Annotated in this window: 110 protein-coding genes and 1 pseudogene (1 of these 111 running past the window's edge); 43 read left to right on the top strand and 68 right to left on the bottom strand. The window is 42.9% G+C overall.

The genetic code is table 11. The features are described from left to right. A protein-coding gene (locus AC1XUD_RS20920) for a sensor histidine kinase (RefSeq protein ID WP_483362967.1) crosses the window boundary here: on the top strand, nt 1-874 show its 3' portion. Its footprint begins 200 nt before the window's first position; 874 of the gene's 1074 nt are visible here — the last part of the coding sequence; its start codon lies beyond the left edge, outside the window; its stop codon occupies nt 872-874. After that, a complete protein-coding gene (locus AC1XUD_RS20915) occupies nt 871-1602 on the top strand; it encodes a LytR/AlgR family response regulator transcription factor (RefSeq protein WP_483362966.1) in 732 nt (243 codons plus the stop codon). Before AC1XUD_RS20920 ends, AC1XUD_RS20915 begins: the two co-directional genes overlap by 4 nt. A gap of 164 nt (nt 1603-1766) precedes the next feature. On the opposite strand, the gene AC1XUD_RS20910 is transcribed toward AC1XUD_RS20915, so the two are convergent. Together AC1XUD_RS20910 and AC1XUD_RS20905 are read right to left on the bottom strand one after the other, a co-directional pair. After that, nucleotides 1767-3665, bottom strand: coding sequence for a CocE/NonD family hydrolase (locus AC1XUD_RS20910; protein WP_483362965.1), 1899 nt, complete (start codon nt 3663-3665; stop codon nt 1767-1769). 91 nt (nt 3666-3756) lie between these two features. Then, nucleotides 3757-4851, bottom strand: a complete 1095-nt coding sequence (locus tag AC1XUD_RS20905; protein WP_483362964.1) for a chorismate mutase — start codon at nt 4849-4851, stop codon at nt 3757-3759. A gap of 182 nt (nt 4852-5033) precedes the next feature. Here AC1XUD_RS20905 and AC1XUD_RS20900 point away from each other — a divergent pair, with 182 nt between their 5' ends. After that, complete coding sequence (locus AC1XUD_RS20900; protein WP_483362963.1) at nt 5034-6236, top strand: proline dehydrogenase family protein; 1203 nt, start codon at nt 5034-5036, stop codon at nt 6234-6236. 49 nt (nt 6237-6285) lie between these two features. Continuing rightward, nucleotides 6286-7044: a lipoprotein signal peptidase gene (locus AC1XUD_RS20895; protein WP_483362962.1), complete on the top strand. Its 759-nt coding sequence runs from the start codon at nt 6286-6288 to the stop codon at nt 7042-7044. Between the two features lie 23 nt (nt 7045-7067). Here AC1XUD_RS20895 and AC1XUD_RS20890 read toward each other — a convergent pair whose 3' ends face one another. From AC1XUD_RS20890 to AC1XUD_RS20855, 8 genes are all read right to left on the bottom strand, one after another. Beyond that, complete coding sequence (locus AC1XUD_RS20890; RefSeq protein WP_483362961.1) at nt 7068-8648, bottom strand: hypothetical protein; 1581 nt, start codon at nt 8646-8648, stop codon at nt 7068-7070. A 273-nt stretch (nt 8649-8921) separates the two neighbouring features. Further along, entirely contained in the window at nt 8922-9563 is a 642-nt protein-coding gene (locus AC1XUD_RS20885; protein ID WP_483362960.1) for an OmpH/Skp family outer membrane protein, read from the bottom strand. Between the two features lie 10 nt (nt 9564-9573). Next, nucleotides 9574-10209, bottom strand: a complete 636-nt coding sequence (locus AC1XUD_RS20880; RefSeq protein WP_483362959.1) for an OmpH/Skp family outer membrane protein — start codon at nt 10207-10209, stop codon at nt 9574-9576. Nucleotides 10210-10259: 50 nt separating this feature from the next. Further along, entirely contained in the window at nt 10260-12842 is a 2583-nt protein-coding gene (gene bamA, locus AC1XUD_RS20875; protein ID WP_483362958.1) for an outer membrane protein assembly factor BamA, read from the bottom strand. A 6-nt stretch (nt 12843-12848) separates the two neighbouring features. Next, the gene (locus AC1XUD_RS20870) at nt 12849-13601 is read right to left on the bottom strand and encodes an isoprenyl transferase (RefSeq protein WP_483362957.1); all 753 of its coding nucleotides are present in this window, start codon (nt 13599-13601) and stop codon (nt 12849-12851) included. Nucleotides 13602-13914: 313 nt separating this feature from the next. Beyond that, on the bottom strand, nt 13915-14694 hold the full coding sequence (locus AC1XUD_RS20865; protein ID WP_483362956.1) for a LytR/AlgR family response regulator transcription factor: 780 nt from the start codon (nt 14692-14694) through the stop codon (nt 13915-13917). Between the two features lie 4 nt (nt 14695-14698). Further along, complete coding sequence (locus tag AC1XUD_RS20860; RefSeq protein ID WP_483362955.1) at nt 14699-16138, bottom strand: histidine kinase; 1440 nt, start codon at nt 16136-16138, stop codon at nt 14699-14701. A gap of 225 nt (nt 16139-16363) precedes the next feature. After that, entirely contained in the window at nt 16364-16984 is a 621-nt protein-coding gene (locus AC1XUD_RS20855; protein WP_483362954.1) for a 3-keto-disaccharide hydrolase, read from the bottom strand. 93 nt (nt 16985-17077) lie between these two features. On the opposite strand from AC1XUD_RS20855, the gene AC1XUD_RS20850 reads away from it, so the two are divergent. Continuing rightward, nucleotides 17078-17587, top strand: coding sequence for a fasciclin domain-containing protein (locus AC1XUD_RS20850; RefSeq protein ID WP_483362953.1), 510 nt, complete (start codon nt 17078-17080; stop codon nt 17585-17587). Nucleotides 17588-17661: 74 nt separating this feature from the next. Here AC1XUD_RS20850 and AC1XUD_RS20845 read toward each other — a convergent pair whose 3' ends face one another. Continuing rightward, nucleotides 17662-18081 (bottom strand): nucleoside-diphosphate kinase, encoded by a 420-nt coding sequence (locus AC1XUD_RS20845; protein ID WP_483362952.1) that lies wholly within the window; start codon nt 18079-18081, stop codon nt 17662-17664. Between the two features lie 203 nt (nt 18082-18284). On the opposite strand from AC1XUD_RS20845, the gene AC1XUD_RS20840 reads away from it, so the two are divergent. From AC1XUD_RS20840 to AC1XUD_RS20825, 4 genes are all read left to right on the top strand, one after another. Beyond that, the gene (locus AC1XUD_RS20840) at nt 18285-19319 is read left to right on the top strand and encodes a DHH family phosphoesterase (RefSeq protein WP_483362951.1); all 1035 of its coding nucleotides are present in this window, start codon (nt 18285-18287) and stop codon (nt 19317-19319) included. A 52-nt stretch (nt 19320-19371) separates the two neighbouring features. Beyond that, nucleotides 19372-20280: an FKBP-type peptidyl-prolyl cis-trans isomerase gene (locus AC1XUD_RS20835; RefSeq protein WP_483362950.1), complete on the top strand. Its 909-nt coding sequence runs from the start codon at nt 19372-19374 to the stop codon at nt 20278-20280. A gap of 81 nt (nt 20281-20361) precedes the next feature. Beyond that, a complete protein-coding gene (rdgB, locus tag AC1XUD_RS20830) occupies nt 20362-20937 on the top strand; it encodes an RdgB/HAM1 family non-canonical purine NTP pyrophosphatase (RefSeq protein WP_483362949.1) in 576 nt (191 codons plus the stop codon). A gap of 76 nt (nt 20938-21013) precedes the next feature. Then, nucleotides 21014-21904 (top strand): polyphosphate kinase 2 family protein, encoded by an 891-nt coding sequence (locus tag AC1XUD_RS20825; protein WP_483362948.1) that lies wholly within the window; start codon nt 21014-21016, stop codon nt 21902-21904. Nucleotides 21905-21964: 60 nt separating this feature from the next. On the opposite strand, the gene AC1XUD_RS20820 is transcribed toward AC1XUD_RS20825, so the two are convergent. Continuing rightward, nucleotides 21965-22915, bottom strand: a complete 951-nt coding sequence (locus tag AC1XUD_RS20820) for a hypothetical protein (protein ID WP_483362947.1) — start codon at nt 22913-22915, stop codon at nt 21965-21967. A gap of 310 nt (nt 22916-23225) precedes the next feature. Further along, nucleotides 23226-23792, bottom strand: coding sequence for a hypothetical protein (locus AC1XUD_RS20815; protein ID WP_483362946.1), 567 nt, complete (start codon nt 23790-23792; stop codon nt 23226-23228). Nucleotides 23793-24966: 1174 nt separating this feature from the next. On the opposite strand from AC1XUD_RS20815, the gene AC1XUD_RS20810 reads away from it, so the two are divergent. The 3 genes from AC1XUD_RS20810 (at nt 24967) to AC1XUD_RS20800 (ending at nt 26919) form a co-directional block, all read left to right on the top strand. Then, nucleotides 24967-25440: a hypothetical protein gene (locus AC1XUD_RS20810; RefSeq protein ID WP_483362945.1), complete on the top strand. Its 474-nt coding sequence runs from the start codon at nt 24967-24969 to the stop codon at nt 25438-25440. 4 nt (nt 25441-25444) lie between these two features. Beyond that, nucleotides 25445-25960, top strand: coding sequence for a TlpA family protein disulfide reductase (locus AC1XUD_RS20805; protein ID WP_483362944.1), 516 nt, complete (start codon nt 25445-25447; stop codon nt 25958-25960). A gap of 77 nt (nt 25961-26037) precedes the next feature. Next, entirely contained in the window at nt 26038-26919 is an 882-nt protein-coding gene (locus AC1XUD_RS20800; protein WP_483362943.1) for a cysteine peptidase family C39 domain-containing protein, read from the top strand. Here the strand turns inward: AC1XUD_RS20800 and tnpC are convergent. The 3 genes and pseudogenes from tnpC to tnpA form a co-directional block, all read right to left on the bottom strand. Beyond that, nucleotides 26905-28429 (bottom strand): annotated as a pseudogene (gene tnpC / locus AC1XUD_RS20795) (IS66 family transposase). The gene AC1XUD_RS20800 and the pseudogene tnpC overlap by 15 nt on opposite strands. Before the next feature lie 45 nt (nt 28430-28474). Next, nucleotides 28475-28819 carry an IS66 family insertion sequence element accessory protein TnpB gene (gene tnpB, locus AC1XUD_RS20790; protein WP_483362942.1) on the bottom strand — a complete coding sequence of 115 codons (345 nt, stop codon included), beginning with the start codon at nt 28817-28819 and terminating at the stop codon, nt 28475-28477. Next, nucleotides 28819-29112, bottom strand: a complete 294-nt coding sequence (gene tnpA, locus AC1XUD_RS20785) for an IS66 family insertion sequence element accessory protein TnpA (protein WP_483362941.1) — start codon at nt 29110-29112, stop codon at nt 28819-28821. The genes tnpB and tnpA overlap by 1 nt, the downstream gene beginning before the upstream one ends. Nucleotides 29113-29199: 87 nt before the next feature. Here tnpA and AC1XUD_RS20780 point away from each other — a divergent pair, with 87 nt between their 5' ends. Together AC1XUD_RS20780 and AC1XUD_RS20775 are read left to right on the top strand one after the other, a co-directional pair. Further along, a complete protein-coding gene (locus tag AC1XUD_RS20780) occupies nt 29200-30471 on the top strand; it encodes an ATP-binding cassette domain-containing protein (RefSeq protein WP_483363031.1) in 1272 nt (423 codons plus the stop codon). 19 nt (nt 30472-30490) lie between these two features. After that, complete coding sequence (locus AC1XUD_RS20775; protein ID WP_483362940.1) at nt 30491-31231, top strand: glycosyltransferase family 2 protein; 741 nt, start codon at nt 30491-30493, stop codon at nt 31229-31231. Between the two features lie 78 nt (nt 31232-31309). Here AC1XUD_RS20775 and gpmI read toward each other — a convergent pair whose 3' ends face one another. The 4 genes from gpmI to eno are packed head-to-tail and all read right to left on the bottom strand — an operon-like array spanning nt 31310 to nt 35060. Further along, the gene (gene gpmI / locus AC1XUD_RS20770; protein ID WP_483362939.1) at nt 31310-32842 is read right to left on the bottom strand and encodes a 2,3-bisphosphoglycerate-independent phosphoglycerate mutase; all 1533 of its coding nucleotides are present in this window, start codon (nt 32840-32842) and stop codon (nt 31310-31312) included. A gap of 30 nt (nt 32843-32872) precedes the next feature. After that, nucleotides 32873-33370: a low molecular weight protein-tyrosine-phosphatase gene (locus tag AC1XUD_RS20765; protein WP_483362938.1), complete on the bottom strand. Its 498-nt coding sequence runs from the start codon at nt 33368-33370 to the stop codon at nt 32873-32875. A gap of 31 nt (nt 33371-33401) precedes the next feature. Then, complete coding sequence (locus tag AC1XUD_RS20760) at nt 33402-33734, bottom strand: FtsB family cell division protein (RefSeq protein WP_483362937.1); 333 nt, start codon at nt 33732-33734, stop codon at nt 33402-33404. Nucleotides 33735-33788: 54 nt separating this feature from the next. After that, on the bottom strand, nt 33789-35060 hold the full coding sequence (gene eno, locus AC1XUD_RS20755; protein WP_483362936.1) for a phosphopyruvate hydratase: 1272 nt from the start codon (nt 35058-35060) through the stop codon (nt 33789-33791). Between the two features lie 128 nt (nt 35061-35188). On the opposite strand from eno, the gene AC1XUD_RS20750 reads away from it, so the two are divergent. After that, entirely contained in the window at nt 35189-35893 is a 705-nt protein-coding gene (locus tag AC1XUD_RS20750; protein WP_483362935.1) for a thioredoxin domain-containing protein, read from the top strand. Between the two features lie 67 nt (nt 35894-35960). On the opposite strand, the gene carA is transcribed toward AC1XUD_RS20750, so the two are convergent. The 34 genes from carA to rpsL form a co-directional block, all read right to left on the bottom strand. Next, complete coding sequence (carA, locus tag AC1XUD_RS20745; protein ID WP_483362934.1) at nt 35961-37073, bottom strand: glutamine-hydrolyzing carbamoyl-phosphate synthase small subunit; 1113 nt, start codon at nt 37071-37073, stop codon at nt 35961-35963. A 171-nt stretch (nt 37074-37244) separates the two neighbouring features. Further along, entirely contained in the window at nt 37245-37991 is a 747-nt protein-coding gene (rplQ, locus tag AC1XUD_RS20740; RefSeq protein ID WP_483362933.1) for a 50S ribosomal protein L17, read from the bottom strand. Nucleotides 37992-38066: 75 nt separating this feature from the next. Continuing rightward, the gene (locus AC1XUD_RS20735) at nt 38067-39056 is read right to left on the bottom strand and encodes a DNA-directed RNA polymerase subunit alpha (RefSeq protein ID WP_483362932.1); all 990 of its coding nucleotides are present in this window, start codon (nt 39054-39056) and stop codon (nt 38067-38069) included. 133 nt (nt 39057-39189) lie between these two features. Then, on the bottom strand, nt 39190-39795 hold the full coding sequence (gene rpsD, locus AC1XUD_RS20730; RefSeq protein WP_483362931.1) for a 30S ribosomal protein S4: 606 nt from the start codon (nt 39793-39795) through the stop codon (nt 39190-39192). 91 nt (nt 39796-39886) lie between these two features. Beyond that, nucleotides 39887-40282, bottom strand: a complete 396-nt coding sequence (gene rpsK, locus AC1XUD_RS20725; protein WP_483362930.1) for a 30S ribosomal protein S11 — start codon at nt 40280-40282, stop codon at nt 39887-39889. A gap of 43 nt (nt 40283-40325) precedes the next feature. Continuing rightward, nucleotides 40326-40703 (bottom strand): 30S ribosomal protein S13, encoded by a 378-nt coding sequence (rpsM, locus tag AC1XUD_RS20720; protein WP_483362929.1) that lies wholly within the window; start codon nt 40701-40703, stop codon nt 40326-40328. A 6-nt stretch (nt 40704-40709) separates the two neighbouring features. Beyond that, nucleotides 40710-40826 (bottom strand): type B 50S ribosomal protein L36, encoded by a 117-nt coding sequence (gene ykgO / locus AC1XUD_RS20715; RefSeq protein WP_015813811.1) that lies wholly within the window; start codon nt 40824-40826, stop codon nt 40710-40712. Between the two features lie 42 nt (nt 40827-40868). Further along, entirely contained in the window at nt 40869-41087 is a 219-nt protein-coding gene (infA, locus tag AC1XUD_RS20710; protein WP_215237031.1) for a translation initiation factor IF-1, read from the bottom strand. 14 nt (nt 41088-41101) lie between these two features. Continuing rightward, nucleotides 41102-41896 (bottom strand): type I methionyl aminopeptidase, encoded by a 795-nt coding sequence (map, locus tag AC1XUD_RS20705; RefSeq protein WP_483362928.1) that lies wholly within the window; start codon nt 41894-41896, stop codon nt 41102-41104. Between the two features lie 8 nt (nt 41897-41904). After that, nucleotides 41905-43218, bottom strand: coding sequence for a preprotein translocase subunit SecY (gene secY, locus AC1XUD_RS20700; RefSeq protein ID WP_483362927.1), 1314 nt, complete (start codon nt 43216-43218; stop codon nt 41905-41907). Between the two features lie 50 nt (nt 43219-43268). Then, entirely contained in the window at nt 43269-43715 is a 447-nt protein-coding gene (gene rplO, locus AC1XUD_RS20695; RefSeq protein ID WP_483362926.1) for a 50S ribosomal protein L15, read from the bottom strand. A gap of 14 nt (nt 43716-43729) precedes the next feature. Continuing rightward, a complete protein-coding gene (rpmD, locus tag AC1XUD_RS20690; protein ID WP_483362925.1) occupies nt 43730-43909 on the bottom strand; it encodes a 50S ribosomal protein L30 in 180 nt (59 codons plus the stop codon). Nucleotides 43910-43940: 31 nt separating this feature from the next. After that, nucleotides 43941-44456 (bottom strand): 30S ribosomal protein S5, encoded by a 516-nt coding sequence (gene rpsE, locus AC1XUD_RS20685; RefSeq protein ID WP_483362924.1) that lies wholly within the window; start codon nt 44454-44456, stop codon nt 43941-43943. Nucleotides 44457-44469: 13 nt separating this feature from the next. Beyond that, entirely contained in the window at nt 44470-44823 is a 354-nt protein-coding gene (rplR, locus tag AC1XUD_RS20680) for a 50S ribosomal protein L18 (protein ID WP_483362923.1), read from the bottom strand. Nucleotides 44824-44871: 48 nt separating this feature from the next. Beyond that, complete coding sequence (gene rplF / locus AC1XUD_RS20675; RefSeq protein WP_483362922.1) at nt 44872-45426, bottom strand: 50S ribosomal protein L6; 555 nt, start codon at nt 45424-45426, stop codon at nt 44872-44874. A 21-nt stretch (nt 45427-45447) separates the two neighbouring features. Next, complete coding sequence (rpsH, locus tag AC1XUD_RS20670; protein WP_483362921.1) at nt 45448-45846, bottom strand: 30S ribosomal protein S8; 399 nt, start codon at nt 45844-45846, stop codon at nt 45448-45450. Nucleotides 45847-45922: 76 nt separating this feature from the next. Then, nucleotides 45923-46192 (bottom strand): 30S ribosomal protein S14, encoded by a 270-nt coding sequence (rpsN, locus tag AC1XUD_RS20665; RefSeq protein ID WP_483362920.1) that lies wholly within the window; start codon nt 46190-46192, stop codon nt 45923-45925. A 27-nt stretch (nt 46193-46219) separates the two neighbouring features. After that, entirely contained in the window at nt 46220-46780 is a 561-nt protein-coding gene (rplE, locus tag AC1XUD_RS20660; RefSeq protein WP_483362919.1) for a 50S ribosomal protein L5, read from the bottom strand. A gap of 64 nt (nt 46781-46844) precedes the next feature. Then, nucleotides 46845-47183 carry a 50S ribosomal protein L24 gene (gene rplX, locus AC1XUD_RS20655; RefSeq protein WP_483362918.1) on the bottom strand — a complete coding sequence of 113 codons (339 nt, stop codon included), beginning with the start codon at nt 47181-47183 and terminating at the stop codon, nt 46845-46847. Between the two features lie 51 nt (nt 47184-47234). Next, complete coding sequence (gene rplN / locus AC1XUD_RS20650; RefSeq protein ID WP_090341176.1) at nt 47235-47603, bottom strand: 50S ribosomal protein L14; 369 nt, start codon at nt 47601-47603, stop codon at nt 47235-47237. A 2-nt stretch (nt 47604-47605) separates the two neighbouring features. Then, nucleotides 47606-47869 (bottom strand): 30S ribosomal protein S17, encoded by a 264-nt coding sequence (rpsQ, locus tag AC1XUD_RS20645; RefSeq protein ID WP_483362917.1) that lies wholly within the window; start codon nt 47867-47869, stop codon nt 47606-47608. Nucleotides 47870-47885: 16 nt separating this feature from the next. Further along, a complete protein-coding gene (rpmC, locus tag AC1XUD_RS20640; RefSeq protein ID WP_483362916.1) occupies nt 47886-48080 on the bottom strand; it encodes a 50S ribosomal protein L29 in 195 nt (64 codons plus the stop codon). A gap of 41 nt (nt 48081-48121) precedes the next feature. Beyond that, the gene (rplP, locus tag AC1XUD_RS20635; RefSeq protein WP_483362915.1) at nt 48122-48547 is read right to left on the bottom strand and encodes a 50S ribosomal protein L16; all 426 of its coding nucleotides are present in this window, start codon (nt 48545-48547) and stop codon (nt 48122-48124) included. A gap of 46 nt (nt 48548-48593) precedes the next feature. Next, the gene (rpsC, locus tag AC1XUD_RS20630; protein WP_483362914.1) at nt 48594-49409 is read right to left on the bottom strand and encodes a 30S ribosomal protein S3; all 816 of its coding nucleotides are present in this window, start codon (nt 49407-49409) and stop codon (nt 48594-48596) included. A gap of 19 nt (nt 49410-49428) precedes the next feature. Next, on the bottom strand, nt 49429-49809 hold the full coding sequence (gene rplV, locus AC1XUD_RS20625) for a 50S ribosomal protein L22 (protein ID WP_483362913.1): 381 nt from the start codon (nt 49807-49809) through the stop codon (nt 49429-49431). 55 nt (nt 49810-49864) lie between these two features. Beyond that, a complete protein-coding gene (rpsS, locus tag AC1XUD_RS20620; RefSeq protein WP_483362912.1) occupies nt 49865-50143 on the bottom strand; it encodes a 30S ribosomal protein S19 in 279 nt (92 codons plus the stop codon). Between the two features lie 9 nt (nt 50144-50152). Then, complete coding sequence (gene rplB, locus AC1XUD_RS20615) at nt 50153-50977, bottom strand: 50S ribosomal protein L2 (RefSeq protein ID WP_483362911.1); 825 nt, start codon at nt 50975-50977, stop codon at nt 50153-50155. Between the two features lie 40 nt (nt 50978-51017). Next, on the bottom strand, nt 51018-51305 hold the full coding sequence (gene rplW, locus AC1XUD_RS20610; RefSeq protein ID WP_149640522.1) for a 50S ribosomal protein L23: 288 nt from the start codon (nt 51303-51305) through the stop codon (nt 51018-51020). Between the two features lie 2 nt (nt 51306-51307). Further along, nucleotides 51308-51937 carry a 50S ribosomal protein L4 gene (gene rplD / locus AC1XUD_RS20605; protein WP_483362910.1) on the bottom strand — a complete coding sequence of 210 codons (630 nt, stop codon included), beginning with the start codon at nt 51935-51937 and terminating at the stop codon, nt 51308-51310. Between the two features lie 5 nt (nt 51938-51942). Next, complete coding sequence (rplC, locus tag AC1XUD_RS20600; protein WP_483362909.1) at nt 51943-52563, bottom strand: 50S ribosomal protein L3; 621 nt, start codon at nt 52561-52563, stop codon at nt 51943-51945. A gap of 305 nt (nt 52564-52868) precedes the next feature. Further along, complete coding sequence (gene rpsJ / locus AC1XUD_RS20595) at nt 52869-53174, bottom strand: 30S ribosomal protein S10 (protein ID WP_025764310.1); 306 nt, start codon at nt 53172-53174, stop codon at nt 52869-52871. A gap of 137 nt (nt 53175-53311) precedes the next feature. Beyond that, nucleotides 53312-55432, bottom strand: coding sequence for an elongation factor G (fusA, locus tag AC1XUD_RS20590; protein ID WP_483362908.1), 2121 nt, complete (start codon nt 55430-55432; stop codon nt 53312-53314). Between the two features lie 300 nt (nt 55433-55732). Beyond that, nucleotides 55733-56200 carry a 30S ribosomal protein S7 gene (gene rpsG / locus AC1XUD_RS20585; RefSeq protein ID WP_483362907.1) on the bottom strand — a complete coding sequence of 156 codons (468 nt, stop codon included), beginning with the start codon at nt 56198-56200 and terminating at the stop codon, nt 55733-55735. A gap of 117 nt (nt 56201-56317) precedes the next feature. Continuing rightward, nucleotides 56318-56731, bottom strand: a complete 414-nt coding sequence (rpsL, locus tag AC1XUD_RS20580; protein ID WP_026350530.1) for a 30S ribosomal protein S12 — start codon at nt 56729-56731, stop codon at nt 56318-56320. Nucleotides 56732-57074: 343 nt separating this feature from the next. On the opposite strand from rpsL, the gene AC1XUD_RS20575 reads away from it, so the two are divergent. The 8 genes from AC1XUD_RS20575 (at nt 57075) to AC1XUD_RS20540 (ending at nt 67082) form a co-directional block, all read left to right on the top strand. Next, a complete protein-coding gene (locus AC1XUD_RS20575; protein ID WP_483362906.1) occupies nt 57075-59099 on the top strand; it encodes a CHU_0125 family OmpA-like outer membrane integrity protein in 2025 nt (674 codons plus the stop codon). Between the two features lie 122 nt (nt 59100-59221). Further along, on the top strand, nt 59222-60415 hold the full coding sequence (locus AC1XUD_RS20570; protein WP_483362905.1) for a deoxyribodipyrimidine photo-lyase: 1194 nt from the start codon (nt 59222-59224) through the stop codon (nt 60413-60415). 143 nt (nt 60416-60558) lie between these two features. Then, nucleotides 60559-61140 (top strand): LemA family protein, encoded by a 582-nt coding sequence (locus AC1XUD_RS20565; protein WP_483362904.1) that lies wholly within the window; start codon nt 60559-60561, stop codon nt 61138-61140. A gap of 67 nt (nt 61141-61207) precedes the next feature. Next, entirely contained in the window at nt 61208-61648 is a 441-nt protein-coding gene (locus AC1XUD_RS20560) for a TPM domain-containing protein (protein WP_483362903.1), read from the top strand. An 8-nt stretch (nt 61649-61656) separates the two neighbouring features. Next, nucleotides 61657-62448 carry a TPM domain-containing protein gene (locus AC1XUD_RS20555; RefSeq protein ID WP_483362902.1) on the top strand — a complete coding sequence of 264 codons (792 nt, stop codon included), beginning with the start codon at nt 61657-61659 and terminating at the stop codon, nt 62446-62448. A gap of 227 nt (nt 62449-62675) precedes the next feature. Next, nucleotides 62676-63305, top strand: a complete 630-nt coding sequence (locus AC1XUD_RS20550) for a hypothetical protein (protein ID WP_483362901.1) — start codon at nt 62676-62678, stop codon at nt 63303-63305. Between the two features lie 188 nt (nt 63306-63493). Continuing rightward, complete coding sequence (locus AC1XUD_RS20545) at nt 63494-64984, top strand: peptide MFS transporter (protein WP_483362900.1); 1491 nt, start codon at nt 63494-63496, stop codon at nt 64982-64984. Nucleotides 64985-65042: 58 nt separating this feature from the next. Continuing rightward, nucleotides 65043-67082, top strand: coding sequence for a M13 family metallopeptidase (locus AC1XUD_RS20540; protein WP_483362899.1), 2040 nt, complete (start codon nt 65043-65045; stop codon nt 67080-67082). A gap of 91 nt (nt 67083-67173) precedes the next feature. Here the strand turns inward: AC1XUD_RS20540 and AC1XUD_RS20535 are convergent, their stop codons facing one another. The 4 genes from AC1XUD_RS20535 to AC1XUD_RS20520 form a co-directional block, all read right to left on the bottom strand. After that, nucleotides 67174-68346: a DNA-binding transcriptional regulator gene (locus AC1XUD_RS20535; RefSeq protein WP_483362898.1), complete on the bottom strand. Its 1173-nt coding sequence runs from the start codon at nt 68344-68346 to the stop codon at nt 67174-67176. Nucleotides 68347-68351: 5 nt separating this feature from the next. Beyond that, entirely contained in the window at nt 68352-69605 is a 1254-nt protein-coding gene (locus AC1XUD_RS20530) for an MFS transporter (RefSeq protein WP_483362897.1), read from the bottom strand. A gap of 41 nt (nt 69606-69646) precedes the next feature. Beyond that, the gene (locus AC1XUD_RS20525; protein ID WP_483362896.1) at nt 69647-70477 is read right to left on the bottom strand and encodes an ROK family protein; all 831 of its coding nucleotides are present in this window, start codon (nt 70475-70477) and stop codon (nt 69647-69649) included. 86 nt (nt 70478-70563) lie between these two features. Next, the gene (locus AC1XUD_RS20520) at nt 70564-73197 is read right to left on the bottom strand and encodes a family 20 glycosylhydrolase (RefSeq protein ID WP_483362895.1); all 2634 of its coding nucleotides are present in this window, start codon (nt 73195-73197) and stop codon (nt 70564-70566) included. A gap of 319 nt (nt 73198-73516) precedes the next feature. Here AC1XUD_RS20520 and AC1XUD_RS20515 point away from each other — a divergent pair, with 319 nt between their 5' ends. From AC1XUD_RS20515 to AC1XUD_RS20505, 3 genes are all read left to right on the top strand, one after another. Further along, complete coding sequence (locus tag AC1XUD_RS20515; RefSeq protein WP_483362894.1) at nt 73517-74620, top strand: acyltransferase family protein; 1104 nt, start codon at nt 73517-73519, stop codon at nt 74618-74620. Nucleotides 74621-74717: 97 nt separating this feature from the next. Continuing rightward, nucleotides 74718-77156, top strand: a complete 2439-nt coding sequence (locus AC1XUD_RS20510; protein ID WP_483362893.1) for a hypothetical protein — start codon at nt 74718-74720, stop codon at nt 77154-77156. A gap of 27 nt (nt 77157-77183) precedes the next feature. Then, complete coding sequence (locus AC1XUD_RS20505) at nt 77184-77990, top strand: HpcH/HpaI aldolase family protein (RefSeq protein WP_483362892.1); 807 nt, start codon at nt 77184-77186, stop codon at nt 77988-77990. Between the two features lie 112 nt (nt 77991-78102). Here the strand turns inward: AC1XUD_RS20505 and AC1XUD_RS20500 are convergent, their stop codons facing one another. Together AC1XUD_RS20500 and AC1XUD_RS20495 are read right to left on the bottom strand one after the other, a co-directional pair. After that, entirely contained in the window at nt 78103-79083 is a 981-nt protein-coding gene (locus AC1XUD_RS20500; protein ID WP_483362891.1) for a nucleoside hydrolase, read from the bottom strand. Nucleotides 79084-79203: 120 nt separating this feature from the next. Beyond that, a complete protein-coding gene (locus tag AC1XUD_RS20495; RefSeq protein ID WP_483362890.1) occupies nt 79204-84591 on the bottom strand; it encodes a S8 family serine peptidase in 5388 nt (1795 codons plus the stop codon). A 259-nt stretch (nt 84592-84850) separates the two neighbouring features. On the opposite strand from AC1XUD_RS20495, the gene AC1XUD_RS20490 reads away from it, so the two are divergent. Next, complete coding sequence (locus AC1XUD_RS20490) at nt 84851-85624, top strand: shikimate dehydrogenase family protein (protein ID WP_483362889.1); 774 nt, start codon at nt 84851-84853, stop codon at nt 85622-85624. Here AC1XUD_RS20490 and ribD read toward each other — a convergent pair. After that, a complete protein-coding gene (gene ribD / locus AC1XUD_RS20485) occupies nt 85621-86691 on the bottom strand; it encodes a bifunctional diaminohydroxyphosphoribosylaminopyrimidine deaminase/5-amino-6-(5-phosphoribosylamino)uracil reductase RibD (RefSeq protein ID WP_483362888.1) in 1071 nt (356 codons plus the stop codon). The two genes, AC1XUD_RS20490 and ribD, sit on opposite strands and share 4 nt — an antisense overlap. Nucleotides 86692-86782: 91 nt before the next feature. Between ribD and prmC the strand changes: the two genes are divergently transcribed. Beyond that, nucleotides 86783-87643: a peptide chain release factor N(5)-glutamine methyltransferase gene (gene prmC / locus AC1XUD_RS20480; RefSeq protein ID WP_483362887.1), complete on the top strand. Its 861-nt coding sequence runs from the start codon at nt 86783-86785 to the stop codon at nt 87641-87643. A 183-nt stretch (nt 87644-87826) separates the two neighbouring features. Then, entirely contained in the window at nt 87827-88780 is a 954-nt protein-coding gene (locus AC1XUD_RS20475) for an AAA family ATPase (protein ID WP_483362886.1), read from the top strand. A gap of 116 nt (nt 88781-88896) precedes the next feature. Here the strand turns inward: AC1XUD_RS20475 and yidD are convergent, their stop codons facing one another. Further along, nucleotides 88897-89106 (bottom strand): membrane protein insertion efficiency factor YidD, encoded by a 210-nt coding sequence (yidD, locus tag AC1XUD_RS20470; RefSeq protein WP_483362885.1) that lies wholly within the window; start codon nt 89104-89106, stop codon nt 88897-88899. Nucleotides 89107-89160: 54 nt separating this feature from the next. Here yidD and lgt point away from each other — a divergent pair, with 54 nt between their 5' ends. Both lgt and AC1XUD_RS20460 read left to right on the top strand, forming a co-directional pair. Then, nucleotides 89161-89991 carry a prolipoprotein diacylglyceryl transferase gene (gene lgt, locus AC1XUD_RS20465; RefSeq protein ID WP_483362884.1) on the top strand — a complete coding sequence of 277 codons (831 nt, stop codon included), beginning with the start codon at nt 89161-89163 and terminating at the stop codon, nt 89989-89991. Nucleotides 89992-90065: 74 nt separating this feature from the next. Beyond that, the gene (locus AC1XUD_RS20460) at nt 90066-90680 is read left to right on the top strand and encodes a hypothetical protein (protein WP_483362883.1); all 615 of its coding nucleotides are present in this window, start codon (nt 90066-90068) and stop codon (nt 90678-90680) included. Nucleotides 90681-90831: 151 nt separating this feature from the next. Here the strand turns inward: AC1XUD_RS20460 and AC1XUD_RS20455 are convergent, their stop codons facing one another. After that, the gene (locus AC1XUD_RS20455) at nt 90832-91377 is read right to left on the bottom strand and encodes an RNA polymerase sigma factor (protein ID WP_483362882.1); all 546 of its coding nucleotides are present in this window, start codon (nt 91375-91377) and stop codon (nt 90832-90834) included. Nucleotides 91378-91936: 559 nt separating this feature from the next. On the opposite strand from AC1XUD_RS20455, the gene AC1XUD_RS20450 reads away from it, so the two are divergent. From AC1XUD_RS20450 to AC1XUD_RS20430, 5 genes are all read left to right on the top strand, one after another. Further along, the gene (locus tag AC1XUD_RS20450) at nt 91937-93862 is read left to right on the top strand and encodes a PfkB family carbohydrate kinase (protein ID WP_483362881.1); all 1926 of its coding nucleotides are present in this window, start codon (nt 91937-91939) and stop codon (nt 93860-93862) included. Continuing rightward, nucleotides 93859-96090 (top strand): ligand-binding sensor domain-containing protein, encoded by a 2232-nt coding sequence (locus AC1XUD_RS20445; RefSeq protein WP_483362880.1) that lies wholly within the window; start codon nt 93859-93861, stop codon nt 96088-96090. The genes AC1XUD_RS20450 and AC1XUD_RS20445 overlap by 4 nt, the downstream gene beginning before the upstream one ends. Nucleotides 96091-96165: 75 nt before the next feature. Beyond that, a complete protein-coding gene (locus AC1XUD_RS20440) occupies nt 96166-97338 on the top strand; it encodes a sialidase family protein (RefSeq protein WP_483362879.1) in 1173 nt (390 codons plus the stop codon). A 166-nt stretch (nt 97339-97504) separates the two neighbouring features. Continuing rightward, on the top strand, nt 97505-99739 hold the full coding sequence (locus AC1XUD_RS20435; RefSeq protein WP_483362878.1) for a hypothetical protein: 2235 nt from the start codon (nt 97505-97507) through the stop codon (nt 99737-99739). A gap of 270 nt (nt 99740-100009) precedes the next feature. Beyond that, a complete protein-coding gene (locus AC1XUD_RS20430) occupies nt 100010-101317 on the top strand; it encodes a DUF3748 domain-containing protein (RefSeq protein WP_483362877.1) in 1308 nt (435 codons plus the stop codon). Nucleotides 101318-102029: 712 nt separating this feature from the next. Here AC1XUD_RS20430 and AC1XUD_RS20425 read toward each other — a convergent pair. Further along, nucleotides 102030-103049 (bottom strand): LacI family DNA-binding transcriptional regulator, encoded by a 1020-nt coding sequence (locus tag AC1XUD_RS20425; protein ID WP_483362876.1) that lies wholly within the window; start codon nt 103047-103049, stop codon nt 102030-102032. A gap of 447 nt (nt 103050-103496) precedes the next feature. Between AC1XUD_RS20425 and uxuA the strand changes: the two genes are divergently transcribed. The 4 genes from uxuA to AC1XUD_RS20405 all read left to right on the top strand — a co-directional run bounded on the left by uxuA (nt 103497) and on the right by AC1XUD_RS20405 (nt 108117). After that, a complete protein-coding gene (gene uxuA / locus AC1XUD_RS20420) occupies nt 103497-104696 on the top strand; it encodes a mannonate dehydratase (RefSeq protein WP_483362875.1) in 1200 nt (399 codons plus the stop codon). Between the two features lie 142 nt (nt 104697-104838). Then, nucleotides 104839-105627, top strand: coding sequence for an SDR family NAD(P)-dependent oxidoreductase (locus tag AC1XUD_RS20415; protein WP_483362874.1), 789 nt, complete (start codon nt 104839-104841; stop codon nt 105625-105627). Between the two features lie 35 nt (nt 105628-105662). Then, the gene (locus AC1XUD_RS20410) at nt 105663-106496 is read left to right on the top strand and encodes a ThuA domain-containing protein (RefSeq protein ID WP_483362873.1); all 834 of its coding nucleotides are present in this window, start codon (nt 105663-105665) and stop codon (nt 106494-106496) included. Nucleotides 106497-106668: 172 nt separating this feature from the next. Beyond that, nucleotides 106669-108117, top strand: coding sequence for a Gfo/Idh/MocA family protein (locus tag AC1XUD_RS20405; protein ID WP_483362872.1), 1449 nt, complete (start codon nt 106669-106671; stop codon nt 108115-108117). Between the two features lie 203 nt (nt 108118-108320). Here the strand turns inward: AC1XUD_RS20405 and AC1XUD_RS20400 are convergent, their stop codons facing one another. Continuing rightward, complete coding sequence (locus AC1XUD_RS20400; protein WP_483362871.1) at nt 108321-109184, bottom strand: AraC family transcriptional regulator; 864 nt, start codon at nt 109182-109184, stop codon at nt 108321-108323. Nucleotides 109185-109496: 312 nt separating this feature from the next. Here AC1XUD_RS20400 and AC1XUD_RS20395 point away from each other — a divergent pair, with 312 nt between their 5' ends. Next, nucleotides 109497-109925, top strand: a complete 429-nt coding sequence (locus AC1XUD_RS20395) for an META domain-containing protein (RefSeq protein WP_483362870.1) — start codon at nt 109497-109499, stop codon at nt 109923-109925. Between the two features lie 255 nt (nt 109926-110180). Next, on the top strand, nt 110181-111005 hold the full coding sequence (locus AC1XUD_RS20390) for a sugar phosphate isomerase/epimerase family protein (RefSeq protein WP_483362869.1): 825 nt from the start codon (nt 110181-110183) through the stop codon (nt 111003-111005). A gap of 128 nt (nt 111006-111133) precedes the next feature. Here the strand turns inward: AC1XUD_RS20390 and AC1XUD_RS20385 are convergent, their stop codons facing one another. After that, complete coding sequence (locus AC1XUD_RS20385) at nt 111134-111781, bottom strand: 3-keto-disaccharide hydrolase (RefSeq protein WP_483362868.1); 648 nt, start codon at nt 111779-111781, stop codon at nt 111134-111136. A gap of 283 nt (nt 111782-112064) precedes the next feature. Continuing rightward, nucleotides 112065-113492, bottom strand: coding sequence for a glycoside hydrolase family 125 protein (locus AC1XUD_RS20380; RefSeq protein WP_483362867.1), 1428 nt, complete (start codon nt 113490-113492; stop codon nt 112065-112067). A gap of 211 nt (nt 113493-113703) precedes the next feature. On the opposite strand from AC1XUD_RS20380, the gene AC1XUD_RS20375 reads away from it, so the two are divergent. Then, nucleotides 113704-114237: a hypothetical protein gene (locus tag AC1XUD_RS20375; protein ID WP_483362866.1), complete on the top strand. Its 534-nt coding sequence runs from the start codon at nt 113704-113706 to the stop codon at nt 114235-114237. Between the two features lie 48 nt (nt 114238-114285). On the opposite strand, the gene AC1XUD_RS20370 is transcribed toward AC1XUD_RS20375, so the two are convergent. Beyond that, the coding region (locus AC1XUD_RS20370) for a T9SS type A sorting domain-containing protein (protein WP_483362865.1) at nt 114286-115343 on the bottom strand (1058 nt) is incomplete at its 5' end.

Below are 115343 nucleotides of genomic sequence, written 5' to 3'. Positions count from 1 at the left end.
ATACCTTGCCCGAAACCGATACCTGATTTTTATTGCATTTAATGTCGTGTCTGTAATCTGCCTTGCCTTCCTCATTGATCAGGTTAAAATCATGATATCTCATTCCGAATATATGGATAAGGCATTTGAGAGTGCCAAAGCGCTGGTAGGAAGGAAGAAACCGAAAGAGCACCTGGATTACTTTGCGTTGTTGATTGCGCTTATGATCGTAGGAATAAGCACCAGTGTGGCTGCTGTGAAGAACGCGCAGGAGGACAGAGAATATCGAAAAGATCTTGAACAGGAAAAAATCAATTCCGAACTCAGCTTTCTAAAAGCACAGATCAATCCTCATTTTTTCTTTAATACCCTTAATAATATATATGCCTTGACCATTATCGACGTTGAAGCTGCCCAACAGGCGCTTCACAAGCTTTCGCGATTGATGAGATATGTACTATATGACACTCAAAATCAGACCGTAATGCTGAGTCAGGAAATTTCCTTTGCGCAGGATTATATTCAATTGATGCAACTCAGGCTTACAGATAAAGTGAAAGTGAACCTCGAACCCCCTGTTCCTCTTCACGACGTTCCGATAGCACCAATGCTATTTTTGCCTTTTATTGAAAATGCCTTTAAGCATGGCGTTAGCAGCATGGAGCCAAGTCAGATCGAAATCCGTATTTCACAAGTTGGAAACAAGATCATGGTGGATATCAAGAATACATTGTTCAATGAAAGGCAAACGGCACTTGACGAAAGCAACGGTATCGGACTTGCCAACACCCAGCGCCGTCTCGATTTGCTTTATCCCGGTAAATACCAACTCGACGTTAACGAAAACGTGAAAGACAGAGAATATGAAGTAAGGCTTGAACTTGAAACCGCATGAGTGAATTAAAATGTATTGCCGTCGACGACGAGCCGCTTGCCCTTGGATTGGTATCTTCTTTTATTGAGAAAACGCCATTTTTGAAGCTTGCGGGAAAGTACTCTAGTGCGATTGAAGCGCTTCATGCTATCCATACCAACGATATTGACCTCATATTTCTGGATATTCAAATGCCCGATCTGACGGGGCTAGAACTTGCCAGAGTGATAGAAAAAAACGGACCTTCCGCGCCAAAAGTGATATTCACAACGGCATTCAATCAGTTTGCACTGGAAGGTTATCGTGTTGATGCCATTGACTATCTCCTAAAACCCTTTAATTATGAAGAGTTCCTCCGCGCGGCCAATAAAGGCAGAGCGTATAAGGAACTGGTTAACAAAGCAGCGGTTAACGCCCCTGAACAAAAAGATGAATATTTATTCCTGAAAGTGGAATACCAAATGGTGAGACTGGCCTTTACCGATATTCTATATATCGAGGGACTAAAAGACTATGTAAAGGTTCATCTGAAAAGTGACCCGAAACCTATCCTTTCACTCACAAGCCTCAAGGCATTAGAAGAAAAACTGGCCGCTTCCAATTTTATGAGAGTGCACCGGTCGTTTATTGTCAATTTGAATCAAATCAGTGCTATTACGAAAAATAGTATTCAAATTGGCCAAACTACAATTCCAGTGAGCGATCAATATAAGGAGCCCTTTAGCCAGTTTTTGAGCAAGTGGATGTAAAAAATACCTTGTCATTCATCTTCGTTTAACTTCAGGATTTCTTTGGCATTTCTTTCACAGCTGGTTATGTGGCTAGAGAGGGGAATGAATATCTCCTCCCCGGTTGCTGTTCGCAGATCGATTCCAGTATGGAGAGAGCAGGAAAAAACCCGGTAAAATCTATCTCAGTTATTTGATTTACTCGTGTTTGAATTATTCAGGGTTTGTTCCAAAATCCTCACCGACACACTGCTTCCGCCGAATACTTTAATGGTTGCTTTTTGAAAATCGCTGTCACTGGCATGATTGATATTTGGCAGAAATTTCTGAGGATTGATATCAAATAGCGGAAACATTGTACTCTGCACCTGAATGGCCATTTTGTGGCCTTTTTGAAAAGTATGAAGAATATCAATTAGCTCGAAGGATACCTCTTCCATCTTACCGGGAATGAATGGTACCGGATTGCTCCTATCCTTTCTGAATTTACCCCTCATCCCATCGTGGCGCACGAGTTGATAAAAGTTGCTCATTTTGGTACTCTTCGCCGTATTACTATTATCCTTGCTGTCACCCGGATATATATCAATGATCTTCACCATAAAATCCGCGTCCGTTCCGGTTGTTGAAACCTGCAAATCGACCTTTATATTTCCCGCTAACGTCACGTCGCTCTCCAGCACTTCAGTTTCATAAGTGAGCACATCCTCGCGACGAGCCGCAAAACGCTGGTCTTCGACCATATAATCGGAATTCATGCCGATAGAAATTGTTTGGGTGAAAGGAACCGGTTTTTTAGGATCTGATACATAACTATCGAATTGCTTTTCCGACGGCTTTTGATCAAAAGCCAGCTTTCCGCCCGGGATCAGAAACAACATTTTCTCGGCTGAATTCTTAGGCGGCCATGTTTCAAAATTTCTCCATTGATTCCTGCCTGTTTCAAACACCTGCGCTTCCGGAAAATTTGCATCGCCTTCTCCTTTCAGAAAATAGGCAAAAAACTTCCGCTCAATATTCTCCTGATAATATATGCCTGTTTTAGCTCCAAAATTCACATTGCCGAGCATATCTCCATCACGGTTCCAGCCCCCATGAGTCCATGGCCCTGCCACGAGTATATTGTAAATTCCGGGATTCTGCTTTTCAACGGCCTCGTAGGTTTTGAAGATTCCGTGTAAATCTTCGGCGTCATACCAGCCACCTACAATCATTACCGCGTGCTTAATTCCTTTTAAATGAGGAAGAATATTTCGCTCTTTCCAAAAACTGTCATAGTTAGGATGCTCCATATTTCCTGTCCAGAATGGATCTTTTCCGCCATACCATTTCCCATCCTGGGTATTTTTCAGCGAGCCAAGTTTTAGAAAAAAATCATATCCGTCGTTCGTCCCGTACGAGAACTCCTTTGTGCTCGGCTTCGAAGTGGGCTTATCGTCTGTACGATTGGTGAAGAAAGGATAAAATCCGAAGTTATGAGGTAACATAAATACCCCGTTATGATAACTGTCGTCGCGCCAAAGATCGGCCATGGGAGCCTGCGGCGAGGAAGCTACCAGCGCCGGGTGATTTGCCAACGTGCCGGCACTCGCGTAGAAACCGGGATAGGATATACCCCACTGCCCGGCCTTCCCATTGTTGTTAGGTATATTCTTAATCAGCCAATCGACCGTATCGTAAGTATCTGTACTTTCATCCGTATCCTTTTCCGATTTTCGAATATCCTTCTGAGGGGTCATTTCTGTAAAAACACCTTCACTCATCCAACGACCCCGAACATCCTGATAAACAAAAATATACTTGTCTTTCATTAATATCTCCGAAGGTCCCAGGCGACGGGGATAAAGGTCTGTGCCATATGGTCGGCATGAATACGGCGTGCGCTGCATCATAATCGGATAAGTCTTTTCGGCCGAGATGTCTTTTGGAACATATACAGCAGTAAACAATTTCACACCATCACGCATCGGAATCGTATACTCATATTTCGTATAGTTCTCTTTCGCGAAATCAGTTTGTGGCTGCCCATACGATGAGAGACAGGCGAAGAATATCAATAAAAGGAAAAGCGATTTTTTGAGCATTAACATCAATGAAGTGATAGGGTTACAAATACTTTTACAAAAAATGGCCGCACTTCAGGGAAGCACGGCCATTGATTTTTTGTTATACAAATCAGGCGTTGATTTGATTCATTACTTCTGTTTGTTTACGGATAGACTCCATATGCACAAGTTTGAACAATTCGTCAACAAGGTTAGGATACAAGTTCATGCTCTTACCCCAAGCTGCGCGAGTCTCCAATACTTCACGGAAACGGTCCACCTGATATGCCGCAACGTTGTTATCACGTTTGTATTCAGCCAGTTTTTCAACCAACGACATACGAGCTGCCAGATTTTCAAGCAATTCACGGTCAAGGTTGTCTATTTTTCCACGAACAACCTCCAGCTGAGATTGGTAATCGCTGCCATAAGATTCTTTTCTTACGTGCAATTCTTCCAACATCGTGTTCAAGGCCGCCGGAGTCAATTGCTGAGACGCATCAGACCAAGCTTTGTCCGGATCGCGGTGAGATTCGATGATCAAACCATCATAGTGCAAATCCAGCGCGCGTTGTGCCAGTTCGAACAACAATGCACGTTTTCCAGCCATATGGCTCGGGTCACCGATCACAGGAAGTTGAGGGAACAAAGTTTTCAACTCGATCGCAATATTCCACATTGGAGAGTTGCGATATTTGGTTTCCTGAGCGTTAGAGAAGCCACGGTGAATAGCACCCAATTTCTTAACACCAGCCTGATTAAGTCTTTCCAAAGCACCGATCCAAAGCTGAAGATCAGGGTTAACAGGATTTTTAACCAAAACAGGAACATCCACTCCTTTCAAAGCATCCGCCAATTCCTGAACGTTGAACGGGTTAACCGTTGTACGTGCACCAATCCAAAGAATATCTACACCATATTTTAAAGCAAGGTCGATATGTTGTGCAGTGGCAACTTCAACTGCCACAGGCATTCCGGTTTCTTTCTTTACTTGCTGAAGCCATGGCAAAGCAGCCTCACCCATCCCCTCAAAGCTACCAGGTCTAGTCCTAGGCTTCCAAACTCCGGCACGGATAACATGCGCAAATCCTTCTTGCTTAATCTGGCTTGCGGTTTCTAACATTTGTTCCTCGGTCTCTGCGCTGCAAGGCCCGGCGATCACCAAAGGTTTACCCTCGGTATTAATCCAACTGCTAAGCGGTAGGATATCTAAAGAAGCATTCATTTCAAAAATTGTCCTTAGTAAATATAGAAAACTATGATTATTCGGTTACTTATTTCATACATTTTAGGAATCAATTGACATTTAATTTAATAAAAGTCAATGTTATACCTAATGCGTATTACTTTTGTGCTTTTAATTCAAATTGAACCTGAATTACTCAATTTAGGAAAACCAACTATAAAATGGCGCCGTCCACCCCAAAAGACCAAATTCCTGTATTTTTTGAAGACACTTCTATTGCATTTGCCTCAAAATCAAATACTCAGCTGCGCAAGACCTACTGGCTGTTTAGCATCATGAATAAAGCTCAAGTGGTAAATTTAGGCACTTTTTTTATAAAGCTCGCACTAAAACTTCAGTTACCGATAAAAAATCTTATCCGCTATACCATATTTGAACAATTCTGTGGTGGTGAGACGATTACAGATTGCGACCACACAATTGCGGCGCTTGGCGCCTCAGGAATAGGAACAATCCTTGATTACTCCGTAGAAGGGGAAGATTCTGAAAAAAGCTTTGACGATACGGCTGCCGAAATATTAAGAACAATTGACAAAGCCGCTCAATCTAAACTGATCCCTTTTTCTGTTTTTAAGGTAACCGGTATTGCATCGACCGAGCTTCTCGAGAAAGTTCAAAGAAAAGACGAATTGTCGTCGAGCGAAGCTGCAGCTTTTCAGAGGGTAAAAGCAAGAATGGAGAAATTGTGCAATCATGCTTATAACCAAAAGGTAAGAATTTTTGTAGACGCGGAAGAAAGCTGGATCCAGACCATCATCGACGATATGACGTACGAAATGATGGAGAAGTTTAATACGAAGGAAGCAATCGTGTACAATACATTTCAGCTATATCGTCACGAGACGTTACCTGCGCTGAAAAGTGAATTTCTGATCGCCCGCCAGAAAGGTTATAAGATCGGCGCGAAGCTCGTACGCGGTGCATATATGGAAAAGGAAAGACTACGCGCGAGAGAAAACAACTATTTCAATCCTATACATACCTCAAAGGAAGCAGTTGATATTGATTACAATCTTTCGATCGATTTTTGCATGGAGCATATTCAGGATATCGCGTTTTGCCTGGGAACCCACAATGAATACAGTAGCCAATATTGCGCTATTAAAATGAAAAAGCTCGGACTGGCGAATAATGATTCTCGTATCTGGTTTGCTCAGCTACTTGGTATGAGTGACAATGTTTCTTTCAATCTTGCGAAGGAAGGATATAATATCGCGAAGTATGTCCCTTATGGCCCGATTTCCGCAGTATTGCCGTATCTTATCCGGAGAGCGGAAGAAAATAAATCGATTGCAGGCCAAAGCAGCAGGGAGTATTTGCTCGTTAAAAGTGAAATGAATAGACGCGGAATCGGTTCTTTATAAGGAACTTGTTACTTTCGCATTCTATTTTTGTTTTTTATGTATAAGAGGAATGAATAAATCAAGAAATCCAATACCATATTTATTATTTAGTTTCCTGTTAATTGGTATTGATCAGCTATCTAAGCTCCTGGTATATAAGTACATGAGCCCTGGTTTTTCCGGTCAGATTTTACTTGTAGGCAACTGGCTCAAACTTCATTACGTTCTAAATCCTGGCATGGCCTTCGGCATGCAGCTTGGTCATGAATATGGAAAACTGTTTCTTACTTTATTTCGGCTCGTAGCCATGGTCGCCATTGGCTGGTACCTGGTGCGTCTTGCGCACTCCGGTGCATCCAGAGGCCTCCTATGGGCTTTATCTATGATACTGGCGGGAGCCGTTGGGAACGTGATTGACAGTACCTTTTACGGGGTATTGCTTGACAATGCGCCATACGGTTCACCAACTCCATGGTTTCATGGTCAGGTTATTGATATGATATTTGTTGATTTCTGGGAAGGTTTCATCCCCGACTGGGTACCTCTGTGGGGTGGGCAATATTATTCCACACCGATTTTTAACATTGCTGACTCTTGCATTTTCCTGGGAGTATGCAGCATCCTGATATTCCAGGGAAGCTTTCATTCGCCAGTGGAAACCGTCGAGCATTCCGACTTGGACGAACCTTTGCACTCGTCAGAAGAGCCGACGGAGATGGATTTGCAAGGCACAGAGATTTCAGATCATCAAGAACCAACACCAGAACCCGAAGAACATATCCATCCTTCTACAACTGCGATTGATGAAGAAACGAAAAAGGAGGACTAGCCTCCTTTTTCGTAATATCTCTTTTAATTTTCGTCCTTAGTATAGGGGACGAAATCCTTGAAGGTCTTTTTGATAGCGACGTCAGTCGCTTCTTTTTTGCTTTCCCAATTAGCGTCCAGCTCCAACGCGACCAATCCGCTCAGGTTCATTAAGGACTTGAAGTCATCCAATTTCCTGATAAAATCAGGTTGCCTTCTCGCTGATTTCTGGGCATATTCCCGGGCAAACACATCCCCTTTATTCTGGAGTTCATTCTTCTTCTGCATGACGTAGTTGAACCTGTCAAGCAAACCATTTACAGATTTTCCGATTACCTCCGTCGCCTCAAGCGTTCCTACAGTTGCCACGGTTGTTCCGCCAATCGTTGTAATATAACCTCTCGTATTTGGGTCCTCAGGTGCAATAACAGGTGCCAGCCCAGTCGTGAGCCCTAAAGAAGCATTTAGCAACGAACGACTTCTTTTTCCTCTTTTTGCTTTTGAATAGGCTCTCTTTAGCTCTCCCTCCCTCTCTGTCATTTGTTCCAGCAAACCCCACGCGTTTACCAAAGCCGTCCTGTAAAGGTTGTAAACATAGTTATCACGAAGGCTTTCATCCACCGTATTCTTTATCACAAACCGAATGCTCCGCTCCTTCTTGTTTTGCGCCTTATCTATCGCATAAAAGGTAATGTTGAAAGCTAGCGTATCAAACGGGTCGTTAACAAAGGTATACCCCGGTTCCCATATAAATTCGTAGCTCGTAGCAGTATTCTTCACCAACGCAGATGCCGGTACATTTTTATTTTCAGAAATGAAGTTAAATGCCGCGATATCATCGTCACCGTTCGGATCGGACAGCGTGAATCTTAGATTGATTCGATTATTCTCCGCGCTGCGCAATACGGTGGTTTGCGGAATAATTGTAAAATCCGGCGCAAGATCCATTTGGGTAATTTCCAATTTCAAACGGCCCTTAGTCCGCGCTTTTGTTGGTTGGTCTTCCACCCAAAATTCGATGTATCGGGCACCTTGTTTAAGGAGATTAAATTGGGTGCTTGAAGGATCCCATGTAATTTCCCCAGCGGATGACAGCTTCATTCCTTGCGGCATATCGTCCAAAATAGGGACGAAAATAACCGGATCCCCATCAGGGTCCCTCACCGAATTCATATCGATCTGGTACGCGTTCTGTGTCCGGTATTGGACGTAAAACGGTTTCAACTCATCCACTTCAGGTGGCCGGTTGACATGCATCACCCGAAACGGAACTTCCTTGGAGACCGACTCCCCTTTTGCATTAACCGCCTCAAAAACTACAGGAACGATCTTACTGGTATTAATCCGGTCGGCTACATCAAACGGTGGAGTCCATACAAAATGGCCAAGGGAATCGAAATACATACCCTTGCGAAACCCGTTGGTAATGTTGTACCGAACCGAGTCGCTTTTACCACCTTTGATCTGTAAATGGAAATTTATTTCCTTTCCCTCATCAATTACATTCCAGTCCGCCTCTTTGGGAAATATCAATTGTAACGAAGCATTCTCCTGCGCCATGACACGCGACCCGAAAGCGGCAGCACCAAGAATCAGAAGCACTAAAAGCACTTTTTTTAAAAGCATGATATCATGAATATGATTTATTCTATGCACTAGTTAGGTAACTATTTTAACGCGAAATTAACAAATAGCTTATACTAGCACGTTAATTATACTTCTTATTTTTATCAGAGCTCAAATATAGCTCCATTTGCGAGGGTAATTTTTGCATTTTTTTCATACACCTCAAAACGCAATACCAACGCAAAGAATTCCGCTTAAAGTATTATAAAACAAAATACCGGGAAGCAGTCTAGAATGGACTACTTCCCGGCCTTTAATATTCTTTATCTATCCTTATTTTTTCTTAGGCGTGCCTGCTGCGGGTGTAGTCGTTGCTGGTGTCGTTCCAGCCGGTTTAGTACCTGCAGGAGCAGTAGCCGGTGCTGCGGCTGCCTTCTCAGGGTCTACTCCCAATTTTTTCAGGATAAGGTTAGTCACTGCATATTCTTCGGATCCTGCGTAAAGAATAATCGGCGTAGTGTTAGCCCCAGCATCCATATTAAGGATATACAGGTAACCATTTTCTTTACCAACTTCCTGAATAGCGTTGTTCACTTTGGTCAAGATCGGCTCCATCAACTGTTGCTGCTTAGTCTGTAAAGACGTTTGCGCATTGTTTTGCATATCCTGAACACGAGTCTGAAGGCTTTGCAATTCTTTTTCCTTATCCGCACGAATCACGTCGGTCATATTAGGACCGTTCTTTTGGTAAGCCTCGTACTTTTCCTGAAACTCTTTATATGTCTCTCCTATTGCTTTATCAAATTGTGCCTTTGCCACCTCAAGTTCATTCTGCATTTTTTTTGCTTCTGGCAATTGCATTAGAATGACATCAACGTTAGTGTATCCGATCTTTGTAAGTGGGGTGGTCTGAGCTAAAAGTGAGGTACTGATCGAGGTCATCAAAACCACAAAAGCCAAAAATTTTTGTTTCATTTCGTCTTGCTTATTTAAGTTTATTAGTTGTACTTTTTTGTTTAGGGTTGGTTTCTATGGCTGATTTTGGTGTTTCTGATGTTGGTGTTGCAACTGCCTTCGACTTACTTCCTTTGGCCGGTGCCTCCGGTTTCGATTCAAGTTCCAGCTCCTCAATAATATAGTCCGAATAATCATGCTTTGGATTGGTATACACCATTCCCACATCACTCGACTTATCAAATAATATATCTACTCGTTGTCTGGCACACACCTTGTTCACTGCTCGTTGCACCCTTTCCAGAACCGGCTTCATCAACTCCTTCTTCTTCTGGAACATGATGCCTTCCATTCCAAAAATCTTACTATTATATTCTCTCGCCTCAACCTCCTTCTCTTTAATTTCTATTTGTCTCTTTCTTTTCAGTTCATCGGTCAGCAAAACCTCCTCAGCCATGTATGCACGCTGCATTCTGTCCACCTCGGCAAGCTTGTCCTGGATTTCCTTTGCCCATTTTTCCGAGAACTTTTTCATTTCCGCCTGTGCCTGTTTGTATTCCGGCATCTTGCTGGTAATGTATTCCATGTCGGTGTAACCGAACTTCTGAGCTAAGAGCTCTGAAACTGAAAGGAATGACAAAACTACTAAAATAAAAATCTTCTTCATGGCACAGGGCTAATAAATTGCTCCCTCTTAACGAAATGAATACAGTTTTATTATCTGATTTGCTGTCCGATGGTAAAGTGGAACTGTGCCCCGCTCGCCTTCGTCTGACCTTGTGCTGTGTCAAACCCATATCCCCAGTCGATCCCTAGCAAACCAAAAGCCGGCATAAATATACGAGCCCCAACACCTGCCGATCTCTTAAGACCAAATGGGTTGAATTCTTTATAAGTACCCCAGTTATTTCCAGCTTCTGCAAACGTCAGCAAGAATATAGTAGCCTGCGGATTGAGTGAAACCGGATAACGAAGTTCCATTACATACTTGTTGTAAACAATACCACCAGTTGCCCGTCCACCAGACTGCGGCCCGACCGACTGATCTGTATACCCTCTCAAACCGATGATATCCTGGTCAGCCAAAGAGAACGCCCCCTGACCTGCCAGCCCCGAACCACCGACGATAAACCGGCCGAAAGGACTGTAGCCTGTCTTGCTTGGGTTGTATGCTCCCAGGTATCCCATGTGAGTTCTGGCTGCGAGCACAAGCTTCCCTGTGATGGTTGCATAATAGCTGGCATCGAACATCCACTTGTTATATTCAACCCATTTGTAGGCAGTAGTATTATCCAGATAGTCATCCTTACTCTTAAACATAGAGTATGGAGGTGTCAGCGTCACACTCAAAGAGATATTACTTCCGCTTCTTGGGAATTGGAAATCAGAAAGCGTGTTTCTTGAAAGCGTTGTATTAAAGGCAATATTGTTTGAGACTCCCGTATTGTAATTTCCTCCAAAGATATTGATACTATCCAGACGATAGCGGTTGTAAGAAAGCGAGTTTGTCATGACAAGGTTACGATCCGGCTTTTTCAAACGACGCCCCAATGAAAGCGTAATACCATTGTTAAAATATCCGCCACGGTATGACAAGCTACTTGACGCACCCGTATATAGTGAGGAATAATTAGCAGCGCGGTAAACAGTTCTTTGAAGAGATACCCCAAAGTTGATCGGTTTCTTACCACCCAACCATGGTTCACTAAAACCCAAAGAATATGTTTGATATTGCTTACCGTTTGCTTGAAAACGAACCGAAAGTTTCTGTCCGTCACCCGATGGCAATGGTTTCCAGGTTTCACGATTTGGTATGTTCTTCAACGAAAAGTTGTTGAATACCAATCCCAATGTTCCTACAAAACCGATATAACCACCCCAACCCCCAGAAAGCTCGATCTGATCAGAAGGTTTTTCTTCTACTGTATATTCAATATCCACAGTTCCATCAGATTGATTCGGGATCGGGTTAATCTGGATTTTCTCCGGATTGAAATACCCCATCTGAGAAAGCTGACGCTGCGTGTTGATAATCTCTGTTTTACTAAACTTCTGACCCGGCAGCGTGAAAAGTTCACGAAGCACTACGCGGTCACTTGTTTTAGTATTACCATTGAGCAGGATTCTGTTGATTGTAGCCTGTTTACCCTCGAACATTCTCAGTTCGATATCGATGGAGTCTCCCTCAACAGCTTTTTCGGTTGGTTCTACACGGAAATACAGATAACCGTCATCCATGTATATTGAACTGATATCCGAACCTGGTACCCCATTCAATTTCTTGTCCAATTCTTCTGGATTGTAAACGGCCCCTTTGCTGATTCCTAAACGATCACTAAGGAATTTTGAGGGATACAAATAGTTTCCTGACCACGTGATATTACGATAGAAATACTTGATTCCCTCGTCGATCTTCATGACAATGCTGATTGTCTCGCCATTGTTTTTGATTGAGTCAAATTCGATAGTAGCGTCACGATATCCGTTCTTACGGAAATATGCGATCAGCTTTTCCTTATCCTCGTCGTACTTTTTAGGTATATATTTTGAAGGGTTGAAAAGTCGGCCAATTCTCTTTTGCTTGGTACCTTTCATCTTACGTTTCAGGGTTGCATCGCTGATCGCGGTATTACCCTGAATATCGATTTTCTCGATTTTTACTTTTTTGCCCTTCTCAATATTGAAGTTCAAAGTGGCCTGACCACGCGATGAATCCGGGATTTGCACCACCTTTACTTTGGTGTTGTAAAAACCCTTATCCATATAGTATTTCTTGATGACAAGCTGCGTGTTTTTGATAACTGTTGGCGTGATTACACGTCCTTTGATCAGCTTCACTTTGTCTGTCAATGTCTCTTTTTCACCTTTTCTAATTCCTGAAAAAGATACTTTATATAGTCTTGGACGCTCTTTAATATTGATATTCAACCAAACTTTGTCGCCTTCCACTTTGGTTGCCAAAATTTCAACATCGTCCAAAGTACCAAAATCCATCATTTTTTTGAGGGAGGAAGTAACTGCTGGTCCCGGAATACGAATTTTATCGCCTGGCTTCAATCCTGAGATCGATATCATCGAATTTGGATCCAGAAACTGGGTTCCTGAGACGGTCACTTCGGATATGATATATTCTTTTGGATTCGCAGGGTCTATACCCATATTAACAATAGGGGCTGCAGGCTTGTTTCCAACACCCAACCCTACTCGCTGTGCGTCTGCGATATAAGTACTGAGAAGAAAGATTACCAGAAAGCTTGAAGAGAGTGCTAATGGTTTACTCAAATTTTTCAAAAAGTTCATATTATTTTACTTAGCACTGTTTGCTTTAATCTGTTCACCGGTTTTTCCAAATCGCCTTTCTCTGTTTTGATAAGAAAGGATAGCTTCGTAAAGATTCTTTTTACGGAAATCGGGCCAGAAGAGATCGTCATAAAAATATAGCTCTGAATATGCTATCTGCCATAAAAGGAAATTACTGATCCGATGATCCCCGCCTGTTCTTAACATCAAATCAACGTCTGGTCTTGAGCCGGTGGCCAGATAAGACCCCAATAATTTTTCAGTTACGGCATCCTCACTGATAATTCCATTTTTAACTTCTTCGGCAATTCTTTTGGTTGCCTGTAGTAAATCCCATTTTCCGCTGTAACCCAACGCCAGGACAAGATTCAGACCTGTATTATTTCTTGTTTTTTCAATTGCCTCGTTCAATTGGTTCTGACAGCTTCTCGGAAGACTTTCAAAGTCACCAATCATATCCAATCTAACATTATTTTTCATCATGGTTGGCAACTCGTTCCCGATAGACTGCACCAGCAATTCCATCAAAGCACGCACCTCAAACTCGGGACGGGCCCAGTTTTCGGTAGAAAAAGCATAGAGTGTGAGGAACGAAACTCCGAGTTCTGCACATCCCTCTGTAACTTCCCTAACTGCCTTAATAGCATTACGATGCCCAAAAACGCGTGCTGCTCCCTGGTTTTGGGCCCACCTGCCGTTACCGTCCATGATAACGGCTATATGTTTGGGAAGATTGCTCAAATCTATGAGTTCCTTCATTATACCCTGAACCCTTTAACCTTTTTTAACAAAACAAAATGAACCAAAATGATCTTGTCGACAAATTTTCTGATTGATTTTTTTGCAGGCCAAACAATTCTCGTATTTTCATAAAGGGATACGCAACTTTATATCCTTTTGTGACGAAATGCCGGTTTTAAGATTGTGATTCTTTAAACCTACATTACACAATACCTTGATTAACAGTCCATTGCAAGCCAAATCACTGCAAAAATATTAACAAGGGCGCAATTTAGGAATAAGTAAGGGGTCTTCAAAATGAATATTCTGCGCGCGGAGTTTCCAAACCCATTTAATTATCAAGAAGATCCCTCATAACACCGGCATATGTGCTGCCACTCACAAGCTTTGATGCTCGGCGATCACGCATCAGGAGGATATACTTTCCATTAAAGTGCTTTTGGATTTCCTTAATATGATGAGAATTTACTATCCCGGCCCGACTGATCCGTAGATAATGGGAAGGGAGTTTTTCCTCAAGCGCGGTAAGTGTATAATTAAGGAGGTATTTCTGCCCATCCATTGTGTTCAAAAATACATATTTTTCCTCCGCCTCGAAGTAGGTGACTTCTGTCAGAGGAATAAGCATGATGCGGTCGCCGGATTTTACGGAAAGCGAGAAAAGTTCTTTTTTGGGCTTCATATCCTCCAGAAGTCTCAGCAGATTCTCCGAATATGGATTGGGTTCCTGTGAAGGATTCTTGATATTGACCAGATTTTGAATTTTCTCAATGGTCTTGATAAGCCTGCCATTTTCCACTGGTTTTAGCAGATAATCGATTGAGTTCTCTTCAAATGCCCTGATAGCGTACTGGTCATATGCAGTTGAAAAAACAACCAAGGGAATCCTGTTAAGCTTTGCCAGCATTTCAAACCCATTCAGCAACGGCATTTCAATATCCAGAAAGATGATATCCGGCTGGTGATTGTTTATTTCGATCAGGCCCTCCGCACCATTTTTTGCCTCGGCAACAATCAGGAAAGTGTCTGTATATTTTTCAAGAAGTCGTTTGAGGCGGCTTAAGGCGAGGGGTTCGTCGTCGACCAGAACGGTTTTTAAAGGAAATTGCATATGCCTAAGAATGTTGCTGGAGTGCGGATTTATTAATCATAATACTGACGGCCTTCTCCGGTTTGTTATGGAGCTCAATGGCCGCCTTATCTCCATATAGCAACTTCAATTTATCCTGAATACTCTTGATACCATATCCAGCACCCATTGTCTCTGCGAAGAGCGGCCCATTGTCATGTATCCGTAAGAAAAGCGATTCCTTTTCCTCGGTAATTTTAATCTCAATACAGCCTTGGTCAGCCATTTTAGATATACCATGCTTGATCGCGTTTTCCACAATGGGCTGTAATATAAACTTGGGAATCATCAGTTGATTCAAACTCGCGTCCGAAATTTCAACTACAAAATTAAGCCTGTCTCCAAAACGCACTTTTTCAACTTCGAGATAAGTTTTTACAATTTCGATCTCATTTTCAACGGTGTCATAATATTCGTTGTTTTTCCCGCCTGTTGTATATCTGAATAATTTGGAAAGCAGCAGCGTCATTTCTTCGGCCTTGTCAGGGTTCTCATGAACCAAGCTGGCGATACTATTAAGTGCATTATACAAGAAATGAGGGTTGATACGCGCCTGGAGGGCATCCAGTTCCGCTCTTGTCTTTAGTTTTTCCAGATTTAACAGCTGAAATTCCTGATCCGATATTTTCCTCGATATCTGCCTGCTCTGACGAATAAAGAAGTAAAATAGATTAGCGATCATTACGGGGCCGATCATATAGAAAAATGAAGGTGCTGACGCCGAAGATTCCAGGGGGTACAACTCCACAAAACGGTCTACAACCGGAGCTCCAAATTTCCAAAAAATGCCAAGGGATATGGTAGCATCAAAAACAAGTACTATCACCGAAAGGACAATATGGCGAAGGAAGACAGTCTTAATTCCATTATCAAGCCAGAAGGCCAGATTGTTCGTGATCAATACCGTCACCATCCCAATCACCACATTTTGAATCGCCAGGTATTGAAATAGCTGGGCGCGTACAACTTCGGCGGTATAATATATTTGTGCTGTGTAGAAGACGATGGAATTGATACCGTAAAGCAAAATAGCGCCCAATACCATGGCCATACACACTCCTGCCCAGCTTCGTTGCTTGAGCATCCCGATCACCTTGAGATCGTGCAGGCCAAAATTATCCTGTGAAGTAAAGCCAAAATTGGCACCCTCGACACGAGCACCGGTCAGGTCTATATCCAGAAGACTGCTAAAACTGAGATCTACATTGGTAAGGTCTGCATTGACAAAAGTGCATCTGTCGAGCGCAGAAAAACGCATTTTCGCATTTTTTAGAATAGCTCCATCAAAATTGGTACCCTTTAAACTTGAAAAGCTGAAATCAGCATTTTCGAGGTTCATATTACTAAAATCTCTCCCTTCAAGTGATGAGCCGATCATCTTCAAAGGTCTTCTGTTTTCTCTCTCGCTGTTATTTGGTCTACGCATTCCCTGGTAATTTCGCATTCACAATTCTAAATCTGCAACTACTCCGGTGACCTGTTTGAACAAAAACCTAAGTAAAAATTTATAAAAAAAGCTTCAGGCAGTCAGATCAGCATAATACATATACAAATCTAGTGCTACCTGAAGCCTACCGGATATCATTTCCGACGAACTATATTAAAATGATTCTCAATGCATAGAATCGCGGAATGAAAAAGTGGAATACACCTAAAGTTCTTCCACCACTATATTTTTCCATCTCACTTTTATGCCGCCCCCATCATGGATCTGTAAAGCTATTGATCCGTTCGCTGCTCCGATTTTGGCATCTTTGAAATCTACCATCTGGTGTCCGTTCAACCAGGTCGTTACCTGATCGTTCACCACCTTGATACGAAGCGTATTCCACTCTCCCATTTTCAAGAAACCTTCCTGATCGTCATTGATCTGAACCAACCACCCACGGCCATATGATTCATAAACACCACCTGTATCATGATTTGGCGGAGCCACTTCAACCTGCCAGCCTGAGACTTTCGTGCCGTCTACTGTTGAACGGAAAAATACACCGCTGTTTCCGTTTGCCTCCTGCTTAAATTGAAGAGACAGGTCAAAGTTTTTGTAAAACTTATCGGTAGTCAGATAACCATACTGTTTGTCAGGGCCGCTTTCGCAGATGAGCTCTCCTTTCTCAACATACCACTTTTCGGTTCCGTTGATCTTCCAGCCGGTCAGATCTTTCCCGTTAAAAATCTTAACAGGTTTCGCTGGCTTTTTCAAAACAAGAAAGGCCGAATTTGCAAAAAGTAGGACAGCGCCCAGCATCATTAAATACCTCAATTTTAACATTGAATACGGTGGTTTAGGATTAAAAAAAAGACTCTTTAAAATGTTGTAAACAGTTTTCCGTTAGTTTTACAGAAAATATTCAAAACGAAATCTATGAAAAAAAATAGTCTGATCGGGAGCATTGTTCCCTTTTTTTTAAGCTTAGCCATTTTTTCACCCATTCTTATTTCCTGCGAAGAAAAGGATAGTGACCTTGTTAAGCCTGAGACTATCACGGACATGATGTTGCAAAGCAACGACTTCACAATATTCAGGGAAATCATGAAGGCTGGCGGAATGACCGATGCGCTCAGAACCGAAAACGTTACTTTTCTGGCCCCTAACGATGCTGCTTTTAAAAGGTCAGGCATTGCGGACGCGAGTGCGATTACTTCCCAGAAAAAAGATTCCATCAAATCCTTTATTCAATATCACATCTTGAAAGGAAGAACCGAATTCAAGAATATACCGACGGGTCGACAACTGACATTGAACGGTCAGTATGTAACTATTTCCAAAAAGGACTCTACTGTTACGATCAATAAAGCCGATATACTTTTGAAAAACGTGAACGCCGATAACGGAATCATTCACGTAATCGGGAGAGTTTTAACTGATAAGTAAGAAATTGAACGAATATCAAAAAGGCCGTTGTGGATTTCACAACGGCCTTTTTGATATCTATCGATATTTTTCTATCAGAACTGCTCAGTATGAGAAAAGAAGAAATTCCCTTCAATCGCAGCATTTTCGTCTGAGTCAGACCCGTGGATTGCATTCGCTTCGATGGATTTAGCAAACAATTTCCTGATAGTTCCCTCGTCAGCATTTGCCGGATTGGTAGCTCCAATCAGAGTGCGGAAGTCCGCAACTGCGTTATCCTTTTCAAGTATCATCGGAACTATTGGTCCTGAAGACATATACTCGCAAAGGTCTTTATAAAAAGGGCGCTCTTTATGCACTTCGTAAAACTGCCCTGCTCTTTCCGCAGTAAGTTGCGTTTTTTTCATGGCAACGATTCTGAAACCTGCTGCCTCAATCATTTTTACAATCGAACCTGAATGTCCGTCAATAACGGCATCCGGCTTTATCATCGTGAAGGTCTTATTTACTGGCATGTTAATAAAGAAAATTAATTTGCGGCAAAACTACTATTTTCAGTCGATATAGAATAATTAGTTATTTCATTGCGGCCCTATATTTCAAAACATTGCACTGATTTTCAGTGTTTGTATTTCATTTTCAAACAAATCTCAACACTTTTCTTAATTTTGTGCGCTAAAACATGTCTTCCAGCCTCACACAATTGAATTAAAAAACTGTGAATCAAGTAATTGAAGAGTTACAGACTTTTCTTTCCACCCCCCAAAAGATCGTCATAACCATGCATAGAGATCCTGACGCTGATGCGCTGGGTTCGTCTTTGGGTTGGGGAAAATATTTGTCTGATAACGGACATGCCGTAACGATAATCAGCCCTACTGACTACACGGGGAATCTTCGTTGGTTGCCGGGAGTTGAAAATGCCATCGTATATGATCGTCCCAGCGAAAACGCATTGTGCAGAAAGAAAATCAATGAGGCTTCTCTGATATGCTGTCTGGACTTTTCCGCTCTTTCCCGTCTTAAAGATGTCGGAAAATTGGTGGGAGAATCTACCGCAACAAAATTGATGATTGATCATCATCTTGAACCGGAAAATTTTGCAGACTGGATGATATGGGATACCAATGCCGCCGCAACTGCCCAGCTTGTTTATTCCACTATAAAAGCATTGGAGCCAACAAAGAGTACGGTTGAATTGTTTGATGTTTCCATGGCTGAGTGTCTTTACGCAGGTATTATGACAGATACCGGATCCTTTCGCCATCCAAATGTTACGCCGGCGGTTCATTTGGCTGTTGCGGATCTGATGCTGACCGGATTAGATACCAGCCGGGTTCATCGAATGATATACGATAATGCTCCATTGTCACGTTTACAGTTTCTTGGTTACGTGCTCTCTCAAAAATTGGTGGTGCTTCCAGAATTCCGGACCTCTTATATGGTGTTGACCGAAGAAGAGTTGGCGAGATTTCATTCCACTACCGGAGAAACTGAGGGCATAGTTAATTATGGATTACAAGTAGAAAACGTGGTCATGTCTGCTCTGTTTATTGAGCGAAAAGGGGAAGTAAAAATATCTTTCAGATCCGTTGGAGCGTTTTCTGTGAGAAATCTGGCGAGTACCCACTTTAGCGGAGGCGGGCATAAAAACGCATCAGGAGGCAGGTCGACTACGTCGGTAGAATTGACAGTGAAGAAATTTCTTGAAGTGCTCCCGGACTATCGCGACGAGTTACTGAATGTCGAATAAGCTTGCCCAATAAAATTTCAAATACTTTAAATATTATATTAATCAAACTCAGATGAATTTTAAAACAGTCGGTTATGCAATGGGCATAACTATCCTTGCTGCCGCTTGCAACCAGTATCGTACCCAAGTAACCGATAGCGGTCTGAAATACCAAATCTTCGATCACAAAGACGATGCTCGTAAAGCAAAACTTGGCGATATTCTTTCGTTTCATCTTGTTTTGAAAAATGGTGCTGATTCTGTTTTGAGAGATACTTACAAAGAAGGTACTCCTATGAAAATGGTACTTCAAACTCCTCCGTACAAAGGAAGTTTTGAAGAAGGGCTTACATTGCTGGCTGCTGGCGATAGCGCCAAATTCCTTGTGAATGCTGACACTTTATTCTCGAATTTGAAGCAACCGATGCCTCCAATGATCAAAAAGGGGTCGGAAATCAGCTTTACTGTGAAGGTTATTGATGTATTGACTTCTGAGGAATTCCAAAAGAAACAAACGGAAAAAGCATCTTCTCAAAAAGCTGCTGATGCCAAAATAATTGACGCATTCCTTGCAAAAAATGGTCTTACAGCTAAGGCGCGTAAAACTGCTTCAGGGTTGGTATATGTTCCGGAAGTGGAAGGTTCTGGCGCAACTCCAAAAGCTGGAGATAAGGTTCAGGTCCATTATGTAGGGATGTTCCTGGATGGTAAAGAGTTCGATTCATCAAAAAAATTACCGGATGCTAAGCCTTTGGAACTTCAGGTGGGAGCCGGAATGGTAATTCCAGGATGGGATGAAGGTTTGCAATTGATGAAAAAAGGCGACAAAGGTATTTTGATCATTCCTTCAGGCTTGGCTTACGGCCCTGAAACGTATGGCCCGATCCCTGGTAACTCAGTATTGCAGTTCAAATTAGAGATGATTGACTTTAGCAAAGGTGCTCCTATGCCATCGGGACCTTCGCTTCCTCCAGCGAGATAATCAGAGAACGATATCTTATATTAGCGGCCTGTTCGAACGAGCAGGCCGTTCTTTTTATGTATCAACTTCAACTTTTATCATATGAAGCTCTGCGTTGCAACTAACAATAAAAACAAGCTAATTGAAATTCAAACCATAATCGGCGATCAGTTTACATTGGTGACGCTCGACGAGATTGGATGCACCACTGATATACCCGAGCCATATCAGACCATTGCAGAAAATTCGGCTGGTAAAGCGCGGTATGTTTGGGATCACTTTAAAATCAATTGCATAGCTGACGATACAGGATTGGAGGTATATGCACTTGACGGAGAGCCAGGCGTTTTTTCTGCAAGATATGCCGGTCCACAACGCAATCCGGATGATAACATGGACCTGCTTCTAGCAAATCTTGAAAATAAAGAAGATCGAAGTGCACGCTTTTTAACCGTGGTGACCCTGGTGATCGACGGCGTTTTTCACGAGTTTGAAGGCGCTGTTGAAGGAACTATTATATTTGAAAAAAGGGGCACGGAAGGCTTCGGATATGATCCGATTTTTTTGCCAAAAGGATATGACGAAACTTTCGCAGAAATGACCCTGGCAGAAAAGAATACGCTAAGCCACAGAGGCCGAGCGATCGCTAAGTTGGTCGACTACCTGAAGTCAACTTGACCGGTGAATCATCACCTTAAAACTTCAGCAAATTATTGAATTATTAAGCACTATATCAATTTCAAAAACCAAACCTATGTCTTCATTTAATCCTGATGATTTTCGTTTCGACGGAAGCAAAAAATTTGATATCAAAAAATCAGCGACTCGATTCAAAGATATTTATGAAAATAAAGAGGAATATGAGTTGATGGAGTCCGAAGCTGCCATTGAACTCGACGAGCTTCAGTCTATGATGTATGCGCATAACAGATATGGCCTTCTGATTATCTTCCAGGCCATGGATGCAGCGGGTAAGGACGGAACAATCAAGCACGTCATTTCTGGTGTGAACCCGGCAGGAGTTGCTATTCACTCTTTCAAGCGTCCCAGCGAAACTGAGTTGGAACACGATTTCCTGTGGCGTACCAATCAGCTTCTGCCGCAACGCGGTAGTATCACCATCTTTAACCGAAGTTACTATGAGGAAGTGTTGGTTGTAAAGGTAGATAGCTCCATTCTCACGAACGTTCAACGCCTTCCCGAAGAGGTGACGACGGATCTTGACAAGGTCTGGAAGCAACGTTATAAGGATATCTCCAATATGGAAAAGTATCTGCACCACAACGGGATCAGGGTTATAAAGTTCTTTTTAAACGTATCTAAAAAAGAACAAGCAGATCGCTTGATTGAACGAATAAACGATCCCTCCAAAAACTGGAAATTCGAAGAGCAGGATGTAAAAGTCCGCGACAAATGGAACGAATATATGGCTGCCTATGAGGAGTGCATCAACGAAACAGCTTCCAAAAAAGCACCATGGTATGTAATTCCGGCAGACGACAAAAAGAATATGCGACTAACTATTTCAAAGATTATCGCTGCTGAGATGAAGGCATTGAAAATGAGCTATCCCAAGGTCGGTGCGGAGCGTACGAAAGAGCTAAAAAAATTCATCGGCATAATCGAAAAACAAAACCTCGAATAACGAAAAAAGAGGCTGCCGAAATGATCGGCAACCTCTCCCCTAAGACACAAAAACTACTAATTATTTGATGGTGAAATTTCCGCCTCCGATTTTATATCCTTCGGCATATAGTTCAACATTATATTTACCAGGGCGGAATTTGTTTGCATTATCATACATCATTTCCACTTTCTGATTGTTATTTTGGTAAGCAACTGACTCACGTGTTGTGAATTTTGATGCTGCTCCGTTGATCTCGAATTCTCCAGAACCTGTCGCGTCATCTGCTACAACTGCTCCATCCGGATCCAAAAGTCTTACAAAAATGTCTTTCGGTTCTTGAGCTGTAAGTGCGTTTTCAGGAAGATTGAAAGTAAGTTTGATTTTGTCAACGTTCTTAGCTTTGTATTCATCCTTGTCTTTAACTTTTCCGCGAGAATTTACAGTTAAAACTTTCAGGTTTTGAGCTTTCAATGCAGCTGCAAGACTAACTTTTTCAGACAATTCTTTATTAGCCGCTGTGAAAGTTACTACCGAATCGGTCAATTCAGCCTGACGTTGAACTAGTCTTTCTCTTTCAGAGGTAAGTGAACCCACGTGTGTGTGTAGTGAATCATTTGATGCAACTAACTGCTCGTTTTCAGCGCGAAGTTGGGCGATAACCTCATCTTTTTCAACCAGGAACTGCTCGTATTCCTTAATTTTAGCAAGGTATTTACCAGTTTCAACTTTTTTGCTTCTGCTGAATGCAAGCTTGTCTTTTTCCAGTTGTTCTTTAACTTTCGTTAACTCAGCAACATCACCACCTAGTTTTTCTATCTCAGCAATTTTCGCATCCAATACTGTAGATATCGAATCGAGTTTGGTTTTCGTCATAGCCATCTCTCTCGCTTTTTCAACGACGAGGGCTTGCTGCTGAGTTAGTTCGGTTTTTTGAGTTGTAAATAAATAGCCAAACATAGCCGTTGCCAATCCAAGGACAACTACCATTACCCAAGCTATACTCTGTTTGTTTTTTTGATCTGGTTGCATTGGTATTACGTGATTTAGTTTACTTTAATTCGATTTAATTGACCAAGCCTGAAGCTTAAATGCGTCGCCTGATGTATAAACTAAATCTCTAATATCATTCCACCAAACCAGAGCGAGGAAAAGGGTATGGGATTTAATAGGAGAAAAATTGAAAAATGTTCAAATACTGCGAAACTAGCGGTCTTTAGGCCAAATAATTATACCAGAACTTAAACCATATCCACAGATATTTCGACAATAGAATGTCGACATTTTGGGTAAACATTACCCAAAATATGGTAACAAGAGAATTGAAAACGAGTTGAGTTGCCTAAAGAATCGTGGCTTCTATTCTGAAATTTCTTTTGCGGAGAGTTGCCAGCTTTTGAAATCCTTCAACAGTGTAAGTTTTAAGTTTCCCATTTGAGAACAGAGCACTGATCTCCCGGTCAGACCGATACAGCTGATTTTGCGACCCCAGCTTCGCCGTTATTTCCAATGGACTTTTGCCTGATGTGTCCGTTTTGATGACAAGCTTTTTCACCAACAAATGATCGGTCGATATAAGCGTGTAGACAATGGTATTGGAATCCGGCTTTTCTATACTGTAGCTGTTAACAAAAGCTGGTTTGTTAATATCCGCCTGAATAAATGGCTGTAGTTCCTTTTGCCAGTTAATGTGATCTATCGTCTTGACCTCTTTTTCGCCATCCAACTCTGTTTTCTTTAGCACTTTAACATGCTCCTTTTCGAGAGCCTGAATCTGATCTTCTATTAGACCCTGCACATCATAATATTTTAAAGGTCCATTCGCTCTTGACGATTTTTCCTCACATCCGGTCATCGCCAAACCAGAAATTAATAAAAAACAGAGAATCAGATATTTGTATATTTTCAAAACTTGGGAAATTATGTAGAACGTATAGCACCTTTAATCTCAACTGGTTTGTCCCAATACAAAGTTGCTTCTTTTTCGCAAAGGTATCTATTTGTTGGCCAATAGATCAACCGTTTCTTTATCCGGCTGTAACCTCTGATAAAATTGTTAACATTACTAGTGCACAGAAAACACTGACTACAACGCACAACTCCAACTGACTTTCAATATCTTAAAATAGAAATCAACCATTTCTACTACAAAAGTATCCGCTAATATTCTCAAAAAAAGGACGTCGGAGCATTCCGTCACAGAAATGATACACTGACGACCGTGACAATTACAAATCCATTCGTCACAGTATAAAAATAAGTACTGAGCGCCGCAAGTATTACCTGATTCTTTCAAATTTACCAACAAAATGGCAAAAAAATTCATTAAATGTTTATTGTGGGTACAATTTGTAATTGTAATGACCTTTACGGTTTATAGACGTTATCATCAGTTACCAATTACCACGGAGGAACATCTTTTAATTTTAACATTTTTAAACCCTACGGTTGTTGCATACTATTTTATCAGGAAGCAGAAATCTAAAAATGAGTAATCTTGATATTCAAAAAATTTCTACTATCTATATCCCTAAACTCTTCATTCAGGGGTATAGATAAGTGCTTATGGTGCGATACGGGGGCATTTCAAAACTGCGTGAGAGGAAAGAATGACCAAATATTGTTTTTCAGGGGTCTGATTAATCGGCTCCGTACATGGCTTTGCTTACCAGTTTTTATTACATATCAGTTCCGCCACATCATAATCACAGGATAAAATTCTGCCACTTCTTTAGGTCCGAAGAATTGAAATGCCCAGTTGCGATACAGTAGCCCCAAGCCAGTTACATCAAACTGAGCATTGTCTATGATGTAATTTATTGAAACCATCTATCATAGGAAGTATTGCAAGAAAGAAGAAACGAAAAAGTTGAAGTAAAGTGTATTAAGTAGCAGAAAATAGACATGGCAATGAGTTTGATTCAAAATAGAAACTGCGTGCTATTCTTGATAGCTTTGTCTTTTGCAGTTGGGATTGCATTTTCATCCAATCAACTCTTGGTTTCAGATACTCTTTATTACAACTCCTTTGCAGAACAACTGACAACGGATAAAATAGAAGGAATGATTGAGCAAACACGTAAATGGGGTACTTACAGTTAGGGTATGCGTTAATCCCAATTGTATATGCACTTAAATTCTCAATCATTGCACTTATCCTGCTTACAGGCTTCTTCTTTGTTAACCGACAAGTAAATTTTTCACTGCTGTTTAAAGCTGTGATGTTGGCTGAAATTCCATTTTTGCTGGTTCCATTAATTAAGCTTTTTTGGTTTTTATTTATCCAAACGCATTATACCTTTCAAGACCTGCAGTACTTCTATCCATTATCCGCTTTGCAATTGTTTGATGTTGCAAATTTGTCCACTTGGCAAATTTATCCACTACAATTGTTGAATGTATTCGAGCTTATCTATTGGGTATCGTTAGCCTATTGGCTCAAGCGGCTACTAAATATCACACTTACCCATGGGATGGAGGTGGTGATGGCCAGCTATGGTACCAGTCTTGTGCTATGGATTGTGTTTATTACTTTTTTAAGCCTAAACCTAACGTGATATTATGAAAAGAAGGTTGCTATGGGCATTACTACTGTCAGTTATGGTAATTTCTACCTATATGGGTTATCAATCCATTCAAAAGATTAATGCGCAGGAGGTTTTTAGAGAGGAAATACAACAACTGCCTAAGGTAAATAAATTTCAGTGGGTTAGTAAAATCCCAATTGAAGATGGAAACCCAACGGTTGTGTTGTTCTTCCATCCGGACTGCGAGCACTGTCAATATGAGGCCAAGGCCCTTGTGCTGGCAAAAGAGGCCTTCGCCAATGTCGATCTGTGGTGGGTTTCATCGGCAGATAGTCTGGCTATAAAGACGTTTGGCCAAACTTATGGGCTTTCTGAATTTGCCCATAACTACTTCGCATATCTCCCCGGCGAAAAAATCATGCAAACATTCGGCTCGGTCTCTGTTCCTCATATTTTTATTTATGACCAGCACAAAAGGTTGATTAAGCAGTTCAAAGGAGAAACCCGGATAGACGCTATTGTGAAATATATAAACGCATCAAATATGTAACACAACAAATTCGCTGGGAATTCATTGCCTCATTTATGGCGTGGCTTTCACATTTTGTTCTTCCTCCTTATAAAAAGATGACATTAACAACTTTTGTCCAACAACAAGGCGAATCCGACTGTGGCGTCGCCTGTCTTTTATCCACAATCCGTCATTATTGTGACGATACCTCATTGGAACATTTACGCGAGCTAAGTGGCACCAGTATTCAGGGCACTAGTCTCTTAGGTTTGCAGCAAGCCGCCAACGTATTGGGATTTGTGGCCGAGGCATTTGAAGTAGATGATATTGAGATTTTCAAAAAGGAAGCCACATTTCCGTGTATTCTTCACGTAATGATTGATGAAAAGCAGGAGCACTACGTGCTTGCCCTTCAGCCCACCAAAGCTGATGCCTATCCTGTTTTTGACCCTGCCAAAGGCCTTGAAACATGGAACACAGAAAAATTGCTTTCTGTGTGGAAGTCAAAGGCTGTTTTGATACTAACCCCTACTGAAAATTTTGAACGGGTGCCGCAAGAAAAACAGAAAAAGATCGCGTGGTTTAAAGAATTGATACGTGCAGATACTCCAATGCTCGTTATAGCTGCTGTTTTGGGAATTGTATTGGCTGTTTTGGGGATGGCAACAGCGATTTTTAGCCAAAAGTTGTTGGACGACATATTACCGAAGCACGACACAAAGCGCCTCTGGTTCGGAATGGGACTATTGTCCATTTTGTTGTTTGCCAGGGCTGGGTTGGGATATTTGCGAGGATTTTTCTTGATACGCCAAAGCCGTGACTTCAATAACCGGATCATGGATGATTTTTATGAAAAATTACTATATCTCCCAAGAACTTTCTTCGATACTCGCAAAACAGGGGAAATCATCACAAGACTCAATGATACCCGACGTATCCAGCAAGCCATTAGCTATCTAAGCGGAAAGTATCCAACCTATGAACTACATGTTGATTAACTCGGGGGTTTTGTTGAAGTTTTGCGGGTAAAGGCTTGTGATGTGTTTGTGGTTAATGGTGCAGATGTTTTCCAGCGTGTGCTTTAACCAATGGAAGGGATTGACGCTGTGCTTTTTGCAGATTGCAAAAAAAGAATAGATCATGGCAGCTCTTTGTGCAGCATCGTGAGATCCGGCGAACAAGTAATTTTTTCTGCCCAGGGCCAAGGGTCGAATGGCATTTTCAATTTGATTATTATCGATCAGCAAATTTCCATCATACAGATATACACTCAATGCATCCCATCGGGCATAGCTGTATTGCATTGCTTTGCCAATCTGGCTCTTAGGAAGGGTGCTTTTTATTTGTTCGAATATCCATTTACCTAGTTCATTAATAATCGGTAGAGATTCATTTAGTCGCAACTCCTTGATCGCGTCGGCATGCAATTGCTTTTCTCTCGCTTTCCGTTCGATCGCATATAGCTTCTGGATCATCGACAGCGCTATTTGCGCCCTGGCTCTGTCGTTTTCCAGCGCTCGTTCAAATTCACGTCGGGCATGCGCCCAGCAGGCCAGATGGATAACATCCTTCCGCTTTCCGTGTTTTTCGTAAACCACATACCCGTCTGTCTGTAGATAGCCTTTAAAGCTGTCCAACATGGTTTTTGCCGCTACCGAACTACGGGTAGGTTGGTAATCAAAGAGAACCATGCCATCCAATGGGGCGTGATAGACCCAGTAGTAGCCTTGGTGGCAAGCTCCCTTCTTGTCACTTTCTAAAACTTTAATCGGACTTTCGTCAACCTGGAGGTACCCTTTCGACTTGATATCAAAGACCAGTTGATCATAGAGTGGTTCTAACTTGGTCAGAGCTTCTTTGGTCCAGCCTTCGATAGTTGAAGAAGCGATCTGGATTCCCTCGCGGGCAAAGCGTTGTTTTTGGCGGTAAAGCGGCAGGTGATCTTGGTATTTGTCGGTCAATATGCTGGCCAGCAGCCCAGCGGAAGGTATCCCCTTATCGATAACCCGCTCTGGAAGTTGGCCGATTCGGACACCCTCTCCATTTTTGGCAGCGTATTTATAACGGATATACCTTTTGATTAAAAAGCGGGCAGGTTCATAATCAAGCCGCATCGGCGGTCCGATCCTCGGTAACTTCCTTGCCGATGCAGACCATCTCTGAAAGATCACCAGCAGGATAAATTTCAATCTCTTCAACCGGCAGGTGCGATGGAAGGGCTGCACGCCCTTTGTGATTGGGCCTGCTGCGGACGTAACTGATCTTTTCTGTCAAAATTTCCTCTTGCGCGGCAATTTGCCCGGCGAGTGCTTCAAACGGGAGGGGAATCTGGGCTGGGTCACCTTCGAAGCGTTCGCGTTTCTGTCCAAACTGCATCCGCTTGTACATTTCCAGCTGCGATTTGAGATAGGTTATCTCTCCGTCTTGCTGGCTGACAATATCCCGCTCTTTGGTCAAAAGATCGATTAATTCTTCCTTGGAAAGTGAATCAAGAGCAGCGGTTTGCATACCTTAAATATACGCAAAAACAGCCAATGCAGCCAAGGAAGCAGCTTATTGTTGCAACGTAAAACGTTTCCGGCAGCTGCTTTTCAAAATCTGGATACCTTCGATCATCAGTACCAGGTCCGTCCACGAAATATCGCCGGATATTATTTTTTGGGGCAATGGAAAGGTGCCGCTTTCAAGTCTCTTGTAGTACAAAACAAAGCCGCCTGGTTCCCAATGCAGCATTTTCACATGCGTACGAGCTCGGTTGAGAAAGATAAAAACCTCTCCGCTGGTAGCCACTCTGCCTAGCTCACAATTTACCAGCCCACACAACCCATCAAATCCCTTACGCATATCACAGTGCCCCTGGTAAAGAAAATAGCGGTGCGATGAACTCAGACTGAACATCAGTAGAGCTTGATCAACTGGGAGATTGTAGCCAGGTCATTCCCTTGATAATTTAATTTCACGCCATTTGGGTAGACAACCTGGTAAGAATCACTTAATGTTGCCAGTTGGCCGGATATCTGAACAAAGCCACCTGCCTCTTTGACAGTCCGCCGCGTGGCTGATTTTTCTTTCCCCGCCCAGTAGCCGAATTTAGCTACCGTAATGCAGTGCGGCTTGCAAAATTCACTTTGACTTAGACCACTTTTGCGCCATTCCCTTACTAATTTGAACATTTCTTCTGACTGATCCATACATCATTATGTTTCTGTCAAAAGTAATCAAGCGGTCGCTGCTACGAAATATGCACTTGATAGGTTGGATACAGCGGAAATGTAGTCATTGATGTTTTAGTATTGTTGATTTCCGCTGTCTTTGTTTTTAACTATTCCATCGAAATTGGATTAGTTGCCTTATTGAGTGTACCATTGTTTGGTTTTTTAGTTTGGAGATATAACAATCAAATCATGCGGGATCAAAGAGCTATAATGAGCCAGTATGCCAATACCGAGAGTCATTTTGTAGATGCGATCACCGGAATTTCTACCATTAAGGCAAGTAACAAAGAATCTCTCTTCGGACAGATTGGCAAGGGATTATATCAACTCTTTCAGCAAAAAGTATACGAATTAGGCAGCTTGGCAAACCGTTACGGACTTTGGAATGAAATAATAAATGCCATCGTGATAGGTTTCATTTTGGGCTTATCAGCCTTCGCAGGCTTGAAAGATGATATAAAAATTGGGGAAATGATCGCGATTGTTACAATTGCCTCAGGCATGATAGGCTCCGTTGGCCGGCTGGCCACAACCAATATTCAACTCCAAGAGGCAAAAGTAGCTTTCGAACGAATGTATGAGTTTGCTAGTATTTCTCCCGAAACTCATCAAAATCCCCCGAAACAATTGGTATTGGAGTCCATAAACTCACTTGATATCAACAATTTAACTTTCCGTTTCGCCGGAAAAAGCCAATTATTAAAAAATGTATCGCTTTCAGTCCAAAAAGGCCTAATGAGTGTTCTGATAGGTCAAGTAGGCACCGGGAAAAGTATCCTACTCCAAATTTTACAAAAATTCAACAATTTCGAGGAAGGCGAAATTTTAATTAATGATATAAATTCGTTTAAAGAGATATCTCCCAGCCATTTGCGCGAACATATTGGCATTGTTCCCCAAGACGTAAAAATCTTCAATGGAACGCTTATCGAAAACATCGTCTTGGGTGATATCTTCATTAATGGAGAGAGGGCAATAAATTTTTGCAGAAATCTGGGTTTCGATATCTTCTTTGATCAGCTTCCCCAAGGCTATTTAACGATCGTAGGGGAAGATGGCATTAATCTATCCGGCGGCCAAAAACAATTAGTTGCACTTGCAAGGGCATTATTTCGTCGCCCCAGTTTATTGTTACTGGATGAGGCGACATCCGCAATGGATAGCAAGACTGAACATTTCGTCCTAGACCTTCTCGAGAAGCTAAAACCAGATTTGTGTATTTTGATGGTTACTCATAGAGAAAATCTATTGAAGAACGCTGATCGGGTGTATCTATTAGAAAATGGTTTTTGCAGAAGGAAAGATCTAGATCTGTTTATTAGCCCCCTTGCATAAATTGGTTCAACTTACAATAATGAAAACTAGAATTGATATTATACTTGTCTCCGATGCTAAAAACAAACATTTACACGCCATTACGTTGGCAGCAATAGCATCTCTTGGAAAAAGTGCTAGTGTTTTCGTCGTTGAATCTAATAAAGAAGTTGAGTATGACAATGCCACTACTATTCATCCATCAAGCCCTTTTAATTACAACTCATATTTAAATATTGGAGCTTCTTACGGAAGTTCCGAGTATATTTTTTTCGGGAACAATGATCTTTTATTTGGATGTAACTGGGATGATATTATTATCAAAGCTATGGAAAAGCATGAGGTCGTCTCGGCATCTCCATATTCTCCTCATGGGAATTCAGATTTGTTACTCCATCTCAACTCAGAAGTAATTCATGGCTATGAAATAATTCGACAATTTTGCGGATGGGCTTTTGTTTGGAAAAGATCCTTTTTTGAATTGATAGGAGGGCTGGACGAAGAGTTTGAGTTTTGGTGTGCTGATAATATAGCAGTGGAACAATTGAAGAGAAGTGGTCACCAACATGTTTTAGTCCCACGAAGCATCGTACAGCATTTAGGTAGAAGTACCATGGGATATCTGGATCGAAAAACTAGAGCCAAGTACACAGTAAATTGCGTGGAAAAGTTCAACAAGAAATTCAACACCAATCTGTGGGAGGCTTCTTATATCAAAAATAGCAGAAAAATGGATTTTCGTTTTAGCCTCCAGCGCGTCTTTTCTAAGGTTTTTGGATAACACCCAAATGCATATCAAAAAAACAGAGAGCCTCGTTGAAGACTCTCTGACAAAAATACTATCATTTACGGATGATCGCTACAAAATACTTGTTCCAGTCATTTCTGCTGGTTTCGCGATATTCATCAATTCTAAAATTGTTGGTGCTATATCGGCTAATTTACCATCATTGATCGGCTTAGTGTATTCCTTATCAACTAATATACACGGTACTAGGTTGAGAGAATGGGCCGTGTTTGGTGTCCCGTCGTCATTACGCATATAGTCCGAATTTCCATGGTCAGCTATAATGATGGAAGAATAGCCATGGTCCAGGCCGGTTGTAACCACAGTCTGAACACATTGATCTACTGTCTCGCAAGCCTTTACAGCCGCCTCAAAAACACCGGTATGGCCTACCATATCCGGATTCGCAAAGTTAAGGCAAACGAAATCCACATCCTCTTTTATCAATTCAGGAACAATTGCGTCACGAAGGTCATATGCAGACATCTCTGGTTTCAGATCGTAAGTAGCCACTTTTGGAGATGGACACATCAACCTGCTTTCACCAACGAAAGGAGTTTCCCGTCCTCCCGAGAAAAAGAATGTTACGTGAGGATATTTCTCAGTTTCGGCAATCCTGATTTGCTTTTTGCCGGCAGCTTCCAATACTTCACCCAAAGTATTGTTCAGATTATCCTTATCAAATATGACGGAAACGCCTTGGAAAGAATCATCATAATTCGTCATTGTGATATACTTCAGACGAAGTTTGTGCATATTCTGTTCGTGAAAATCCTGTTGAGTAAGTGCCTCTGTAATCTCACGACCGCGGTCTGTACGGAAATTGAAACAAAGTACAACATCATCTTCTTCTATAAGACCCACTGGCGAGCCATCTGCATTAACAGCCACGATTGGATGAATAAATTCATCAGTAATCCCTGCTTCGTATGAATCAGTCACAGCAGCTAGTAAGTCGGATGCAGGCACATGCCTGCCTTCTCCCACAACCATCGCATCATAAGCTAATTTTACACGCTCCCAACGCTTATCTCTGTCCATCGCATAATAGCGACCGGTGATACTTGCGATCTGGCCGGTGCTTTCGCTCATCGATTTCTGAAGATCAGTCAGAAATCCTAATCCACTTTTTGGATCACAATCTCGTCCGTCGGTAAAGGCATGCACAAATACTTTGCTCAGACCTTGATCCGCAGCAATTTTGCATAGTCCTTTCACATGTTCTATATGAGAATGCACGCCTCCGTCTGAAACCAAACCGATGAAATGCACCTTTTTATCATTTATTTTCGCGTATTCAAGTGCCTCAACAAGCACAGGCTCTTTGCCCAATGTGCCTTCAGACACCGCAAGATTAATTTTCACCAAGTCCTGATAAACAACTCTTCCCGCTCCGAGATTGGTATGCCCCACTTCCGAGTTACCCATCTGACCATCAGGAAGCCCGACCGCTAAGCCACTGGCCGCCAGCTTGCTATGAGGATATTTCTCCAGAATACTGTCGTAAAATGGCGTATTGGCCGCCAGAACTGCTGAACGATTTTCTTCTCCGGCTTTGGCGATACCCCAACCGTCCATAATGATAAGAATGACTTTCTTGCTCAATGTATTTGTATTTTAGATTGGTTTAAAATTTCAATGTCTCAGGTTGTGCTTCTCTATCAGGAAGTCAAGAAAGGAATTTCCGCTTCTTCTGACGATATGATAAACTTGTTCAAAAGCCTGTTGATCTTCATAATACGGATCTGGCACTTGCGTCGATCCCTTCCGTTCAGGATCAAACATCCTGTATAAATAAAGCTGGTTTTCGGGAAGATAAGCACCCAACCCCTGAAAACTCTCCCTTCTGATATTGTCAAAATTGGAGGTATCCATCGCAAGTATATAGTGAAAATTCTCAAAATCAGATGAATCCAGCTGGCGAGCTCTGTGGGTAAGCTCAATACCATTGGTGTTTGCCACGCCTCTCATGCGTTTGTCGGCGAGTTTGCCTATATGATATGCCGCAGTTCCAGCCGAATCACATGAAATATAACTTTCAAGTTTCCTGTCCCTAACCAATTGCCTAAAAACTCCTTCCGCAATGGGAGAACGGCAGATATTACCTAAACAGACGAAAAGAACGCGTATCAAAATGGCCCGGTAAAATATACTCTGCTAATAATTACTTCTCTGATTCTACGGGCTTATTGTTCTCATCCACAATTACAAAAACCTCTTCGTTTGGTCTTCTCATCATAAATTTCTCCCTGGCCAGTTTTTCAATCAATCTGGGGCTCCCGAAAACTTCGTTGCGCTCCTTCTTGACCTGTACTATTTTTTCAACAAGACTTGTCTTTTCCTTTTCAAGATCTTTCATCTTCATCCTGTTCGACAACACTACTTTCATATTGTTGTTGTCCAGAAAAAGAATCCAGACAAGCCATATAATAAACGTTGCGGGATAAAAACTCCGCATCCATTTAAACCGACCTTGTTTTTTTTCCAGTTCAGACATGTCTTGAAGCAGAAAAACCGGAGTAGAAACTCCGGTTTTTCTTAATTTATTTAATTAGAATTTCAACCCTGGGAAATATGCGTTTTCTCCCAATTCTTCTTCGATACGAAGTAGTTGATTGTATTTAGCCATACGGTCAGAACGAGAAGCAGAACCAGTTTTGATCTGTCCTGTATTCATCGCAACTGCAAGATCCGCGATAGTTGAATCCTCAGTTTCACCTGAACGGTGAGACATGATGCTCTTATATTTGTTACGTTTTGCAAGATTTACCGCGTCGTAAGTTTCTGTCAAAGAACCAATCTGGTTAACCTTAATCAAAATAGCGTTTGCGATCTGCGATTCAATTCCTTGCGTCAGACGAGTAACATTGGTTACGAACAAGTCATCTCCTACCAGCTGGCATTTGCTGCCCACCGCATCGGTAAGTTTCTTCCAGCCAGTCCAATCGTCTTCGTCCATACCATCTTCGATAGAAATGATCGGATATTTAGCAACCCATTGAGCCCAGTAATCAGACATTTCGTCAGAAGTAAGCTTACGACCATCTGACTTTTTGAAGTGGTAAAGTCCGTTCTCGTAGAATTCAGAAACAGCAGCATCCATCGCAATGAAGATATCTTCACCTGGCTTGTATCCTGCTTTTTCGATTGCCTGAAGAACAACCTCGATTGCCTCCTCATTAGACTTGATATTTGGTGCAAAACCACCTTCGTCACCAACGTTGGTTGAATAACCTTTGCTTTTCAATACCGTTTTCAAAGTATGGAAAACCTCTACGCCCATACGCAAAGACTCAGAGAATGTATCTGCTTTTGCAGGCACGATCATAAACTCCTGGAAATCGATTGAGTTATCCGCGTGGCTACCACCATTCAGGATATTCATCATTGGTACCGGAAGCGTGTTTGCGTTTGTTCCACCTACATAACGGTAAAGCGGAAGACCTGCTTCTTGCGCACCAGCTTTTGCAGCAGCCAGAGAAACTCCTAAGATAGCATTTGCACCCAATTTGCTTTTGTTAGGCGTACCATCCAATTCGATCATAATTTTATCGATCAGATTTTGCTCAAAAATAGAACAGCCGATCAGCTCAGGAAAAATAATTTCATTGACATTTTCAACGGCTTTCAAAACCCCTTTTCCAACATATACGCTTTTGTCATCATCGCGTAACTCTACCGCTTCGTGTTTTCCGGTTGAAGCTCCAGATGGAACCGCAGCGCGGCCCAGGTAACCATTTTCCGTACGTATATCTACTTCAACTGTTGGATTTCCTCTTGAATCAAGAATTTGTCTCGCGTGTACTGACTGAATCGTACTCATTTGCAGCTTGGGGTTTTGATTATTAAATGTATTTATTATCGGTACAAAATAACACAAAAAAATCGTGATGCGGACACCGCAACACATTTTCCCGTAAATTTACACAAGTATTCAATTAAACTTCTACAATGAAACTTATCAACATACTGATTGCTCTTTGCCTGTTCTTATATCTTGATTCGCACGCTCAGACAGTACTCGCGCCAGATGAATTTAGTGTTAAATTAAATTCCGCAAAAAATGCGCAGTTGGTCGATGTGAGAACGCCGGGTGAATACAAGGATGGCCATCTATCGAAGTCGGTGAATATCGACTATAAAAACGCTGAATTCGCTAAAAATGTGAATAAGCTCGATAAAAACAAACCGGTGTTTGTCTATTGTCTTGCCGGCTCACGTAGCGCAGCAGCGGCTAAAATATTGCGTGAAAAAGGTTTCACGGAAGTTTACGATATGGCTGGCGGTTATATGAAATGGACAGCCGCAGGAAAAGCTGTGGAATCTGCACCAACGGCAAATGCGTCGTCCGGGTTGAGTTCGGCCGATTTTCAAAAGCTGGTGAATTCCCAAAAAGTAGTACTTGTAGATTTTTACGCGCCTTGGTGTGCACCTTGTGTTCAAATGCTACCAACTGTAAAAAAGTTGACTGCTGAGTACAAGTCTAAAGCCGGTATCGAAACAGTTTTATATGATCAAAACAAGGCAATCGCGAAGGAACTAGGTATTGAGGAAATACCTGCTTTTCTGTTATATAAAAACGGAAAGTTAGTTAAGCGTCAAAACGGACTCATGAGTGAAGCCCAATTCAGAAAACTGCTGGACGAAAATCTTTAAGAGTCGACGAAATTTAACATTCATAAAAAATCCCTTCAAAGTCGGACCTTGAAGGGATTTTTAAGTTTTAAACCAATTCTACCTCTGCTAACAAGCTTGTGAAGTTGTCGAACAGATATCTGCTATCGTGTGGCCCAGGCGAAGCTTCCGGGTGATATTGCACCGAGAAAGCCGGGTAGTCTTTACGTCTGATACCCTCGATTGTTTTATCATTCAAATTGATGTGGGTTATTTCCACATCCGGGTGACTTTCTATTTGATCAGGATTTACTGCGAAACCGTGGTTTTGAGAGGTGATCTCACACATGCCAGTGATCAGGTTTTTAACCGGGTGGTTAAGTCCTCTGTGTCCATGGTGCATTTTGTAAGTGTTGATTCCACTCGCAAGTGCCAGAAGCTGATGTCCAAGGCATATTCCGAAGAGCGGTTTGCCTGTTTTAATCATGCGATCAACATTTTCAACAGCATATTCCATAGACGAAGGATCTCCGGGTCCGTTCGATATAAAGAACCCGTCTGGCTCCCATTGCATCACTTCGCTGAACGAAGTTTTTGCAGGGAATACCTTGCAATAACACCCACGAGAAGTGAGGTTTTCAAGAATGCTTTTTTTGATACCATAATCCATCACCGCAACTCTCCATTTGCTCGACACTTCGTTCCCTACGAAATAGGGTTCCTCAGTCGTAACAACCGATGAAAGTTCAAGCCCTTCCATTGATGGAATCTTTTTCAATTCCTTCATCAACTCAACTTCATCCAGAATCTCAGAAGAAATGATTGCGTTCATTACTCCCTTTTCTCTCACATAGCGTACGATATGGCGTGTATCAATATTACTGATACCGACAATCTTCGCTCTTTCAAAATATTCCTGTAATGAGAAATCGGCACTGTGACGTGAATATATTTGAGAAAATGTGTTACACACCATCCCTCTGATCTTCACTGAGCCTGATTCTTCTTCATCTTCCAGCATCACACCGTAGTTTCCGATATGTGATGTTGTGTTTACAATAATTTGTCCATAGTATGACGGATCGGTATATATCTCCTGATATCCCGTCATTCCGGTATTAAAGCAGATTTCACCGCCAGTAGTACCGTGAATCCCCAAAGCTAATCCTCTGTACGCTGTTCCATCCTCCAGCAAAAGCAAGGCTTCTTTCTTTTGGCTCATATTATGTTTTTTATTTTTTCCTTTATTATTAACACCAACTGCCTGTTTTGATTCCATTCACTGGTAAATCTTTCTTAACTATCGAGGCCGACTGCCATGGCTATCTATAAAAAGGGGTTAAACGAAAAACGTCCAACCCCTTTTTATTATAATAACAATATGAAACTAGTCTTATTCACTATCGCGACCTCCGATTAGTTCATCTTGCAAAGTTTTCAATTCATCCCACTTGCCGTCAGCAGCAAGCTGAGCCTGTGCAGGCCAAGAAGCAGGGTTATGTACATTGTACTGAGAACCTGCTTTTTCAAGAATTTCCTGAATTGCTTCTGGTGTAGAACCAGCAAGATCAGCGAAAGAGACGATACCCGCCTCAGCTAGCAAATCAGCGATTTTTGGTCCGATACCTTCAATCTTCTTAAGATCATCTCCTTCGGCAACGATTTCACTTGGAGCAACTGCTTTCGCAGGAGCCGCAGCAGTTGCATCGTCTGCTTTCTTACCACCACGACGACTACGACGAGTTTTCGCAGGTTTGTCAGCATTTGCAAGAAGAAGAGCGTCATTGAAGTCTACCAGTTCAACTAATGCTACTTCAGCAGCATCACCCAAACGAGTTCCCAACTTGATGATTCTTGTATATCCTCCCGGACGGTTAGCGATCTTGTCAGAAACAGTTCCGAACAATTCTTTCACCGACTCCTTATCATTAAGATAAGAGAAAACAATACGTCTGTTGTGGGTAGAATCTTCTTTTGCACGAGTCAACAAAGGCTCAACGTACGTTCTAAGTTCTTTCGCTTTTGCCAGAGTTGTTTCAATTCTTTTGTGGATAATCAAAGAAGATGCCATGTTTGACAACATCGCCTTCCTGTGGGAAGCAGTTCTTCCTAAATGATTACCTTTCTTACCGTGTCTCATTATTACTTTTGTTTAGTTGCTTCGAGCAGCGTAATTACGCGCTTCAGAATACATACTTATGATGGAATTATTAAATTAATCCTCGTCCAAACGATATTTGGCAACATCCATTCCGAATGTTAATTGTTTGTCTGCTACAAGTTGTTCAAGCTCTGTAAGCGATTTTTTTCCAAAGTTACGGAATTTCATCATATCAGATATCTCCAATCTTACAAGATCACCTAATGACTTAACATCAGCTGACTTCAAACAGTTATATGCACGAACTGACAGATCAAGCTCAGAAAGAGACGTTTTGAGAAGTTTTCTCATACGCAACATTTCTTCGTCCACTTGATTATCTTCTTCAGCTTTCTGCTTCTCGAAGGTCATTGTCTGATCTGAGAATAGCATAAAGTGTTGAATAAGAATATTTGCAGCGCCCTTCAGGGCATCTTCCGGATGGATTGAACCATCAGTTTGGATGTCTATCAATAGGCGCTCATAGTCAGTACGTTGCTCAACACGTGTGTTTTCAACACTGTACTTAACATTCTTGATGGGTGTGTAAATCGAGTCCACTGCGATATATCCAAAAGGCAATTCATTTGCTCTTGGCTCATCAGCAGGCACATAACCTCTACCTTTATCCAGCAAAAGTTCCATTTCGAACTCCTTGTTGTCATCGATATGGCAAATAACCTGGTCCGGATTTAAAACCTCAAATGCGTTCGTAAATTTACCAATGTCGCCAGCTGTAACAACTGAAACATTTTTAAGATTTACAACGATCCTGCTTTCACTTAAATCCGAAACCTTTTTAAAACGAACCATTTTGAGGTTCAAAATAATTTCCGTTACATCTTCAACGATCCCTTCAATAGAGGAGAATTCGTGAAGTACGCCTGGAAACTTTACACTCGTAATGGCATAGCCTTCCAAAGAGGAAAGGAGAATTCGACGTAGTGCATTACCGATAGTAACACCATAACCTTTCTCCAAAGGCTTAAACTCAAACAACCCATGAAAGTCGTCTGCTTTTTCCATGACGACCTTATCAGGCATTTGGAAAGCTAATATTGACATAGTCCTTGCTCCTTTTATAGTAGTAAATGATAGTTGATCACGCTACCGTTACCTTTGCGATCGCAAAAATAGCCGTTTCCGACTAAAAGCACGCCTCGCGAAGGAGACGTGCTCAAATTTGTTAAGAAGATTATTATTTAGAGTACAATTCAACGATTAGTTGCTCGTTGATGTTCTCTGGAATTTGCTCACGCTCTGGGAACGTTACAAATTTTCCGCTTAATTGCTGTCCATCCCATTCAAGCCAGTTGAAACCTCTTGCACTGTGACCTGCAAGGCTGTCCGCTACTGCTTCAAGTGATTTAGATTTCTCACGAACTGTAACAACTTGACCGGGACGTAGAGAATATGATGGTATATTTACGATCTCACCATCCACAAGAATGTGTTTGTGAGATACCAATTGACGTGCTGCACGTCTTGTAGGAGCGATACCCAAACGATAAACTGTATTATCAAGACGGGCTTCGCAATACTTAAGCAAGTTTTCACCTGTAATACCTTCCTTAACAGCTGCTTTTTCAAACAGGTTACGGAATTGTCTCTCAAGTATACCGTAGATAAATTTCACCTTCTGCTTTTCCATCAATTGTAAAGCATATTCAGATTTTTTAGATCTACGACCTTTTCCGTGAACCCCCGGCGGGTAATTTTTCTTTGCAAGTGCTTTACTTGGACCTAGAATAGGTTCTCCGTAGCGTCTTGCAATCTTTGATTTGGGACCTGTATAACGAGCCATTTTAAACTTTTTGTTTACTTATAATTAATAAAAAACCATTCTGTAACCCCAGTGTCCAAATTACGAATGGGCTCTGTCTTCCGACAAAGATCTATACTCTACGGCGTTTTGGAGGACGACATCCGTTGTGAGGAAGCGGAGTGATGTCACGAATGATCGTAACTTCGATTCCAGCATTCTGAATTGTACGGATAGCCGACTCACGACCGGATCCTGGTCCTTTAACGAATACTTCCGCCTTACGCATACCCAGGTCAAACGCAACCTGAGCACAGTTCTGAGCTGCTGTTTGAGCAGCATAAGGAGTATTCTTTTTAGAACCACGGAATCCCATTTTACCAGCAGATGCCCAAGAAATAACCTGGCCATTGTTATTGGTAATTGAGATTATTATATTGTTGAAAGAAGCTTTGATGTGTACCTGGCCTACCGGCTCAACTACTACTACCCGCTTCTTAGCTTTATCTTTTCTCTTATTTTGTGCCATTGCTGTTGGAATAAGTTGTGTTTTTTAATACACTACTCATTTATTATTTAGTAGCCTTTTTCTTGTTCGCGATAGTTTTGCGTTTCCCTTTACGAGTACGAGAGTTATTCTTAGTTCTCTGACCACGTAACGGCAAACCTTTACGATGACGAAGACCACGATAACATGCAATGTCCATCAGGCGTTTAATGCTCAGTTGAACCTCCGACTTAAGTGCGCCTTCTACCTTATACTCTGTTGCGATAACCGAACGAACTGCTCCAGACTCTTCGTCAGACCAGTCGATAACTTTTTTGTCAATATCAACACCAGCTTTTTCAAGGATTTTTTTAGCCGAGCTACGACCAATTCCAAAAATATAAGTTAGTGAGATTTCGCCTCTTTTGCGGTCGGGAATATCAACTCCTGAAATACGTGCCATAGTTTCTTAACCTTGTCTTTGTTTATACCGTGGGTTCTTCTTATTAATAACATACACTTTCCCCTTCCGGCGTATTACCTTGCAGTCCTCGCTGCGCTTTTTTACTGATGCTTTTACCTTCATCTGAATAATACTTTTGCGTTTACTTAATAGGTGATCGTCTCCTTACTTGTATCTGTATACAATCCGGGCCTTGGATAAATCATAAGGAGACATTTCTAATTTTACCCTGTCGCCCGGCAAAATCTTAATATAATGCATTCTCATTTTTCCGGAAATATGCGCAATAACCTCGTGCTTATTTTCCAGTTCTACGCGAAACATCGCGTTTGAGAGTGCCTCTACAATTACTCCGTCTTGTTCGATTGATGCTTGTTTTGCCATTCGTAACTTAAGTGCTATACATTCACCATTAGGCTGGTATTGGCCGTTGCTTGTTCTATATATTCGAATGTTGTCAGAATCTCCGCTTCCCCTTTACGCACCACAACTGTATGCTCAAAGTGCGCTGAAGGTTTTCTATCCGAGGTTCTGATTGTCCACCCGTCTCTTTCTTGGACTACTCCTTTCACCCCCAAATTGATCATTGGCTCAATTGCAAGTACCATCCCCTCTTTTAGCTTCACTCCTTTTCCTCTTTTACCGTAATTGGGTACCTCCGGACTTTCGTGTAAGCTTTTTCCTACTCCATGTCCCACAAGTTCACGTACAACTCCGTAGCCCTTATGCTCAGTAAAACTCTGAATAGCGAAACCAATATCACCCATCCTCAAACCATCAACCGCCTGAGCAATTCCAAGATACAGTGATCTTTTTGTCGCAGTTAAAAGCTTCATCACCTCAGCCGACACTTCCCCCACCGGGTAGGTATAAGCACTGTCGCTATGATAGCCGCTCAATTTAACTCCGCAGTCGATTGAGACTATATCTCCATCCTTCAACTCATATTTTCCTGGTATTCCATGTACCACCACTTCGTTAACTGAAATACAAAGCGAAGCTGGAAAACCGTTGTAACCTTTGAATGATGGTGTACCACCAGAATCCTTTATATACTCTTCAGCTACCTTATCCAATTGAACTGTTGAAATCCCAGGTTTAATCCATCTGGCTACCTCAGCATGTGCTTTTCCCAGAACCTGGGCACTCTGCTTAATCAGATCAATCTCACTGTCGGTTTTGAGGTATATCATTCTTCGGATCAGATTGCAACACTTTCAGTGCGGCCAGTTACCCGTCCAGACTTCATCAGTCCTTCATAACGGCGCATCAAAAGATAACTCTCTACTTGCTGTAAGGTATCCAATACTACACCGACCATGATCAGAAGCGAGGTTCCACCAAAGAAATGTGCGAAGTCATTAGATATTCCCAACAAACTTGCGAATGCTGGAAGAGTTGCCACAATCGCCAGCATGATTGCTCCTGGGAATGTAATTCTGTCCAATACTGAACTGATATATTCCGAGGTCTGCTGACCTGGCTTTACTCCTGGGATAAACCCTCCGCCACGTTTCATATCATCTGCGATTTGTTGCGGATTTACTGAAATAGCGGTATAGAAGAATGTAAAAATAATGATCAAAACAGCGAACAGAAGGTTATACTGCCACGTAGTAAAATTCGCGAATATGGTAGCAACGTTACTTGCAAAATCGCTCTTTTCAGCAAAGTACGACGCACCCAAAGAAGGGATAAACATCAAAGCCTGAGCAAAGATAATCGGCATAACACCAGCAGCATTCATCTTTAAAGGCAAATACTGTCTCTGTCCACCCATTACCCTGTTACCAACAACTTGCTTCGCATATTGGATAGGTATCTTTCTAACTGCCTGCGTTAACATTACAGCACCCATTATCACAAAATAAAGAGCTACCATTTCCAACACAGTAAGCAGGATTGATCCGCTACCTCTTGAAACGAACTCCTTATAAATCGCTCCTGGAAAACGTGATACAATACCGATCATAATCAGCATTGAAATTCCATTTCCTACGCCCTTATCAGTAATTCTTTCTCCTAACCACATACAGAACATTGTTCCTGCAGTTAAAACAAAAACAGAAGATATGGTAAACATGCTTCTGCTAACTAGCAAAGCTTCGTCAGGCACGGTTGTATTCAAATATGCTGTTCCCTGAACAAGAGTTACAACAATTGTCAATACTCTTGTGATTTGGTTAAGCTTCTTCCTTCCTGACTCGCCTTCCTTCTGCATTTTCTGAAAATATGGCAATGCCATAGTTAACAGCTGAATAGCAATCGAGGCCGAGATGTAAGGCATGATGCCTAACGCAAAAATAGATGCCTTACTAAAGGCACCACCTAAGAACGTATCCAGCAAACCTAATAACCCTTGGGTAGAAACATTCAATTGATCTGGTTCTACTCCGGGTAATGCTACATAAGACCCTAAACGGAAGATTGTTATAAACAAAAGAGTGTTGAGAATACGTGTTCTCAACTCCTCAATCGCAAATATGTGTTTTATCGTCTCAATAAATCGTTTCATGCTCTGGGCTTACAATTTGCTGCCTATCCTCAAATCTTAAAAAAGCTTTACTATACGGTAACCGCTTTACCTCCTGCCTTTTCAATGGATTCAACCGCAGTTCCTGAGAAACCGTGAGCTTGCACCTCGATTGACATAGTAAATTCTCCGCGTCCAAGAATCTTTACAAGATCCTTTTTAGCTGCCAATCCGTTTTCACGAATCAGATCTACTGTGATTACAGTAGCGTTAATTTTCTGTGCCAAGTTTTGAATTGCATCCAGATTCAACGCTTTGTATTCAACACGGTTGATATTGTTAAATCCGAACTTAGGCAAACGTCTTTGAAGCGGCATCTGACCACCTTCAAAGTGTAACTTTCTGCTGTAACCGGAGCGAGACTGAGCACCTTTGTGACCACGTGCCGAAGTTCCTCCCTTTCCAGATCCTTGGCCACGACCAACGCGTTTCCCAACTTTAACAGATCCAGCTGCCGGTTTTAATGAACTAAGATTCATACTATTAGTATCTATTAAATTTCTTCAACTTTAACCAAATGGCTAACCTTACGGATCATCCCCGCAATAGCGTCGCTATTTTCCTTTTCAACCGAACGGTTTAGTTTCCCCAACCCTAAAGCTTTAATAGTAAGCTTTTGTCTTTCAGGACGGTCGATTGCACTCTTAACCTGCGTAATACGTACTTTTGACATAATTCCTATCAGATAATGGTATCCTTACGGATTACCCATTGAATACTTTCTCTAATTTAACACCACGCTGGAAAGCAACCTGATGAGGAGCTCTCATTTTCAAAAGCGCATCAATAGTAGCCTTGATAACGTTGTGAGGATTTGAAGATCCTTTGGATTTCGCCAATACATCCTTAATCCCTGCGCTTTCAAGTACCGCTCTCATTGGACCGCCTGCAAGAACACCTGTACCAGGAGCTGCCGGTTTGATCAAGACGAAACCACCGCTGAATTTACCTTCCATTTCGTGAGGAACAGTATGCTTCAGCATTGGAACCTGAATAAGGTTCTTCTTAGCGTCGTCAATTCCCTTTGCAATGGCGTCAGTTACTTCATTGGCCTTACCAAGTCCGTATCCAACTACACCATGACCGTCTCCAACCACAACAATGGCTGAAAAGCTAAAACGACGACCACCCTTTACAACTTTTGCTACACGATTGATCGCTACTACGCGTTCTTTCAGTTCTGATTCGTTAACCTTTGAAGGTCTTGTATTTGTAGACATAGTCTTCGTTATCTTAGAATTTCAGGCCACCCTCGCGAGCTCCGTCGGCCAATGCTTTAACTTTACCGTGGTACAAATATCCGTTACGGTCAAAAACAACCGCAGAGATACCTGCTTCCTGTGCCTTAACAGCAATCTTCTTTCCTACCTCAGCAGCAGCTGCAACATTGCTGTTTTCTTTCTTCGCTCCCAATTCGTGAGATGAAGCACTTACTAAGGTAATTCCTTTAATATCATCTATGATTTGTGCATAGATCGAAGTATTTGATCTAAACACTGACAATCTAGGACGCTCTGCACTTCCTTTCACTTTCTTACGAATGTGAAGCTTTAAGCGTTGTCTTCTATCTACTTTTGACGTAGCCATTTTATTTTTTATCTAAACTTTGTTTATACAATAACTCCGTGGCTACGCTTATTTCTTAGCTGATTTACCAGCTTTGCGGCGTACAATCTCACCCACAAAACGAATACCTTTACCTTTGTAAGGCTCAACTTTACGAAGTGATTTAATCTTAGCAGCAACGGAACCTATCAATTCTTTATCAATTCCTTCCAAAATCACTTTAGGATTCTGACCCTTTTCAGAAGTCGTCGTAACCTTGATTTCTTCAGGGATTGCCATAAAGATGTTGTGAGAATAACCAAGTTGCAATTCCAATACATTATTGGCAGAACTTGCTTTGTAACCAACACCTATAATTTCCAACTCCTTCTTGTATCCTTCACCTACACCGATCACCATGTTGTTGATCAATGAGCGGTACAAACCGTGAAGTGCCTTATGACGCTTCTGTTCAGTAGGACGTTTAACAGTTATATTGCTTCCTTCAACCTCAATAGTGATATCTGAATCAACGGCCTGCGTCAACGTTCCCTTCGGTCCCTTTACCGACACCAAGTTATTATCAGCAACATTTACTGATATACCTGCCGGTAAAACAATTACTTTATTTCCTATCCGTGACATTTCCTGGAATACTTTAAAATATTAATACACGAAACATAACACTTCACCACCTACATTGAGCGTCTTGGCTTCCTTATCTGTCATTACACCTTTCGATGTTGAGATAATTACAGTTCCCAAACCTCCCAACACACGTGGAAGTGTAGATGAACCCGCATACTTACGAAGACCTGGCTTACTCACTCTCTGCAACTTAACGATCGCTGATTGTTTAGTAACAGGATTATACTTCAAGGCTATTTTAATTGTACCCTGAGGACCGGTTTCATCAAATTTATAACTCTGAATGTACCCTTTATCAAAAAGCACTTTCGTTATTTCTTTCTTTATGTTGGACGCAGGTATCTCTACAACTCTATGTTTTGCTTTGATAGCATTTCTGAGTCTGGTTAGATAATCTGCTATTGGATCCGTTAACATTTTTATTCTTATTTAAGACACTCCCCTCAAAAGGGAGTGCAAAGTTAAGTAATTGAAATCAGAATTGAAAATATTCTTACCAACTAGATTTTGTTACTCCAGGGATCTTGCCATCGGAGGCCATTTCTCTGAACAAAACTCTTGATATTCCAAATTTTCTCATATAACCCCTTGGTCTTCCTGTAATTTTGCAACGATTGTGCAATCTTACTGGTGAAGAATTTCTGGGTAATTTATCCAAACCAACCCAGTCACCTGCTTCTTTCAACTTCTTACGCTTTTCAGCATACCTTGCAACGAGTGCCTCTTTTTTTCTGTCCCGTGCTTTTACTGATTCTTTTGCCATTTCGGTAAATATCTTAATATTTAAGAATTATCCTTGTTTATTCGCGTTTGTGAAAGGCATTCCAAGAGCTTTCAACAATTCGTAACCTTCTTCATCTGAATTAGTCGAAGTAACGAATGTGATGTCCATTCCTGTAATTTTATTTACCTTCTCGATACTGATCTCAGGGAAAATAATTTGCTCCTTAACACCGAACGTATAGTTTCCGCGTCCATCAAATCCTTTGTCGCTGATACCTTTGAAGTCACGTACACGAGGCATCGCAATTGCAGTAAGGCGATCAAGGAACTCATACATACGATCTCCACGAAGTGTTACTTTCGCGCCGATCGGCATGTTCTCACGAAGTTTGAAGTTAGAAACAGCTTTCTTCGAGATTGTTGCTATTGCTTTCTGACCTGTGATCAGACCTAGTTCTTCAACTCCTGTATCAACCAATTTCTTGTCTGCTACTGCAGCGCCGATACCTTTGTTTATTACTATTTTTTGAAGACGAGGAACCTGCATGATCGAGCTGAACTGAAATTTCTCTTTCAATTGTGCCACAACCTCACCCTCATACTTTTCTTTCAATCTTGGCTTTGCCATTGTTTTCAATTGATTATTGTGGATTACCGACCCACCTATCTATAATAATTTACTTACCTTAGTATTAAAGGAAACTTCCTGATTTCTTAGCGAAACGCTGAAGTTTGCCTTTATCGTTAAGCTTGCGTCCCGTTCTTGTTGGCTCGCCTGTTTTAGGATCGATAACCTTCAAATTACTGATATGGATGCTTCCTTCACGCTTTTCAATGCTCCCTTGTGGGTTTTGAGCATTAGGTTTAACATGTTTAGTGATCATGTTAACGCCTTCAACAGTAGCTCTAAGTTTATCAACAAGGATAGTTTTCACCTTGCCTGTTTCACCTTTGGCGTTTCCTGAGATAACCTTTACGGTATCTCCGCTACGAACGTGAAGCTTAGTTGCTTTTTTATTTTTACTTTCCATTTGAGATCTTCTCTTAATTCGGTTTAAAGAAATACTTAATTGACTGATTTCTTACAACACTTCCGGTGCCAGAGAAACGATCTTCATGAATTGTTTCTCACGCAATTCCCGTGCAACGGGTCCGAAGATACGTGAACCCCGTGGCTCATCGTTGTTGTTCAACAAAACAGCAGCATTATCTTCAAAACGTATATAAGTACCGTCTTTGCGGCGTACTTCCTTTTTAGTCCGTACAACAACAGCTTTTGACACTGTTCCTTTTTTCATACTGCTCGAAGACAGAGCCGACTTTACTGTTACGACGATTTTGTCGCCTACTGAGGCATAGCGTTTGCCAGTTCCGCCAAGTACCCGAATTACGAGTACTTCCTTCGCTCCACTGTTATCTGCTACCGACAGTCTTGATTCTTGCTGTACCATAGTTACTTAGCTTTTTCAAGGATTTCTACTAATCTCCAACGCTTATTCTTACTAAGCGGACGGGTTTCCATAACCTTGATAGTATCACCGATACCTACCTGGTTAGTTTCGTCATGCACCATCAATTTGGTAGTTTTAGTCATAAACTTACCATATTTCTCATGCTTAACTTTACGTTCTACGGTAATGACACAAGACTTGTCCATCTTGTTGCTTACTACCTTTCCAACTCTTTCTTTGCGTAAATTTCTTTCTGTTGCTTCCATAATTTCTAAAAATGGTTTACTGCTGGTTACCTTTAGCCGACTGCTCGGTTAAGAGCCTTGCAATTTCCTTACGTGAAGCGCGAATACGCAAAGGGTTTTCGATTGGAGAAATAGCGTGAGCAAATTTCAACCGTAGTAAGCGCTCTCTCTCCTGCGCTATCTGCTCTTTGAGCTGATCCTGCGACAGACTTTTTATTTCTTTACTAGTCATTGCTTTTAATTATTAGCGGTTTGATTTCGTTCGGGGTTAGTCTATTCCTGGTAATCCCGACGAACCACAAACTTTGTTTTAATTGGCAACTTTTGTGCAGCCAAACGCAATGCCTCATTGGCAGTTTCAAGCGCAACACCGGTTGCTTCGAAAATGATTGTCCCTGGTTTAACAGGAGCCACCCAATACTCAGGAGCACCTTTCCCTTTACCCATACGAACCTCTGCAGGCTTCTTCGTAATAGGTTTATCAGGGAAAACACGAATCCACACCTGGCCTTCACGTTTCATAGCCCGCGTAACTGAAATACGCGCTGCTTCGATCTGACGTGCTGTTAGCCAGCCTGGTTCAAGCGACTTGATCGCAAAAGATCCGAAAGCGATCTCATGCCCACGAGTGGCTAGACCTTTTTCTGAACCCTTGTTCTTTTGCTGCTTGCGAAATTTTGTTCTTTTCGGCTGTAACATGATTCTAATCTATTTGAACCGATTTATAAAACCGGGAAATGTCTGATTACTTCTTCTTATTTTTATTTCTCTTGCGACGATCAGCATCACCGGCTCCGCCTGCTCCCTCTGGGCGATCGTTTCCACGTCCACCTCTTCTATCTCCACCTCTTCCGCCGCGGTCGTTTCCGCCTCTGTCAGATGCTCTGTCATTTCTTTCAGATGCTGCTGTTGCTGCGCTTGGAGTCAAATCACGCTTGCCATACAATTCGCCTTTGAAGATCCACACTTTGATACCTATTTTACCATAGATAGTTTGTGCTTCTGATATTGCATAATCAATATCTGCTCTCAAAGTATGTAGAGGAATTCTTCCTTCTTTGTATTCTTCAGTACGTGCCATTTCAGCACCTCCCAAACGACCACCAAGACGAACTTTGATTCCTTGCGTTCCTACACGCATTGCAGATGCAATTGCTTGCTTCATTGCACGACGGTAAGAAATACGAGCCTGAAGTTGCTGAGCGATTGCTTCGCCTACCAATTTCGCATCGATCTCAGGACGTTTGATCTCATAAATGTTGATCTGTACGTCTTTACCTGTGATCTTTTTAAGCTCTTCTTTGATTTTATCTACCTCGCTACCACCTTTACCTATCACAATACCCGGACGAGCAGTGTGAATAGTCAAAGTAATGCGCTTCAATGTACGTTCAATAACTACCTTAGAGATAGATCCCTTAGGGATACGTGCCTTAATGTAGTTACGGATTTTTTCGTCTTCAACTAATTTGTCAGAGAAGTCCTTTCCTCCGTACCAGCTAGACTCCCATCCTCTAACAATTCCTAGTCTCAGACCTATAGGATTAACCTTTTGTCCCATTCGATATAGATCGTTTTACTTATGATTCGGTGATTACTGTATTTACTGCGCTTGCTGCCGCTTCGTCATCTATCACGATTGTGATATGATTGCTACGCTTACGGATTCTGTGAGCCCGTCCTTGGGGCGCAGGGCGCAAACGCTTCAACATACGTCCACCGTCAATAAATACGGTTTTTACAACTAGATCCGCATCTTCAAGTTTCGCGTCCTCATTCAATTGCTGCCAGTTGGCAACAGCTGAAAGTAAAACTTTGTGCAAAACAGGTGAAGAAGCTCTTGGCTGAAATTTTAATAGCGCCAACGCTTTGCTGACCTTTTGTCCGCGAATCATGTCGGCTACTAGTCTCATCTTGCGAGGAGAAGTAGGCACATTTCTTAATATAGCTCTTGCTTCCATGTTCTTTCAGATATAGGCTCGTTTACTTTGATATAAACCAGCTATCGTCGACTAATTATTTTCTTCCTTTATCTTTTTTCGCCGTGTGTCCACGGAAGTTACGAGTAGGTGAAAATTCACCAAGCTTGTGACCAACCATGTTTTCAGTTACATACACTGGTATAAACTTGTTACCATTGTGAACTGCGAAAGTGTGCCCTATGAAATCCGGAGAAATCATTGAGCGGCGTGACCATGTCTTGATTACTGACTTCCGTGAAGCGTTATTCATTGCTTCTACTTTAATCTCAAGACGAAAATCGATATAAGGTCCTTTTTTTAATGAGCGTGCCATGTTTCCTTATTATTTTTTACGACGGCTGATAATCAATTTCTCAGAATGCTTGTTGCGGTCACGAGTCTTAAGACCTTTTGCAAACTGGCCATTTCTTGAACGAGGCTGACCACCGGATGACCGGCCCTCACCACCACCCATAGGGTGATCCACTGGGTTCATAGCAACACCACGAACGCGGGGACGACGTCCTAACCAGCGTTTACGACCTGCCTTTCCAAGTGATACGTTCATGTGACTTGAATTGGATACTGTTCCAACTGTAGCGATACAGGTAGAAAGGATCATTCTCATCTCGCCAGAAGGCATTTTAAGAACCGCATACTTACCTTCACGAGCAACTAACTGTGCATAGGCACCAGCACTTCTCGCAAACTGACCACCTTTACCAGGTGTAAGCTCAATATTATGTACAATTGTACCAATCGGCATAGAACCAAGCGGAAGAGCGTTTCCAACTTCCGGTGCAACAGTAGCACCTGAAACGATAACCTGTCCTACTTTCAATGCGTTTGGCGCAATGATGTATCTTTTTTCTTCATCCTCATACTGTACCAGCGCAATGCGAGCTGAACGGTTCGGATCGTATTCTATTGTAAGAACGGTGGCGGGTGCATCGAAACGATTTCTTTTGAAATCAATTACACGATATCTTCTTTTATGTCCTCCACCAATATGGCGCATGGTACGATGTCCCTGGCTATTACGACCACCAGTTCTCTTGATGGTTTCCAGAAGACTCTTTTCAGGTTTCGCCGCTGTTATCTCCTCAAAAGCAGGAGCCGAGCGGAAACGCTGACCAGCACTTGTCGGTTTTAATTTTTTAACTGCCATTTGCTATTAACTCGTCAAAGATTTGAATCAATCAACTATTTTATGCTTCACCGTAGATATCGATGATCTCGCCTTCCGCTACTGTTACGATAGCCTTCTTGATAGTTGATGTTTTTCCACTTACAAATTTACCTCCCGAAGTGCGGGATTTGCTTTTACCAATGCTGCGCATTGTGTGAACGCTTTCTACGGTTACCCCGAACAGTTTTTCAATAGCTTTCTTAATTTCAACCTTATTTGCAGTAAGGGAAACTTCGAAGGCATATTTACCTTGACCACCCTGAGCCGTTACCTTTTCGGTTATGATCGGACGTTTCAGTACACTCATGATTATTTGTTCAATTGGGTTTCCAAAATAGACAGAGCAGATTCACTTATCAAAAGACGATCCGCATTCATCAGGTCGTAAGTATTAACTGAATCAACCGTAGTTACCTTTGTTTTAGGGATGTTACGACTGGACAGATAAACATTGCTGTCAACAGCTGGCAGAATCAATAATGTCTTTTTGTTCGACAATGAAAGTGAACTCAATACATTAAGATAAGACTTAGTTTTCGGCGCATCGAAAGTGAATGATTCCAAAATCGAGATTGCGTCAGACTTAGCTTTTACAGACAGTGCTGAAATACGAGCCAACACTTTTACTTTCTTATTAATTTTAAAACCGTAGTCACGTGGTCTTGGTCCGAATATTCTACCTCCACCTACGAACACAGGAGACTTAATGCTACCAGCACGAGCTCCACCAGTTCCTTTTTGTTTTTTAATCTTACGTGTTGAGTGATTGATCTCAGCACGTTCTTTCGATTTGTGCGTACCCTGACGCTGATTGGCCAAGTACAGTTTCACATCGAGATAGATCGCATGCGTGTTAGGTTCGATGCCAAAAATTTCTTCTGACACTGTTACCTTCTTGCCGGTATCTTCTCCCTTTATATTAAATACGGATAGTTCCATCGGTACTATTTCTCAATGATTAGAAATGAATTCTTTGCTCCCGGTACTGAACCACTTACTACTAGCAAGTTTTGCTCAGGTATCAATTTCAGAATACGCAAATTCTGAATCTTTACGCGGTTATTACCCATGCGTCCACCCATACGAATACCTTTAAATACACGAGATGGGAAGGAACAAGCTCCAATCGAACCTGGGTGACGAGCACGGTTGTGCTGACCGTGGGTCTGGCCACCGACACCGGCGAAACCATGGCGTTTTACAACACCTTGAAAACCACGACCTTTTGCAGAACCAACCACATCAACATAATCTCCCTCTTGGAAAATATCCTGAACTGAAAGTGACGTTCCAAGTTCATGCTCCACTTCAAATTCTTTGAACTCAACTACCTTTTGTTTGGGAGTTGTGCTCGCCTTTTTGAAATGGCCAATCATAGGCTGGGTCGAGTTTTTCTCTTTTTTCTCTCCAAAACCTAACTGGATAGCTTTATAGCCATCCTTCTCTTCGGACCTAACTTGTGTAACAACACAAGGACCAGCTTGAATTACAGTACATGCCAGAGCCTGCCCGTCAGCATTGTACAAACTAGTCATTCCGATTTTTTTACCAATTAAACCAGACATGTAAATTAATTTAAATTTAGCAGGTAAAACCCTTATTCTTTAAAACGGACTGCAAAGGTAGAAAATCAATTTCATGTATCCAAGCAGCATTTCCTATTTATCCTTGATAATCAGCAAAAAAGGTCAGATGTTTATACATCTGACCTCAGTTTGTAACCATCATTCTGAATTTCGATTTGATCTACTTTCAGTTTTCTGGTTTGAGCTCAGATGTGGTTTCCAATACAGGACCTTCATCCAAATTATGTCGGCGATCGACGGATCGATCAGTTACTCTTTAACAGGACCAAAACCTGTTATAATCACTATACTTTAATCTCAACATCAACGCCACTTGGCAATTCAAGTTTCATTAGCGCGTCAACCGTCTTTGCACTTGTAGAGAAGATATCTACCAAACGTTTGTAAGTACAAAGTTGAAATTGCTCACGAGATTTTTTGTTAACGTGCGGAGAACGCAAAACTGTGAACTTTTCCTTTTTAGTTGGCAATGGAATTGGGCCACTCACGACCGCTCCTGTAGCCTTAACTGCCTTTACAATCTTTTCAGCTGACTTGTCAACCAGATTGTGGTCAAATGACCGAAGTTTGATACGGATTTTTTGATTCATGATCTTTTTTTATTGTGGTTCTGAAAAACTTGCCAGAAATCGCTTCGGCAACCCACCAGTGAAAGAACCATTTACTTCACTGGCTTCTATATAAAAATGATCGGTCACCGTTTTGACACGATAACCGATCAATTCATTTACGCTTTAACCAATCCTTTTGCCTTTTCGATTACCGTTTCCGCGATGTTGTTAGGAACGATCTCGTAGTAAGCGAAAGTCAACGATGCTGTTGCGCGTCCTGATGACATAGTACGAAGGTCAGTAACATATCCGAAAAGCTCAGACAAAGGAACATCACACTTGATAACCTGTGCACCATTACGTGTGTCCATACCTCTCATGATACCACGACGACGGTTCAAGTCACCTGTGATAGGTCCAGTGTACTCATCAGGAGTAAGAACTTCAACGTGCATAATTGGTTCCATCAATTTTGAACCCGCATGGCGAGCCGACTCTTTGAAACCTAATTTAGCAGCCAATTCAAAAGATAGAGAATCTGAATCGACATCGTGGAATGATCCGTGGAACAAACGCACTTTCATCGAATCCAAAGGATATCCTGCCAAAGCACCGTTCGACATAGAAGCCTCAAATCCTTTTTGAACCGGAGCGATAAATTCACGAGGAATAGCACCACCCACAACTTCGTTCACAAATTGAAGACCAGTTTTTGGTTCTTTTCCTTCTTCGTTGTCATCACGTGGTCCGATTTCGAATACGATATCGGCGAATTTACCACGACCACCCGTTTGTTTCTTATATACCTCGCGGTGCTCATAGTTCTTAGTAAGAATCTCTTTATAAGCCACCTGAGGAGCTCCCTGGTTTACTTCCACTTTGAACTCACGACGCATACGGTCAATGATGATTTCAAGGTGAAGCTCACCCATACCTTTGATGATCGTCTGACCAGTCTCTTCGTTACTTTCAACTTGAAGAGTCGGATCTTCTTCGATCAACTTGGTAATAGCCTTAGAGAAGTTATCGCTATCTGCAGCCTTCTTAGGTTCGATTGCATAACCAATTACCGGCTCAGGGAATACCATTGATTCCAATACGATTGGTGATTTTTCGTCAGAAAGTGTATCACCAGTCTTAATATCTTTGAAACCTACTACCGCTCCAATATCACCTGCCTCAAGCTTATCAATTTGATTTTGCTTGTTAGCGTGCATTTGGAAAATACGGGAAATACGCTCTTTGTTTCCTGAACGGTTGTTCAATACATAAGAACCAGAATCCAATACACCAGAGTAAGATCTGATAAAGCAAAGACGTCCTACATAAGGGTCAGTTGCGATTTTAAATGCAAGTGCACAGAAAGGATCTTTCTCGGAGGGTTGACGGCTAATTTCGTTACCAGTACGAGGATCTGTTCCGATAATGCTTTCACGGTCAAGAGGTGAAGGCAAGATAGCCATCACGTAATCCAACATGGTCTGAACACCTTTGTTTTTGAATGAAGAACCGCAAACCATAGGAACGATCTTCATGCTGATAGTTGCAGCGCGCAATGCAGCAAGAATTTCATCCTCTGAGATTGAGTTAGGATCTTCGAAATACTTTTCCATCAAAGAATCATCGAATTCAGCAACTGCTTCAAGCAATTTCTCTCTCCATTCTGTTGCTTCTTCAAGCATATCGTCAGGAATAGGCACCTCAGTAAAGGTCATACCTTTATCAGCCTCATTCCATTCGATTCCACGGAAGTTAACCAAGTCAACAACACCGCGGAAAGTATCTTCAGCACCGATCGGCAATTGAAGAGGTACAGCGTAGCTGCCCAACATTTCTTTCACCTGAGTACAAACTTTCAGAAAGTCTGCACCAGAACGGTCCATTTTATTTACGAAACCAATACGTGCTACATTATAATTGTTAGCCAAACGCCAGTTTGTTTCTGACTGAGGCTCAACACCGTCAACAGCACTGAAAAGGAACACCAAACCATCCAGTACACGAAGGGAACGGTTTACCTCAACGGTAAAGTCAACGTGACCCGGTGTATCGATAATGTTAATATGGTAGTTCTCGTCACGATATTTCCAACCAACAGTTGTTGCTGCAGATGTAATGGTAATACCACGCTCCTGCTCCTGCTCCATCCAGTCCATTGTAGCAGCACCGTCGTGTACTTCTCCAATTTTGTGGCTAACCCCTGCATAATACAGAATACGCTCTGTAGTAGTTGTTTTACCGGCATCAATGTGCGCAGCAATACCAATGTTTCTTGTTAATCTTAGATCACGTGCCATGACAAATGGTGATGTGTTATTTTATATTCGATGTGCAATGCTTAGAGCAAATATGAATCTGCAGAGATTGGACATTCCAATGTTTCCAAAAATTCAGAGCGCAAAAGTATAAAATGTTGACTATAAAAACAATGGCGCGAGATTTATTTTTTTAGGATTTTGGGCAGATCACAAAAAAATCAACCACTTGATCTACAATTATGTAGACAAAACCACTTCGGAATATTTTACTCTTAGCGCAAAAAAATCGGATACCACACAAGTGCAGTATCCGATTTTATATAGTATTCTAAATTTCTACTAGAATCTGAAGTGCGAGAATGCTTTGTTCGCATCCGCCATACGGTGCGTGTCATCCTTTTTCTTCACAGCAGCACCTTCACCTTTAGCAGCAGCGATAATTTCGCCAGCCAAACGATCCATCATCGTTTTTTCACCGCGCTTACGTGCATAGCTGATCAACCATTTCATACCTAGTGATTGCTTACGCTCCGGACGAACTTCAGTAGGAACCTGGAAAGTAGCTCCACCAACACGACGGCTCTTAACCTCTACGGAAGGAGTTACGTTGATAAGTGCTTTCTTCCAAGTTTCAAGACCGCTTTCGCTGGTTTTTTTCTCAACCAACTCCAACGCGTCGTAGAAAATAGTAAATGCGATGCTTTTCTTACCTGCAAGCATCAGGTTGTTAACAAATTTAGTAACCTGTACATCCCTGAACTTTGGATCAGGCAGGATATATCTTTTCTTTGGTTTGGACTTTCTCATTTTTGATACTTAGTTTTAACGAGGTTTCGTTTTGCAACTTATTCACCCCGGAGTTCTCCGAGATTACTTCCCTTTTATTAGACTTACAATTTAATAAAAGCAGAGAGAGTTACTTTATTATTTTTTCTTACCTTTTACTGGTGCTGCCGGAGCTTGTCCTGGCTTAGGACGCTTAGCGCCATATTTAGAACGACGTTGTTTACGTCCGTTAACACCTGCTGTATCCAATGCACCACGGATGATGTGGTAACGAACACCTGGCAAATCTTTCACACGACCACCACGGATCAACACGATCGAGTGCTCTTGCAAGTTGTGCCCTTCTCCAGGGATGTAAGCATTTACTTCCTTGTTGTTGGAAAGACGAACACGCGCTACTTTACGAAGTGCTGAGTTCGGTTTTTTTGGCGTTGTGGTGTACACACGAGTACACACGCCCCTACGCTGAGGGCAGGAATCCAAAGCCGGTGACTTTGATTTCCATGTAATGGTCTCTCTACCTTTACGTACTAATTGTGAAATAGTTGGCATTTAACAAATTGATTTTGACTTGGTTAGCTAACCAGTCGATTGTTTTACAAACAGTTTTCCCGAAAAATCGGACTGCAAAATTAGCATAGTAGTATTGATTTACAAAATGTTAGTTCATTATTTTTCGTTAAATAAAGGAAAGACATGCCGGGATCAGCAAAAAGGGCATTAAACCACGATCTGTTTTTCACACTTTGTCAATGCAAATCCTCGCGACTTTGTTAGCTTCAAAAATAATTTGTAACTCACATCCAGAAATTTTATTAATAATCGTTGTTTATTAGTGTTGAATTTCAAACCCATCCGGTACATCAAGCGTCCTTAGATCATATACTTTCAAATTATGAGAATATTGCGAAGTAACTTTACCCTATTCCTTTACTTTCTGGCCTTTTCCGCTTTACTTTATGGATGCAACTCAGCCATGCAGGCCTATAAAGACGGTGTAAAAAAATATGATAATGGTGAGTACGATCTAGCCATCAAAGGTTTTGAAAAGGCGGCAGAAGCCAATTATGAACCGACTAAAACCAGCTATTACATTGCCGAATCGTATCGACTATCTAACCGATTTAAAGAAGCACTTCCATTTTATAAAAAAGCACTAGAGGAAGGTGTTACCGATCCTCAGGCGCAATTTCAATATGCATATGCCTTGAAAAGTGACGGCCAATATGCCGAAGCCGCTACTCAATTTTCAGCATTCGCCAAGTCTGAGACTGCTCCAAAAAACCTACAGGAAAGAGCGTTACGCGAAATAGAAATATTGAAAATTACCGATCGCCTGAAAGCGCCTAAAATGGACGTTCAAATCAAAGATCTTGGTTTCAACACAGCCGGTGCTGAATTCTCTCCGGCCGTAACAGGTAAAGAACTTGTCTTTTCTGCCTCCAAAAAGGAGAAAGTATATAAAAATAACGGGCAGGCCATGCTAGGACTTTACAAGCTTCCATTGGCCGAAGATCCTTCCGCGACACAGGGAACTCCAATACTTTTCAATAATGACATTTTCGCAGAAGACGCTAACGAAGGTTCACCCACATTTTCGCCTGACGGCAAAAGCCTGATTTTCGCGCGCGGAAATACCGGAAAGAAGAACGGTGCTGCCGATGTCGACTTATATATTAGCAAGAATATTAACGGGCAATGGACACCACCGGCGATTCTCCCTATCAATGATTCGTTATCCTGGGACGGGTCTCCTGCATATTCTCGTGATGGAAAAACATTATACTTCGCATCCAACCGTGCAGGCGGAGTTGGTGGGATCGATTTGTACCGAACCAATATCGACGCCTCCGGCCGTTTCAGCAAACCGGTGAATATGGGTAAGGATATCAATACCGCCGGCGACGATATGTTTCCATATGTTGCTTCAAACGGGAAATTGTATTTTTCATCAGACGGCCATCCTGGATTAGGCAAGCTGGATCTTTTTGTTGCAACTCGTTCGCAAGGCGTTATTAGTATCGAAAATCTTGGACTACCTTTCAACAGTCCTCAGGATGATTTCGGGCTTATTTTTTATGAAGAAGGCCAAAACGGCTTTTTCTCTTCCAATCGCCAGGGTGGCAAGGGTGATGATGACATCTATTACTTCACATTGCCGGTTGAAGAAGACACCACGACCGTTGCGAAACATACCGATCCAAACGATCCTTTAAATCCGAACAACCCGAAGTATATTGACGGAAAGCCAAAAGTGATCCGATACTTCCTGGCCGGAACAGTTACGGAAAACGTTACACCGGAGATACCTTTAGATTCAGCAGTTGTTCACGTTCTTCCAGATACTTCTGAAACGGAAATTACAAACCTTGTTACTGATAAAAAAGGATACTTTGGCAAACAAACTGTGGAAGAAGGTCAATCTTACATTTTATTCGTTACCCGAAAAGGATATATCAGCATTCGTCAACCATTTACAATGGTAGGTAAAAGCGTTCCTCCAATATTCCTGACCAAGCTTTCAACAGATACCACTTTTACTGTCAATATCAAGCTGGATAAACTGGAGCTTAACAAGACGTTTGTTCTTGAAAATATTTACTACGATTTGAACAAATACAATATCAGGCCAGATGCGGCTATTGAACTTGAGAAACTGGTTCAAATCATGAAGGATAATCCAACATTGAATATTGAGCTAAGCTCACACACCGATGCACGGGCTTCTGACTCATATAATATGACGTTATCCCAGAACAGGGCGGAGTCTGCCGTAAATTTCCTGATTTCTAGAGGTATAGAAGCTGACCGAATGATTGCGAAGGGATATGGTGAGCGGGAGCTGATCATTGAGAACGCAAAAACTGAAGAAGAACACCAGAAAAACCGTCGTACAGAATTTACAATTTTGAGCTACTAACCTAGCTTAAAACCTGTTGGAAGCCTGTCAGTTCATTGTCGCTGACAGGCTTCTTTTATTTGTGCGCCACAATATTTCGTATGTTTGCACCTCATTTAAGATCATAATAAGTAAAAGAAGTAATGGCCAAGCGCATCATTTACTGGTTTCGTAACGACCTGAGATTGGAAGGAAACGAAGCTTTTAATCAAGCATATCAAGATTCCCAAGAAGTTGTTTCGGTGTTTGTTTTCGACGTAAGACAGTTTGAACAAACACGCTTAGGTTTTCGCAGAACGGGCGCTCTAAGAGCACATATGCTGGTAAATGCAGTTGGTGCTTTAAGGGAAAGTATAAGAAAAAAGGGTGGCGAACTCTTGATCAGGATAGGGGAACCGGAAACGATCATCGCTGAAATGGCACAAGAATTTCAGGCTGACTATATATACGCAAGCAAGAAAATCGGACCGAAGGAAACCTATATTGAATCTTCGCTGAGCAAGCATCTAAAAGTAGCCAATATTGATTTCAAGCTGATTTGGATGGATACTTTGCTCAATATTGCTTCGCTTCCTTTTCCAATCGCCAAGCTTCCCGGCAATTTTCAGACATATTATAATACCGTCAGGGATATCAGGATTATCAAGACTAATCTCGTCGATATTCGGTCTCTATCATCACCTGATCGATACGAAGCAGGCCCGCTCCCAACCCTGCCAGCCCTTGGCATCGACCCCAACGAAATTCCCGATCGTAAATATTATGCCATTTCTTCTGATTTTGGGGAAGAGGCCGCACGAAAAGAACTTGACACTATTGTTTCAGAACTAAAAAACGGCTCCTATATATCTTCCGGCGACTCCTTAGTCGACTCGAACTTATCTACCTGGCTTGCGTTGGGATGTATATCTCCCCGACAGGTATATTTTAAATTGCTGGAACTCCCTGACACTACTGCTGAGAAGCAGTCAACCATCGACAGCCTGCACTATCGCGACTATGCTCACTTTAACCTGCTTCGTTTCGGACCACGATTCTTCAAACCCGGTGGCATTCAACATCGTTTTCAAAAGGTATGGCAAAACAATATTGCCACGTTTAAGCTGTGGATGGATGGCAATACCCCAAATGAGGAAATCAATTCCATTATTGAAAAATTGAAGAAAACAGGGCATATCAAACTTGAGGAACGATATCTGGCTGCACGCTACCTTGTAAATGATCTGGATATCAATTGGGTTTGGGGTGCCATGTATTTTGAAAGCTTGCTGCTCGACTACGACGTCGCAATCAGTTGGGGAAGATGGAATGGTGTTGCGCAGGTCGGATTTGATTGATTCCGTGATTTGCTGCTCAATTCCCTTCATATAAGTTAAACATGGCATTGTACGCAAACTCTGCCGATTGTGTAGAATTTCACATAGATATCACTAGATTTGGATAGCTTTGAAACGAATTCACTAACTAAATACAGAAAGAAATGTCAAAAGGATTAATTGCCATCATTGCGGTTGTGCTCATACTCGGTTTCGTTGGGTGCGGTAAATACAACGGATTGGTAAGCAAAGACGAAGTCGTGAAAGAATCATGGGCGAAAGTCGAAAGCCAATACCAACGCAGGGCCGATTTAATACCTAATCTTGTAAATACGGTAAAAGGCGCAGCAGATTTTGAAAAATCAACATTGACCAGCGTAATTGAAGCCCGCTCAAAAGCGACTCAAACAACGATCAGCGCGGATGCGCTCACTCCTGAGAATATTGCCAAGTTTCAGGGAGCTCAGGATCAATTGAGTGGAGCACTTTCCCGCCTATTGGTTTCTGTTGAAAGATACCCTGATCTGAAAGCGAACCAAAACTTCCTTGACCTTCAGGCGCAGCTGGAAGGGACAGAAAACAGAATCACCGTAGCCCGTAACGACTTCAATACAGTCGTAAAAGACTATAACCAAGAGGTGAGAACCTTCCCGACTAATCTGTTTGCAGGTGTTTTCGGGTTTGCTCAAAAAGGCTACTTTACTGCGACAGCAGGTTCTGAAAAAGCACCTTCTGTACAGTTTTAATCTGATATTTTTCGTTAATGCAGGTCAATTCCGGCCTGCATTCTCTATTTCCCAAGATTGAGAAACTATGGCAGTTGAAGAAACTTTTTTTAGCGAAACGGAGCAGAAGATCATCGTCAATGCAATCCAGCAGGCTGAGAAACAAACATCAGGCGAAATTAAAGTGCATGTCGAGGCAAAATGCAGCACCGACGATGTGATGGAAAGAGCCAAAGAAGTGTTTGGGTTGCTGAATCTGCACCAAACCAAAGATCGTAACGGTGTCCTCTTTTATCTGGCGCATGAAGATCGAAAGTTTGCTGTCTTGGGCGACCAGGGCATTCACGAGAAGGTCACCGACGATTTCTGGAACAGTACCAAGGATTTAATGAGAGGGTATTTTTCCAAAAGTGAGTTTGTGGAAGGCTTTCGGGCTGGAATAAGTGAGGCTGGAATACAATTAAAAAATCACTTCCCTTACAACGAAGACGATATCAACGAACTCCCGGACGATATCTCGTTTGGATGAAAATTATCATGAAAAAATACTTCGCTAGTTGTTTTCTATTTCTCGTTACGCTCGCAGGCTTGATGGCGCAGGATATACCTGCCCGCCCAACTCCTCCCCGCTTGGTTAATGATTTCGCCAATCAATTAAATGCAACAGAAATTGCTCAGTTGGAACAAAAACTGGTAGCGTACAGTGATTCGACATCCTCACAAATTACGATTGTCATTGTACCAACTACCGGTGATTATCCAATTGAGGACTATGCTTTAAAAATTGGCAGGGACTGGGGCGTTGGCGAGAAAGGAAAGAATAATGGAATCGTAGTACTGTGGGCTTCTACGGATCGGAAAATCAACATAAGCACTGGTTACGGTATGGAAGGAGCTATACCAGATGCGATTGCCAAGAGAATCATATCACAGGTAATCACCCCTGACTTCAAAAATGGGATGTTTTATCGAGGTCTTGACCGTGGTGTCGACGCCTTGTTTCTTTATGCCAAAGGAGAATATAAAGCTGAGCCGTCTGATAAAAATGACCGTGGAGGTAGCGGTTTTCCAATCATACTTTTTGTGATCATTTTCATTGTTTTCATTGTCATTATTGTACTGAACCGCAACAATCGCGGTGGTGGCGGTGGAAGCGGCTGGGGAAATATGGGCGGTGGACCGATCATCTGGCCATATACTACGCACTCAAGTCGTGGCAGCTCGTCCGGAAGTTGGGGCGGAGGAGGCTGGGGAGGAGGAGGCGGTGGCGGCTTCGGAGGGTTCGGAGGCGGCAGTTTTGGTGGTGGTGGTGCTAGTGGTGGTTATTAACTTGTCAGCCTTTGGGATCTGAGTCATTCCGATGCAAATGTTATCATTTAAAATACCTCAAAAGCGTCATAAGCAAAGCTTAAGGCGCTTTTTGCATTTGGTGCGGGTGGAAGCTACACACCTGATTTAGATGAGTTCTCAAATACAATTCTTTTCTGCAACAGTGGTTTTAAAGTCGGCGTAATGTGGATTAAAGGCTATACAAAATCCACTAAATTGTCAGAAGAATGAAAAAGTTAATTATGATGTTAATGGCCGGCGCCGGGCTATGGTTGATTGGTTGCCAGCAGAACGATTCCAGTATGACCCCAACTGATGAAACCGCGGCGTATGAGGATATAACCTCTGCGGCGGCAAGGTACTCCGCAACACTAGACTCGGTCACGACGACTAAGTGTAAAGGGAAATTGACGGAAGTAGCAGTTGCGGATTTGTCTTCGACAATCTCTACCTACATTTCAACCACCTACCCTGGATCAACCGTGCAGTATGCAGCCATGGATGCAAATGGTCAAGTGATTGTTGCTATTACTTTGGCAGACGGCACTGCAAAAGGACTTTTATTCAATGCAGACGGTACTTTTCAGCAGGAACTGGCTCGTCACGCCAAAAAAGCGAAAATCACAAAAGTTGAAGTCACTGCGCTACCAGCGGCAATCACGACTTATATCAGTACCAATTATGCTGGTGCGGAAACAAAGCAGGCGGGCACGAATGCGGACGGCGAATATTTTGTAGAAATTGTCATTGACGGGAAGGCCAAAGTACTGCTTTTCAACTCCGACGGATCGTTTAATAAGGAACTGGAAAAACCTGCATTCCGTCCAGGAAAACCTGGGCACGGAAAGGGGAAATAAGCCCTCTCAATGGATACAACCTAAAATAATTTCAAGTTTCAAGCCCTGTGATGCTTCTTTTCATAGGGCTTTTTTATTTCTGTTAACGACCGCTGGTGCTATTCAACCGATATTTCATCTTAATTCATATATTGCGTGATTAAATTCTCACTCAACAATAATTTTCAATCCTAACACTTCCCTTTTCAATGTCAGAGCAAATATCCCAAAAACACCCTCCCGGGCTTTTCATACTATTTTTTGCGGAAATGTGGGAACGTTTCAGCTATTATGGTATGCGGGCTATTCTTCTTCTTTTCCTTCTGGACAATGTCAGAGGTGGAATGGGATTAAGTGCTTCCGAAGGAGCCGCGATATACGGACTTTACACTTCGTCGGTATACCTGCTTTCACTACCGGGTGGCTGGATTGCCGATAATATTCTCGGGCAAAAAAAATCGATCTGGTATGGCGGTATTATTATTATGCTCGGGCATATTATCCTTGCCTTTCCCGCCGGCACCACTATCTTTTTTTTAGGGCTGGCTACCGTGGCTATCGGAACAGGTTTGCTAAAACCAAACATTAGCTCAATCGTTGGGGAATTGTATCCCGAAGGCGGGGCCCGCAGAGATGCTGCTTTTTCTATCTTCTATATAGGTATCAACCTGGGTTCTGTACTTGGAATTACCATCGTTGGATATCTCGGACAAAAAATCAACTGGCATATGGGCTTTGGCGCAGCTGCCGTTGGGATGTTATTGGGGTTAATTGTATTCAAATTCGGAAGCCTGAAATACCTGAAAGGATATGGTGATGTTCCGGCTCAGAAAGAGGTGACAGCCGAATCTGTTGCGAAGTCGGGAAGAGACCAGAAAATGGGCTATGCTCTTGTTGCCCTTCTGGTTGCATTTTTAGCAATTCTCCAGCTTACCGGGACGCTTGATATGACAACAGCAACCGGCCTCGCTCAGGGTGCCGGTGTGATTATCGTTACTGTATCTGCTTTCTACTTTTTGTTCATACTTGCAGCTGGAGGCTTAACTCCCGTTGAGAAAAAACGAGTTTTAGTATTGATCGTCTTTTTCATAGCCGCGGCTCTTTTCTGGGCCGGCTTCGAGCAGGCTGGATCTTCGTTACAGATATTTGCAGAAAGGCACACGCAACGGACTTTCGGAACCTGGGAGATGCCGTCTAGCTGGTTCCAGAACTTCAACGGTTCTTTCATATTGATCTTCGCGCCAGTGATGGCGAGCCTTTGGATATTCCTTTCTTCCAAAAAACTCAATCCGCCGACTCCCATCAAATTTGCATTGGGACTGATATTATTAGGAGTAGGTTTCTTTATTATGGAAATGGCGGCAAAAGTCGCTGTGACCGGACAACTTGCTTCTCCTCTTTTCCTAACTTTTACCTATTTCTTCCATACCATCGGAGAATTATGCCTTAGCCCGGTTGGATTAAGTACATATACCAAACTTGCTCCGAAAAGGTATGTTAGCCAGTTGATGGGAATATGGTTTGTTGCAGCTTCTTTAGGCAATCTTATCGCCGGACTTTTTGCCGGTAACTTCGACGAAAATAACGTTCAGCAAATGCCTGCCTTGTTTAACCAGGTAACCATGTTTGCCGGTGGCTTCGGATTATTACTCCTTGTATTCTGGAAACCGGTCAGAAACTGGATGGGAGGCATATCATAACATTTCGGCCACGCCTTACCGCGTGGCTATTTTTTTAACTAAATCTTAGTCAATATCCATGAAACGAACGATTGGCATTTACCTCATCCCTGCATTTTTAACCCTTTTGGTTTCCTGTTCAAAAGAAAAAGAATCGTCCGGCGAGAAAATTCCGGGATTCGATATCACGTCGCTCGATTCCTCGTTCAAGGCCTGTGATGATTTCGATAACTACATAAACGGCGGCTGGAAAAAGAAAAATCCGATTCCACCGACCGAAAGCGATTGGGGAGCTTTCGGAATATTAGACAAGCAAAACAAAGAGGTTCGAATTAAAAGCATCATCGATGAAATAACTGCGAAAAAAGAGCTCTCGAAAGGCTCAGAAGGGCAGCAAATCGGCGATTACTATCGCTCGTTTCTGGATACCGCTACCATTGAAAAAAGAGCTCTCGAACCATTGAAGCCTTATTTTGACAAGATAGATGCGATTAAGACGCTGGCGGATTATGCCGCGGTTACCGGTGAGCTACAAAAAGTCGGGGTATCGACCCTCCTGGGTTTTGGTGTTGATGCTGATCTCAGAAACAGTAAGGCAAATGCACTTTATGAAGGGCAGGACGGTCTAAGTCTCGGAGAAAAAAGCTACTACGAGCGTCAGGATTCAAGTACTGTGAAAGTCAGAACCGAGCTGGTTAAACATATCGATCAGATGATGGCAATGGCAAAATTGCCATATCAAAATGCTGGCAAGACCATACTTGATCTTGAAACGAAGGTGGCCAAACTCCAGTTAACAAACGTAGAGCTTCGCGACCCTGTGAAGACCTATAATAAAATGGGCTTCGGAGAAGCTGTCAAGTTGATTCCAGACTTTGACCTTGCTGCGTTCGCAAAAAAACAGGACATCAAAAGTGATACACTAATCGTCCAAAACAAAGCATATCTGCAAAACCTTAGCAAGCTCCTCAAAGCGACTCCGCTGGAAACGTTAAAAATGTATTCCAAATGGCAGACTCTCTCGACATTTGCTGGATATCTGCCGAAAAAATTTGACCAGGAAAATTTCAAATTTTTCAGTACCATAATGCATGGAACAAAACAACAGAGACCAAGAACTGAAAGGGCTATACGCTCAACAGATCGTCTTTTGGGCATGCCTTTGGGAAAACTGTTTGCACAGAAATATTTCACGGAGGATGACAAAAAAAAGGTCTCTGAAATGATCGAGAACGTCAGAAAGGTATATGGCGAACGCATCGACAAGCTCACCTGGATGAGCGATTCGACAAAAGTAATGGCCCATAAGAAATTGAAAGCCTTTACCTACAAAATCGGTTATCCGGACAAATGGAAGGACTATTCGACGATTGATATTGCCAGCGACAAGCTGTTTGAAAATGTGATTTCGGCTTCTCTTTACGATCATAAGGAAGCTGTTGAAAAAATTGGAAAGCCGGTAGACAAGTCGGAATGGGGAATGACGCCCCAAACGGTCAATGCTTATTACAATCCGTTGAACAATGAGGTGGTATTTCCTGCAGGTATCCTTCAACCTCCGTTCTATAACAGCAATGCAGATGATGCGATCAATTATGGTGGTATCATTGCGGTAATCGGCCATGAATTCACCCACGGCTTTGATGACCAGGGTTCGCAGTTTGATGCTGAAGGCAACCTGAAAAACTGGTGGTCTAAGAGCGACCGTGAAAATTTTGACAAACTGGCAAACCGATATATCTCTTATTTTAGTGGAATAGAAGTATTACCAGGGTTCAAAATCAATGGAGCTTTGACAATCGGTGAAAACATTGCTGACCTGGGTGGATTGACGTTGGCATATAACGCACTGAAAAAATCGCTGGAAGGCAAACCAGAGCCAGCTTTGATTGATGGATTTAACTGGCAACAACGATTCTTCATTGGATGGGCGCAAGTATGGCATGCAAATTCGACGGACGAAGCGAAGCGTAATCAGGTACAAACCGATCCTCACTCGCCGGATCGTTATAGAATCAACGGAGCATTACCGCAGTTAAAAGAGTTTCAAGCCGCTTTTGGCTGTGGAGCCGGAAGTAAGATGGTATTGGCCGATTCGGCCAGGGTGGTTATTTGGTAGTATTTTTTGAACCATTAAGGAATTAAGAAAAATTAGGTAGCTAACCCTGTGCATCTTAATGATCCTTAATTTCTTAATGGTTAACAGAAAATTATCCAACGTTATTAACTTTCACATACTTGTTTCGGTATTCGCTGGGGCTGCAGCCTTTTACCTGTCGGAATTGGCGGGCTATGTTTTTGCTATCGGTCAGGCCCATATCCAGCGCAATTTCAAATACTGACATATCCGTATCAATCAGTTTTTGAGTAAATTTTTCGATTCTCAGATTGAAAATATACTTATAAACCGGATACCCTGTAATTTCCAGAAAACGCTTTTCCAGTGCCCTTCTCGATAATGGCACCTGCTTTACCACGTCTTCTACGTTCAGATTTTTATCGATATTCTGGTGTATATACTTTAAAGATGAAGCTATATGGTGATCGTTCGTGGCGTAGATATCTGTCGACTGCCGCGTGATTACCTGCAGGGGCTCCACCATGATATCGTAAAAATTATGGACACCGTTCCGGATCATTTTATCGAGCAACTTGGCTGACTCATATCCACCTTTTTCCGTATCCAATGCGATACTCGACAGCGGCGGATCGGAAAGGTCGCATATCATTTCATCATTATCCACACCCAACACAGCAACTTCCTCTGGTATTCGAATACCAACATGTCGGCAAGCTTCTGTGATATGCTGCCCCTGATTGTCATCGCAGGACATTAGCGCTATCGGTTTGGGCAGCGCCTTTAACCAACGACTCAGAGAACTGGGTTTGTAAAACCAAAGCTCGCTGGATCTTGCTTTTTTGTGTTCAAAATAGTGCACCTTCTGCCCGGCTATCTTGATTCTTTCCTCAAATCCTTCAGCCCTTTCTCGCGACCAGACAATATCCCTAAAACCATAAAAGGCGAAATTGGTAAAACCCTTTTTCAAAAAATACTCCGCGCCCAGCTTCCCGGTTTCCCGATATGCGCCAGTGATATTAGGTATTTCCGCAAATCGTTCTTTAAAATCCTGAGCAATCAGGGGGATACCTGCTTCCACGATCTTTCGTATTTCGATATCATTATAAAGCTGCCCAATGATACCGTCTGCTCCCCAATCCTGCGCCCATTTCAAAATGCCGTCAATCCCTTTTGTTTCACGATGGAACAATGGAAGTCTGCAAAAAACCCACGGCCCATACTCCTTGGAATAAGCGTTGATCCCTTTCATGAGGTTCTTGCTATATTCCTCCGCGAAGTCGAGAAGAAGGATGATTTTGTACATGATAACTACGAACTGATCAGCTCCTTAAAGCTACCGACGGTTTTGTTACTGATCAATGGTTTTGCCCATATCCCGATACTCAGTATATACCCTAGCGTTACCAGCAAAAACAACATAGCTAACCGTAAGTCAACTAATTCTGCCAGTCCACCGATAATGAGCGGAACCACTGCCCCGCCCGCAATTCCCGCACATAATATACCTGAAAAAGTACCGTGGTGATTTGGAACTGAATTTAAAGCTAAGGAGAATATGACGGAGTACATTACAGAGGCAAAAAAGCCTGTTAAAGGGAATGCCAAAATAGCCATTTCCTTCGAACCAAAAAGAGCTGACAAAAGAGATGCCACGGCCCCTATCGTAAAGAATATCAACACCTTACGACTATCTAAAAGTTTAAGCAATATCAATCCTAAAAAACAGCCAACAGTGAGCAAACCCCAGAAATTGGAAATAACGGAAGCCCCTTCGACAGCAGGATCAACACCATGATATATTTGCAGGAACTTAGATATCCAATTGGCTATCCCCTGCTCGGTTCCGACGTAAGCGAATATGCCCAAAAAGAAAAGCCATACATATCGGTTGCGCGTTAATTCTCCAAAAGCAGTGCCCAAATCCATTTTCTCATCTTCTTTTAACTCAACTTTTGGAAATCGAATAGCCGATATAACCACCACCATGAGCAACGATATAACGGCAAAAACCCAATATAGTGAAACCCACTTCAAGCTTTCCGGAACCAGCCCGTTCAGGATATTGATCAGAAAATCAGAACTTTCGGAATGAACATGCAATACCAGATAGCTATATAACAATGGACTTAAAAACGAGGCCGCACCAAAAAAAAGCTGTCCCAAAACTGAATTAAAAGCAAATTTCTCTTCACCTCCCGCAACTCTCAAAAGCGGATTGATCACCACCTGCAACATGGACATCCCAACCCCAATCAGAAAAAGGGAGGACAACGCCACCGAGAATTGCGGAAAAACAGCGAATAATATCGCTCCGACAAACGCAAAAAGAAAAGCCCATATCAGAATTCTCTTTTCACCATATTTCTCCACCATAACCCCCGCCGGAATCGACATGACACCATATGCCACAAAAAATGAAAATGGAAGGAAACCCGCTAAACCAATACTGAGGTCAAAACTGGTCACAATATCCGGAATGATAGGTCCGAGAATATTGGTCAAAAACGAGATAACGAAAAAGATGATCAGTATTAGAAAGACAAGGAAGGGACTTCTTTTCATGATTTAAATAACATTAGGCAAATCTGATATTCGACGCTTCATTAAAAATTCAACAATGCGGATGCACCCAAAAGTGCTATATTCTCGTCATGAGAATTTAAAATGGTCAGCCGTTTTAACGACTCGGGATAGGCAAAATCTTTTAAATTTTCTAACATACTTTTTCGGAAAAAGCCACTTGCTTTGGCGATGGATCCACCCAAAACAATGGCCTCAGGATCATAAGTATACATGATCGCTTTTATAACCGCCGCCAGGTGTTTCCCATATTCTTCCCATGCTAGCAATGCCCGGGTATCTTCTTCACGCGCAAGCTCATATGCCTGAAATGCGTCGATCTGATAATAGTGCTCAAAAAACCGGTTCGAGACATAACCCTCCATATCTGAATCACGATAGGGAAGCATGCCTATCTCCCCAGCCCCACAGTTATTCCCTTCGTACAATCTATTGTTCACGATGATACCAGTTCCCAGTCCCGTTCCAAGTGTGATACCAATCGCTGAGCTAAATTTTTGAGCTAAACCGAAACGATGCTCTCCCAAGATAAAACAATTTACATCGTTGTTGACCGAAACAGGCAGTTTAAATTCGGTTTCGAGGATATCCCGAAGTGCCACTTCTTCCCATGAAGGAATGTTGACCGCATTATAAACAATACCTTTTTGAACGTCAACCACCGAAGGGACGCCAATACCGATCCCCTCGACCGGATATTTAACCAGCGGCCGGATCAGATCAAACAACTGTTGCAACGTTTGAGGGAGAGAATCCTTGTTGGTCAGCCGGGTTCTATGTTGATGCAAAATAGCACCTCCGAGCTCAATTCCCGCACGCATATTGGTGCCACCAATGTCAACGCCTATTTTCATTTTTCAATATTGAGTACAGTTCAGGCACAATAATTCTGGTCAGCTTTTTTGAAGCTGTTAATACATGTTCAGGAAATTTGGAAAGATTAAGGTGCTTTTAACTCACTGGTTCTGCTATACCTACCTGCCTTGTCAAACGATTTGAGTTTAATAGTTCCCGACACTTTTACTGCCGCAGTATATACTGGTGACGTTGCCGTAGGCTCCGTTCCGTCATGCGTATATCGAATATCCAAGCCCGGCAACTCCACGTTAGCCTTTAACATACCACCTTCAACGATCGCCCCCGGCATCGGAAGGCGGTAGTTATATCCGCCATTCAGATAGCTCAGTTTCGGGATATTCTTTTGACCAATTGTGTTTGCAAACTGATTCCAGCCGGCAAAAATCAGCTTTTTACGTTGTGCATCATTTGGGATCATCTCCCAATCACGTTCAGGCGACCAGGCACTTTCTGCAAAACCCAAAAGTTTTGGCAATACCGAATATTCCATCATATCACGCCCTTTGATCGTTTCGCTCCAGAGCTGCGATTCTATACCTAGTATATTCTTTCTTGCTTCAGGTTTTAGTTTTTGTTTACCCACAAACTCCTGCTTCATCGGCTTGCCCATCGAAGTTTCCTCGGTGGTAACGAACATATTATACGGCGCAAATGTCCAGTTATCGCGGGTGTCAACGAACCCTGCCCAATACAACCCCGGCTCTTTCGGATCGTTGTTGTACGACATGTCAAAATAGAAATTGGTAACGTTACACAACACAACCTGATAACCTGCATTGGCCAGACGGTTTCCAAGATCCACATCGTAAACATTATTCCAAACATAAGGAATGACATTACGACCAAGAAATTCAGGATTTACCAGATATTTACCGTCCACTGTTTTGGTCAACGCAACCTCTTCCCATCCGTGAACTTTCAGATTTCTCTTTTCCAATCTTGGCAATAGTCTTCGGAAGAAATAAGTCTGCAAATCTCTGGCTGATTTTAATTCAGGATGCTCGCTGATGAGCTTTTGAGCCATTGGAGATTTTGTCCAAGCACCTTCCGCCACTTCATCGCCACCTGTATGAAAGGTATCCATCTTCAAACCGGCTTCCTTATACATCAAAGCCATTTCGTCCACCACCTTTTCAAAGAAATGGTAAACCGACTCTCTCGATACGTCCACGACATTATTTTTATATGCCTGTGCGGAAAGATATACCGACTTGTCGTCCGGATCGATCAAACGATATTCATTCGCTTCCTTCTCTTTTCCTTCTTTCATCAAACGCTCATATCGAGCCTCCATTGATTTGATCGCCGCCAACGCATGACCTGGGAAATTGAGTTCAGGGATTATCTTCATATGCCGGTCGTTGGCATATTTCAGTATTTCAATAAAATCTTCCCGCGTATAGTATCCGCTGCCATGTTTTGTTTTATCGTAAGCCACCGGTCCTGATCCATATCCAGGCTGAAGTGCCGGTGCATTCATACCGGAAACGTGCTGGCGTTGGGCTCCTACAGAAGTCAATTCCGGTAAACCATTGATTTCAATACGGAAACCTTCATCTTCCGTTGTATATAGTAGCAGGTGATTGACTTTATAGCTTGCCAACAGATCTATTACGCGCTTAACGGATTCCTTGGTCTGGAAATTTCTTGCAACATCCAAGTGCAAACTCCGGAAAACAAACCTTGGTGCGTCCTCTACTTCAACAAGCGGAAGTTCAAACGAGCGTGCATGTTTTTGATATGCCTCCAGCGGAATCAACTGTAGAATACTCTGAATACCGTAAAATACGCCAGCTGCATCGCTACCCGTTACGTTGATCATATTGTATTTAACACTCAACTTATATGCCTCCTTGCTTGATCCATTGATCACCATCGGAGCCTTTCTTAACACAATTCCACTCGTCGGTTCACCACTCAATTTCTCGGTTGTAAACGCGCTTCCCGTAATTTCTTTCATCTTTTCAGAAAGATATGCCGCCTCTTTCTCCAATCCCGCCTCATATCGGATCGGGCTTTGTCCGTCCAGATTATATGTACCTTTTCCTACAGTAAGCTTCACCGGAGTCGGAATAATTTTCAATAGCTCGTCTGGTTTCAGGCTCGAAAAAGCGATATTATCATGGTAGCGGGTGTCGGGTGTCGGGACGGATTTCAAATCCATTGTTCCTCTCAAAATTTGTTCTTTGGTCGTAAACGGCTCAATGGCGTAATTTGAGACCTGAACAATATCTTCCTCCTTTCCTTCTTTATCATAGAAAACAAAGTACAACCCCAGCGGTGCATCCGTTTCCTTAATGATCCCTTCCGTCCCCCGGTAAAGGACTGTTACCGAATCGCCGGAGACCAGATTAAAATCCTTTCCAGGCACCAGTTTGTACCAATCTCCATTAATATGCTCGACCACAGCAGGTTGAGTATCTTTATTGGTTAAAATCGGCCGGGGCGACATATTGAAAAACAATGCCCAGTTTTGCCCGTCCAGTGTCTTATTGCTGCCATTTCTGATGGTAAATTTTGCCTCAAAACTTCCCGGCTGTTCCCTGAAATTGGTAATTAATTTCCATGAAATACCAATCTTTCCAACCTCATCTTCCGACATTTTTCCGGATTGACTGCAACCTGTCAATAACATTGAAAACAGGATCATCGCCAAACAGAATGTATTGGAAAAATGAAACAAACCGGTGCTTTTTAAGCGAAAATTTATACACATATATCGATCGATTTTGGATAATACTCTATTAAGAGATAATAATACTACTTTAAAAATAACTTCATGAAGAAGAGTTCCTCAATCGTGGGCAGATCAGTCTTGAACAATTTAGTTTACTTCATTCCTTCCATCCATATCTTCACTAGACGCACACCAATATCCAAACCCCGGCCCGTTTCCAAAGATTACCCAGAGTCTTCAAGTGCCTGTTTATGCAATTTAAAGGTCACGTGGAAACACAGTCCACTGAGATAATTACCTTTTTAAAGACAAGTAGTCCAATCGATTACCCTCACCGTATTAATAAAAACTCCGCAATATGACAGAGCAACGCTCATTTTCAAGACTTACTTCGCTGGACGCCATGCGCGGCTTCACCATCGCAGCCATGATTATTGTTAACTTCCCGGGAAGCGAGGATTTTGTATATCCCACGTTGCGCCACACAAAATGGAACGGGCTAACGCTCACGGATCTGATCGCGCCGTTTTTTCTCTATATAGTGGGTGTTTCTATTGTGTTTGCCTATTCCAAAAGAGCTCAAAGCTCAGAAAAAAAAGGTGAGGTATATAAAAAGATCATTTTCCGGTCTTTGAAGATATTTGCGGTGGGCATGTTTTTGAATATGCTGCCCGACTTCAATTTTTCAGACCTCAGATATACCGGCACGCTCCACCGAATCGCTATCGTTTTTTTAGTTTGCTCAATCCTTTTTTTGAATAGCAATTGGCGACAACAAGCAATAATTGGCTCGGTCATACTAATTGCCTATTATCTCGTTTTGAATTGTATTCCAATTCCAGGAATAGGCAAAGTTGTGATCGAACCGGGCATCAATATCGCAGCGTGGGTGGATCAGCAATATCTGCCGGGGAAAATGTGGCAGGGCAATTGGGACCCGGAGGGTATTCTCAGTACGTTCCCCTCTTTTGTTACATGCATCACTGGTATGCTAGCCGGTAGGTTAATGATGACCAACTTCACGCCTAACGAAAAGGCGAATTACCTTATGGTAGCAGGTATAATATCCGCCGCGACAGGATATTTCTGGAACCTTGTCTTTCCGACCAATGAAAACTTGTGGACGAGCTCCTTTGTGTTGGTGACGTCGGGTTTTGCATGTCTGATTTTCGGGGCAACCTATTTTCTCATTGATATTCTAGGCCGTAAAAAAGGTACGAAGCCGGGGATTATATTCGGGGCCAATGCCATCACGGTATATGTTTTAGCTGATATATGGGCGCTGATTTTTTACATCGCTGACTTCGGAGGAGAAACACTTAATCATCATTTTGTAACAACACTGAGCCAGGCAGGAATGCAACCACAATTGGCCAGTCTGATATATGCGCTACTATTTGTATGTATCAATTTTATTCCGGCATATGTGCTTTATAAGCGAAAGATATTCATCAAGTTGTAAGCTCATTTTTTGAACCATTAAGAAATTGAGGGACATTAAAAAAGCACCTGAATCCTTGTTAACTCCTTGATGATAAACAACATAAAAACCCAACACAATGTACATTATCAACAAATTGATTCATATAAAAATCATCGTCTTGCTGCTCATATCGGCCACATTTCCAGCATTTTCTCAGCAATCCGATTTTTCAAATGCAAAAGTCTTTTTCCCAAATCCTGACAGTGCAATCCTGAAACGCAGTCCGGAAATTCTTAGATCTGAAATTGAAAAAAGAACAGATATCAGACTTGAATTTCTGGATAAAAAACCATCAAGTCTATCCAATTTGCTCATCATCGGATTGGAAAAAGATATCATTCCAATTGTTCCGCCGCCTCTCCAGACCAAACTTTCGAGCCTATCAAAGATCCGTCCGGAAGGTTATAAAATAATAGTAGATACTGATTCCAAATTAGTGATTATAGCCGCTACTGACGCCCGAGGAATTTTGTATGGTATCGGTTATCTTTTGAGAAAAGCGGAAATGTCGAGTAAGCAAATTTTGGTTAATTCCGGGGCAGCGATATCGAGTTCTCCTAAATATCCCATACGCGGTCATCAGCTCGGTTATCGTCCCAAAACGAATGCATATGATGCATTTTCCGTCGCCATGTTTGACCAGTATATTCGCGAACTGGCACTATTTGGAGCAAATACTATTGAAATCCTGCCACCTCGTACGGACGATGATGCGACCAGTATTCATATGAAATTGCCAGCAGCGAAAATGGTAGTCGAGCAATCCCGAATTTGCAAAGAATACGGGTTGGATGTTTCGATATGGTATCCGAATATGGGTAAAGACTATCAAAATACCGATTCTATTGCGAAAGAGTTGAAAGAACGGGAGGTTGTGTTTTCTTCTTTACCCAAACTCAATGCAGTCTTCGTTCCCGCGGGCGATCCTGGTGACCTGGAACCAGATGTCCTTTTCAATTGGCTCAAAAAAGAGGCGGAAGTGCTCCAAAAATATCATCCAAACGCCAGGATATGGGTTTCGCCCCAAGTTTTCAGACCGAGTAAAAAATGGTATGACAACTTTTTCGCACATGTGAACAAACAATATCCGTGGTTTGGGGGTGTGGTCTTCGGCCCATGGGTCAAAATTCCTGTGGATGAGATTCGGAAGCTTGTCAAACCGGGTATCCCTATCCGACACTATCCTGATATTACCCACAATTACAGCTCACAATATCCCGTGCCGCATTGGGATCTGGCCTGGGCGATGACGCTCGGACGCGAGAGTATCAATCCGAGACCGCATGACGAAAAAGCCATTCACAACGCTCTTGATCAATATATGGTTGGAAGCGTCAGCTATTCGGAAGGTACTAATGACGATGTCAATAAGTTCGTCTGGAGCGATCAGGATTGGAATCCAGAAACACCGGTTATCGAAACACTGCTCGATTATGCCCGCTTCTTTATTGGAAACGAATATGCCTCGGCGGTTTCTGCGGGGTTTGTCTCATTAGAAAATAACTGGAAAGGCGAAGTCCTCACCAACGACGGAATCGACAGGACATTTCTGCAATGGAAAGAAATGGAGAAAAATGCTTCCCAAAAGGTACTGCGTAATCCCCGTTTTCAAATGGGTCTGATCAGAGCATATTTTGATTTCTACACACGTCAAAGACTGATCCGTGAAACCGAACTTGAAAGGGAGGCCAGAGCAATACTAGGGAATGTTAAAATCAGAGGAAGTATTTTGACTATGGATGACGCCAGAAAAACACTGGAAAAAGCCTGGGCCGAACCTATCCTTCCTGATATTCAAAGCAAATGTATTGACCTCGCCGACTCACTTTTTAAAAGCATCGGCGCGCAATTGACTATGAAAAAACATGGTGCCATGTCTGGAAGGGGAAATTTCATCGATCTGATTAATATGCCTTTGAATGATTCGCCATGGCTGTTGGATCAAATGGAAAAGATCAGGACTATATCCTCCGAGACCGATCGCCTTGCTGCAATTCACCAAATACTCAACCGCACGGATGCCGGGCCGGGGGGTTATTATGATCATTTCGGGGATCCGGAAAGTTGGTATCGGGTGGTTCAGGGAAAATCCTGGGAGAAAGATCCAGGTAGCTTGTCCTCGCCGAGGGTCAGTTTTGGTGTTGGATTGGTGGGGGAAGAATGGGTGGACGAGATCAAAGCGACTGGATTCAAAGGGCAGGTTACGCCTCGGGTTTGGATGAAACAGGTAAAGACGCTATATGACCAGCCGCTAAAAATACATTACGACGAACTCGACCCAACGGCCAAATATCATGTCCGGATATCATACACCGGGCGGTTCAGATCGAAGATGAAAATGACGACCGACGACGGCCAGACCATTCACGATTTTATTCAAACCGGAGAGCAACCGACTTATGAATTCAAGATTCCGCATGAGGTAACTGCAGACGGGAAAGTCACTTTTATATGGAATTGCGCAGAAGGCGAAAGGGGTTCGCAGGTCACGGAGATATGGCTCATACGACAATAAAAAACAGATTTTCAGATAGATACAATTATGACAATATCCGATAAACTAAAACAAGGCCAGAATATATACGGAACCTGTATCACTTCCACCGGCCCGATGTGGCCGGCCGCCGTGAAGCGAACCGGCGTCGACTTTGTCTTTATTGATACCGAACATATACCGCTAGGCCGGAACGAATTGGCTGCACTTTGCCAGCAATTCCGCGCATTATCCATCGATCCCATCGTACGGATTCCCTCTCCTGATCCTTATCTAGCCTGCCAGGCCATTGACGCCGGTGCTGCCGGTATAGTGGCTCCTTATCTGGAAAGTAAACAGCAAATTATAGACCTGGTTGGTGCGACCAAATTCCGACCATTGAAAGGTGAACTCCTGAAAAAATATATGGAGCAACCGGAATTGCTAACTCCGAAAATGGAGGCATATCTCAACAAATTCAATACCGGCAATATGTGCGTTGCCAACATTGAGAGCGTTCCCGCGGTAGAAAACCTGGAGACACTCCTCTCCGTCCCGGGCTTAGATGCAGTATTCATCGGCCCGCACGATCTGTCTGTTAGTATGGGTCGGCCAGAAGAATATGATCACCCCGAATTTGAAAAAATCGTAACCCATATCATCCGCACCACCCGATCCAAAGGACTCGCCATAGGCATCCATTTCTCCCTCGAGCCAGAGAGACAAATCCACTGGATGAAAGAAGGCGCCAATATTGTAGTTCACAGTTTCGATATCGCACTGTTTGTTCAACGATTGACGGCTGATTTGGAGGTCATTAAGAAGGTTGCGGGGGATTTTGTTGGGAGTGGGGGTGTTGGAGGGATGGTTGTGTGAAATGACGATCAGCGTAAAATGCAACTATTAAGTCTATGTATATTAAAACAGAGTGTGCCTCAATTTTTCAGTTGATTATTGCAACAATGTCCCAATAATCAACTGAAGGCCATCACCTCCCCTCCCACATCATCAAAGCCTCAATAATCTTCGTCAGCTGCTCCACGGGCATGGATTGGATTAGGTAGGCGTGGGGGCCCATGGGGTCTTCTTGCCAGGAGTTGTTTCCGCCTTCGATCACCATTTTTCCGCGGCGGATATTGAAATATGGGCTGGTGCCCCTTGCTGCTACTAGTACTGCTGTTTGGTCCCAGCTCATGCGGCCGTTTTCATCTTGCTTGCTGAGCGGCATCGACATGGCGAATACGTCTTTTACCGGGCTTTTGAGGTTCGCGTTGGCAACTACAGCTAACCCGGTTTTAATATTTGCTCCTATTTCAAATCCGCTGAAAAGTATCGGTGTTGGCCAGTTGTTGAATACTTTTTCTGACGATAGCGAATCTGCCCATACGTTGTACTCGTGGCCTTTTGGAAATCCGCCAGCCATCGATACGAGCTCCTTCACTTTGCGTCGCACAAGATCATGCCCCGAAAGTGTCGATATCTGATCCGGTTTGGAGTCCAGGAGACTGGCGAGATTGGTTAAAAAGCCGATGGTGACGATGGTGACGCTATTGTCGGGCTGTTTTGCTAGTATTTTCCTATATGTTTCTACCGCGTCAGGTGCATCGGAAGTTTTGGTGACTTTATGCGGGTATTTGGCGACGAGCATTTCAGGCCATTTTTGGGTGGCACCGTAGCTAGGACCAACGCCTTTTGGTGCGCCCGTTGGAAGTTCTGGTCTGCCAAAAAAGGTATTCATGATATCAATCACCGGCACTACCAATTCATTTTTATTACTGGCAATGACCGCCAACGGCCTGATTTCTCCCTTATCCGCAAGTGCGTGCATCATCGCCATCGCGCCGACGTCGTCATAATCCGGACCTATATCTGTATCAAGAATCAGGGGAACGCCTTGCGGCAAGCGGGTTTGTGCATGAAGTGTCAGATGTGCCAGAAGAAGAAGCACCAAAGCAGTTACTCTCGTCATATTTCAGTGTTGATGGGGGATCTAATTCAATCTGTGGGCTAGTCCCATCGCAAGACAAAAATACAGAAGAACCTGAATGCTGGTTACATTTCAGGGCATTTTAACATTTTTCTAACGATTCTAGTTTTTCACAGCCTTAAAGCTTCGTTTTTCCAAACCGGATTCTACCTCGATGATATATATCCCTGCTGCATATGCATTTCCTGATAAATCAACCTCATGATTTTGCCACAAGCCGTCTCCTATCGACCGTTCTTCCTTCAATGTTCTTCCTCCATTATCCACCACTCTGATAGAAACCGGAACGCCCGCAAGGGTTTTAAAATCAAAGAAAAACGCTCCGGTCGAGGGGTTAGGGTATGTAAAATCTCCGGCCAATTTTTCAAATGCTACCGCACGAATGGCAGAATATGCATAGGAACCATCCTTATCAACCATTTTCAAACGATAGTACCGATTGTCCGACTTGCCCTTTTGGCTGTCCACAAATTGATATGAGTTTGTCACCTCGCTTTCGCCTTGCGCCGCTATTTCTCCAATTTTCCTGAAACCATTATGATTCAATTCACCATCCGTTTTCGCGACTTCAATTTCAAAATGATTCGCATTTACTTCTCGGGTTGTTTTCCAATTCAGCACCACCTCGTTAATATCCTCAGCATTTTTTTTAGCAATAAAATCAGTCAACTGAACAGGCAGTGGAGGCGCTTGATTCAGATCACCGTTAGCAAACCAGAATTCCGAAAAATTGAGCACTTTAAATTCTGCATAATATCCTTTGTCGAACGGCACCTTTTTTATTCCGGCCTTAAACTGCCAGTTTCCGCCAGTGTTATTAGATATCTCACCATCTTCAAAAGCTGCGTTCGAACTCGAATATTTAGAAATACCCATGGTATATGCAGAATTTGGTTTCCCGCAAGTTGCACACCCAGCCGCATCAAGCAAAGCCTGCATTTCGGAATCCAGAAAATATAACCTGAGTGTAACAGAGTCTGATAGCGTATTATTGGCAGGCTTAATCGTAATCCCGCGATCCAGATAATATTGATCGTTGCTTGTTCGTACGCCTGTGGTATTGATATATACCTGCGTATTGGTAGAACCGAGATTTTGAGTACCGGATTTGACAGAAGCGATCAATTTGTTATTGCTTGTAAAATGCACCCAGTTATTACTTGCCGGAACAGTCTGACTTACGGGACCAGCCAGGGTTGCTTCATCATAAATCGGATTCGGATTGTCGTAAATATGGATGTCATCGATCGCAATTCCTTCATGCGAAACAAACGGATCCGAACTCATGACGAAACGAAGCCGCAGCGTATTGAATCCTGTGGGCAAAGCGGTAGTAGCGACATGCCAGTAGGTATAATCAGCCACCGACCAGGACGGAACACCTGAATATGTTTTGTTATACCAATTTGTACCATTACCCATCGTTCCGAGGAGCGTCCACTCGCCTCCGTCGCCTGAGTATTCCACATAGGCAATATCACAGGCGTCAACATCGCATACTTCCAGATTCAGCGCGATACTGAAACTGAGTGTCGGATTTGAGATTCCTGAAACCGTAATACACGGTGAATACAAATAGGAAAGTTCGGTATTATTGTAGTTTCCCGAAAGATTGGTCTTCCACGCTTTGGAGCCGCTTGCCGCAGTATGTATTACGGAAGAAGCTGGTGTTCCATATTGCCACGAGCTATTTTCTCCACTGCTATGCCAAAAACCATTGTTTGCCTCAAAATCTTGATAATATGGTAATGAAGTAATCGGCGGAGACTGATAAAAGCTTTTGATCAATATATCATTGGCGGGATAGTCGTCCGTAAGGTAATCAACCGTTGCTTTGATGGAATGTGCCCCCGGGTTCGAAAGATTGGCTTTCTGAGTAAAAGAGTAATTGATGGTAGTTTGGGGTAAAATATGCGCGATATTCTCAGTAATCTCGGCATTCCCGTCCACCATCAATTTAATCGGCACATTATAAACGTCATTTGGAGAGCTATTCCTTACTGTTACCTGAACAGTCTCCTGATTGCCATAATTGCAACTCTCCTCCGCTGGCGTGTTGATTGCCAACAATTGAATATCATCCTGTATGGTATACAACTGAATATTGTCAAAAGTATAACCATCTTCGCGGGAATAGTCGGCCGCTACGTTCTCACCAAATTGCCCCCATTTGATCTGAAAACTGGACGTAAAATTCTGCCCATTTTCTGTAAGCAATCTGGAAATTTCGATTGCCTGCGCGTTTTGATATCCGTCTGTACTTAGCAACTGATTTTCATTCAGGTCATAAACAGGTATCCATGATCCTGTATCAGAACCCCTTACCCAAACCCTGTTGGCACTATTGATCGGCTGGCCATGATTTTTATATTTAAAATCCAATCGGATGTCGTGGTTAGCCACCTGGTAGTTCGAGAGATTGTAGGTACCAATCAAATTGTTCGTAACTCCTCCCTGCGTATACTGATCTACATCCAGCGTCATCGCCTTCGTACCGGAGTAAGCAATTCCGGTATTCATAAAACTCCGAATTCTACCGGTTGGCCCACTGGTTATAAAATCATATCTGTCCCCACCAACCAACCCGATACTTGATCCCGAAACACTATGTGCAGCCAAAGATTCAAACCCCTCGTTAAATGGTATACTGACCGCATTATTGGGTAACTGCTTAAACGATTTGCTGAGTACATTGTTCGTCACGACGGGATCGCTGGCCCTTGTAATAATCACTTTTACAACATAACTGCCGACGCCGGAGAAATTATGATTGACCGGAAACGTGTGGTCATATGTTCCCCCACCTGCTATCGTCGGATTGATTGTCTCCGAATATATTACGCTGCTGTTTACTGAATAGTTAATGATAAACGGAGTCGTGGAACTGATATCGTCCAGGTTTTTGATCCGCACCGTTACCGGCTGACTGGCCAGTAATTCGGTTGAGGTTAGTTTTCGGCCATTGGATGCCGGTGATATAATGGCGTCTATTTTCAAATCATTGTTTGATATAGCATCTGCACAAGTTCCGGTATTAGGAATTCTTTTCAGTGCATGTGCTCTTCGTCCGGGTTTTGTATTTACCCTGCATCGTACAGAGACGTAATAGGCACTATCCTTTGACAATCCATTTAAAACATAGCTCGTACCTGCTATAACCTCTTTCGAAACCATTTCCAAACCATTGGAAACCATTACCTCGTAATCTGTCGCGCCTGCCACCACTGCCCATTCAAATGCGAAATATCCTTCACACTGAACAGCCGACTCCACCAATATTGGCTTCTCAATAATTGTAAAAGCTTCGCTCGCAACTTCCGCACCAGTCGAATTCTGGATTACTTTTACCTTTACCTGTCCCGAAACAACCGCCGGGACTGTCCAGCTATATTGCCGTACGCTAGCCACAAGATTCGTCACCAGATTTGTCCAGTTCGCGCCGTTGTCCACCGAATACTGCACGTTGAACGTACTCGTAGTATTTCCAAAAGCATCCCAGCTGATGATAAAAGTTTCGGCTGGTGCAACAGCTTCTCCACCCAATGGATTGGTAAGCGTCAGAGAAACCGGCACTACGTCATAAGTAATGAAATAAGGTTGTCGCGGATTCTGGACGATAGAAGTTCCCTTTACCGAAACAGTATAATTGCCAGCTGCCGGATTATTTATGACCACCTGTTCAATATTGTTAATATGGTCAACGCCGGGAGTTGCTGCCGCATTCACAGTAGTGGGATCCGAGGATAACACCAAGGGCAACACAACACTGCTGGAAGGAGCAGGTGTAGTCACGGTCAGATCCAGGTCATTCACCAAACTCTGGCTCGCCAGAACAGACGCTGCCGGATCGTTCCAGTATAACATTACTTTCAGTTGGGCCGTATTTGCCGGAACCGTGACGTTCATTTGTTGCGTCGTGCCATTGGTAAGCGAATCATTTTTATAAGCATTGGCTTCCAGCATCGTCACCGAGCGCAATAGATTCATCCATCCAAAACCGTACTGATAGTCCGGCCCCACATTGCCCATATCTGTTGCCCCGTTACAAATTAAAGCTTTCATCAATCCGTTTTTTGGATTTTGCCCTGCATTCAATTGCTTGTAACGCTCGTAAAGCAAGGCGAGCCCTCCTGTTACCGCAGGTGAAGACATACTCGTTCCGGAACTAGTTGCGTATTTGTCATCAGGAAGAGTTGATGCCACCGACGATCCCTGCGCCACCATTTCCGGCTTAAGGCGTCCATCTTTTACAGGTCCGCGGCAGGAAGCACTGGAAATCAGGCCGGAAGAACTCGTATTGCCTACGGTAATAATATTCTTCGCCGTCTGATATCCGCCTAATACATTGGAATATCCTGAGGGATATGGACTGCACGGAACCGCGCCGCTATTTCCCGCTGCAAACACATGTTGTAAGCTTGGCATCTGAAAAGCCTGCTGATCCAGGATTTGCGAATACAAGTCATAGGCTCCGAAAGAGGTGCAATTCAAGTCCTCACCGGATCCATAGGAATTATTGGTTAAAACCATCCCATAGTCTCTCACATAAGTCGGGGCGTTTAACCACACCAACGAAAAATATTGCGCCATGACTGTAGCCTTGGGAGCATATCCGGCATATTGTTCTCTCTGGATTCCGGCGCCTGTCACTGTTCCAATCACATGTACTCCGTGAGTTCCTGCCGTTGCTCCCGAATTGTTGATAATTCTCGGATTGAAGTCAACATGACGAATCGGGTTTGCATCGTCGCCAACTCCCACCACTATACCGGACCCTTTCAGATTTCGTCCAGCCCCCAAGTTGTAGTTTAGCAAATTGGCCCGACCATTGGCCCGTGACTTATCATTAATCGGTTTGTCTTCGCCCGGAATCGCCTGAATGTATTGCACGTAGTCTAATTCAGCGACATCCCTAACAGCATCGCGGGGTATGCGCAAAGTCAGAACATGATAATCCTGCAGCTGGCTGGAAACTATTTTATATCCCTTTTTCCCGAACAAGTCTTGGACCTCGTCCCTTGAGTACGCGCTCACATAATTGACCCAAACATCGACCATCCCATCGACCTTTTTGGCATGATCAGGAATAATACCCTGCGCCAGATTTCGTTCAATTTTCAAACCGGCGGCTGGCTCGAAAACTGAAGCTACTTTTGCCTTTATCAGATCTGAAGGATTTAAGGAATTTCTTACTATGGCGGTATACGCACGATTATTGACATACTCCAACAGCGTTATTCCACTTTTTTCGAGCAACATTTTCTCCCGCTCTCCCGGAATATCGTCAAGTTGAATGATCACAAACGCCTTCCGTCCTCCACTTGAAATATCCTTGTTCAGCCTGCTTAGACCGGATTTTGATATATTGGATGGAGGAGAAAAAATGGTTCCTCCGTTGAAGCGTATCAGGTTATCGTTCTTTGTCTGTGCGCATAACGAAATATGGGAAAGAATTAGAATAAACGACAAGTAAAGTTTAGCGCATTTCATCTATTTTAAGATATCGACAGAGAGGAACAAAAGTCAGTTATTTTTCACTTTTAAATGACGATGACGAAACCTTGTATATGTTTGTAATCACAAGTACTTTGAGACGAACGCTATGCAAAATGGCAACTTATCACTTATCAAATTTATAGAAATACTTTTATATGTGCCAAAACATTTGAGAACTTTGCCAGCGCCTGAATAAGGAGTTACTTGGCTTGATACTTTATTAATAAATTTTACAACCGAGAATACGCGACCCATGAATCTATATGGCCTGATTGGCTACCCACTCACACATTCTTTTTCAAAAAGATATTTTACAGATAAGTTTAAAAGGGAAAATATCAAGGAGAGCAGCTATGAACTATTTGAAATGGAAGATCTCACGATACTGCCGGATCTGCTCGCAAGTAAAGAGCACCTTAAAGGCTTGAACGTCACCATTCCCCATAAAAAGAATGTCATTCCTTTTCTAAACGATCTGGACGATGCGTCCGCAGAGCGAATCGGAGCGGTGAATACGATCAAGATTTATGCGGATGGATCAACCAAAGGTTTCAATACGGACTACTATGGTTTTTATCAGTCACTTGTAGAGTGGCTTGACAAACGCGGAGAAGTCTGTTCGAATTTCAAGGCGCTGGTTTTGGGGAATGGCGGTGCGGCGAAGGCTGTGCAAGTTGCCCTCAAAGACCTGCATGTGGAATACACGCTGGTTTCCAGACAACCGTCGGACGAATCTCTGTTTTATACCGACCTGACGGAGGAAATATTAAAAGACCATCTGTTGATTATCAACACAACACCACTGGGGACTTTTCCCAACGTGGACGATTGTCCTGATATCCCCTTTCAGTGGGTGACAAGTGCACATTATCTATATGATCTGGTGTACAATCCGGCTGAAACAACTTTCCTGAAAAATGGTGTAGAAAAAGGGGCGGCCACCCAAAACGGATTGAAAATGCTTGAACTTCAGGCCGAAAAAGCCTGGGATATATGGACGTCGGAAGATGGAATGTGGAGCGTCTAGTTTCTGGAATAGTAAGTCCAGGTATCTTTTTCAATAATCTCTGATTTTATCAAAATGCCAGCCGGAGCGGGAGCCTTTTTGCCTGCGAAAAGTCTGCCGCTTCCCTGGCATCTCCGTATTTCGTCCCACTGCCCGGATTGAATAAAGGCATTTAAAACAGTACTTCCGCCTTCTACCAGTATTGAGCCGATTTTCAACTCAAAAAGGCGGCTTAGCAACTCCGGAATCTCATCGATGGCGGGCTTGATTTTTGCGAAAGCGATACGATCGGCAGGCCCATATCTCAGCAATTGGCCATCAATCGGCACAGCGTCTTCTTTGTAGTTTACGATTAGCGTAGGCTGCGTTTTGTCCATAACATTCCATAAAGATGGAATCAGCAGATTTCTGTCCAAAACAACCCGGACAGGATTTATACCCTGCCAGTTTCGAACATTCAACTTCGGATTGTCGGAAATGGCAGTATTGAATCCCACAAGAATGGCGTCTTCCTCCGACCGCCATTTGTGAACGAGCATATTCGATTTCTCCCCGCTGATACTTACTGGCTCACCGTTGGTTGTCCCTAAGAATCCGTCTCTGGTTTCGGCCCATTTGAGAATGACATAAGGGCGCTTCTCTGTCATATTCGTAAAAAACCGTTTGTTCAGCTCAAGTCCTTCCTGCTCCAACATACCCGTAACCACCTCAATTCCAGCTTTTTGCAATTTGTCGATCCCCCGATGCGATACCAATGGATTTGGGTCATCGTTGCATATCACAACGCACTTTAATTGCTTTTCAATCAGCAGATCAGCACAGGGCGGAGTCTTTCCAAAATGCGAACAAGGCTCGAGTGTCACATATGCAGTTGATTCGGACAACAGGTGCTGATTATTTCTGCTAAAAACGTCTTCAATAGCGCGCACTTCTGCATGAGGCCCACCATAATTCCGATGCCATCCTTCGCCGATAACATCTTCGTTATGAACGATAACACACCCAACCATCGGGTTCGGGCTTACTGTCCCCCGGCCGTATGCAGCCAGTTGAAGGGCCCTTCTCATCCAGTTTATATCTGTCTCCATATTACAAAAATAAGAACATGCTTGCATTCTCAACTTTCCTGAGTTCTTATTATTTGCTAACTTTCCGACATTGGTTTAAAACTCGTTAAAAATGACTTCGGCTAGACAGTTATATCTTTATATATTAAAAGGCATACAAGTATATCCTGAAAAAGAGGCCCAGGCCATCGCATTTATGCTCCTTGAGCACTATATGCGAATCAGAAATATCGATGTTCTGGTCGACAGACCGATTGCAGATAACAACGCGCAACCTGATTGGAGTTCGATTATTGAACGTTTGAACAACAACGAACCCGTTCAGCATATCATAGGTTCCACCGAATTTTGCGGGTTGGAATTCCGAGTTTCTTCATCCGTCCTAATTCCGAGACCTGAGACCGAAGAGTTGGTACAGATGGTAACGAGGGACTATGCCGAGCCGGACAAAAACATTGAAATACTGGATATAGGTACCGGAAGCGGCTGTATTGCTATTGTTTTAGCAAGATTTCTTCCGCATGTTTCTGTGCATGCCTGGGATGTATCCGATGAAGCGCTTGAAGTGGCCCGTGAGAATGCCCGTCAGCTGATCGCAGACGTACATTTCGCAAAACAGGATATGCTGAACGTAACGTTTCCGTTACCCGGAAATACGCAGCAGTTCGATTGCATTGTAAGTAACCCTCCTTACGTAACCTATTCTGAACAGGAGCATATGCGCCCGAATGTGTTGCGTTTTGAGCCGCATCAGGCACTTTTTGTGGAGGATAACGATCCGCTTCTTTTCTATAAAGCCATCGCAGATTTTGGTAAGCACCACTTGAAAAAAGGAGGAAAATGTTATGTCGAAATCAACGAACATTTTGGCGAAGAAACCAAGGCCGTATTTACAGAAAGAGGATATATAAAAACCGAAATACTCCGAGATATCAACGGAAAAGACCGTTTCGTAAGAGCTATACACCCCTAGTTAGCGCCAGATAAATGATGAAATAAAGAAGCCAAAGACTTTAAGTCACGAAGTATATTATCAATTTAATATCTGACCTTGGAGTCTTTGTGGCAAAATAAACCTAACGCTATCAGTTCTTAAAATACAAAAGGGGATTCGCAGTATATTGAGCTGATCGAATTGCCCTAAAACTAATCTCACATGTATTTAGAAAAAATCAAGGAAGCACTGGACGAGATGGGCAAAGTGGTGGTGGGCCAGGAAAAGCTTCTGAACAGATTATTGATTGGCTTGTTTACGGGGGGACATGTGTTGCTGGAAGGTGTGCCAGGCCTCGCTAAAACCTTGACGATCAATACACTTGCTAAAGTTTTGGATCTGGGGTTCCATAGAATTCAATTTACGCCCGACTTGCTGCCTGCAGATTTAATTGGGACGATGATATATAAGCCTAAAATCGGTGATTATGAAGTAAAAAAAGGACCGATTTTCTCCAATATCATATTGGCTGACGAAGTAAACCGCTCTCCGGCAAAAGTACAATCCGCGCTGTTGGAGGCCATGCAGGAAAGACAGGTTACAATAGGAGATCAAACATTTCCTTTGGACAAACCTTTTATCGTTTTAGCTACCCAGAATCCGGTGGAGCAGGAAGGGACATATCCGCTTCCTGAGGCTCAGATCGACCGTTTTATGATGAAAGTCTATGTCGATTACCTGGATAGGCAGGAAGAACTGGAGGTTATGAGACGGATGTCGGACATTGGTCATGAGCACCATATCAGGCCGATTCTCAATAAGGAGCACATCTTCGCAATCCGGGAAAAGATCAATAATGTCAATATATCGGACACGCTGGAACGATATATCATCGAGCTCGTTTTCGCGACCCGTCGTCCGCTTGAATATGGTTTAAGAGAAGAAGCAAGGTATATCCAGTTTGGTGTTTCTCCGCGCGCGACGATATATCTGAACAGAGCCGCTAAAGCACTTGCTTTCCTGGAAGGACGCGACTATGTTCTGCCGGAGGACATCAAGGAATTAGCGCCTGATATCATGAGTCACAGGATATTGCTCAACTACGAAGCGGAAGCGGATGGAGTTCGTACGCTATCGATTATTGACTCTATTTTGAGGAAAATAGCGATTGGGTAAGGGCTTTGGGTCGGAGGTTGTCAATTCTTGTAAAGGATTGTCGGGGACGAGAAGTCAATGGTGATCATTTTCGAATATTTCTTCGACAAGTTGAACCCTGAAATTTTTGACATTAATCATGGAACCGGGTCGTGGCCGTGGCCGCCCCAGGGATGACAACTGGCCAGACGTTTCAAACCCAACCAGCCCCCCTTAAAAACGCCATACTTTTGGATTGCCTCAATCATGTACTGTGAGCAGGTTGGAGTATACCTGCAGGAATTAGGAAAGTAAGGTGAAAGTATGCCCTGATATAGCCTCACAAGCCCGATTAGTAATTTTTTCATTCCTGTCTCACCTAAATTATTATCTTTGATCATTACAATTAACACCATTAAAGCATGATTTCCTATATCATTTGGAACGTAAATCCTGAAATCTTCACCATTCCTGAATTCCTCGGCATCGGCCCCTTTCCAGTTCGATGGTATGGATTGATGTTCGCGTCAGCCTTTCTGATCGGGCAACAAATAATGATTCATATTTTCAAAAAAGAAGGAAAGTCTCTGGATGATATTGATGCGCTCACGCTGTATATGGTGATTTCGACCGTTGTTGGAGCCAGAATCGGCCACTTCCTCTTTTACGAACCGGAGGTGCTGTTTAAAAATCCTTTGGAGGTGATTCTTCCACCATATGCAGGTTTGGCAAGTCACGGAGCCATCATAGGAATTGTAACGGGTTTGTGGCTTTATGCCAGATCACGTAAAGGTTCAGGTCAAACATTTTTCTGGGTGGCCGACCGAATGGTCATCGTGATTGCGTTGGGTGGAGCATTTATTCGTTTCGGCAATCTGATGAATTCTGAAATAGTTGGTAAAACAAGCGATGTACCCTGGGCATTTATTTTTATGAAAAACACCGAGTTTATGCAGATTCCCCGGCATCCTGCCCAGCTATATGAGTCTATTTCCTGCCTCGTTTTGACTTTCATATTATTCGCACTTTGGAAAAAATATAAGTCTCAAACTCCCTCGGGACTTTTGGTAGGGATATTCTTTGTCTATGTGTTCACATTACGTTTTTTTTACGAATTCCTGAAAGAGCCGCAGGAAGCATTTGAAGCAAATAATATCCTTTATATGGGTCAAATTCTGAGTATACCTGCTGTCCTTCTTGGCGCATATTTTATTATACAATCCATAAAAAAGACTTCGAACAACCCGCTTTAAACTTACCTAATACATCCTCTGCAGCAGTTTTTTGAGTGCATTACATTTCCACGAACCTTGTAATCTGTTTAAAAATGAAAAATCAAGCCGTATTTTCGATGATGATCGCTGCCACGCTCATGTTGGCCGCTTGTGGTGGAAAAAAGGAGGAGGAAGAGCAAAAAGAGGAACCTAAAACTGCTGCCGACGCGCTGCAAAGCCTGGCCGACAAAGCCAAAAGCATGCAAAACAAGGAGGTCGTTGATCCGGTAGATTTTCGCAAATTAAAAGATCTGTTACCGGCTGAATTGGCAGGATTGCCTCGTACAGAATCTTCAGGAGAAAAAACCGGAGCCATGGGTTTCACTGTATCTACTGCGACGGCCAGATACAGAAAGGAAGGTAACGATTCGTCTGTAAAGGTGGAGATTGTGGATACTGGTGGAATTGCCGGAGTTGCGACGATGGCGCTGGCAGCATGGACTATGGCTGATATCGACAAAGAAACTGACGATGGCTATGAAAAAACCACCAAAGTTGAGGGCCATAAAGCATTTGAGAAATACAACAATAAGAGCCAATCAGGAGAGGTAAATGTTCTTGTGGCAGACAGATTCGTTGTCAACGTGAATGTTGATAACCTCACGGCCGATCAGATGAAAGACCTCGTCGGGGATCTGGATCTCGGCAAACTTGAAGACCTTAAATAAACGAAAAAGGGAGCCGTTCGGGCTCCTTTTTCGTTTCTAAACTGCGCATTAAACTGCTCTTTGTGGAGGTAACTGAGGTAAATGACAAAAAATGATTTTTCTCTTACAAAACCCGTCAAGACTTGACTATCCTGACAAGCATGAACAAACTTTAATACCCAACGGCAAAATCTACCTTGTCTCTCAATAATTGCTTTGCCTTCACCAACTGATTCTTGACCGTATTTTTGGATATCCGTAAAAGTTCGGCTATCTCCTGATACGATTTCCCGTCTTCAATATTCAGCCTTAAAATTTGTTTTCTCTTGATAGACAACGACTCGACTGCTTTCTGAACCAAAACCAGACGACGTTCCTTTTCCTCCTTTTCCTCCTCACCCGACAACTTCATCATCTGATCCATATAATTGGCGCGCATGACCTCATTCTTATCCATTTTTTTGAAATGGTCAAAAGCCATATTGCGCAAGCAAGTGAAGAGATATGAACTGAAGTTCTGGTCGGGTTTGATCTGCTCCCGCCGTATCCAGATTTTCAGAAACAAATCCTGGATCATATTCTCCGCTTCCTCCTCGTCTTTTAACAGCGAGGTGGCAAAACGTAAAGCCGGATTTCTATAATGGTTATACAATTGAGCGAATGCGTTTTCGTCACCCAACGTTACTTTTCGTAATGTAATTTCATCAGGACAGGCCACGGTCGTATACGGTTTATATCAAATTCAATAATTATTAATATTCCCAACCACTCGGATGAGTGAATGCTTCATTTTAACACTGAATACTTATTGACTAATAGTGGTGTGCTTGACAGGCATTCATCTAAAATTAATTCAATCTGAAAAAATGGCATACTCAATAATTTGACAAACTTTCAAATCCTAAGTCGTAGAATTGCAGTACATTATTCTCTTGTAGTGCCTGATATTCTAATTTAAATCTACACAAAGCAGCATAAATCAAGATCGCATCTTGCGTAAAAAGATCTTCATTTTGCGCAAGCTGTAATTAATTAACATGAAGATTATAGTAAATTATCATTAAGTTCATTTACCCTCCTCCTTTTCATTCAAAGACCCGCATGAATTCAGACATTCCCCGAGTTTTTTTACCAAAGGGACCTCTCCACAAAATATGTATTTGCCTCTTTTCCAAGTAGTCCACATACCCCACAGTTGAGTATTATCACAAAAGCAGGTTCACGGAAAAATACTTTTTGTACTTAAAAAATTTCATCCATTTAAGAAGGAATAACAAATGACTCAGGACACCATCCAAAACATCATCGAACGAATCTCCCAGGTCAACATCGCAGTATATGGAGACTTCTGCCTTGACGCATACTGGATTATGGACAATGCTGCCTCTGAGATATCGATTGAAACCGGCCTCTTCACCGAGACCGTGGGACGACATTACTATACCCCCGGGGGAGCAGGAAATGTAGTTGCTAATTTGGCAGCATTAAAACCGGCTTCCATTCGCGCTATTGGCACCATTGGTAATGATATATATGGAAGGGAGCTGTCGGGACAATTAAAATCACTGGGTGCCGATACCGACTGGCTTTTTGTTCAGGCCGAAAATTTTGACACATATACTTATTTAAAAAGACACGAAGACGGACGGGAAAAGCCGCGCGTCGACTTTGGTTCCTATAATAAGCGGACGTTAGAAACTGATTCCAGATTACTCGACGCCATCGAGATAGCACTTATGGAGTGTGATGCGGTGATTTTCAATCAACAGGTGACGGGGAGTATTACGAATGAATCGTTTATATCAAAAGCCAACGAGCTTTTCGCCAGATATCCTGATAAGATCGTTATGCTGGATTCAAGGCATTTCAACGAGCATTTTACCAATGTATACAGGAAAGCCAATGACCGGGAAATTTCGTCTTTGGCCGGCATACCCGTTGCTCCGGGAGAATCAGTTCCTATAAACGACGTGAAGAAATACGGACAAAAAGTCTTTGAACAGACAGGAAAACCCGTATTCGCAACCTGCGGCGACCGGGGAATAATCGCGATTGACCGTTCAGGAATATACGGCGTGCACGGTATTCAGTTAAAGGGCAAGCTGGATACTGTCGGAGCGGGCGATACAACCATCAGCGCTCTAACATTATGCCTGGCGGCTGGTTTGTCCGTGGAAGACGCCGCACGGTTTGGAAATTTTGCAGCCGCCGTAACGGTCCAGAAACTATATACCACGGGCACGGCTTCCGCCGAAGAAATTCTCGCGGTGACTGCCGATCCCGACTATATATACAATGCCGATCTGGCAGTCGATGAACGTGCAGCAACCTATCTTCCCGATACCGAATTTGAAATATGCGATCCGGAAATGCTGGAACGCCTGGGGCATATCAAACATGCAGTTTTTGATCATGACGGCACGATCAGCTCGCTGCGTCAGGGCTGGGAAGAAATCATGGAGCCTGTGATGATGAAATCGATCTTGGGCGATCATTATGAAACTATCGACTCTGCTACCTATAATAAGGTAATGGCGACAGTGAAAGAGTTTATCCAAAAAACGACCGGCATCCAAACCATATATCAGATGGAAGGACTCGTGAAACTGGTTCGTGAGTTTGGCTTTGTACCTGAGCACGAGATTCTCGACAAGTTTCAATACAAAGAGATATACAATGATGGCCTGATGGAAATGGTCAACAAGCGTATGGAAAAGCTGCTTTCCGGTGAATTGGGTCAGGAGGATTATACAATGAAAGGTGCCGTGGCATTTCTGGAAGTGTTAAGGGAGAAAGGCGTGACGATGTATCTCGCGAGCGGAACAGATGTGGATGATGTGCGCAACGAGGCTGAAACGCTCGGATATGCGGACCTTTTCAACGGCGGGATATATGGTGCGCTGCGGGACTATACCAAGTTTTCCAAAAAAATGATCATCGAAAAAATTATTCGTGATAATAACCTCAACGGCAACGAATTGGTGGTCTTCGGCGACGGACCTGATGAAATCCGGGAAGGAAGAAGAGCCGGTGGACTTTCCATTGGTATCACCAGTGATGAGGTTCAACGCTTTGGGCATAATCCTGCGAAACGACCAAGACTCATCAGAGCGGGCGCGCATTTACTGATTCCTGATTTCTCGCAGCACAAAAAATTAATTTCTCTCCTTTTTCAAAAAGACGTTAACTACGCAGATGTATGACATCATGGATCAAGAATGCGCTTTCATTCATCTGCATCGTTTGTGTGTTAGGGGGTTGCCAGAACGACAAGGAACAACCTCATTATGAGGACAAACCGTTTACTCAGGAATATCATACTCCCTATCCGGTTGGCGTAACAGGAGCTGAAAATGTAAAGCAGATATCGGTCGATGGTCAATCAAACGTATGGATAGCAACTGCAGCTGGAGTTTTTAAAAAATCGGCCGCAACGGATCAATGGGTGAGGGTTTTAGAGAAAGAATTGAATGGGCCGGCTTATGCCGTTTTAGAAAGTACTGACAATACCATATGGATTGGAAACTGGAAGGGATTGTTTAAACTTCAAAATAATGTCGCTGTAGAAATTAAAGGCCCGGAAGGCCCGATATCCTTAATATCTCAAACGAAAGACCAGCTTTACGTCTTAGGCCCGAAAGGTTTCTGGATTGGAAACGGTTCTGAATTCCAGAAAATTAAAGTCGCTCTTCCCGGTTCGGTCAGGGATGCACTTCCTGATGGCAAAGGCGGGATATGGATTGCAACCGATGCAGGTTTATTTTTTTGGTCAAAAAACCAGTTTCAGCATTATTACAAAACAAACGAGCTGATCAGTGGATATGCCAAGGGTCTTGCATTCGATCCTGCCGGCCAGCTTTGGGTAGGTGGATTAGGGGGAGTAACGATCCGCGATTCGGTTGAAAGGAAAAAGACCTTGTTACCGAAAAATGGCATTCCTTCGGTTTTTGTATCGAAAGTCAGGAGAGCGCCCGATGGTACGATGTGGGTTGGTAGCCAAACAGGTGTTGTACGATATGGCCCCGGTGGCGGACACTCACTCCTGTTTTCAAGACGGTGGCTATTGGATGACCAGGTTAATGATATTGCTTTTTCGCCCGACGGAACAGCGTGGGTGGCGACTGCGCAGGGAGTTTCTGCTATCAGAAAGCGTGATATGACACTAGCTCAAAAGAATGATTTCTTTTTCGGCGAACTCATGAAACGCCATATCCGGGCTCCATGGATCGCGGGGCAAGCACATCTTGCTGTGGCGGGAGATACTACCACATGGTCGCCGGAAGACGATGACAACGACGGCGAATATACCGGCAATTACCTGGCGATGGAAAGTTTCAGATATGCGGCTACCAAAAATCCGGAAGCAAAAAACAATGCTAAAAAAGCATTCGGCTTCTTGAAATTGTTGAGCGACATTACCGGAAAAAGCGGCTTTTTTGCCCGAACCATCGTTCCTTCTACCTGGACTTCCTTGCATGATACCAATCAGGTATATACTCCTCAGCAATTAGCTGATGAACTGGTAAAAGAGCCCCGTTTTAAACCCGTTGAAGTTCGTTGGCACAAATCAAAAGATGGGAAATGGCTTTGGAAAGGCGACACCAGCAGTGACGAAATGTGTGGGCATATGTTTGGCTATTATTTCTATTACACGCTTGTGGCCGATGCAAACGAAAAGAAAATCATAGCTGCCCATATCGCACGAATTGTCGACCATTTAATGGCCAATCAGTACAATCTGGTGGATGTCGACGGAAAGCATACGCGCTGGTCTGTATGGTCACCCGACAGACTTAACCGTGACCCGGAATGGCTTCCTGATCGCAACCAGAACTCCATGGAACTGCTCGCGTTTCTGAAACTGGCATATCACACAACGGGTAATGCCAAATATGAAAAAGAATATAAGAGGCTCATTGAAAAGGAACATTACCTCCAAAATATGAGCGAAGTGGTCAATCAGAATCCGGCTTGGTTTATCTATTTTGATGTGGTGTTGCAGGCGTATCTCTACCCTATTTTCATGAAATGCGAAAAGGACCCGGAGTTGCTGAAATTTTATAAAAACCATCTGAACAAGTGGTTTGATAAACGCAGAGCGGACCACAATCCATTGATCAACTTCATATACGACTATTCTCTGGACGAAAATCAGGAGCTTCATAATTCCGTCGATTTCCTCGTCAACACACCGCTGGATCTCGTGGATTGGCCAATTGACCATGAAAAAAGAGAAGATATTGAGCTGGTCAGATTTCCGTCTTTGGAAGAAGAACAACTCCGTCAGTTGCAACCGGCAGAGATCAGAATGACCGTTCGTTGGGATAAAAATCCGTGGACAGTTACCGGTGGCAATCCGCATGTGGAGCGCGAACCCGTTTTCTGGCTGCTTCCTTATTGGATGGGAAAATATTTAAAATTGATTGAATAGAATGGTATCCTTCTCAAAGAGGCCAGTATTAGTAACACAAAACCGAAGACAGACACCTGCCCCGAAGTTAAAGAAATGAAGAAATATATTGCCCAATGCTTAATAATCGGCCTGCTCTTTTGCCAGTTTGTTCAGGCTCAGAATAAGGCCATCGTTCAAGAAACGATCATATTTCCTTTACAAAAAGACCACGTCCATGGATCCAGTCTGGTGAATTTGCCCAATGGAGATATGCTCGTCGCCTGGTTTCAGGGAAGTGGCGAACGTACCGCTGACGATGTGCGCATTATGGGTTCCAGACTAAAAAAGGGGGCAAAAATATGGAGTGAGCCTTTTCTGATGGCCGACACACCATATATACCTGATTGTAATCCCGTTTTATTTTTGAATAAATCAGGAAAGCTATTCCTCGTATGGATCGCCGTTCAGGCTAACTTATGGGAGCAATCGATATTGCGCGTCCGGACTTCAGAAAATTTCCTGAACTCAGGTGCACCCGTTTGGAATTGGCAGGACAATATCCTTTTGAAACCTGATGATAACTTTTCTGAAGAAGTTGCACGAAGATTCAAGGAGCTGCCGGAGCATGCGATTGGCTGGGCAGGATATGCGCCAAAATATGACGATATGATCATTGAAGCCAGCAAAGACAAACCCAAAAGAAGCATAGGTTGGATGACAAGAATCAAGCCGACCACGCTGGAATCGGGAAGGATTATACTGCCACTTTATTCCGACGGCTTCAATATGTCGCTCATGGCAATTTCTGACGACGACGGACAGTCGTGGAAACCAAGTCTCCCGGTGGTGGGAAGAGGCCCCATTCAACCTGCAGTTGCCAAAAGGAAAAACGGAAACCTCGTGGCATATATGCGTGACAGTGGCGACGGGCCGACAAGAGTTCATATAAGTGAATCTTCGGATCAGGGTCAAACCTGGACGGCCACAAAAAAACTGGATATCCCCAATACTGCGAGCGTGGAATTATTGACGCTGCAAGATGGAAGATGGGCGTTTTTGGGAAATGATATTGATGACGGACGTTACAAATTGTCGCTATTCATTTCAGACGATGAAGGGAAAACGTGGAAAACCAAAATCCTGATCGAAAACCACAAACCGAGCGAAGGCGGATACTCCTACCCTTCCCTGATTCAAACCAAAGACGGACTACTGCATATGACCTATTCCTACCACCCTCAAAAAGAAAGCAAATCGATTAAGTACGTGGTGGTAGAACTGAAATAGACTTCGGCACCCGACAGTCGGCGGCTCGAATCGATTTGTAATCGTCACGCGTCTGCAACGAGTACCCAGCCGTACAGCAGAAACAATGCGCATTCCGGAAAACGCGCCAATATGAACTTTATAAAAAACCAATTATTAAAAGCTAATCCCTAATCGCTCCCTTTTCATGCGCAGACTCATTTTTTCTTTTCTCATAGCTACTGTTTTCGTTGCCGGAGTACTTTCGTGCAGCAAAAGCCCGACGCAACCGGTTTACAAGGACATCCCGTTTTTACAGGATTTTAGTATCAAATACTATTCAGACACAATGACGCAGCCACTTTCGGGTATTGCTTCTGACCGGAATGGTGTTATTCAGGTACTATCCGCTAACCGTCTTTTACATCCATATGGTGGAAAATTCCTATATCACGGCACCCTCTTGCCCGACAAAACTTACCGTTTTATAACGGACGAAAAGATAAACGCCATTGGAACCTATGAAAACCAGTTGGTATACTTGACTGATTCCGTAGTTTTCAGTAATGCATGGGCAGCCAAATTATACAGTCACCATACGCTCCCGGCTGCAACATTGTTTGAAGGCGGGAAAGATTTCACCTTTCTGATATCCGACGGAAAAACACTTCAATTGAATAAAAACTCGAAAACACTCTGGAGCGGCAGCCTTTCGGGCGAACTCGTCAAAGGGTTGAGATATCAAAAAGAGACTGACCAATTCTGGATTCTTGGAGAAAAGTCGCTTTACAGCCTTACGTCAGGAAAGACGCTTGCCAAAGTTTTGGATGGAGCTAATTTTACCGCATTAGCGCTCGCAGACAATAATAAGAAAATCGTCATTGGCACGACAGACGGGTTTATGGAATATGGTATTGCCGACAAAAAACAGACTGGCACCGTTAACAAAAAGCTGCCAGTAACCAATATCACGTCAGTCGAAGAGATCAAGGGAAAAGTTTGGTTTGGATCCTCAGATGGTGCTTTTGCTTTACGAACCGATGGAAAATTCGACTACTATAACGGCGAACGCTGGATTCCCGGTAACAATATTTTGAGTATTAAAGCGGGACCTGAAAACTCGGTATTGATCCTTTCAACAAAAGGGATAGGGCAAATCAATTTCAAAAGCATGACACTGGCTGATAAGGCCCATTATTATGAAGAACAGGTAAGGCTTCGCCATATTCGGGTCGGCTTTAACTCGTCCTTGGATGGTATGGAAAAAGGCAATATTGCCACCGGCTATCTGTCAGATTCTGATAATGATGGGCTTTGGACTTCCATGTATCTGGGTGGGGAAATATTCCGGTATGCTGTTACCAAAGATTCTGCCGCATTACAAAACTGTCGAGAGTCATTGGATGCAATGGAAAGACTTTACGATATTAATCCTGTCCCGGGGTTTCCCGCGCGTTCGTTTGAAAGAAGCGGACATATCGAAAGCCTGTCTGATGCAGATCGTTGGCAACACTCCCCGGATAAGGAATGGGATTGGAAATCAACCACAAGCAGCGACGAAGTGATCGGACATATCTTTGCCTTCGGAGCAATGGCTGAACTCGTTGATGATGCTGATCTGAAACGCCGATCCATCACGCTCATTGACACGGTAATGTCTCATATTCTGAAAAACGACATGTACCTGATCGACTTCGACGGCAAGCCAACGCTGTGGGGAAAATGGAATCCGAAATATGTTAATTCTTTCCCGCACAACGTGGGTGACCGGAAACTCAATTCGTCGAATATCGTGGCAATGCTGCAAACGGCTTATCATTTTACCAAAAAAGAGAAGTATAAGGAGAAGGCTTTCGAGTTGATGAACAAACATGGATATTTCGAGAACATGATGCGTTCCATGAAAGTAATTGGCCAAGCGCCGGAAAATGCGGACGACCATGCGAAGCATATGTCAGACGGCTGGAACCATTCGGATGATGAAATGTATTTTGTGGGCTATTGGGGACTATACCGATATGCGTTTAATGACACTTTAAAGGCACACTATAAAACCCAGATCATCGACCACTGGGAAGTGGAGCGGCCTGAAAAAGAAGGCGCATGGAATATATTCACTGCCTTGACAGGAACTGATCAATTTGACCTTGACGAGGCGGCATGGTATCTTCGCGAACATCCAATGGACCTGATCGACTGGCAAATCAGGAACAGTCACAGGAAGGATATTGAGTTAATTGAACCGAATTTTAGAAAACAAACTACCAAAGAAGTGCTTCCACCAGACGAACGCCCGATTCAACGACACAATGGAAATATGTTCAATCTGGATCGTAACCGCGGAAACGGAACTTCAGAGCATAGTGCGGGAGACATCTGGATATTACCTTACTGGATGGGCAGGTATCTGGGCGTAATCAGTGCCCCGCAACCGTCTAAATAGAGTTTAAACGCAATGGAGGCAATAGAAAAGCGCAATGGGCGCAAGGAGAAAGATGAGAAGGGAGCAAAGTGTTTATTCACGCCATCATTCGTCGGCCGTGACCCCGGCTCATTCACTTATTCCCTGATTCGCCCATTCAAAATTCTTTCGTTCACCCATTCAAATGATATAAGAAAAAAACCAAAGCGCTCTCTATCCCTACTATTAACTCATTCGCTCATTCTCTCATTCTCTCATTTTTTATTGTCCGCCTGCCACACCACTCCAATCATGAAAGAAAAGCAACTCACACACGACCTAGGCTACCACCACGATCTGGACAACAACGACAACTTTTCGCCAGACGAAAAATGGCTTGTATATGATACCCGCACGGATTCTGGCGGCATTGCAGAGTCGGCGAGAATCGAAAAGGTAAATATTGAAACGAGTGAGGTTAAAATAGTATATGCAATAAAAGAAAATGGTGTTTGGGGTCCTGGTGCTGGTGCCGTGAGTTATCATCCGGTATTAAATCAGGTCATTTTTATTCATGGATTATCAAATTCCACGGCCGAAAATCCATATCAGCAATGGCGAAGAACGGGGGTTATTATAGATGAAAATAAGCCTGAAACTCCAATTTTTATGGACGCACGAGATGTCACCTTCCCTTTTACTCCGGGCGCACTTCGCGGCGGCACGCATAGACATGAATGGAGCGGAGACGGGAACTGGGTTGGATATACGTACAATGACGCCATTTTAAAAGCACTGGAAGATAGCACCGGACAAAAACGAAATCTGAGAACGATTGGCGTTTCAAAAAAAATAAGAAAGGTTGCTGTTGATCAAAACGAGGAAAATATTTCAGGAGAATGGTTCAGTGCGCTGGTGGTTCGCGTAGTTCCTGAACCAACGCCAGGATCCGACGAAATCAGGATGGCGGCAAGCGATAGCTGGGTAGGAACAAACGGATATCAATCAAAAAATAGCTCCAAACAAATTGCAAGGGCATTTTTAGGTACCGTAAAAAATAAGAAAGGTGAAGATGTGAACGAAGTTTTTGTCGTAGATATCCCCGAAGACATTACTGTACCCGGAGAACTGGGACCACTAGAAGGCACAAAAACAGACTTCCCGATGCCTCCGAAAGGAACAGCTCAGCGCAGATTGACCTTCACCGCTGAAACAGAGTTTCCGGGTTGTACAGGCATTGTCAGATCTTCCCCTGATGGTTCAAAACTTACATATCTAGCCAAAGACAAAAACGGTATTCAGCAGGTATTCAGCATCCCCCCTACTGGCGGCTCCCCAGCCCAGTTGACAGCTCATCCATCCGACGTAACTGGCAGTATCCGATGGAATCCTGACGGAAAACGGATCGTATATACCTGGGACGGCAGTCTGGTCGCATGCGAAATCATTGAAAAACCTTTCGAAGGGAGATTTAAAAGATTGACTGAAAAATCATCTACGGCACCGACAAATCCGGTTTGGTCGAAAGATGGAAAGTTGTTAGCATATAATCGGTTGATACCAGGTAAAAATGGTGATGTTGCTACTCAGCAGGTGTTTGTTTTGGAGGTTGGCGATTGAAAATAATTTTTATCAAAATCACAATTGAAATGGGCCGTGAACTAAAATTTCGCGGTCCATTTCAGTTTTATAATTCACATTTCTTTCGATATACCTCTACCCACGCGCCCCTTCAGATATCTTTCTTTTAGATAATTTTAGTAAAATCTACTAAAATAAGTTCAATACTATATGCGGATCGCTAATTATGAGGCTTTCCATTTTTGCGGAAGAACCCGATAGCAAAACCTGCATATCCAAGGCGACCCGATGGAAAATACCTGACATTGCAGTTTGATTTAACTTACGCCCCAAAAATGCCCTCGGGACAAAATTTTCAGCAATTATGGATACTAAACGATCTTGGAAATAATAAATACAACATTATTCTGCCGAGTTATAGCAGCAACTGCTGGATTGTTCAAACTTACCAGCAAGGAGCGAATTATCGCATTCAGGCTTCCTAATAATGGCGGTACCAGTTTCCCTGGTGATAAAACAATATATATTCATCCGGTTTCTTGATGATAACTTCTTGTGCCCAACATATATCTAACCTTCAAACAAACTACTTTGGACTTCAGAAACAGCATAATTATGCCCAAACCAGGCAGCGCTATTTCTGGAGTCTCAATTTATGCCGTTTACTTTTGCTCTTGAAATTCCAAAAAACATCATCAAGAGGATGGTTTAAACAAGAGGTAGTCATATCTAGTGACAATATGTGAATTCGCTAATTCCTCACCGTCGACCCTCTCACCAACAACTCCGACTCGATAATAATCGTATTCGTAACATCAATGACCTGTTTCCCTGTCAGGTGGTTGATCAACGTGGTCACGGCCAATTCGCCCATTTGGCGACCGGGGTAATTGATCGTCGTGAGATTGGGCTCAATGATTTCAGAAACAAAATCGTTATTAAACCCGGCTACTGCTATATCATCAGGAATATTAAAGCCTTTCTTTATCAATACTTTCATACAGCTTACCGCGCAGATATCATTGGCTATAAAAAGCCCGTCGGGCGGATCAGACATTGCCGCTATCAGCACACCCACCTCCGCACCGGCTTCCGAACTTAGATCATTGATGAGATGAAGCGACGGATCCAGCTCAATTCCCGCCTCACTCAATGCCTGCTGATATCCTTGTAACCGTCCACTATAAACGTTTCGCGCCATATTACCTCCAACATGCATGATCCTACTACAACCCTGGTCCAAAAGATGCCGGGTCAGCTGATATCCCGCCTTTTGATTGTCTACTACAATACCCAAAAATCCGTCACGCTCAATAGTTCTGTCAAAGAAAAGAACGGGAATTCGCCTTTTTTGAAAGCTTTCGAAATGCTCATATGAATGGGTATCATAAGCCACGGAAACCATCAGCCCGTCGACACGACTATTGTACATGGTCCGCATGTTGGCGATCTCGTTTTCACAAGATTCCAGCGACTGACTGATCAACAGATTATATCCCGCCTGATTCGCGACTGTTTCCATTCCTGCCAAAACGGATGACATGAAATTGCTATTGAGCCGGGGCACCACAACCCCAAGCGTATGCGTGCTTTTTTTACGAAGATTGCTGGCAAAAGTGTTGGAACGATATCCCAACTCAACCGCTTTGGCAGATATTGCCAACCGCGTTCTAATATTGATCGCCGGATGATCATTCAACGCCCGACTGACAGTGGCGGCCGACAGGTTCATGACCTTTGCGATATCGTAAATAGTAACTTCCTTTTCCATAAAATCTTCGTTTTCAGAGTTGCTGCGAATGATTACCCAGTCAATCAGTTACAAGGTTGTCTCGAACTGTATTTTCATTTTTTCATAAGAACTCGAAGACGAAGAGGGCACTATTCCTTCCAGTTCAATCCTAAATTTCTTTGTGACATTGTGGCAATTTTACAAGGCGTAAAAGCAGCGGTTTTTCATGCTGCAAATATAGACGAATATCCGGCGAACTATTCAATTTTAAATGTCATTGCAATCGATTGCAATTTTAAATTTTCTAAACATATTTTCGCTTCATTGTGAGGTGCTTGCAAAATATATTTGTCTTTAAACGCTTAACTTGTAGGGATTAAGGAGTATTTATTCCGTCTTTAAGTAGCTGATAGGTTCTGTACCAAAAATCAAAAGATAATCGTCCCAGGCTGACTGCCAAAAGCCGACCACTCAAAGCCAATATATATGATTCATACGATGCGCTGGTTTGGCCCTAATGACCCTGTCTCCCTGATGGATATTCTTCAGGCAGGATGCACAGGTGTTGTAAGTGCCTTACATCAAATCCCTGTAGGAGAAATCTGGTCAAAAGATGCGATTCTGGAGCGCGTTGGACTAATTGAGGCCGGTAATGATCGATATACTAATCTCAACTGGCTTGTAGTCGAAAGTTTGCCGGTCCATGAGCATATCAAAAAGGGCCTCCCTGATCGCGATTTCTATATTCGAAATTATCAGGAATCTTTGCGGAATCTGGCAGCCTGTGGCATTAAAACCGTTTGCTACAACTTTATGCCCGTTCTGGATTGGTCTAGAACAGCTTTGCATTACCCTCTAAATTCCGGTGCTACCACGATTCGTTTCGTATGGGAAGACTTTGCCATTTTCGATCTCTTCATCCTGAAAAGACAAAATGCTAAAAACGACTATGAGCCAGAAGTTCAAGTAGCTGCCCGTCAGAGGTTTGACAACATGACTTCTGAGGAAATCGACAAATTGACCAATACAGTTTTATTGGGATTACCAGGATCCGAAGAAGCTTTCGCTCTGCCTGTTTTCCAGAGCTTACTGGATCAATATGCCGATATAGACAGTAGGAAATTAAAGGAAAATTTATTTTACTTCGTACAACAAGTTGCGCCGTTAGCTCAGGAACTGCGCATCAATCTTTGCATCCATCCCGACGACCCTCCAAAATCATTACTCGGTCTACCGCGTGTGGTAAGTACAGAAAATGATTTGGCCGAACTCATGGACTGCTGCGATGTTCGGGCGAATGGCATTACGTTTTGTACCGGCTCACTTGGCGTGAGACCTGATAATGATCTTGTTCAAATGATCGAACGCTTTGGTGAGCGTATTCACTTTGTCCATTTACGAACCACAAAACGGGAAGAGAATCCAAAAAATTTCCACGAAGCGCCTCATCTGGAAGGAGACGTGGATATGTATGAGGTGATCAAAGTAATTCTAACGGAGGAAAATAAACGGAAGGTGGCTGGATATAATGATCAGCTTTTGCCGATGCGCCCGGATCATGGTTTTCAAATGCTCGACGATCTTCAGAAGCGGACCTATCCGGGTTACTCCGCGATCGGTCGTTTAAAAGCACTGGCCGAGCTGCGTGGCTTAGAAATGGCTATCAAACGATCGCAACTTTTGTAAAAAAGTCAGCCCCAGTTTTAAGTGAAGTGTTTGCTATCATTACATCCAAATGACTTGGCGTCCCCGACAATTCCCTGACAAAACCTGAACCGGATATATAAATTGTATTAATAAACACTTACCCATTCTATTCAATTTTCGCATGTCATCAGAATTAACAAATCCGACTCCTGACCTTTCCAACTTTTCTCTTTCGGGGAAACTGGCTCTTATTACAGGAGGGGGAAGCGGAATCGGGTTTTATATAGCACAGGCCATGGTAGCGGCAGGAGCCAAAGTCGTTATCACAGGCCGTAGAGAGTCTGTTTTGAGAGAGGCAGCGGAAACTTTGGGTCATAATACTGCTTACTATTCCAACGATGTAACGGCACTCAACACGATTCCTGACCTTGTTGCAAAAATCGAAAATGAGCAGGGTCCAATTGAAATATTGGTAAACAATGCGGGTATCAATATGAAAAAGCATGCGGTCGAGGTGACGGATGAAGATTTTCATAAAGTGGTGCAAACCAACCTCCATGCCGTTTTTTCGATGACTCGGGAATGTGGAAAGCGTATGATTGCAAGACAATCAGGCTCCATTATCATGATTACCTCCATGGCGGCGTTATATGGTATCGATCGTGTGGTGGCATATACGGCGTCCAAGTCGGCGGTGGGCGGAATGGTGATGGCCTTGACGACAGAATTTGCACCCTATAATGTACGGGTTAACGCCATCGCACCAGGCTTTATCGAAACGCCGATGATGCTGACGGCCATGAACGGCGACCCTTCGCGACGTGATAAAGCGATGGACAGAACGCCTATGGGTAAGTGGGGAAAACCGGAGGATGTTGGCGCAGCAGCTGTTTTTCTGGCATCGCCCGCCTCAAAATTCATCACGGGAGTGACGTTGCCTGTCGACGGCGGTAATTCGATCGGCTTTTAAATCAGCAATTTATATTTCATTTTACCTAAAACCTTATGACCAGTTTCAGAAACCTCTTTAAAGTCCTTTTATTAGTTTTTGCTTTGAGTATAACGCAATCCTCTTTTGCACAGAAAAAGATCAAGTGGAACAAGGTAAAAGTTCTGGTTTATACTAAAAATGGCAAAGGTTTTGTACACGACAACATTGCCAATTCAGTGCTTGCGATTAAAGCGCTAGGCGATCAAAACGGATTTAAAGTCGACGTAAGTGAAGATCCTTCTGTTTTCACGGACGACAATCTGAAACAATATGACGCGTTGGTTTTCTCCAATACCAACAATGGTGTATTTGATACAGATGCACAAAAAGTAGCATTTATGAGGTATATCCAAGCAGGTGGAAACTTTGTTGGTTTGCACTCAGCATCAGGCACAGAACGTCAGTGGAGATGGTTTAAGGATTTGCTGGGAGGTACTTTTTTCTGGCATGAGCCAGGGCAAAGTTTTTCTGTAAATATTCTTGATCACTCAAACCCTTCGTTGACGCATTTGGGAGATACGTGGGTTCGCGACAAGGACGAATTCTACTTTATCAAAGAGATGGGAGTAAACCTGCACGTGTTGGCGGTAAACGACCATACCACTATTCAAAAGCCGGCAGGAAAAGCACTGGACACTTTTGGAACCGTATTCCCAAGCGTTTGGTGGCACGAATATGATGGTGGTCGCGCCTTCTATTCTTCACTTGGTCATGAAAAAGGAGACTATGAAAAAGAGGATTTAAGAAAACATATCTTGGGTGCTATAGAATTTGCAATTGGTTCACAAAAGCCAAGGGATTATAAAAAAGCATATGCAACAAGCCCTGAAACGCCGGTAAGGAAGTAGGTAACTTGGAAAAAGAAGGAAAGGACGAAGGAGGATGTTCAACCTCGCGTAATATTCGCAGGTTATGGTCAACGGATACATTTTTTTTACAAAAGCACTAAAATAGATTCAATAAACTCATAACGAGAAAGTTAAATACACTAACACCTAACACCTTAAAGCTAAGAGCTATATGCAAGATATCATTCATGAAAAGTTGAAAAAGGCCTCTGAGGACAGGCGCTCCTTCCTGAAAAAAGCAGCCACCGGAACTGCGGGGATTATTGCGGCTTCCATGTTCCCGAGCATCGTGCCGTCTTCTGTGTTTGGCAAAAATGCGCCAAGCAACAAGATCAATATCGGACAGATTGGATTCGGAAGAATCGGATCGAGCCACGATTTACCGGAAATCCTTAAAAACGAAGTGGCCAACGTAATCGCCGTAGCTGATCTTGATAAAAACCGATTGGCATATGGCAAAAAGTGGATTGAAGGGCAGTATGCAAAACGCACCGGAAAAGAGAATTATCTGGATGTAAAGACTTACGACGACTATCACGAGATTTTGGCAAGAAAAGATATCGACGCCGTAATCATCAGTACGCCAGACCATTGGCATGCGCAGCCAGCTATGGAGGCCGCAGTTGCAGGCAAGCACGTATATATGCAAAAGCCGACTTCGCTGACTATAACGGAAGGACGAATGATGGCCGATATGATCAAGAAGAAGGGTATAAAGTTTCAGTTGGGTAGTCAGCAGCGGTCGGTGAACCCTTGGCCTCAGTTTAAAAGAACTTGCGAACTGGTTCGTAATGGCCGTATTGGAAAACTGAAAAAAGTATATGTTGGCCTTCCAGGTGATCCGGCTGGCGGAAACGTTGCGCAAATGCCTGTGCCTTCTAATCTGAATTATGATATGTGGCTGGGCTCGACACCGGAAGTATACTATACTTTGGATCGCGTTCATTCTCAAACCGATATCAACGATCGTCCGGGTTGGTTGCGTTTAGAGCAATTCGGAGCAGGGATGATTACTGGCTGGGGCTCTCACCATATCGATATTGCCCATTGGGGAATGGATACCGAATTGACAGGCCCAATCGAGATTGAGGGAAAAGCCACCTTCCCGGCGCCTGGATCTGGCCTTTGGAATGTTCATGGAGACTTCCTCGTGAATGCCAAATATGCCAACGGAGTTGAAATGGAAATAGGCGGAACCAACCCGAACGGTGTGAAATTCGAAGGTACCGATGGCTGGATATTTGTTTCTCGCGGCAACGTGGGAGTTACGGCGTCGGATCCCGGAGCGGCGGATGCTGCTGCGGAGAATAAAGCCTTCTATGCAAGTGACAAGAAAATATTGGGCTCCGTAATCGGGCCGGATGAAATTCATTTATACGAAAGTCCTGAGCAACACCAGAACTGGCTGGAGTGTATCCAAAACGGCAAAGAAACCATCAGTCATGCAGAAATTGCACAACGGTCATGTACTGCCTGCCTGCTTGCTCACACAGCCATGAAGATACCTCGCAAGCTGAAATGGGATCCTAAAAAAGAGAAATTTATTAAAGACGACGAAGCCAACGCAACGCTCTCACGCCCTCAACGCGGCATATATGGAACAAGCAAGGTGAAGGGGTGACGGCTTTTAGCTGTTAGCTTTTAGGGGTTAGTTGATCTGGATACTTCAGGCAATATTGCCAGAAAGAGTTTTCATAAAAAAATAAAAAAAGAGTTTCGCGAAGTTCGAAAGAGCCTGGTGAAACTCTTTTTCATACTGTCTCACGCCAAAAAAAACTAATCCGAGCCACTCATTCCCGCATTCTCACGTTCTCACATTGCCAATTACCCATAATTCCCCTTATACTCCCTAGGCGTATGTCCTATATATTTCCTGAAATTTCGGTTGAAATTGGAGAGCGAATCAAAACCGCTGTCATATGCGATCTGAGCAATGGTCCACTGATCTTCCAATAACAATTTGCAGGCATGCCCCACCCTGATTTCGTTCACAAAATCAATGAAGGTTTTGTTAGCGCGAGCTTTAAAATAGCGACAGAATGCTGCTTCACTCATTCCTGCAAGAGACGCTACATCTTTCAACCTGATTTCCTGCGCAAAATGCTGCAGCACGTGATTGTGCACTTTTTGCATTCTTTCTGTTTCAGAGACTTTATAAGTATTTACATATCCATAACTCGCGATGGGCGTTCCATCCGGCTCATGGGCAAGGCGATCCAGTAGCGTAAGTAATTTCAAAATTCGCTGAAAACCCTCCATATGAAGCAGTGAATGCAGTTCCTCGCGGATATGTTCTCTGGCCTTTCCTTTGTAAACAATACCGCGTTTGGATTCAATCAGCAACTGTTTTAAGGCCAGCATTTCAGGTTTTTCCAGAAACTCCTTCCCAAGAAAATCTTCTTGAAAATATAGGACAATTCCGTGTGTATAAAGCTCCGCATTTCCTGAAAAATATGCGGCGTCGCTTCTCCACAAATGTGGAATATCGGGTCCAAGAAATACGGTATCCCCCGGCTCAAAAGTATGTATCGAATCGCCTATAAATCTTTTTCCAGTACCCTCTAAAACCGTGAAAAGTTGGTAATGCGGGTGAAAATGCCAGTTAGCATCAAAGTGCGGCTCTCTAAGCTCCTGAACAGTAATGGTATGCACCTGGCTTTCAACATTTTTATGTATTGGCGCTTTCATACTTTATAACGATATATTGACCCTAATATCCTCAAATTAAAAACACACAAGTCAATATTCAGCCATATATAATGGTCAAAAGAAAAGTTTTTTTGATGTACTGAGCAAGAGGCAACAAGGAAATTAGTTGCGGACAGGATAAACCAAACAGCCAAAAACGACGTTATCAATAAACCACTTCATCAAAATCAACAGCATTGGATTAGATTTTTATTGATAAAAAATCATCGATGTCAGCTCGTGAGAGGCAGGTATTGTCTATTGAAAAGTTGATTGCAATTTAAAATCTCTACTATAACCCCCACTCGTCATATGAAAAGTATAAACTATCTCTTAGGCATTTGCCTGCTCCTCGTGGCAGTCTCGTGCCGCCAGTCAGCTCCGATTCAAAGTAACCTGGAACTCACTGGTTTGTGGAACCTGGACTATATCGTTCAGGAAAATGATACGGTCGCGAAGCCTGTTCCCTACAAAGCGCCATATGAGGTTACGCTCAATTTTAAAGACAAAGGCGAACTGGAAGCTACTTCTTCGAATAATTTTATCACCGGTTTTTACGAGGTTTCACAGCAAAATACGATTCAAATTGGTGGTGGCGGCACAGATCGGGCTGAGACAAAATGGGGCGAGCTGTTTGTAAATGCTTTGCCGGAAATAAACCTTTACGAGCTTAAGCCAAATCGTTTGATATTGTTTTATGACTCAGGCAATCAGCTTGTTTTCAGCAGGGGCAGGAAGTAAAATAATTGCTGAACGAGCAAAACACAATTTGACTGCAAATTTCTAAATATTAACATCGCACCCGCCTGAAAAACATTCCCGCCGTCAAAATACATTCACAACTAATCAAAACAGGTAAAGTAATTTGTACTATGTTAGTGTAAAATTGTATTCTAAAAAAATCGGTAAATGATTAAATAAGCTGGCTGTTCGTTGACACCTATCGATATGCTCCCGCCGATTTCCATCAGACCTAAAAGAGACAAATAGTTACACATGAAATATAGTATGAATCTTCTCCTTTGGGGAGATAAAATTGACGACAGCCTTTTTCCAACTTTGGAACTTATCAAAAGCATTGGATTTGACGGCGTGGAAGTTCCGATTTTCAATACAAATCCTGAACATTGGTTCAAATTTCGTCAGAAGCTGGATGAACTTGGCCTTGAATGCGAAACCGACACGATATGCGGCCCGGATAAGCATTTGATCAGTCACGATCCCAAAATGCAGCGCGCCACGATCGACCATTTGAAAAGTTGTCTGGACTGCTCATTAGTTCTCGGAGCAACAAAACTGATGGGGCCTTATCACTCTGCTCTTGGCGTTTTTACCGGAGAACCGGCGACGGAGGACGAATGGAACCGCGCCGTTGACGGTATCAGAGAAGTAGCAGATTATGCCGAATCACTGGATATCACGCTGGGCATTGAATACCTGAACCGTTTCGAGCTATATCTGACCAGCTGCGGTGACGAGCTAATTCGTTTTGTGGACGACGTCAACCACCCGAACTGCAAGATTATGTTCGACACCTTTCATGCCAATATCGAAGAAAAAAATATCGGTGATACGATCCGGAAAGCTGGTGACAGAATATCATTTATCCAACTTTCAGAAAACGACAGATCTACGCCGGGAAAAGGAAACGTGGATTGGGAAGGCGTCTTTAAGGCCATCAAAGATATTAACTATGACGGGTGGCTGAGTATTGAAGCTTTTAGCCCAAAACTTGCTGTCGCCAACATCTGGCGGAAAATGTTTGATTCCGAAGAACAATTGATGCGCGACGGACTGCAGTTTATCAAAGCCAATATATAGGCCATCGGCAGTCAGCTATCGGTTATCCTTACTATCCTGAAACCTAGAGTCTACAGTCCGGATTCTACAGAAACGCGTGGCTACCGGAATCTGATCCATTGCCGGTAGCCGACCGTTGAGAGTCAGTATTAAAGCTCCGTAATTACCAGATCTCTAAAAGCCACCCTGGCTTTCCCGCCGCCGTGGATCTGAACGGCGATCACGCCTTTGTCAGGAATAGATGCATCTTTTTCGTAATAGTCCGCGGTTTTCACGCCATTGATATATAGCTCATGATGATTGCCCTTGCAGCGAATAATGTAGGTATTCCAGTCATTCTTTCGAATCACCTTGTTCAGGGTTTTTAGTTGGAGTTCTGTCAACTTTTCGCGCCTGTGTTCGTCATAGATATTGCCCCAATATCCTTCGCCAATATCCGCCTGATATCCGATTATCTTATCGCCGTCCAATACAGATCGATACTGGATTCCGGAGTTAATAAAACCGGTAGCAGGGTCGCCCGTGAGTTTGAATAAACACCTGAATTCAAAATCCTTATATTCTTTTTCTGTTCGGAGATATGAGTTTTCTGGTATCGGCTTCTTTTCATCTCCACAGATAATCATACTGTCCGCAACCGACCACCAGCTCTGCTGCGATGCATTAACGGTTTTCCAACCATTTAAGGTTTTGCCATCAAAAAGAGAAACCTCCTGAGTCTGGGCAAAAAGCGTCGATGTACTAAATGCTATTATACCGAAAATGGCAAAGATGGATCTGTATACTTTCTTGTGCATATCCCGTATGAAATTGGATGTTTTAACTATTGGGATAATGCGGGATTGGAGGATTTCTACTCATTTACATGACTAGTGGCATATCATCGACCGCCATCGCAAGAATATTGCATATCTCATCATAAAGATTGTTGATTAACCGCCTAGTTTTTGCATCAGTTTCTTGCGATATGTCTCTACAGTCGCCGCGCCGAATTTGGAGGATATCTTATAAAAAAATGGGCGTCAGCCACACTCAGATGTGCAACTCACTCCCATTTTCAAATGATAGCTATTCAGTCAGTTAGTAAGTTTTGGATAGTAAACCCGGTTTTTCCTGTTCCAGTTTTAACATCAATTCTCCAAACAGCGTATTGACCCATGCAAACCACTTGCGGGTAAATTTCGAAGGGTCATCTTTATCAAAGGATTCATGCATAAAGCCCGTATTATTATGAGTCGCTTTTAACAGTTTCAACTGCTCTGCTATCTCCTTTTCGTCTGTTGAAGTGATCGCTCTGGCGATGATTCCCATCGGCCATATCTGATCAATCAGGGTATGCGGACTACCCAAACCTTCACCGGCTTTTCCTTTGAAAAAATATGGATTAGAATCGCTTATCACAAATTTTCTGGTATTAACGTAGATCGGATCTTTTACAGAAACTGCTCCAAGATATGGCATACTGATCAATCCTGGTATTCCTGCGTCGTCCATCAGCAAATAATTACCAAAACCATCCACTTCAAAAGCATATATCTTCCCAAAAACCGGATGGGGATATACCGCATACTTCTTCAATGCAGCTTCCACTTCATTTGCCAAAGCCTTAAACTCAGCAGCCAGGTTTGCCGATTTGCCCGTCTTTTCCAATATCTCCGCAATCTGCCTGAACGACACCACCGCGAAGAAGTTGGATGGGACAAAAAACGGATATATCGCCGCGTCATCGGAGGGGCGGAAAGTACTGGCAATCAACCCAACTGGTTTGATTGGGTTGCCATATCCATTGCCCGGCACCGTGTCAGTCGACCAGGCAGTAGTACGGCCAAATCTATAGGGTCCACGATTTTCCTTGCGCTGCTGTTCTCTGCAGGTTTTTAAAATCAATTCAGCAGCTTTCAGCCAATCTGCGTCAAAAGGAGTTGTGTCACCAGTAATTTTCCAATAATGATATGCCAGACGAATGGTATAACAAAGCGAGTCCAACTCCCACTTACGTTCGTGAAGCATGGGCTGCATTTTTGTATGATCCGTTGTCCACTCGCTTTCTTTCGGACGGTCATAAAATGCGTTTGCATATGGATCAATCAGTATACATTTGGTCTGACGGTTGATCAGGCCAGCCACTATATCCTGCAATTTTTGATCCTCCTTCAAAAGAGCCAGATAAGGCCATACCTGCGCAGAACTGTCTCGCAGCCACATCGCATCGATATCGCCCGTGATAACAAATGTATCAGGTTTATTATCAATCACTTTGTAGTGAACCGTGGTATCGATGGTATTCGGAAAACAATTTTCAAACATCCAGCCGAGCTCCGGATCCTTGATTTTTTTCTTCATCCTGGCGATCGTACTTTCAACCGCCTCGCTCGTAAAACTCCGATCTTTCAAAGCTGTGCGAACTACCGGAAAGTCGGCATTTGAAGTTTGGGAAAATGCCCAACCGGAAGTGGCAGCTCCGACCGCAGTAAGTGTACTCGTTTTTATAAAATCTCGTCTATGCATCTGATTTGGGTCCGGGATTAGTACTTATTAAAAAATTTAAAAAAGCAAGTTAACAAAATTTGCCTGATGGACTGATTGAATGGAGATATCATTCGCTGGTATCTAAGCCTGCTTATGGCTTTATTTTCATCTGGGATCTTAATACCAATGCTTGGCTATCAATAATCAGCAATTGATTATTTAAATTTATATACCCTTAAACAAATTGGCAATGAGACACTTACCCAAACTTCACCTATATCTGATTTTTGCCTTGCTGGCAGGTTGTTCGGATAACAATATAGTTAAGGACGAGGGTCAGGAAGTGTATTTTGAGGTCGTCACGGAAACCCACGCATGGGAGCATAAGTACGAAGGTTTTTTGATCGACGCGGAAGGAAACATCCGGCAATATACCAATCCGGAAACCTGGATAAGTGTGGATACTATAATGGATCAGATTTCAATTGCGAATATGAAATCAAATATTGATCAGACGGTGCTCTCTGGAAAGAAAATTGATTCAGCTGAATTAAAGAACTATATCTCGAAAATCGCGAATATAACCGAAAGTAATTTTTCCAAAGTACAGTTATCAGAGGCCGATCCTGTTTCGAAAACCTATTATGCTTATCGTTTCAATGCGCAACGAGCTATATATGAACCTGTTCTTATTTTTGAAAATATTGGAACCACAGGCCGACTGAACAGCGACCCAAACGCAGTGGAGATTTACAACTGGCTGAAGGATGTAAGTAAAATGTAAAAAGGATCGTTTCAGAAACAGCGCTCCGAAACGATCCCAAATTTTGAACTATTGCTTTACGATTGGAAAAGTGTAGCTAGACTCCCCACCAGAAACGACAACCTGATAAACTCCCGGTTGCAACTTGCCAATATCCTGCGAGAACCTCCCTTCTTTAAGCGACACATTCTGTTTTTTATAAACATCTGTTCCAACCATATTCACTATCGTGACGTTGGCTGATTTCAACTTGGAGTTTGGCAACTCAATCGTTACCGATGACTGCGCAGGATTTGGATATAGCTTCGCTTTCGCCATATTTTCCGATGTGATCGCAATCGTTTTCGAATACCCATATTTGCCATCCTTGTCAAACTGCTTTAATCTGTAATAGCTTTTTACTGATGTAAAATCATCGTCTGTGAAATAGTAGTTATTGGTATTGGACAAGACAGTCAAAGCTGGCACACTGCTTATCTCTGCAAATTTCCTAGCGTCATATGACCGTTCAACTGCGAAATAATCATTATTAACTTCCTCGGTAGTTACCCAGTGGAGCATATTTCCTTCGATTGTATTTTTTCCTTCAAAGCTCAGCAGTTTTACAGGAAGCGAAGTTCCGGGAGGAGCGTCAGAAAGACCGAAGCCCGAAAAACCGGTATCAAATGTTGCGGTAAAGGCATAGTCATCATTATATTTTGAAACAGTAACAGGAACTGCAGTTGACGAACTGGCGTCACCCACTCCAATTCCGCCCTCACTTTTTCCCATGGAAGTAATATCAGATGCAAAATCTCCCAGTTCAGCGGCAGTGTAGTACAACGTGATTTCGTATTTCCCAGCCGGATCAGGATTAGAAGGAATGACCCGTAAAGTTTTATCGGCGATATTGTAACCAATCCATTCTGAAGTACCATCGCCTGCACGATCAATTTCAACTGAAGTACAGCCGTAATCGTGATCGGTGAGGTTTTTGATTTTTGCCAGGATTGCTTTGGTTTCGGGGTCGTAGAAGGAAACTGTTTGGTTTGGCCCGAGAAACTGTTGATCTGGAACTGTTAAGACAGCGTCTCCTATTGGAATCGAATAGTTGGTTCCGGAAATTTTAATATTGTCTATTTGCCAAC

Source organism: Dyadobacter sp. HNCC25DJ184 (assembly GCF_056895215.1).
Note: the sequence above shows the minus strand (reverse complement) of the source record. Positions and strands in the feature narration are given on the sequence as shown.

What these genes read in the sequence shown, in the direction of transcription:
- AC1XUD_RS20915 (WP_483362966.1), top strand. Translation starts at nt 871, where the DNA reads ATGAGTGAATTAAAATGTATTGCCGTCGACGACGAGCCGCTTGCCCTT.
- AC1XUD_RS20910 (WP_483362965.1), bottom strand. Translation starts at nt 3,665, where the DNA reads ATGCTCAAAAAATCGCTTTTCCTTTTATTGATATTCTTCGCCTGTCTC.
- AC1XUD_RS20905 (WP_483362964.1), bottom strand. Translation starts at nt 4,851, where the DNA reads ATGAATGCTTCTTTAGATATCCTACCGCTTAGCAGTTGGATTAATACC.
- AC1XUD_RS20900 (WP_483362963.1), top strand. Translation starts at nt 5,034, where the DNA reads ATGGCGCCGTCCACCCCAAAAGACCAAATTCCTGTATTTTTTGAAGAC.
- AC1XUD_RS20895 (WP_483362962.1), top strand. Translation starts at nt 6,286, where the DNA reads ATGAATAAATCAAGAAATCCAATACCATATTTATTATTTAGTTTCCTG.
- AC1XUD_RS20890 (WP_483362961.1), bottom strand. Translation starts at nt 8,648, where the DNA reads ATGCTTTTAAAAAAAGTGCTTTTAGTGCTTCTGATTCTTGGTGCTGCC.
- AC1XUD_RS20885 (WP_483362960.1), bottom strand. Translation starts at nt 9,563, where the DNA reads ATGAAACAAAAATTTTTGGCTTTTGTGGTTTTGATGACCTCGATCAGT.
- AC1XUD_RS20880 (WP_483362959.1), bottom strand. Translation starts at nt 10,209, where the DNA reads ATGAAGAAGATTTTTATTTTAGTAGTTTTGTCATTCCTTTCAGTTTCA.
- bamA (WP_483362958.1), bottom strand. Translation starts at nt 12,842, where the DNA reads ATGAACTTTTTGAAAAATTTGAGTAAACCATTAGCACTCTCTTCAAGC.
- AC1XUD_RS20870 (WP_483362957.1), bottom strand. Translation starts at nt 13,601, where the DNA reads ATGAAGGAACTCATAGATTTGAGCAATCTTCCCAAACATATAGCCGTT.
- AC1XUD_RS20865 (WP_483362956.1), bottom strand. Translation starts at nt 14,694, where the DNA reads ATGCAATTTCCTTTAAAAACCGTTCTGGTCGACGACGAACCCCTCGCC.
- AC1XUD_RS20860 (WP_483362955.1), bottom strand. Translation starts at nt 16,138, where the DNA reads ATGCGTAGACCAAATAACAGCGAGAGAGAAAACAGAAGACCTTTGAAG.
- AC1XUD_RS20855 (WP_483362954.1), bottom strand. Translation starts at nt 16,984, where the DNA reads ATGTTAAAATTGAGGTATTTAATGATGCTGGGCGCTGTCCTACTTTTT.
- AC1XUD_RS20850 (WP_483362953.1), top strand. Translation starts at nt 17,078, where the DNA reads ATGAAAAAAAATAGTCTGATCGGGAGCATTGTTCCCTTTTTTTTAAGC.
- AC1XUD_RS20845 (WP_483362952.1), bottom strand. Translation starts at nt 18,081, where the DNA reads ATGCCAGTAAATAAGACCTTCACGATGATAAAGCCGGATGCCGTTATT.
- AC1XUD_RS20835 (WP_483362950.1), top strand. Translation starts at nt 19,372, where the DNA reads ATGAATTTTAAAACAGTCGGTTATGCAATGGGCATAACTATCCTTGCT.
- rdgB (WP_483362949.1), top strand. Translation starts at nt 20,362, where the DNA reads ATGAAGCTCTGCGTTGCAACTAACAATAAAAACAAGCTAATTGAAATT.
- AC1XUD_RS20825 (WP_483362948.1), top strand. Translation starts at nt 21,014, where the DNA reads ATGTCTTCATTTAATCCTGATGATTTTCGTTTCGACGGAAGCAAAAAA.
- AC1XUD_RS20820 (WP_483362947.1), bottom strand. Translation starts at nt 22,915, where the DNA reads ATGCAACCAGATCAAAAAAACAAACAGAGTATAGCTTGGGTAATGGTA.
- AC1XUD_RS20810 (WP_483362945.1), top strand. Translation starts at nt 24,967, where the DNA reads ATGGGGTACTTACAGTTAGGGTATGCGTTAATCCCAATTGTATATGCA.
- AC1XUD_RS20805 (WP_483362944.1), top strand. Translation starts at nt 25,445, where the DNA reads ATGAAAAGAAGGTTGCTATGGGCATTACTACTGTCAGTTATGGTAATT.
- AC1XUD_RS20800 (WP_483362943.1), top strand. Translation starts at nt 26,038, where the DNA reads ATGACATTAACAACTTTTGTCCAACAACAAGGCGAATCCGACTGTGGC.
- tnpB (WP_483362942.1), bottom strand. Translation starts at nt 28,819, where the DNA reads ATGTTCAGTCTGAGTTCATCGCACCGCTATTTTCTTTACCAGGGGCAC.
- tnpA (WP_483362941.1), bottom strand. Translation starts at nt 29,112, where the DNA reads ATGGATCAGTCAGAAGAAATGTTCAAATTAGTAAGGGAATGGCGCAAA.
- AC1XUD_RS20775 (WP_483362940.1), top strand. Translation starts at nt 30,491, where the DNA reads ATGAAAACTAGAATTGATATTATACTTGTCTCCGATGCTAAAAACAAA.
- AC1XUD_RS20760 (WP_483362937.1), bottom strand. Translation starts at nt 33,734, where the DNA reads ATGTCTGAACTGGAAAAAAAACAAGGTCGGTTTAAATGGATGCGGAGT.
- eno (WP_483362936.1), bottom strand. Translation starts at nt 35,060, where the DNA reads ATGAGTACGATTCAGTCAGTACACGCGAGACAAATTCTTGATTCAAGA.
- AC1XUD_RS20750 (WP_483362935.1), top strand. Translation starts at nt 35,189, where the DNA reads ATGAAACTTATCAACATACTGATTGCTCTTTGCCTGTTCTTATATCTT.
- carA (WP_483362934.1), bottom strand. Translation starts at nt 37,073, where the DNA reads ATGAGCCAAAAGAAAGAAGCCTTGCTTTTGCTGGAGGATGGAACAGCG.
- rplQ (WP_483362933.1), bottom strand. Translation starts at nt 37,991, where the DNA reads ATGAGACACGGTAAGAAAGGTAATCATTTAGGAAGAACTGCTTCCCAC.
- AC1XUD_RS20735 (WP_483362932.1), bottom strand. Translation starts at nt 39,056, where the DNA reads ATGTCAATATTAGCTTTCCAAATGCCTGATAAGGTCGTCATGGAAAAA.
- rpsD (WP_483362931.1), bottom strand. Translation starts at nt 39,795, where the DNA reads ATGGCTCGTTATACAGGTCCCAAATCAAAGATTGCAAGACGCTACGGA.
- rpsK (WP_483362930.1), bottom strand. Translation starts at nt 40,282, where the DNA reads ATGGCACAAAATAAGAGAAAAGATAAAGCTAAGAAGCGGGTAGTAGTA.
- rpsM (WP_483362929.1), bottom strand. Translation starts at nt 40,703, where the DNA reads ATGGCACGTATTTCAGGAGTTGATATTCCCGACCGCAAAAGAGGCGAA.
- ykgO (WP_015813811.1), bottom strand. Translation starts at nt 40,826, where the DNA reads ATGAAGGTAAAAGCATCAGTAAAAAAGCGCAGCGAGGACTGCAAGGTA.
- infA (WP_215237031.1), bottom strand. Translation starts at nt 41,087, where the DNA reads ATGGCAAAACAAGCATCAATCGAACAAGACGGAGTAATTGTAGAGGCA.
- map (WP_483362928.1), bottom strand. Translation starts at nt 41,896, where the DNA reads ATGATATACCTCAAAACCGACAGTGAGATTGATCTGATTAAGCAGAGT.
- secY (WP_483362927.1), bottom strand. Translation starts at nt 43,218, where the DNA reads ATGAAACGATTTATTGAGACGATAAAACACATATTTGCGATTGAGGAG.
- rplO (WP_483362926.1), bottom strand. Translation starts at nt 43,715, where the DNA reads ATGAATCTTAGTTCATTAAAACCGGCAGCTGGATCTGTTAAAGTTGGG.
- rpmD (WP_483362925.1), bottom strand. Translation starts at nt 43,909, where the DNA reads ATGTCAAAAGTACGTATTACGCAGGTTAAGAGTGCAATCGACCGTCCT.
- rpsE (WP_483362924.1), bottom strand. Translation starts at nt 44,456, where the DNA reads ATGTCTACAAATACAAGACCTTCAAAGGTTAACGAATCAGAACTGAAA.
- rplR (WP_483362923.1), bottom strand. Translation starts at nt 44,823, where the DNA reads ATGGCTACGTCAAAAGTAGATAGAAGACAACGCTTAAAGCTTCACATT.
- rplF (WP_483362922.1), bottom strand. Translation starts at nt 45,426, where the DNA reads ATGTCACGGATAGGAAATAAAGTAATTGTTTTACCGGCAGGTATATCA.
- rpsH (WP_483362921.1), bottom strand. Translation starts at nt 45,846, where the DNA reads ATGTTAACGGATCCAATAGCAGATTATCTAACCAGACTCAGAAATGCT.
- rpsN (WP_483362920.1), bottom strand. Translation starts at nt 46,192, where the DNA reads ATGGCAAAAGAATCAGTAAAAGCACGGGACAGAAAAAAAGAGGCACTC.
- rplE (WP_483362919.1), bottom strand. Translation starts at nt 46,780, where the DNA reads ATGGCAAAGCCAAGATTGAAAGAAAAGTATGAGGGTGAGGTTGTGGCA.
- rplX (WP_483362918.1), bottom strand. Translation starts at nt 47,183, where the DNA reads ATGGAAAGTAAAAATAAAAAAGCAACTAAGCTTCACGTTCGTAGCGGA.
- rplN (WP_090341176.1), bottom strand. Translation starts at nt 47,603, where the DNA reads ATGGTACAGCAAGAATCAAGACTGTCGGTAGCAGATAACAGTGGAGCG.
- rpsQ (WP_483362917.1), bottom strand. Translation starts at nt 47,869, where the DNA reads ATGGAAGCAACAGAAAGAAATTTACGCAAAGAAAGAGTTGGAAAGGTA.
- rpmC (WP_483362916.1), bottom strand. Translation starts at nt 48,080, where the DNA reads ATGACTAGTAAAGAAATAAAAAGTCTGTCGCAGGATCAGCTCAAAGAG.
- rplP (WP_483362915.1), bottom strand. Translation starts at nt 48,547, where the DNA reads ATGTTACAGCCGAAAAGAACAAAATTTCGCAAGCAGCAAAAGAACAAG.
- rpsC (WP_483362914.1), bottom strand. Translation starts at nt 49,409, where the DNA reads ATGGGACAAAAGGTTAATCCTATAGGTCTGAGACTAGGAATTGTTAGA.
- rplV (WP_483362913.1), bottom strand. Translation starts at nt 49,809, where the DNA reads ATGGAAGCAAGAGCTATATTAAGAAATGTGCCTACTTCTCCTCGCAAG.
- rpsS (WP_483362912.1), bottom strand. Translation starts at nt 50,143, where the DNA reads ATGGCACGCTCATTAAAAAAAGGACCTTATATCGATTTTCGTCTTGAG.
- rplB (WP_483362911.1), bottom strand. Translation starts at nt 50,977, where the DNA reads ATGGCAGTTAAAAAATTAAAACCGACAAGTGCTGGTCAGCGTTTCCGC.
- rplW (WP_149640522.1), bottom strand. Translation starts at nt 51,305, where the DNA reads ATGAGTGTACTGAAACGTCCGATCATAACCGAAAAGGTAACGGCTCAG.
- rplD (WP_483362910.1), bottom strand. Translation starts at nt 51,937, where the DNA reads ATGGAACTATCCGTATTTAATATAAAGGGAGAAGATACCGGCAAGAAG.
- rplC (WP_483362909.1), bottom strand. Translation starts at nt 52,563, where the DNA reads ATGTCTGGTTTAATTGGTAAAAAAATCGGAATGACTAGTTTGTACAAT.
- rpsJ (WP_025764310.1), bottom strand. Translation starts at nt 53,174, where the DNA reads ATGAATCAAAAAATCCGTATCAAACTTCGGTCATTTGACCACAATCTG.
- fusA (WP_483362908.1), bottom strand. Translation starts at nt 55,432, where the DNA reads ATGGCACGTGATCTAAGATTAACAAGAAACATTGGTATTGCTGCGCAC.
- rpsG (WP_483362907.1), bottom strand. Translation starts at nt 56,200, where the DNA reads ATGAGAAAGTCCAAACCAAAGAAAAGATATATCCTGCCTGATCCAAAG.
- rpsL (WP_026350530.1), bottom strand. Translation starts at nt 56,731, where the DNA reads ATGCCAACTATTTCACAATTAGTACGTAAAGGTAGAGAGACCATTACA.
- AC1XUD_RS20575 (WP_483362906.1), top strand. Translation starts at nt 57,075, where the DNA reads ATGAGAATATTGCGAAGTAACTTTACCCTATTCCTTTACTTTCTGGCC.
- AC1XUD_RS20570 (WP_483362905.1), top strand. Translation starts at nt 59,222, where the DNA reads ATGGCCAAGCGCATCATTTACTGGTTTCGTAACGACCTGAGATTGGAA.
- AC1XUD_RS20565 (WP_483362904.1), top strand. Translation starts at nt 60,559, where the DNA reads ATGTCAAAAGGATTAATTGCCATCATTGCGGTTGTGCTCATACTCGGT.
- AC1XUD_RS20560 (WP_483362903.1), top strand. Translation starts at nt 61,208, where the DNA reads ATGGCAGTTGAAGAAACTTTTTTTAGCGAAACGGAGCAGAAGATCATC.
- AC1XUD_RS20555 (WP_483362902.1), top strand. Translation starts at nt 61,657, where the DNA reads ATGAAAAAATACTTCGCTAGTTGTTTTCTATTTCTCGTTACGCTCGCA.
- AC1XUD_RS20550 (WP_483362901.1), top strand. Translation starts at nt 62,676, where the DNA reads ATGAAAAAGTTAATTATGATGTTAATGGCCGGCGCCGGGCTATGGTTG.
- AC1XUD_RS20545 (WP_483362900.1), top strand. Translation starts at nt 63,494, where the DNA reads ATGTCAGAGCAAATATCCCAAAAACACCCTCCCGGGCTTTTCATACTA.
- AC1XUD_RS20540 (WP_483362899.1), top strand. Translation starts at nt 65,043, where the DNA reads ATGAAACGAACGATTGGCATTTACCTCATCCCTGCATTTTTAACCCTT.
- AC1XUD_RS20535 (WP_483362898.1), bottom strand. Translation starts at nt 68,346, where the DNA reads ATGTACAAAATCATCCTTCTTCTCGACTTCGCGGAGGAATATAGCAAG.
- AC1XUD_RS20530 (WP_483362897.1), bottom strand. Translation starts at nt 69,605, where the DNA reads ATGAAAAGAAGTCCCTTCCTTGTCTTTCTAATACTGATCATCTTTTTC.
- AC1XUD_RS20525 (WP_483362896.1), bottom strand. Translation starts at nt 70,477, where the DNA reads ATGAAAATAGGCGTTGACATTGGTGGCACCAATATGCGTGCGGGAATT.
- AC1XUD_RS20520 (WP_483362895.1), bottom strand. Translation starts at nt 73,197, where the DNA reads ATGTGTATAAATTTTCGCTTAAAAAGCACCGGTTTGTTTCATTTTTCC.
- AC1XUD_RS20515 (WP_483362894.1), top strand. Translation starts at nt 73,517, where the DNA reads ATGACAGAGCAACGCTCATTTTCAAGACTTACTTCGCTGGACGCCATG.
- AC1XUD_RS20510 (WP_483362893.1), top strand. Translation starts at nt 74,718, where the DNA reads ATGTACATTATCAACAAATTGATTCATATAAAAATCATCGTCTTGCTG.
- AC1XUD_RS20505 (WP_483362892.1), top strand. Translation starts at nt 77,184, where the DNA reads ATGACAATATCCGATAAACTAAAACAAGGCCAGAATATATACGGAACC.
- AC1XUD_RS20500 (WP_483362891.1), bottom strand. Translation starts at nt 79,083, where the DNA reads ATGACGAGAGTAACTGCTTTGGTGCTTCTTCTTCTGGCACATCTGACA.
- AC1XUD_RS20495 (WP_483362890.1), bottom strand. Translation starts at nt 84,591, where the DNA reads ATGAAATGCGCTAAACTTTACTTGTCGTTTATTCTAATTCTTTCCCAT.
- AC1XUD_RS20490 (WP_483362889.1), top strand. Translation starts at nt 84,851, where the DNA reads ATGAATCTATATGGCCTGATTGGCTACCCACTCACACATTCTTTTTCA.
- ribD (WP_483362888.1), bottom strand. Translation starts at nt 86,691, where the DNA reads ATGGAGACAGATATAAACTGGATGAGAAGGGCCCTTCAACTGGCTGCA.
- prmC (WP_483362887.1), top strand. Translation starts at nt 86,783, where the DNA reads ATGACTTCGGCTAGACAGTTATATCTTTATATATTAAAAGGCATACAA.
- AC1XUD_RS20475 (WP_483362886.1), top strand. Translation starts at nt 87,827, where the DNA reads ATGTATTTAGAAAAAATCAAGGAAGCACTGGACGAGATGGGCAAAGTG.
- yidD (WP_483362885.1), bottom strand. Translation starts at nt 89,106, where the DNA reads ATGAAAAAATTACTAATCGGGCTTGTGAGGCTATATCAGGGCATACTT.
- lgt (WP_483362884.1), top strand. Translation starts at nt 89,161, where the DNA reads ATGATTTCCTATATCATTTGGAACGTAAATCCTGAAATCTTCACCATT.
- AC1XUD_RS20460 (WP_483362883.1), top strand. Translation starts at nt 90,066, where the DNA reads ATGAAAAATCAAGCCGTATTTTCGATGATGATCGCTGCCACGCTCATG.
- AC1XUD_RS20450 (WP_483362881.1), top strand. Translation starts at nt 91,937, where the DNA reads ATGACTCAGGACACCATCCAAAACATCATCGAACGAATCTCCCAGGTC.
- AC1XUD_RS20445 (WP_483362880.1), top strand. Translation starts at nt 93,859, where the DNA reads ATGACATCATGGATCAAGAATGCGCTTTCATTCATCTGCATCGTTTGT.
- AC1XUD_RS20440 (WP_483362879.1), top strand. Translation starts at nt 96,166, where the DNA reads ATGAAGAAATATATTGCCCAATGCTTAATAATCGGCCTGCTCTTTTGC.
- AC1XUD_RS20435 (WP_483362878.1), top strand. Translation starts at nt 97,505, where the DNA reads ATGCGCAGACTCATTTTTTCTTTTCTCATAGCTACTGTTTTCGTTGCC.
- AC1XUD_RS20430 (WP_483362877.1), top strand. Translation starts at nt 100,010, where the DNA reads ATGAAAGAAAAGCAACTCACACACGACCTAGGCTACCACCACGATCTG.
- AC1XUD_RS20425 (WP_483362876.1), bottom strand. Translation starts at nt 103,049, where the DNA reads ATGGAAAAGGAAGTTACTATTTACGATATCGCAAAGGTCATGAACCTG.
- uxuA (WP_483362875.1), top strand. Translation starts at nt 103,497, where the DNA reads ATGATTCATACGATGCGCTGGTTTGGCCCTAATGACCCTGTCTCCCTG.
- AC1XUD_RS20415 (WP_483362874.1), top strand. Translation starts at nt 104,839, where the DNA reads ATGTCATCAGAATTAACAAATCCGACTCCTGACCTTTCCAACTTTTCT.
- AC1XUD_RS20410 (WP_483362873.1), top strand. Translation starts at nt 105,663, where the DNA reads ATGACCAGTTTCAGAAACCTCTTTAAAGTCCTTTTATTAGTTTTTGCT.
- AC1XUD_RS20405 (WP_483362872.1), top strand. Translation starts at nt 106,669, where the DNA reads ATGCAAGATATCATTCATGAAAAGTTGAAAAAGGCCTCTGAGGACAGG.
- AC1XUD_RS20400 (WP_483362871.1), bottom strand. Translation starts at nt 109,184, where the DNA reads ATGAAAGCGCCAATACATAAAAATGTTGAAAGCCAGGTGCATACCATT.
- AC1XUD_RS20395 (WP_483362870.1), top strand. Translation starts at nt 109,497, where the DNA reads ATGAAAAGTATAAACTATCTCTTAGGCATTTGCCTGCTCCTCGTGGCA.
- AC1XUD_RS20390 (WP_483362869.1), top strand. Translation starts at nt 110,181, where the DNA reads ATGAAATATAGTATGAATCTTCTCCTTTGGGGAGATAAAATTGACGAC.
- AC1XUD_RS20385 (WP_483362868.1), bottom strand. Translation starts at nt 111,781, where the DNA reads ATGCACAAGAAAGTATACAGATCCATCTTTGCCATTTTCGGTATAATA.
- AC1XUD_RS20380 (WP_483362867.1), bottom strand. Translation starts at nt 113,492, where the DNA reads ATGCATAGACGAGATTTTATAAAAACGAGTACACTTACTGCGGTCGGA.
- AC1XUD_RS20375 (WP_483362866.1), top strand. Translation starts at nt 113,704, where the DNA reads ATGAGACACTTACCCAAACTTCACCTATATCTGATTTTTGCCTTGCTG.